Source organism: Terrimesophilobacter mesophilus (genome assembly GCF_014200375.1).
Classification (GTDB): Bacteria; Actinomycetota; Actinomycetes; order Actinomycetales; family Microbacteriaceae; genus Terrimesophilobacter; species Terrimesophilobacter mesophilus.
In genome coordinates, this window is the sequence record NZ_JACHBP010000001.1 from 797,635 (window position 1) to 910,321 (window position 112,687).

Sequence of the window (112,687 nt, forward strand, 5' to 3'; positions counted from 1 at the left end):
GACACGACGCTGTGGTGGGCCTCAGCCGGCTGATCCGCCCGCCACTCCGGAATCCTTCCACCCCGTGTACGGATCCCATCCCGACACCGTGTACGGCTTCCCATCGAGCAGGATGACGGAGACGTTGCCCTCATCGTCCGCCGGAGCGACGACCGTGCCGATGGGTCGGAAGCCGCCGGGCAGTCTCGCCCCTGGCGGGAATGTGGCCAGCAGGGAGTGGTCCTCCCCGCCGCCGAGAGCGAGATCGGGATCGGCCCCGAGCGCGCCACGATCGAAGTCGATGCGCACGCCGCTCGCGCGGGCGACGCGCGAGGCATCGATGGCGAGCCCGTCGCTCAGGTCCACCATCGAGGTGGCACCCGCTGACGCAGCGAGCGGCCCGTCCGCGATCGGCGGCGACGGGGTCAGCTGGGCGGTCGTCCGGTCGCGCACGAGGGAGGCGAGCACGGCATCCGGGGCACCGTTCGCGTCCAGAGCCTCGGCGAACAGGACGCGCAGGCCGGCTGCGGCCTCCCCGAGCGCACCCGACACGGCGACGACATCGCCTGGCCTCGCGCCGCTGCGCAGCACGGGCGGGCGCCCCGCGAGGTCGCCGAACGCGGTGACGGCGATCGTGAGGGTGTCGGAGACGGACAGGTCGCCGCCGACGATTCCACAGCCGGGTGCGAGCGCTCCGCACGCATCGCGGAAACCGTCCGCAATGCCTTCGAGGAGTGAGATGGGTGAATCGGCCGGTGCGGCGATCGCCACGACGAGAGCGGTCGGCACAGCACCCATCGCTGCGACATCCGAGAGGTTCGATGCTGCAGCTTTCCAGCCGAGATCGTGGGGCAGCGACCAGGCGAGCCGGAAGTCGGGACCGTGCACCATGAGGTCGGTCGTGACGACGAAACGGCCGTCAGCGGCGGCGACGACCGCGGCGTCATCCCCGGGGCCGAGGAGCTGGGCGGAGGCGGCCGGAAGTCTCGGGAAGATGCGACCGAGCACCGCGGACTCTCCGAGTTCGCCGAGCGTGCTGAGGTCATCGGATTCCTTCGGCATGCTCACACGGTAGCCTGAAAGCGATGTCCACGTTCACGCGCAAAGCCCTCGCCATGGCCTTCGCGCCCGCGATCCTGCTCGGCCTCGTCGCGTGCGCGCCGACCGTGCCGATGACTCCCGCACCCGACGCGACGAACCCGGAGTGCGCCGACGTGATCGTGCGTCTGCCCGACGCCATCGACAACAACGTCAAGCGACAGACCGATGCCCAGGCGACCGGCGCGTGGGGCAGCCCGGCCGCGATCCTGCTGCGCTGCGGGGTTCCGGTCCCGGGTCCTTCCACGCTCCTGTGCGTCACGCTCAAGGGCATCGACTGGCTGCGGGACGACAGCGGTGCGCCCAACTACGTGTTCACCACCTTCGGCCGTGACCCCGCCGTCGAGGTGATCATCGACGGCGACATCGCCTCCGGCACCAACGCGCTCATCGCGCTCAGCAACGCCGTCGGGTCGATCCCGGCAACCAGGGCGTGCACGAACCCGGATGACGTGCTCGGCATCCCGGAGCCGACGCCGTCGCCGTCGCCGACGCCGTAGTCGCCACGGTCGGTCGACGGCGACCCTAGCGGGATGCCTCCAGGCCGAGTTCGATGAGTTCCGTGATGAGCTCCGGATAGCTGACCCCGCTCGCCAGCCAGCAACTCGGGAACATCGAGATCGGGGTGAACCCCGGCATCGTGTTGATCTCGTTGAGAACGAACCCCGTTGGCGTGAGGAAGAAGTCGACCCTCGCGAGACCGGACCCGCCGATGGCCTCGAACGCGAGCGCGGCGAGCCGGCGCATCTCGGCCAACACGTCGTCGTCGAGGTCGGCCGGGCACACGAGGTCGACGCCCGGAGTGTTCAGGTACTTCGCGGCGAAGTCGTAGAAGCCGCCGTTCGACACGACGACCTCACCGGCCACAGACACTCTCGGCACGCCGCCGCGGCGACCGCCGAGAATCCCGCACTCGATCTCCCGGCCAGAGATGCCGGTCTCGACGAGCGCCTTGTCGTCTTCGGCGAAGGCGACCTCGAGTGCGGCGTCGAGCTCGTCCCAGGTGTCGATGCGGCTCACGCCGACCGAGGATCCTGCTCTCGCCGGCTTCACGAACGCGGGGAGGCCGATGACTCCCGCGCGCGAACGCCAGCCGTCGCGGTCGTCGCTCCACCCTGTCCTGGTGATCGTCACCCACGGGGCGACGGCGATGCCTGCGGCCTCCGCCACGGTCTTCGTGAAGTGCTTGTCCATGCCCAGGGCGGATGCCAGGACGCCGTTGCCGACGTACGGCAGGCCGGTCAGCTCGAAGAGGCCCTGGATCGTGCCGTCCTCACCGAACGGGCCGTGCAGGATGGGGAATGCGATGTCGACATCGCCCAGGCTGCGGGTAACCCCGTCCCGCGTGATGGTGAACTCCCTCGATGCGGCACTCACGGGGAAGTGGACGCGCGAGCCGTTGTCCTCGACGCTGGGGAGGGCATCCGGATTGAGCCGGAAGCGCTCTGCGTCGTCGGTCTCGAGCACGAACGCACCATCGCGCGTGACGCCGATCGGGATCACGTCGAATCGTTCGCGGTCGATCGCCGAGAGCACTCCGCTCGCCGTCGCACAGCTGATGGAGTGCTCGCTCGAGCGACCTCCGAACAGGAGCGCGACGGTGATCCGGCCGGGCACGGCTCAGCGCTCCGGCTGGGGTTCGTCGCCGGCCGAGGTCAGGTGGGGTGCGATGTCCCTGGGGTTCATGGTGCCGGCGAGCACCTCGGCGACCTGCGAGACGATCGGCATCTCCACCCCCTTCGCCATGGCGAGTTCCAGGATCGGCGCCACGGAGGCGAGGCCTTCCGCCGTCTGGTTCATCTGGGCGACGACATCCGTGAAGCTGTACCCCTGCCCGAGAAGGCGACCAGCGGTGTTGTTGCGGGAGAGCGGCGACTCGCACGTCGCGATGAGGTCGCCGAGACCGGCGAGCCCGGCGAGCGTCTCCGCCTTGCCTCCGTATGCGACAGCGAACTCGGTCATCTCCACGAGCCCGCGCGTGATGATCGATGCCTTCGTGTTCTCGCCGTACCCGACCCCGTCGACGATGCCGATGGCCACGGCGATGAGGTTCTTGAGCACTCCACCGAACTCGGTGCCGATGACGTCGGTGTTCACGAAGGAGCGCAGGTAGTCGGTGCGCGCCGCCATCGCCACGAGCGTCGCGGTCTGCAGGTTCTCCGAGGAGACCACGGATGCCGTCGGCTCCTCCCTGGCGATCTCGAGCGCCAGGTTCGGGCCGGAGATGACAGCCACCTGCGCGGGGTCTGCGTTGAGCTCCTCCTGGATCACCTGGCTCATCCGGCGGGCGGTGCCGCGCTCGACGCCCTTCATGAGGCTCACGACGATGGCCTCGCGCGGGATGATGTCCCGCACGGCCACGAGATTCTCGCGCAGGGACTGGCTCGGCACGGAGACGAACACCATTTCGGCGCCATCGAGCACTTCGGCGATGTTCGGACTGGCCCACAACGTCCTGGGCAGGTTGATTCCGGGCAGGTAGTCGCTGTTGCGCTTGCCCTGCGCGATCTCGCGGGCCAGCTCCGTGCGGCGCGCCCAGATCGCGACATCGGACCCGCCATCCGCCAGCACCTTCGAGAACGTCGTGCCCCAGCTGCCCGCGCCGAGCACCGCAACCCGGCGAGCGCCAGGCTGCGACAGGCGGATCGGCATCGTGTTGCTCATCGCCTGTCCTCGAATCGTCCGGTCTCCGCCTGGCCCTTCTGGGCCGGATCCCAGCGTTCGGCGGGCGGCGTCTCGCCGCGCATCTCGGCAACGAGGGCGGTGATCGCGACCATCAGGAGGTCGGTGGCCTCCGCCAGCATCCGGGAGTCGAGCGGGCGGCCCCGATACGCGGAGAGGTCCACGGGTGGACCGAACCGGATGTCGACCTTCTTGCGCGGGAACAGGCTCACGCCCTTGCCGTACCTCGGCATGATCTTCTGAGTTCCCCAGTGCGCAACCGGAATCAGCGGCACGTCCGCGGTCAACGCGAGACGCACGGCGCCGGTCTTGCCCCGCATCGGCCACAGGTCGGGGTCGCGCGTGAGCGTACCCTCCGGGTACACCACGACGACGAGCTCCCGGTCGACGAGCTGGTTCGCCATCGCCAACGGGTCGACGCCACGGGTCCCCGCCCGCTCGACGGGGATCTGCTCCGACTTGCGCAGCAGCCATCCGAGCACCGGAACCTTGAACAACGAGGCCTTACCGAGATAGCGCGGCGCGCGACCCAGCTTCCAGATCGCGACACCGATGACGAACGGATCTATTTCGCTGAAATGGTTCGGTGCCACGACGACCGGGCCGGTGCGAGGAAGGTAGTGGCCGTCGATGACGCGGTATCGCCCGAGGAGGTTCATGGGCGGGAGCACGAGTGCCGCCAGAAGCCGGAAGATGGCGATCTTCTCCGAGCGCGGTCTGTCGGAACTCTTGTCCGCCCCTCGCCCCTCCGCCGTCACGCGTCATCCCTCGACGTCGAAGTCGGCGCCGAGGTCGGCGAGCTTGTCGAAGAAGTGCTCGTAGCCGCGGCGGATGAGGTCGACATTGCTCACCCTCGAGGTCCCCTCGGCGCTCAGTGCAGCGATCACGTGGCTGAATCCGCCGCGCAGGTCCGGCACGCGGATGTCGGCGCCGTGAAGCGGGGTCGGCCCGGTGATCACGGCGGCCTGCTCGAAGTCGCGACGAGCCACGCGGCGCGGGTAGTCGGGAAGTCCACGAGGATGAACGACGATGTTCGCGCCCATCTCGTTGAGCGCCTCCGTGAATCCGAAACGGTTCTCGTACACCGTCTCGTGGACGACGGACACACCGTTCGCCTGGGTCAGCGCGACCACGAGAGGCTGCTGCCAGTCCGTCATGAACCCGGGGTGGACATCCGTCTCGATCGTGACGGGCTTCAACTCGCCACCGGGGTGGTAGAAGCGGATGCCGTCCTCGTCGATGTCGAAGCCGCCGCCGACCTTGCGGAACACGTTGAGGAAGGTCATGAGCTGCGCCTGCCTGGCCCCTGCGACGAAGATGTCGCCGTGCGTGACGAGCGCCGCTGCCGCCCAGCTCGCCGCCTCGTTCCGGTCGAACAGCGAACGATGCGTGTACCCGGTGAGCCGGTCGACGCCCTCGATGAAGATGACGCGGTTCGGTTCGACCGTGATGATGGCGCCCATCTTCTGCAGGATCGCGACGAGGTCCATGATCTCCGGTTCGATGGCCGCGTTGCGCAGCTCCGTGGTCCCGGTCGCGCGGACGGCCGTGAGGAGGACCTGCTCGGTCGCACCGACGCTCGGGTAGGGCAACTGGATATCTGCCCCGTGCAGCCCGTTCGGCGCCGTCAGGTGGATGCCCTCGTAACTCTTGTCGACGATCGCGCCGAACGCCCTGAGTGCGTCCAGGTGGTAGTCGATCGGCCGGTCACCGATCCGGCAGCCACCGAGATCCGGGATGAACGCCTCGCCGAGGCGGTGCAGGAGCGGCCCGCAGAACAGGATCGGGATCCGGCTGGAGCTGGCCAGCGCGTCCACCTGGGCGAAGTGGGCGGTTTCGACATTGCTCGGGTCGAGCAGCAGCTCCCCCGGCGTCTCGCTCTCCGTCACGAGGACGCCGTGGACCTCCAGCAGCCCGCGAACGACACCGACATCGCTGATGTCCGGCACCTCGCGCAGCACGCTCGGCGTCTCACCGAGCAGCGCGGCGACCATCGCCTTCGTTGCGAGGTTCTTCGCCCCGCGGACATCCACCCTCCCGCGAAGCGGATTGCCACCGCGAATGACGATCGTGTCACCGGGTATGGTCACGGTGCCACCTGCTTTCGGGGAATCCTTGAGATCCATGTCCATTGGTTACCTGCTGACTATTGTGCGGGGAGAGTGCGGGGGCGCCACGTTTCCCTGCTCGTTTCGAATTCGGTGATTCTCGGTTCGTCGCGCAGCGTGAGGCCGATATCGTCGAGGCCTTCGAGCAGCCGCCACCTAGTGTAATCATCGATCTCGAAATCAACTGTGAGAGTTCCGACGGTCACGGTCTTCTCGATGAGGTCCACGGATGCCGAGACGCCGGGTTCTGCGCGGATGAGAGCCCACATCGCCTCGACATCCGCCTCTTCGACCTGCGCGGTGAGAAGACCCTGCTTTCCCGAATTCCCCCGGAAGATGTCCCCGAACCGCGGGCTCACGACGGCGCGGAACCCGTAGTCCCTCAACGCCCAGACCGCGTGCTCGCGGCTCGACCCCGTACCGAAGTCCGGGCCGGCGATGAGCACCGCCGGGTTCTGGAACGCGGGGTCGTTGAGCACGAAGTCCGGGTCCTGCCGCCACGCGAAGAAGAGCGCGTCGTCGAATCCGGTCTTCGTGACGCGCTTCAGGAACTCGGCGGGGATGATCTGGTCGGTGTCGACGTTCGCGCGCTCGAGCGGAACGGCGACGCCCTCGACGACGGTGAGTTTCTCCATGGTCACGCCCCCTCGGCCACGAGATCGGCGGAAGAGTCGAGGTCCCACGGCCCGGACAACGTGCCGCGCACGGCGGTCGCGGCCGCGACGAGCGGCGACACGAGGTGGGTTCGTCCCCCCTTGCCCTGCCTGCCTTCGAAGTTGCGGTTCGAGGTCGAGGCGCAGCGCTCGCCGGGTGCCAGCTGGTCCGGGTTCATGCCGAGGCACATCGAGCATCCGGCGAACCGCCACTCCGCGCCGAACTCCTCGACGATCTTGTCGATGCCCTCCGCTTCGGCCTCCAGTCGCACACGAGCGGAGCCCGGCACGACCATGACGCGAACGCCATCCGCCTTCTTCTTGCCCTTGATGACGGACGCGAAGGCGCGCAGGTCCTCGATGCGGCTGTTCGTGCACGACCCCATGAAGACCGCGTCGACCCGGATGTCCTTCATGCGGGTGCCGGCGGCGAGATCCATGTATTCGAGTGCCCTGCGGGCGGATGCCTCCTCGTTCGGATCCGCGAAGCTGGCCGGATCCGGGATCGAATCGGAGAGCAGCACGCCCTGTCCGGGGTTCGTGCCCCACGTGACGAAGGGCTCGAGCTCGCCCGCGTCGAGGAAGACCTCCGCGTCGAAGACCGCATCGTCGTCGGTCGCGAGCGTGTTCCAGTAGGCGACCGCGGCGTCCCAGTCGACACCCTTGGGCGCGTGCGGGCGTCCCTCGAGGTAGTCATAGGTGGTCTGGTCCGGTGCGACCATACCTGCGCGGGCCCCGGCCTCGATCGACATGTTGCAGATCGTCATCCTGCCCTCCATGGAGAGCGAGCGGATGGTGCTGCCGCGGTACTCGAGCACGTAGCCCTGGCCACCACCGGTGCCGATCTTCGCGATCACGGCGAGGATGACGTCCTTCGCCGTCACGCCGTCGCGCAACTCCCCTTCGACGGTGATCGCCATCGTCTTGAACGGTTTGAGCGGGAGGGTCTGGGTGGCGAGCACGTGCTCGACCTCGCTCGTGCCGATCCCGAACGCCATGGCGCCGAACGCACCGTGCGTGGAGGTGTGGCTGTCACCGCAGACAACGGTGATCCCCGGCATCGTGAGGCCGAGCTGCGGGCCGACGACATGGACGATGCCCTGGTCCTTGTCGCCGAGTGGGTGCAGCCGGATGCCGAATTCGGCGCAGTTCTTCCGCAGCGTCTCGATCTGGGTGCGGCTGACCGGATCGGCGATCTGCTGGGTGATGTTGAGGGTCGGAGTGTTGTGGTCTTCCGTCGCGATGGTGAGGTCCGGGCGGCGGACCGGCCGGCCGGCCATCCGCAGACCGTCGAACGCCTGAGGCGACGTCACCTCGTGGACGAGGTGGAGGTCGATGTAGAGGAGGTCGGGGGCGCCATCGCTGCCTTTGGCGACGACATGGTCGTCCCACACCTTCTCCGCCAGAGTCTTGCCCATGATTGCTGTCGATCCTTACCTGTAGCTTCGATCATCCTCGGCCGACGACAGACTCCGCGACGAGAAGGCCGAGTAGGTCAGGCCTCGTCGCGGCGACGAAGGAGCAGGCTTCGATCGAGCATGGAATTCAGGCTACCACCCGCGTGACCGGCGCTGCAGCGGCCGGTCCCGCGGTCGTTCAGGAGCGCGACAGACGAATTCGAGTCCCGATGACGAGGGCCGCACCGATGATGGCCAGCAACCCAGCGAGACCCAGGAGTGCGCCCGCTTCCGGCGCCCCCGTTTCCGCCAGCTCCGGGGCAGTGACCTCGAACGTGGTGAAGGGGTCGCCGAACACGTCGGAATCGAAATAGAAGTCGTCGTCATCGAATGTGACGGTGTAGGTGCCGATTTTCACCGGCTCCGCGAGGATGACGGTCACCGAGACGTTCCCTGCGGCGTCCGCAGTGCCGGTGGCGGGGATCAGAATAGAGTCGCCATCGGGGTCTTCGATGTGCACGTAGACGTTACTGTTCGGGATCCAGTTGGTCCCGGTCAGGGTGATGCCGGTCGCTGCGGCCTCGTCCACCGTGAGAGTGGTCGCGGAGATCGCACGGGTCGGCGCCGGCAGGAAGTAGTTCGCGGCGTCACCCCAGTGGATGGCCTGGATGACCGCGGTGTCCGCGGCTCCCACCCAGAGGCCGTATCCGAGCAGCCGCGGTGCCTCGCCAGCGAAGATCGCCGTTGCGAAATTCGCGAGTGTGTCAGTGGCGCCGGCCGCGTAGGAGCCGAATGCCTGGCTCGTCACCCAGGTCTCGGCCCCAGGATTGCCACTGTCGATGTTGCCCGTGAAGTTCGGGCGAAGAGTCGTGAAGTCCGAGTCCGTCGTGCCTTCCGCGAACATGGGGATCTGGTACGTCCACTTCGTGGCGTCGTCCGATGCGACGGCCAGGGTTCCCACGAGGCCGATGAACTCGACGGCGTCGGCGGGCTGCGGACCGACGTTCTGGTTGAGAATCTGGACGTCGCCGCTCGCGTCACCATTGAGTTCGAGCCCGTCGATCGTGAACGCGTGCGGGCCGTCTGTACCGGCCGCATCGCCGAAGAACCAATCGACACCGCTCGGGTAGCTCGAAGTCTCGACACCGAAGTCGGATGCGCCATAGAAGGTGCCATCTCCCACCACGGTGGACGCCATGGCCGGAGCGGCCGTCATCAGGGCGCCCGCAGCGGCCAGGAGCGCAGCGAGTGACACTGCTACGGTTTTCGAGCTCTTCATGAGGTTCCCCAACTTTCGGCGCGGGCGCGTACACGGCATTCTTGCGTGGTCGCTCAACGATACCGGACATGAGCAAAGATTTACAACCACCTCAGGAGCGAAGATGCCCAATCGACGCGGGACTATGCTGGCTGTAGCCGAGCGAGCCGCATCCGGTTTCGTCGGCCTGTTTCCGTGCCCATAAGGCCAGCACACCGGAGTGACCCATGCCCACGACAGCCGTTCAGCTCGAATCGATTCCCTTCGACCACGAGAGGGTGGTGATGGTCACCGGTTCTCGAAGCCGTCTGCCCATCATCGTTGCGGTGCACTCCACGGTGCTCGGCCAGGCTCTCGGCGGCGCCCGCCTGTGGGCATACCCGCACTGGACGGATGCGCTCGCAGACGCCCTGCGCCTCTCCGAGGGGATGACGCTCAAGAATGCGGCGGCCGGGCTGAACCGAGGAGGCGGCAAGTCGGTCATCTGCCTGCCGATGCGAGCCGCGCTCACCGACGAGCAGAAGCGCGATGCGATGCTCGACCTCGGCGACGTCGTCGAGAGCCTCGGAGGCGCCTATATGACGGCCGAGGACGTCGGCTCGAGCGCTGAACTCATGGCGATCGTCTCCGAGCGCACGAAGCACGTCTGCGGCCTCCCGGCGGAGCAGGGCGGAGTCGGCGAGCCCGCGGATGCGACCTCGGAGGGGGTGCACTCGAGCATTCTCGCGACCCTCGACGCACTGTTCGGCAGCAAGGACGTCTCAGGTCGTCGTATCGTCATCTCCGGCCTCGGCCAGGTCGGCGGCCGCCTCGCCAGGCGCCTCGCCGCGGAGGGAGCCGCCCTCACCGTGACGGATGTGAACCTCGGGAAGAAGGAACTCGCCGATTCGCTGGGCGCCACCTGGGTCGACGCTGCGGATGCCCTCACCGTCGAGGCGGACCTCTTCGTGCCGTGCGGCCTCGGCGGTGTGCTCACCTCCCAGGCCATCGCGGACCTGCGCGTCAAGGGCGTCGTCGGTGCGGCGAACAACCAGCTCGCGAGCCACGACGGTGCGGCGGAGCTCGCAGCCCGCGGCATCCTCTGGGCTCCTGACTTCGTCGTCAATGGCGGCGGTGTCATCTACCTCGACATGGCCATGCGGCCGGGGGCGGATGCCGCGGCGATCGCCGCGCGCGTGACCGAGATCGGCGACGTGGTCGCCACGATCTTCCGCGACTCCGCCGCCAAGGGCATCACGACGCTCGCGGCCGCCGAGCAGCTCGCGGCCGCGCGCCTCGACGCAGCCTGATCCGCGGGACTACGCCCCGCGCGCCCGATCGACGCGCAGTTTCACGAGGCTCGCGATCGTCGCGATCGCCATCGCTCCGACGATGACGCCGAGCGACACCCAGGTGCTGATATCCGGAGCCCACTCGATCGGCTTGCCGCCATTGACGAACGGCAACTCGTTCGAATGCAGGGCGTGCAGGACCAGCTTGACCCCGATGAACGCCAGGATGAACGCGATCCCGTAGTGCAGGTAAACGAGGCGATCGATGAGGTCGCCGAGCAGGAAGTAGAGCTGCCGAAGCCCCATGAGCGCGAACACGTTCGCTGCGAACACGAGGAACGCATTCTGCGTGATGCCGAAGATCGCGGGGATCGAGTCGAGCGCGAAGACGAGGTCGGTCGCACCGAGCGCGACGATCACGACAAGAACGGGAGTGAACATCCGCGTGCCGTCCACCGTGGTGCGCAGTTTCCCTTCATCGAACTGGTCGGTGATGGCGACGTGCCTGCGCAGGAACCGGATCATGCGGTTCTCGGTCTGTTCGTCATCCTCATAGCCGGTGAACGCCTGCCGCCACGCCGTGTACAGCAGGAATGCGCCGAAGAGGTAGAAGATCCAGCTGAAGCTCTCGATGAGTTGTGCACCGATGAGGATGAAGATCGCCCGCAGGATGAGGGCGATGAGGATTCCGACCATCAGGATCTCCTGCTGGTACTTCCTCGGCACCTTGAACTGGCCCATGATGAGCAGGAATACGAAGAGGTTGTCGATACTCAGGCTGTACTCGGTGAGCCAGCCTGCCACGAACTGGCCGGCGTGCTCGACATCGCCGAGCCAGACGAGGAGCCCGGCGAACACGAGAGCGAGAGCGACATAGAAGCCGACCCACAGGCTGGATTCGCGCACGCTCGGGATGTGCGGTCGCCGGTAGGCGATCACCAGATCGGCGATGATGATGACGCTCAGAACGATGAGCGCGCCGAGTTCGAACCACATGGGGATGACTGGATCCACGGGATTTCCGATCGTGAAGGGGTCGGGACAGGTTCGAAAGTCTCTCCCGTGCCGTTCGCGCACGACACCACCGCATCCGGGTCAGCGTCATTGCCGGCCGTCTTGACGATTGCGGCGAATCGGGATACTCCCCTTCGCTCCCGCCATGCTATCGGATGGAGTGGGTTTCACCCGCACTGGGCACTGTCGGCCGAAAGGTCGATAATCGTCGAATCAGTTCACGGTCTCGGTGAGGAGTCACATCATGAGCACGGTCTACAGCGACATCGCGATATCCGCGGACGGGTACGCGGCGGGACCCCATCAGAGTGAGGATGCGCCGCTCGGCGAGTTCCCGGAGAACTGGCTGCACGGGTGGATGTTCGACGCCTACGAGGAGAACAAGGCCGAGGTGGATGCGATCGTCGACTCCGGTGCGACCATCATGGGACGCAACATGTTCGGCCCAGTGCGGGGGGAGTGGGACCGCGACTGGCGCGGCTGGTGGGGCGATGACCCGCCGTACCACGGGCCCGTCTTCGTCCTCACCCATTTCGCGCACGACCCCATCGAGATGGAGGGTGGCACGACATTCCATTTCGTCACCGACGGCATCCATGCTGCCTTCGAACGGGCACGCGCGGCTGCGGGCGACCGGAACATCTCGATCGCGGGCGGAGCGTCGACGGTCAACCAGTACCTCGCGGCGGGGCTGCTCGAGGAGCTGCGCCTCCACATCACGCCGTGCATCCTCGGCGCAGGCGAGCGAGTGTTCGACGGCGTGCCGATGCAGGCGCTTGAGCGTGTCTCGGTGCGCGCGACGTCGCTCGTCACGCACGTGACCTATCGGCCGGTGCGGGCCTGACGGTCGGAGACAACGCTGTCTTTACTGTGACCCCAACCGGATTCGAACCGGTGTTACCGCCGTGAGAGGGCGGCGTACTAGGCCACTATACGATGGGGCCGTAGTGGACGGACTCATAGAGTATGCCATAGAGGTGCGGGCCGACAAAAATGGTTCGCGGCGAGCAGACAAGGAACGTGCATGGGCAAGCGGTTGTTCGGGGTCGTGTCGGTCATGAGCATCGCGCTTCTGTTGAGCGGATGCTCTCTCTTCAATCCTGGTCCCGCCCGGGACAGTGCCGGTCGCGTCACGGAGAGTGCCACGATCTCGGCTCGCGACCTGACCGAGGGCGATTGCTTCACCTTCAACTCCGCAGACGGCGGGATCGTCGACCAGGTGACGGTCATGCCGTGCACCCTCGAACACGATTACATCTCGATCGGACAGGGAACGCTCACGACAGCTGAGGTGGCGAGCGCCGGTTCCCTGCAAAACGCCGTCTCCGCCGCCTGCGCCCCCATCTTCGACACGTTCAAGGCCGCGGTGAAGGCGACGGCGAAGCCCAAGCAGCAGTTCCTCGTCTTCCCGGAGTCGGACAAGGCAGACTCCGATCAGCTCTACTCCTGCATCTCGACGGACCCCGACCAAACCGCTACGGCGTCGGCACCCGTAGAGCCGTCGCCGTCGGAGACGACGCCAGCACCCTGAGCGAACCCGGCACCACCTCGACCTCTATCGGCAGCGCGGAGACCCGCTCGCCATCGGCGTAGGCGACGATCCCGTCCGCATCGATCCGGATGCGGCGCGCCCGGCTGATCGACACCCTCGCGTCGGTCACGTGGGTGCCCTTGAACACGCGCGGGAAGATCCGAAGGAACGCGGTGCGCGAAAGCGGCTGGACCACCAGCACGTCCAGGAGACCGTCGTCGACCTGCGCATCCGGGGTCACGAGCATGCCACCCCCGAGCGACGTATTGTTGGCGACCGCGACGAGCACGGCATCCGTCTCGCTCGCGACACCGTCGAGCTCCAGCCGGTAGCGAATGGGCTTCAGCATCGCGAGCTCGCGCAGGAGCGCGAGGTTGTAGCGTTGACGGCCGCGCGGCCAGCGCATGAGGTTCGCGCGCTCGTTGACGATCGCGTCGAATCCGGCGGAGAGGACGCAGGCGTACCAGCTCGTCGAGCCGTCGCCGTGGGTGACCCGGCCGGCATCGATCGTGCGCGGCGGCCGGCCGAGCGCGGCGAGCAGTGCATCGATGGCGCCCTCCGTGTTGCCGACCGGGATTCGTAAGCCGCGCGACATGTCATTGCCCGTCCCGGAGGGGACGATGCCGAGCGGGATGCCGGTGCCCGCGACCAGGTTGACCCCGAGATTGACCATCCCGTCTCCGCCGACGACGACCAGGGCATCCGGTTTCTTCGCGAGCGCGGCGGCCGCAGCGGCGCGCAACTGCTCGAAGTCCGGCTCGGTGAGGCTCGTCACATCGTGCCCGGCCGCGCGCAGCGTGTGGACGACCGCGGGACCGACCGCGCGACTCCTGCCGAACGAGGCCTGCGGATTGATGGCGACGACGATGCGCCTGCCTCGGGTCGTCGTCATCCCCCGATTATGGCGGGTTCGCCTCCCCGGTGGTGAACGAAGATCGGTCTCGGTTCAGCGCAGACGCAGCCGGCGCAGCAGTTGCGCGTTGAGGGCGACGACGATCGTCGACACCGACATGAGCACGGCACCCACCGCGGGCGATAACAGGATGCCCGCCCCGGCGAGCACGCCGGCCGCAAGGGGGATCGCGACGACGTTGTATCCGGTCGCCCAGAACAGGTTCTGCTCCATCTTCCGGTAGGTCGCCCTCGAGAGCATGAGTGCCTTCGCGACGCCGCGCGGGTCGCTCGAGGCGAGCACGATCCCCGCCGACTCGATCGCGACATCCGTGCCAGCGCCGATCGCGATGCCGATGTCGGCCTGGGCGAGCGCCGGCGCATCGTTCACGCCGTCCCCGACCATGGCCACGACGGTGCCTCCTGCCTGCAGATTCCTCACGACCTCCGCCTTCTGCCCTGGGAGCACCTCGGCGAAGACCTCCTCGATGCCGAGCTGCGCCGCAACCGAGTTGCCCACCTCACGTGAATCACCGGTCAGCATGGCCACCCGGATGCCGCGCTTGCGCAACGCGGACACCGCCTCGGCCGATTCCTCCCGCACGACGTCGGCGAGCGCGATCATGCCGAGCACGTCGTCGCCGTCCACGACGTAGACGATCGACTTCCCGGCATCCGCGGCCTCCCCCGAAGCATGCACGAGGGACGCAGCCAGGAGCAGCCCTCGCTCGTTGACGACGCGGCGGCTCGCCACCGTGACGGTGCGCCCCGCGACCAGTGCCTGCGCGCCTCGCCCTGCGAGCCCCTCGAACTTCGTGGCGCGCTCGATCTTGAGCTTCCTGGACTTCGCCTCCGCGACGATCGCACGACCGATCGGGTGCTCGGCCTTCGTCTCGACGGCCGCGGCGAGGGCGAGCATGCGGTTGGCCGCGTCGGGGTCGGCGGACTTGCCGTCCCCGTCGGCCGCGACCGCGACATCCGTGACGCCCTGCTCCCCGCGGGTGAGCGTCCCGGTCTTGTCGAAGAGCACGACGTCGACTCGGCGGGCCTCTTCGAGCGCGCGGCGATTGCGCACGAGCAGGCCGTTCTTCGCACCGATCGCCGTAGAGATCTGGGCGACGAGGGGGATCGCGAGCCCCAGTGCGTGAGGGCACGCGATGATGAGCACGGTGACGACCCGCTCGAGCACGAAGCCGGGGTCGTCCGCGCGCAGCAGCATCCACGCCACGAGGGTGATGAGCGCGGCAGCGATCGCGATGTAGAAGAGCCAGGCCGCCGCGCGATCGGCGAGCACCTGCACGCCGGACTTGCTCGCCTGGGCGTCCGCGACCATCCGCATGACACCCGCGAGCGCCGTGTCGTCGCCGACCTTGTCGACGCGCACCGTGAGTGAACCGGTGCCGTTGATGCTGCCGGCGACGACGGATGCCCCTTCCGCCTTCTCCACGGCGGTCGACTCCCCGGTGAGGAGGGCTTCGTCCACGTCGGATTCGCCGTCGACGACGACGCCGTCGACGGGGATGCGCGCACCCGGCCTCACGACCACGTGGTCGCCGAGGGACAGGCTCGAGACCGCCACGGTCATGACGTGGTCGCCGTGCACGAGGTCCGCCTCGTCCGGGATGAGCTTCGCGAGCTCACCGAGCGCGTCCTGAGCGCCCATGACGGCGGACATCTCGATCCAGTGACCGAGGAGCATGATCGTGATGAGGGTGGCGAGCTCCCACCAGAAGTCCATTCCGGCCAGCCCGAGGGTCACCGCGAGGGAGTAGCCGAGGGCGACGACGATCGCGAGCGAGATGAGCGTCATCATGCCCGGTTGGCGCACCCGGAGCTCCGCGATGGCTCCGGCGATGAACACCCATCCGCCGTAGACGAAGATGGCCAGGCCGAACACCGCGGGAATGTACTGGCTGCCGGGGAACCGGGGGCCGGTGAGACCCAGGATGTCCTGGAGGCCGTGCGAGAACACGAGCGTCGGAATCGTGAGGACGAGGCTCAGCCAGAACTTGCGGCGGAACTGCGTGGGGTCGTGATGGCTGTGGTCGCCATGGCCGCTGTGGTCGTGGTGGTCATGACTTGAATGATCGTGATGGGTCTCGGCAGGCTCGACCGGAGAATCCGTGTGGTGGTGCTCGTGCACGCTCACTCCCCCCTCACATTCGCCAGCTCGTAGACTTTGAGAAGTTCGTCCACCGCATGCTCCCTGCTGTCGCCGCCTTCGGCGAACATGTCGCTCACGTGCGTGCGCAGGTGGTTCTCCACGAGCAGCTTATTGAGGCTTCGGAGCCCCTTCTGGATGGCGAGGGACTGCGTGATGATGTCCATGCAGTAGTCCTCGTTGTCGATCATCTTCTCGAGGCCGCGCATCTGGCCTTCGAGAATCCTGGCGCGGTGCAGTGCACGCTTCTTCAAATCTGAGATCATGCCGCCACTATACCCCCTAGGGGTATCAATTGCGCGCGCCCGCAATAAGATTCCCCCATGAAGGTCACCAAACAGGAACACTCCTGCCTCATCATCGAGAGCGCGGGCAAGACGCTCATCGTCGACCCAGGGTCGTTCACGACGCTGCTCGTCGGCATGAGTGACGTCGTCGCGATCGTCATCACCCACGAGCACCAGGACCACTGGACCGCTGACCAGCTCGAGCGCATCCTCGACCGCAACCCGGATGCACGCATCTTCGGCCCCGCCGGCGTCGCGGCTGCGGCATCCGGTTTCGCGGTGGATGTCGTGAAGGGTGGTGACACGGTCCAGATCGAACCGTTCACCCTCCGGTTCTTCGGCGGACGGCACGCCGTCATCCACTCGTCGATCCCCGTCGTCGACAACGTCGGAGTGCTGATCGATGACGAGCTCTACTACGCCGGCGACTCGTTCACGATCCCGGAGGGCGTCGAGGTCCCGACTCTCGCGGTGCCCGCCGGAGCACCCTGGCTGAAGATCGGCGAGGTCATGGACTATGTGACGGCCGTGGCACCCAGGCGCAGTTTCCCGGTGCACGAGATGGTGCTGTCGGTCGCGGGAAAGGCCATGTCCAACGCGCGCATCCAGGCCGCGACCGAGGTCGGCGGCGGCGAGTTCTTCCCACTCGAACCCGGCGAGTCGATCGACCTGTAACCGCGCCGTGGACGCGGAAACCGACATCGATGTCTCGCTGGTCCGGCGGCTGGTATCCGCCCAGCATCCTGACCTGTTGGGCACCATAAGGTTCTTCGACAACGGCTGGGACAACGCGCTCTTCCGACTCGGCGACACGCTTCTCGTGCGCTTGCCCCGGCGTGAGGCGGCGGCAGAACTCGCCATGCATGAGCAGCGCTGGCTTCCCGAGATCGCTCAACGACTCGATGTCGCCGTGCCGGTACCGAAACGCGTGGGACATCCGGATATCGGATTCCCCTGGCACTGGAGCATCGTGCCCTGGTTCGACGGGACGACGGCCGCGAGCGCGAGCCGCAGCGATCTCGGACGTCTGGCCTCTGACCTCGCCCGCTTCGTCGGCCAACTGCACACGCCGGCACCCACTGACGCCCCGATCAGTCCGGTGCGAGGCGTTCCCCTGTCTCGACGAGATGAGTCGATGCAGGCACGGTTCGATCGCGGGAGTCTCCCCCGATCCGCGGAGCTCGCCGCGTTGTGGTCGCGCCTGGTCGCCACTCCCGCGTGGTCCGGGCCGCCGCTCTGGCTGCACGGTGACCTGCACCCCATGAATCTGGTGCTCGACACCACGGGACGCCTGAGCGCCGTCATCGACTTCGGGGACGTCTGCGGCGGGGATCCCGCGACGGACCTCGCCGTCGCCTGGTTGGCGTTCGACCCGGCGGAACGACTCGCCTTTCGAGCCCTGGTCGACACGGATGCCGGATACGACGAGCACACATGGCAGCGCGCCAGAGGCTGGGCGCTCGTGCTCGCGTCGGCAATCCTGCACGGGTCCGCCCATGATTCACCCATGATTGCGTTCGCGAACCATGCGCTCGCCCAGGTGCTTCTCGAGGAGTGAGACGCGAGTCCGCGTGAAGGCACCCGCGAGTTCGCCAGCCGGAGCCCTGGACGGTCGAGTAGACGGAAGGCCCGGTCGGACGACCGGGCCTTCCGATGGCTCAAACGAGGATCAGGCCTCGCTCATCGCGGTGACCTCGGCCTTGCCCTTGGCGGCGTAGTAGGCGGCACGCTCGGCGATCCGGCGCGCCTGCTCGGCCTGTCCGGCATCCAGGATGTCCTGCGAGACCTCGACGTTCGGAACGCGGGCCTTGCCGTTGTACTTCGCGATGTAGGCATCCAGCTCGGGGCCGGACTCCCACGAGGTGATGAGGCAGTAGCGAGCCGTCTCACTGTTGTGAGTCGTGGCATGCCAGAGGCGCTGCGTGTCGACGATCAGCTGGGCGCCGGCCGGGAGCGCGATGCGGTGCTCGATGCTCGGGTCGGTGCGGTTCTCGCGGAGAACGAAATAGCTCTCCTTGTCGTCGGTGAGGTTGAAGAAGCCGCGCACGACCCAGCCGGTGCCATCCGGGTTGAGGCGGTTGTTGTCGTCCTGGTGGAGGTTGTAGAGGCAGTCGGCGTAGTCGGTGGGCTGCAGCTCGATGACGCGACAGCGGCCGACGTTGGCGCCCGGCTCCTGTGCGCGACGGGTCAGGTTCGGGGCCTTCTCGACCTGGGACGGGATCCAGACGCCGTCCTTGTCGGTGCGCGGGTTCTGCCCGTGCCAGAAGCCATTGCACTCGATCTCGCCCTCTTTGGAGGCCAGCGGCGCGAAGCGCGTCTCGCCCGACGACTTCCAGTCGACGAACTCGATGTCGAGCCATTCCTTCGGGTCGAGCTCCTGGTTGTAGCGGTCGAGAACCACATAGCCGGTCTCTTCGAGCGCGGCGGATTTGATGTAACCCATGAGGTGGATTGGTACCTTTCTTCGGGGCCAGCACGTTTTAACAAGCCCAACTTAGGTAAGCCTAACATCGGGTAGGCTGCGTACTGGCTGGCATTGTGCGGAGAGCCCGGGTCCAGCAATACCGCTGAACCCCTCAAGGAGCAGACCTCGAAGATGGTCACCGCCACCAACGTCGACGCCACGGCAGTCAGCACCATCGGCTGGCTTTCGACCTCCGAGGCCACGATCGTCGTCCCGGTGTACCAGCGGCAGTACCGCTGGGATATCGGCGGATGCGAGCGGCTGCTCGCCGACATCCGCGCCGTCTCGGATGCCGGCCCCGGCCACCGGCACTTCCTCGGTTCGATCCTGTCCTCGGCGAACGCCGGCGATGGATCCGGCGAGCTCGTGCTCATCGACGGGCAACAGCGCATCACGACGCTCATGCTGCTCATCGCCGCCCTGCACCACACGGTCAAGGACGACGATCCCGGGCTGGCGGCCGAACTGTCGGCCGTGCTCGTGCACGCCGATGACCCGACACGGACCCGCCTGCGCCCGCACCGCGCCTGGGCCGAGATCTTCGACAGTGTCGTGCTCGATCGCCGACTCTCCGAGCACGATGCCCGCGACTCGAGGTTCGACGACAATTACGCCTTCTTCCGCAGCCAGGTGCGCGGTCAGGAGGTGCCGAGGATCTGGCGTGGCCTGCAGAAGCTCGAGCACGTGGCGATCTCGCTCGGCACCGATGCGAACGCCCAGCAGATCTTCGAGAGCCTCAACTCGACGGGAGCGCCGCTGCGCGATCACGAGCTCATCCACAACTACCTGCTCATGGGCCTCTCGCACGAGGAGCAGCTCGAGATCGAGGACTCCTTCTGGGTGCCCATCGAGCAGAACACCGGCGAGTCGATCGGCAGCTTCTGGCGCCATTACCTCGTCATGACGACCGGGCGCGAGGTCGCTGTCGCCGGCGAACGCGGGGTGTACGACGCCTTCCGACAGCGGTTCCCGAGGCTGGGCCTCGGAACGCTGCGCCAGCACGCGGCCGAGTGGCGGGAGTTCTCGGAGATCTACCGCATCCTGCTGGACCCATCGCTCGAGCAGGATGCCGAGATCGGCCGCCAGCTCGCCTGGGTCAACGCCTTCGGCCGTGGGATGTACCCACTCGTCCTCCGCGCGTACCACGACCACGCGCGCGGGGTCATCGAGAAGGCGGCCCTCGTCGAGACGCTCGAGCAGGTCCAGTCGCTGCTCCTGCGCCGGGCCGTCGTCGGCGTGAGCACCGATCGGCTCGTGGCACGGATGTGCCGCGCACGCGAAGCCGGAGCAGAGAGTCTCGAACGCGCGATCGCCCGCATCACCCCCTCCGACGAGCGCGTGCGCGTCGCCCTCAAGTACGCGGAGCTTCCCTACCCCGGATACGTGCTCGGGCGGCTCGCCGGGGTCGACAGCATCGATGTCGAGGTCGACCACATCGTGCCGCTGGCCCCCTCCGACACGTGGAGCGGCGACGGCGTGCGGGAGTGGGCGGACTACAGCGAGGACGAGCAGAACAGTCACCGCGCCCTCGCCCCGACCCTCGGCAACCTCGCCCTGCTGGAGGAGCCGCTTCTCGAGCGCGCGCTGGGGGCATCCTTCCCGGTGAAGCGGGACCGGTTCTACGCCTCGAGCGCGATCCCGGCGACGCGGTCTCTCGCCGAGGTGTCGGCCTGGAGCACTGCGGCGATCGCCGAGCGTTCGGCCCAGGTGACCGAGCAGTTCCTCACTCTCTGGAAGCGGCCGGGCGCGCTCGAGATCGATGACGACGGGCTCACGCCCATCCTCGACGCCCACTCACGGCGCGGCTGGCCGCATGGCTGGCAGCGCGAGTTCGACTACGTGGAGTACCGCGGGGAGCACTGGGAGGTGCACGACGTCAAGCACCTGTTCCACCGGGTGTTCCTGCGGCTCTGGGCGGATGCGCGGGCGGATGTCGTGCGGTTCAGCGATCGCCGCGGCGGCCCGCTCTTCGAATCGCAGGCCTGGAACGGCGAGTGGGAAGCGTTCGATGACACCCACCACCTCTACCTCGGCTGGGACTCGCGCTACATGATGACCGCGGTGCAGGGCGTGCTCGAGGAGGCCGGCCTCGCCGCCGAGGTCTTCATCAAGTACTCCTACATCGGCGACGCGATGTAGCGGTCGGCTGCCGGAGTGCGCGGCCTAGCCACGTACCAGTTGCTGGAGCTGCGCGCTCACCGCGTCGGGGTTCATGCCGTACTCCGGCGCAACGATCTCGGCCAGCGACAGTGCCTCCTCGCAGCATGCCTGGCATCCGCGGAGATGCACCCGGAACGCCTCAGAGAGGGTGCTCGTCTCGGCGAGGAAGGCCTCGATCATCTCATCCGCCTGGTCGAAGCAGTCATCGCACGACAGATACGGGTCGGTGTCCAGCACGAGTTCTGTGATAGCCGCGTCGCTCAGGGGTGGCGTGGTACTCGCGTCGGGATGGTGTTGTTCTTGCGTCATCGTGTCTCCCAGACCGGTGTGGTGTGATTCTCCGTGCGCGAATCGGTGTCGACGAGGCCGCGTGCTTCAAGGTAGAGGCGCAGCTTCTTCCGCGATTCATGCACAGTCTTGTAGAGCGCCCCGCGACTCGTTCCCAAACGCTCAGCCAGCACATCGATGGGGACCTCGTCGATCAGCAGTGCGGTGGCGATGCGGCGCTGATGCTGCGTGAGCGCCTCGGCGAGGCCGCGCCGCACGGCCTGGTGCAGGTCGTTCACTTCGGCGGTCGCCTCTGGTGCGTTGTCGACCGGATTCGGGATGTCGAAGGAGTCGTCCAGCTGGATCTCACGGTCGCGCCACACCAGTCGCCGCATTTCGACCTTCGCGTGCAGGACCCCGAATTTGAACGCCCACGTCGTGAAACGGCTTCGCCCCTCGAACGTATCGAGCCGGGAGAGAACCACCAGGGTCGCCTCGTTCGCGGCAGAGTGCACGACTTCATCGACCCTGGCAGCGCCGATCCGGTCCGCACCGTGCATGCGATGCACCTGGTGCCCGGCAGCCTTCAGCATCAACTCCCGGAGGCTCAGGATGGCGTCGTCCCGTACTCGGCCGGTGGTCGTGAGTCGTCGCATCCATTCGTCATTGCTGATCGATGCGCCGCGCGGTTGTTGCGACGGCCGATCGTCGTCGGCTGCGCGAAGGACCCCGTCGCACTCGTCGTCGACAGGCAGGGCAAGGGTCTCGTTCATGACCTGGCCCCTCTCTCCGTGCGGTGATTCTCAGAGTACTGAGTCGCAACGCACGCCCGGGCCTCGGCATCCTCGATGAGCGCGTGAATGTCGAAGACGGGGTCCTTCGCGTACCGGCCCGCCGTGATCTCGTCGAACCGCGCGCGAAGGAGTTCGTCGCGCCGGAAGCGGATCTCCTGCCCGGTCAGGATCCCTGGAGCGGCCTTCGGGATGCCGAAGTGGCGGGCGGGCGAACTGGTCATACTTCGTGAGTGTCCGCGCGGATGCCGTTCCTTACCGTTCTCCCCCAAAAAAACTTTCGAGCGGTGAATTCTTCGCATTTCGGTAAGACTCCGGCAGCGGGTCGGCACTCATGGGGCAGACGGTTCGACACGGCCACGAAACGGGCCTCCCGATCCACACGAACCGGGAGTCGCGATCGACCGCACGGCACACCGCCGTAACCCAGGAGGAGAAATCTCATGTTGACGTCACGTACTCGCCTATCGGCCATCGCACTCGCGGGGGCCCTCATCCTCAGCGGCGGACTGCTGACCGCCTGCTCCCCATCCGGCCCGGGCTCAGGTCCCGCGCCCATCATGCAGGACCACTCAGCGATGCACATGGAGTCGCCGGCGAGCCAGAGCGCGCAGTCCGCGCTGTACGGCGAGATGCGCGAGTTGTGGGCCGATCACATGCAGTGGACCTACGCGACCGTGAAGGACTTCTTCCACAATCAGGAAGCGCTGCCCGACACTCTCAACCGGCTCCTGCAGAATCAGGTCTTCCTGGGGGACGCGATCGGCACGTACTACGGTGACGACGCCGGACACGCCCTCACCAAGCTCCTGACCGAGCACATCCAGCTCGCCGTGCCGGTCCTGACCGCCGCCAAGGCGGGCGACGACGCGGGCCTGAAGGCCGGGCTCGACGACTGGTACGCCAACGCCCAGGCCATCGCCGACTTCCTCACGGCAGCGAACCCCCAGTCGTGGCCGGCAGGAACCACGAGCGAGATGATGAAGGCCCACATCGACACGACGGTGGCCTACTCGGTCGACCTGCTCACAGGCGATTACAAGAAGTCGATCGCGGACTACGACATCGCCTTCCACCACATGATGGACATGGCGGATGCCCTTTCCGCGGGCATCGTCGCCCAGTTCCCGGACCGGTTCTAGGGAGCCGTCTCCGTGAGGCTGGGTCGGTAGCACTCACTACCGGTCCGGCCTGCTGTCACGCCGGCATCAGCACCAGCTCCGGGTCACCCGCGATCGAACTGTATGTCCGCCGCACTGAAGGTCGAGGACCCGAGCATCTCCCGCGCTGCACGGTAGTGCGACGGGGTCACGCCGGAGGCTTCCAACTGTCGCGCGCGATCGGCGTAGCCGAACCCGTTCGGGATGCCGCCGGCCTCCAGCTCGCGGGTCCTCTGCTCGCGCAGCATCGACCCCGGCGACACGAAGCCCTGCGGCTCGTACTGGTAGAGGTCCCAGCACCAGGAGACCGCGCGTGCTCTGGTGAACCCGACCCAGTCGCCCTCGGTGACGAGTTCATCGGCATCCGGGGCCGCGAAGGCGGATGCCACGGCCTCCCGGCCGCGCTGCTCCCGCTGGCGGGCGGCATCCTGGATCGCGGCCTCGACTTCCGCCTCGGCCCGATCAAGCTCGGCGGCAACCTGCTCCAGGGATTTCGGCACGGTCGGGGCGCCATTCGTCACGGCCGCGAACAGCGACGGCTCGTGCAGACGCAATACCCTGACCCTCGCCTCCTGGCGCCGTCGATCATTGACACTGCCCGCGCCTTCGTCGCCGGCGCTCAGCCCGAGTCGCGCCCACCACTCGCGCTCGACCGGTTCGTAGATCTCTTTCGTGGACATGGGGTTTCCCCTTCTCCGGGGATGACCCCCATCGACACTTGCACCACGAGGTCTCGTGGGCCCGTTCTTCCCCTGGGACACCCGGGAATCGATGGATTCGGGTTGTCGTGCGGCCGGCCAGGTACCTACGGACGCAACTCTGGAACGTGGCATCAGAATAGCCGAGCGCACCGACATCCGCAGTGCGTAGTCTCGATGGCATGCCAGACGTCCCCAACCTGTTACCCACCCTCGTCGGGGTCATCGCTCTCGCCGCTCTGGGCACTGCGGTACTCGCCTGGTGCGGCGTCCCGCACCGCTGGTCACCGCTGCTGGCGATCCTTCGCGGCGTTCTCCAGCTCGCGATCATCAGCGTCATCCTCGCCGGCATCATCACGAACGGCTTCTGGGTGGGAGTCGCGTTGCTCGTCATGTTCGGCATCGCAGCGTTCACCGCCACGCGTCGGATCGGCTGGTCCTGGGAGCATGCGGGCCTCATCGGTTCGGCGATGGCGCTCGGGATCTCGGTGACGCTCGCCATCGTGTTCGCGACCGGTGCCATCGAGTTCTCCGCCCGGTATGCGCTCGCCATCGGCGGCATCGTGATCGGCAACGCGATGAGCATCGCGACGCTCGCCGGGCGAAACACGACCGAGGCGATCATCGACCACTGGGACGATGTCGAGGGGTGGATGGCGATCGGGGCGACTCCGCGCCAGTCCACGCTCCACCTGGCGAGGCATGCCGTCTACAACGCGCTCGTCCCGTCGATCGACCAGACGAAGACGACGGGACTCGTGACGCTGCCCGGAGCCTTTGTCGGCGCGATCTTCGGCGGAGTCTCACCGCTCGAGGCGGGCCGCTTCCAGGTCGTCGTCCTCGCGTCGATCATGGCGGCGGGCGCCATCACCGCCGTCGTCGTGACGGCGTGGCTTGCCCCGGTCAGGATGAAGCCGGTCGCGCTCGCCTGAAGCGAAGGATGCCTACTGCTGATGGAGGCGAATGAGCTGGGGTACCTGGACTCGAACCAAGAACAAAAGAATCAGAATCTTCCGTGTTGCCAATTACACCATACCCCAATGGCCGTGACCGAAGCCGGGCCGACTGTCTACTTTAGCGTATCCGACGACGCGGCGAGGCGGTTCAGGCCCGGGGTGGCTGCAACCGCCTGATGAGGCGCCTCAGTGTCGGCAGGCCGCGCGAGGTGACCCTGACATCCAGCATCCGCTCGAGCGTCGGTGTTCCATTGCTCTCCCGCTCTCGGTCGTTCAGGCAGACCGCATAGCCTGGCCCTCCGCGAATAATGGTGCAGCGCCGGCCCGGCAGGGGAATACTCCCTGCCACCGCCACCGCCTCGTCGAAGAGCGACAGCTCGGTATTCGCCGAGATCGGCACGTCGGAGTCCAGTCCGCGAACCAGTTCGGCGAGCCAGTCGACCGGACGGACGAAGACCACGTCGTCCCAGTCGGACGCCGCACGCACCGTCATCGCCGCATCCCGGATGCACACGGCGACGTCCTCCGCGGAGAACACGACGGTGCCGTTGCCCTGAACGAGAAGGACATCGGTCGCACCCTCGTTGACGAACGCGCGCTCCAGGATCACCGACGACGGGCTGCGCCGCTGCCCCTGATTCAGATTGCGGAAGAACGCGACCGACAGCATGGCTCGCCCGATCCGATCACAACCGTTCCGCCAGGCCCGCGATCCGCGCGAGTGTCGACTCCTTGCCGAGCAGCTCCATCGACTCGAAGAGCGGCGGGCTGATCCGCCGACCGGAGATCGCCGTGCGCAACGGTCCGAAGGCGACGCGGGGCTTGAGTCCCAATTCGTCGATGAGGGCGCCGCGCAGGGTCGCCTCGATCGCCGATGTGGTCCAGTCGCCGAGCCGCGACAGGGCCGTGCTCGCCACGGCGAGCACCTCGGGGCCGCCATCGCCCGGCAGGGCATCCGCCTCGAACTCGAGTTCGTCATCGCGCGTGAAGAGGAACGCGAGCAGACCGGGCGCCTCACCGAGAAGCTGCATGCGCTCCTGCACGAGCGGCGCGGCGCGATGCAGCAGGGTGCGATCGGCATCCGTCTGAACGAGGTCGCCGAGGTAGGGCAGCATCCGATCGGCGAAGTCCTCGACTTCGAGGAGCCGGATGTGGTCGCCGTTGATCGACTCGGCCTTCTTCACGTCGAACCGGGCCGGGTTCGGATTAACGTCTGCGACGTCGAATGCGGCGACCATCTCATCGATCGAGAAGACGTCCCGGTCGGGAGCGAGCGACCAGCCGAGGAGCGCGAGGTAGTTGATGAGCCCCTCCGGGATGAACCCGCGGTCGCGGTGGTGGAACAGGCTCGACTCCGGGTCGCGCTTGGAGAGCTTCTTGTTCCCCTCGCCCATGACGTAGGGCAGATGTCCGAATCGCGGGATGGCGGTGGCCAGTCCGATCTCGATGAGCGCGTGGTACAGCGCGATCTGCCGCGGCGTGCTCGAGAGCAGGTCCTCGCCGCGCAGCACGTGGGTGACGCCCATGAGCGCGTCATCCACAGGGTTCACGAAGGTGTAGAGCGGGATGCCGTTGGGGCGCACGACGACGAAGTCGGTGAAACTTCCGGCGGGGAACGTGATGTCCCCCCGGACGAGGTCCGTGAAGCTCAGGTCGGAGTCCGGCACGCGCAGGCGCAGCGCCGGCTCACGGCCCTCTGCACGGTACGCGGCGCACTCGTCCTCGGTGAGGTCGCGCTCGAAGTTGTCGTAACCCTGCTTGGGGTCGCGGCCGTTCTCCACGTTGCGAGCCTCGATCTCCTCGCCGGTCGCAAAACTCTCGTAGAGATGACCGGACCGACGCAACCGCTCGATGACACCCTGGTAGATGTCACCTCGCTGCGACTGGCGGTATGGTCCGTGCGGTCCGCCGACGCCCTCGCCCTCATCCCAGGTGATGTTGAGCCAGGACAAACCGTCGAGGAGTTGCTCATAGCTTTCCTCGCTGTCGCGAGCTGCATCCGTGTCCTCGATGCGGAAGATGAGCTTGCCGCCCGTGTGCCGCGCATAGGCCCAGTTGAACAGCGCCGTGCGGATGAGGCCGACGTGCGGCGTTCCCGTCGGTGATGGGCAGAATCGCACCCGGATGTCGGAACCGGTCGCGGTCGTAAAGGTGGCGTCAGTCATCGCTGCAATTCTAGGCGAGTCGAGGCTGCGCTCTCGCTGCCGCCGTCGCTCGGCGCCGGCCGTGCCACCTGGGCGATGCGGTGACTTGTCTGCGATGCGCGGATTCACACCTCCGCATCGCAGACAAAGACCCGCAGCGCGGTGTCAGGCGCGGTTGCGCGCAGGATTCGAGAGCGTTCCGATCCCGGTGATCGTGATGTCGACGGTCTGGCCGTCGGTGAACCCGCCGAGCCCGGCGGGTGTGCCGGTGCAGATGACGTCACCGGGAAGCAGGGTCCACACACTCGATGCGAATTCGATGATCTCCGGGATCTTGTAGAGCATGTCGCTCGTGTTGCCGTGCCGTCGCGGCTCACCATCCACGTAGGTCTGGATCTCGAGGTCTCCCGGGTCGAGTTCGGTCTCGATCCACGGGCCGAGCGGGCAGAACGTGTCGTAACCCTTCGCTCTGGCCCACTGACCGTCCGCGAACATGACGTCCCGCGCGGAGATGTCGTTCGCGATCGTGTAACCGAACACGTAGTCGGCCCAGTTCGCGGCGGAGACGAGCTTGGCGATCTTGCCGATGACGATCGCGAGTTCGCCCTCGTGCACGATCCGGCCATCCACCGGTGGGATCTGGATCGTGTCTCCCGGGCCGATCACCGCGGTGTTGGGCTTCAGGAAGATGAGCGGGTTGTTCGGAGTGTCGGCGTGCAGTTCCGCCTTGTGCGCCGCGTAGTTCATGCCGACGCACACGACCTTCGAACGCGGGATGACCGGCGCGAGCAGTTTCGCGTCCGCGAGCGCAACCCGCTCCCCCGTCGTTCCGAACCCGCTGAACATGGGGTCCCCGCTGAGCACGACGAGTTCGTCGTCGTCGACGATTCCGTAGCGGGGGTCGTCGTTGGTCGTACTGAAACGCGCGATTCTCACGGATTCGAGCCTAGCCGCGGCCCGCATCGCCTGCGGGGCGTGCGCCGTCGCCGCCGCCGGCATCGAGTCGCGTGAGCCAGCCGTGGCGATCTTCCTCGCGGCCGTACTGGATGTCAGTGAGCTCCTTGCGCAGCGACATCGTGATCTCGCCGGCCGCCGCATCCGCCGAACCGATCGTGAAGTTCGCGGCCTTCAACTGGGCGATGGGCGTGACGACGGCGGCTGTACCGCACGCGAAGACCTCCACGATGTCGCCGGATTCCGCCCCCTCGCGCCACTCGTCGATCGTGACGGGCCGCTCCTCCACCGTGTGGCCGCGGTCGCGCGCCAACTGCAGGATCGAGTCGCGCGTGATTCCCTCGAGGATGCTGTCCGACTTCGGCGTGACGAGCGAACCGTCCCTGTAGACGAGCACGATGTTCATGCCGCCGAGTTCCTCGAGGTACGTGCCCTCCGCAGAATCCAGGAACATGACCTGGGCACACCCCTGCGCGGATGCCTCGGCCTGGGCGATGAGGGACGACGCGTAGTTGCCGCCCGTCTTCGCCGCGCCGGTGCCCCCACGGCCCGCGCGCGCGTAGTCGGTCGACAACCAGATCGACACCGGTGCGACCCCGCCGTGGAAGTACGCCCCCGCGGGGCTCGCGATGACGTAGAAGGCGACCTTGTCCGCGGGGCGCACACCGAGGAACGCCTCCTTCGCGAACATGTACGGGCGCAGGTACAGGCTCGTCTCGGGGGCGGACGGTACCCAGTCCCCATCCACGGCGATGAGCTGACGGAGGGAGTCGATGAAGTACTCGACCGGCAGCTCCGGCAGGGCGAGCCGGTGAGCCGAGCGCTGCATCCTGCGTGCGTTGGCGTCGGGCCGGAACGACCAGATCGAACCGTCGGCGTGACGGTACGCCTTGAGTCCCTCGAAGATCTCCTGCCCGTAGTGCAGCACCGCGGCAGCAGGGTCGAGGCTGATCGGCCCGTAGGGCTGAACGCGCGGCCGGTGCCATCCGCCCTTGCCCGACCAGCAGATGTCGACCATGTGGTCGGTGAAGAATGTGCCGAATCCGGGGTCGGCGAGGATCTTCGCGCGGTCCTGCGGACTCTTTCCCGCGAGGTTCCTGGTGACCTGCCAGGTCAGGTCGGTCGCGGCTGGTGCGTCGGCGGCAATGGTCATGATCGGTCCTTCGTGATGTGTCAGTCAGTGGTGGGTGAGCCGGCCGGCGATCGCCGAGCCCACCTCGTGGGTGCTGCGCGTCGTGGTTCCGCGCTCCGCCAGGTCGGCTGTCACGGCGGCGGTGATGCTCGCTGCGGCCTCCGGATAGCCCTGCTGTTCCAGCAGGAGTGCGACCGAGAGGATCGCGGCGGTGGGGTCGGCCACGTTCTTGCCCGCGATGTCCGGTGCGGAACCGTGTACCGGTTCGAACATGCTGGGGTAGGTGCCGTCCGGGTTGATGTTGCCGGATGCCGCCAATCCGATGCCGCCGCTGATTGCGCCGGCCAGGTCGGTGATGATGTCGCCGAAGAGGTTGTCGGTGACGATCACGTCAAATCTACTCGGATTCGTGACGAGGTGGATCGTCGCCGCGTCGACGTGCTGATAGCCGACCTCGACATCCGGATGCTCGGCCGCCACGGCGTCGACCGTACGTTGCCAGAGGGATCCCGCATAGCTCATCACATTCGTCTTGTGCACGAGGGTCAGTTGCTTGCGCCTGGTCTCCGCGAGGGTGAACGCGTACCTCACGACGCGCTCGACGCCGTATGCCGTGTTGACGCTCACCTCGCTCGCGATCTCCTGCGGCGTCCCGGTGCGGATGCTGCCGCCGGTTCCGGCGTACGGTCCCTCCGTGCCTTCGCGCACGACCACGAAGTCGACGATGCCCGGATCCCTCAGCGGGCTCTCGACACCGGGCAGGATGACGGTGGGACGCAGGTTCACGTAGTGGTCGAATGCGAAGCGGAGTCTGAGCAGGAGGCCACGTTCGATGATCCCTCCGGCGAGCCTCGGATCGCGTGGATCGCCGCCGACGGCGCCCAGGAGGATCACGTCGTGTCGGCGGAGCGCGGCGAGGTCATCGTCGCCGAGGATCGTTCCCGTCGCAAGGAAGTGACCGGCGCCGAACGGATACTCCGTCGTCGTGACGGTCGTGTCCGCCGGGACGGCCGCACGCAGTACGGTCACCGCCTCGGCGATGACCTCGGGGCCGATTCCGTCGCCCGCGATGACGGCGACATCGAGCGTGCGCGACATGGATCCTCCGAGAATTGCTGGGTTTCCAGCGTACCGCGCGGTTCGCCTGCGCTTCGCTCAGCGGCCGCCACCGCCCCCGCCTCCTCCACCGCCGCCGGAGAACCCTCCGCCGAACGAGCCGCCGGAGAAGCTGCCCCCGCTGCTGCCCGACCACGAGGATCCGGAGGATGCCGTCGGGGTCGATCGTGCGACCGAGGTGCTCGAGAGTGTGCTGAGTGCGTTCGAGAACATCACGGCGTCGAAGCCGCCGGACGACACGAACCAGTCCGGTGCGGCATCGCCATAGGAGAGCGTGAGTTCCTTCGCCCACTCCCTCTCGATGCCCCAGAGCACGGCGAAGGGCAACAGTTTCTCGTAGAGCTTGACCTTGTCCGCGGGTCTCGACGGGTCGAGGCCCTCGACGCGAACGCGTTCGGCGCCCTCCGGACTCTGCAGCATCCGGAACCGGTCGGCCTCCGCGAGCTGCAGGTAGTCCCGCATGCCCAGGAGGTAGTCGCGTCGTTCAGCGCCCTCCGCGGTGAGCGCCGCGGGCCGGAAGGCGAAGCCAACGCAGACGAACACCGCGAAGAACGCGAGAACTATCGACAGGATCCCCCAGCCGCTGAACCACTGGAAGAGCCCGGACAGGATGACGAATCCGACGGCGACGAAGATCAGGATGAACATGCCCAGGGCGATGAGCAGGCCGGCAAGAGACGATCGCTTCTTCTTGAAGCCGCGATCCAGCATTCGCCTGCGGACACCGCCCGACACCCCCGCGACAGCGCGAGCGGCGGTGTCGTCGATCACGCCGACCTCGCGCACGGCGCCGGCTGTCGTCCCGCCGAAGACTGCGGTCAGCAGCTCCAGTTCTTCGTCATCGACCCCGGTCGGGTTCAGCAACTGCAGGGTGTACTGGGCGCCGCTCGCCGTCACCGGGTAGTCGAGGATGCGGATCCTGCCCCGCACGGCGAAGCTCACGAGCTGCGCAGGCACACCCGTCCATGACCGCCCGACGACATCCGCCGACTCCAGCAGGTTCAGGTCCTTCGGAACGGTGTACTGGGGAATGATGATCCCCGACCCCTTGGATGCGGCGGGGACGATGAAGCGCCAGACGATGGTGAACGCCGACCCGAGTACGGCCAGGGCGGCGACGACGATCGACCCCGCGTGCACCCACCATGGCGTCTCCGTCTGTCCCAGCTGGAACGGGTGACCCGGATCGGTCCCCGGATCCTGCTGCTCCGCAGGCACCTGGGCGAACGTGCCGAGGGTGAATCCGATGGCGACCGTCACGGTCTCCCCCGGCCCGAGGTTGCGAGCGGATGCCGAGAACACCACGTCGCCGTCGGGCTGGGTCTCCTGCGTCATCCCGCAGGCATCGGTCGAACCCTGGGGCCCCTGATAGCATGCGTTGTTTCCCGTGAGGAAGTCCTTCAGCGCTGACGCGACGTGTACACGCGCGCTCACCGAGGCGAACGGCTGGGCGAATCCGGTCCCGTTCGTGTCCCAGTAGAGCTCGTCGTCGTTCGTGTCCGTGAACGCGCGCACGACGTTCTGCTGGGTGTAGGTGATCGTGTAGGTCGTTCGACCGTGCACGTAGTCGTCGGTGCCGAGCGCGAGCTCTGTGAAGCCGCCGCTGTCGGCCTTCTCGAACGGCACATCCTCGCCGTTCTCATCGACGACCGACTGCACGTTCGTTCGGAGTGGAACACCGTCGTAATCGTTCGGGATGGCGCGGATGATGCCGCGGTTCTGGTCGAAATCCGGGAACCTGGCGACGAAGGTCTCGACCGTCGTCAACGTCGAGTGATTCTGCGCATCGCGATCGAGGTAGTAGTCGGCGGAGTAGGAGTCGAAGGTGAAGTCCTGCACCCCGGTCTCCACCGTGGACGGGACCGCTGCCGCCGACGCTGCCAACGGCGCACCGAAAAGGAAGCCGAAGACGAGAATGGCGAGGGCAGTCGACGATCGCTTCACGATGCGAGCCTATCGGCGGGACTGACCCAGCCTGCACTCAGGTGTTCCCCAGCCCATGTACATGAAACCCCGAAACAGTGGGTTGCTCAAGGAAAGGAATCGAGATTATGGGAATCGGAAGCGGAATAGCCCTGTTCGTCATCGGCGCGATCCTGACGTTCGCGATCAATGTGGATGTGACCTGGGCGAACCTCGACCTGATCGGATACATCCTGATGGGCGCGGGCTTCGTCATCTTCGTCATCTCGCTGATCCTCGTGCTGCGCAAGCGGTCGAGCGTGGAGACGGTTCGCCACGTCGACAGTGCAGGCGAGCGCCTCACCGAGCATGAAACCCGCTCAGACGGGAGCAACTCGGACCCCCTCTTATGACCCGTCGGATCCCGACATGAATGACGGCCCGGAGAAATGTGCCTCCGGGCCGTTGTCGTCGATGACGCCGATCTAGGCGGTGATGTCGATCTCGCGAAGCAGTTCGGCGTCGATGGCCGTGCGCACCTTATCGAGCAGGCCATCCGGTACGGGGGAATCGACCGTGAGAACGCTGAGCGCCTGGCCGCCGGCGACCTTGCGGCTCACCTGCATCCCGGCGATGTTGATGCCGGCGTCGCCGAATTCGCTTCCGAAGATCGCCACGATGCCCGGGCGGTCGGTGTACACCATGACGATGAGGTGGTCGGCGACGGGTACCTCGACGTCGTATCCGTTGATCTCGACGATCTTCTCGACCTGCTTGGTGCCGGTGAGCGTCCCCGACACGGAGATCTCCATGCCGTCCGCGAGGCCGCCGCGAATCGTCAGAAGGTTGCGATACTCGTCGCTCACCGGTTCCTTCACGAGGCGCACGGGGATGCCGCGCTGTTCGGCCAGGAGCGGCGCGTTCACATAGGAGACGGACTCGCTCACGATGTTCGTGAAGTAGCCCTTGAGGGCGGCGAGCTTCAGCACGTTGACGTCGAACTCGACGATCTCGCCGCGCACCTCGACGTCGATGCTCGTCACGGGGCTGTCCGCGAGGCCGCTGAACACCTGGCCGAGCTTCTCCATGAGCGGGATGCCGGGCCGCACCGTCGGGTCGATGACTCCGCCCGCGACGTTCACGGCATCCGGAACCAACTCGCCGTCGAGCGCGAGCCGCACGGAGCGGGCGACGGCAACGCCGGCCTTCTCCTGGGCTTCAGCGGTCGACGCGCCGAGGTGCGGTGTGAGGATGATGTTGTCGAGGCCGAGAAGCGCCGAGCCGGTCGGTGGTTCGTTGACGAAGACGTCCAGGCCCGCGCCGGCGATCCGCTTCGACCGGATCGCGTCGACGAGCGCGTCCTCGTCGATGATCCCGCCCCTGCTGCAGTTGACGATGCGCAATGACGGCCTGGCCTTCGCGAACTGCGCCGCGCCGATCATGCCGGTCGTCTCCACCGTGCGCGGGATGTGGATCGTGATGAAGTCCGAGCGCTCCATCACCTCGTCGAGGCTCGCCAGTTGCACGCCGAGCTGCTGCGCGCGAGTCGGGGTCACGTAGGGGTCGTAGGCGATGATGGCCGCGTCGAACCCGGCGAGACGCTGGGCGACAAGGGTACCGATGCGGCCGAGCCCGATGATGCCGATCGTCTTCTCGAACAGCTCGGTACCGGTGAACGCGGAGCGCTTCCACTCGCCCGCCTTGGCGGACCGGTTGGCATCCGGGATGAATCGCGCGAGCGACAGCAGGTGGCCAATGGCGAGCTCGGCGGCCGAGACCACATTCGATGTCGGCGCGTTGACGACCATCACGCCCGCCTCCGTCGCCGCCTTGACGTCGACGTTGTCGAGGCCGACACCGGCACGCGCGATGACCTTGAGCGACGTGCCCGCCGCGATCGCCTCCGCGTCGAGATGGGTCGCAGAGCGGATGAGGATCGCACTCGCCTCCGGGAGCGCGGCGAGCAGCGCCTCGCGGTCCGTACCGTCGACGTTCCGGATGTCGAAGTCCGGGCCGAGCGCGTCGACGGTTGCCGGCGAGAGTTCTTCAGCGATCAGTACGACGGGCTTAGGCACGGCGACAGTCCTTCGATTGCGGCAATGGGCGGATGCGCCGCGACCGTGGGGCGCTGTAGGGTCACCACTCTACTGGCTGCTCCGCGGCGCAACCGCCATTGTTGCGCCACGACGGCGTTCAGGCGAGCGCGCCGGCGAGGACGGAGAAGCTGAGGCTGAGCGCTCCGACGACCCCGAGCCCGGCCAGGAGGGTGATCACGAGAATGCCCACGTTGCGCTTGCGCGCGACGAGTATGCACAGGCCGAACACGACGACCGGCAGGAGCAGGTTCGCGATGAGAACACCCCAGGGGATCGCCACGGTGTTCAAACCGATGAGGGTCGCGTTCTCGTTGTATTTGGTGATCTGAGCCGCGACGCCGAACGTGTCCGACAATGCCTCGAAAAGGTCGTACGCGTAGAGCAGGGCGAACAGGACGATGACCGTGAGCCTGAACCACGGTGTCTTACGCACTGCGGGTTTCGTCTTCGCGTCGCCGGGCTTGCCGCTCACATCGGCGGGCCTGCCCTTCGCCGCGGCGGGCGCGCCCTTCGCATCGGCAGGCGAGGCAGTCTTGTCGTCAGTCGACATCCGGTCTCCCCTATCCGCCCACGATGAACGGCCATGGCGCCAGAAGCAGCACGCCGACGAACAGCCACAGCAATCGCCACGCGGGCCGCTTCACGAGCAGCCACACGGCGCCGGCCCAGAGGAACGGGCTCGCGATCGAGAAGAACTCGCCCAGTTGGTACATGATCACGGGAAAGATCCCGGCGACAGGCACCGAGTGGGCAAACGCGTGGATGCCCCATCCGATCGCGTAGAGGAGGTAGATCCCCGCGAGGATGCCGAACACGACGAGCAGCAGCGAACTCGAACCGGGTCGTGCTTCGCCCCCGAGCGCGGGAGCGGCGGTCGCGTTCGCGGCCGATGGCGCACCGACGTGGGTCGGATCGGTCTCGCCCGACCAGCTCAGGGCTTCCTCGTCCGGATCAGCGGCCATGCAGAAACCCTACCGCCCCGGCGGCGTATCGTGAGGGGATGCCCAGCGACAGAGCGCTCAAGGTCATGAACACGGTGAACCGGATGGCGCAGCGGCTGAGTCGCGGACGCTTCGGCTGGGAGCTGCGCGGCATGCCCGTGCTCGAGGTGACCACGACCGGGCGGAAGTCCGGCCAGCGGCGGACGACCCTGTTGACCTCGCCGCTCCAGGTGGATGACGGCTTCATCGTCGTCGCATCCCGCGGCGGTGACGACGTGCATCCGGCGTGGTTCCTGAACCTGCGGGACGACCCGGAGGTCATGGTTGCCGTGCAGGGGCACGCCGCCCGGCCCATGCACGCGCACATCGCCACGCCTGCCGAGCGCGCAGACCTGTGGCCGCGCGTCACGGCCCGCCACCCGCACTACGCCGGCTACCAGGAGCGCACGGACCGCGAGATCCCGCTCGTCGTCCTCGCTCCCGATCCGACGAGATAGGTGACCTGCCCGCTACCTACCGCGCAGCAGTACCCTCCGTGTAGTCGTCGTCCGTCTGCGCCCACGCAAAGAGTTTCCGCAGCTCGCGTCCGGTCGCCTCGATCGGGTGCCCCTCGCCTTTCTTGCGCAGCGCGTTGAACTCCGGTGCGCCAGCATCCTGATCGGCGATGAATCGCTTCGCGAACGCCCCGGACTGGATGTCGGCCAGCACGCCCTTCATGTTCTCCTTGACGTGCGGGTCGATGACGCGCGGCCCCGACACGTAGTCGCCGTATTCTGCGGTGTCGGAGACGCTCCAACGCTGCTTCGCGATCCCGCCCTCGTTGATGAGGTCGACGATGAGCTTGAGCTCGTGCAGCACCTCGAAGTAGGCGACCTCCGGCTGGTATCCGGCTTCCGTGAGGGTCTCGAATCCGTACTGGATGAGCTGCGAAACGCCACCGCACAGCACGGACTGCTCTCCGAACAGATCGGTCTCGGTCTCCTCCGTGAAGGTGGTCTTGATCCCGCCCGCGCGCAGGCCGCCGATCCCCTTCGCATAGCTGAGCACGAGCGGCCAGGCGTTGCCCGTCGCATCGTTCTCGACGGCGACGATGACCGGAACACCACGGCCGGCCTCGAACTCGCGGCGCACGACATGCCCTGGCCCCTTGGGGGCGACCATGATGACGTCGACGCCATCCGGCGCCTCGATGTAGCCGAACCGGATGTTGAACCCGTGTCCGAAGACGAGCGCGTCCCCGGGTGCGAGGTTGTCCTTGATGTCGGCGGCGTAGAGGCCGCGCTGGTGCTGGTCGGGGGCGAGGATGACGATGACGTCTGCCCATTTCGCGGCCTCGGCGGAGGGCAGCACGGTGAATCCTGCCTCCTCGGCCTTCTGCCTGGACTTCGAGTCCGGCTTGAGGCCGATGACGACCTCGACGCCCGAGTCCCGCAGGTTTTGTGCGTGGGCATGACCCTGCGAGCCGTATCCGATCACGGCGACCTTACGGCCCTGGATGATGGAGAGGTCGGCGTCCTTGTCGTAGAAGATCTCGGCCATGGGGTGTGCTCCTTCGGTTGGTTCGGTGTCAGTTCTTGTAGACGCGTTCGGTGATGCTCTTCGATCCGCGGCCCATGGCGAGAAGCCCGGACTGTGCGATCTCCTTGATGCCGTAGGGCTCGAGCACGCGCAGGAGCGCCTGCGTCTTGGCCGTGTCGCCGGTGACCTCGATCACGAGGGCATCCGTCGAGACATCGACGATGCGGGCGCGGAACAGGTTCGTCGCCTCCAGGATCTGGCTTCGCGTCGTGTTGTCGACCTTGACCTTGATCAGGAGGTGCTCGCGCTCGACCGTCTGGGTCGGATCGAGTTCGACGATCTTGATGACGTTGATGAGCTTGTTGAGCTGCTTGGTGACCTGCTCGAGCGGCCCCTGCTCGACATCGACGACGACCGTGATCCTGGAGAGACCCGCGATCTCGCTCTTGCCGACCGCGAGGGACTCGATGTTGAATCCCCGTCGGGCGAAGAGACCCGCGACGCGGGTGAGAAGGCCCGGCTTGTCCTCGACGAGCATGGAGAGTACGTGCGTCATGGCTAGTCCTCCTCCCATTCCGGCGCTTTCTCCCGCGCGTACTGCACGCTCGAATTCCCGACGCCCTGGGGCACCATCGGCCACACCATGGCATCCGCGCTCACAATGAAGTCGATGACGACCGGACGGTCGTTCGTCTCATTGGCGAGCTTGATGGCGGCATCCACCTCGTCCTTCGTCGTGACGCGGATGCCGAGTGCGCCGTACGCCTCCGCGAGCTTCACGAAGTCGGGGACCATGACGGTGTCATGCCCGGTGTTGAGGTCGGTGAACGAGTGACGCCCGTTGTAGAACAGCGTCTGCCACTGCCGGACCATCCCGAGCGACGAGTTGTTGATGATCGCGACCTTGATCGGGATGTTGTTGATCGTGCAGGTGGCGAGCTCCTGGTTCGTCATCTGGAAACAACCATCGCCGTCGATCGCCCACACGGTGCGGTCGGGATTGGCCACCTTCGCACCCATCGCCGCGGGCACTCCGTACCCCATCGTCCCCGCGCCGCCGGAGTTGAGCCAGGCGTTCGGCCGCTCGTACTTGATGTACTGGGCAGCCCACATCTGGTGCTGGCCGACACCGGCGGCGTAGATCGCCTCCGGGCCGGTGATGGCGCCGATGCGTTCGATCACGTACTGCGGGGACAGCAGGCCGTCCTCCGGCTCGTCATAACCGAGGGGAAAGCGCGTCTTGAGCTCTCCCAGTCGCGCCCACCATGCCGAGATGTCCGGCTTCGTCTTCTTGACGACCTCCGCGTACGCATCGGTCAGGTCGGCGATGACCTCCTTGGCATCGCCGACGATCGGGACGTCCGCGATCCGGATCTTCGAGATCTCGGCCGGGTCGACATCCACGTGCACGACCGTCGCATCCGGAGCGAACTCGCTCGGCTTTCCGGTCACCCTGTCGTCGAAGCGCGCGCCGAGTGCGACGAGCACATCGGCCTCCTGGAGCGCGAGCACGGCCGGCACCGTTCCGTGCATCCCGGGCATACCCAGGTGTTGTCTATGCGAATCGGGGAATGCGCCGCGGGCCATCAGGGTCGTCACGACGGGGACACCGGTCTTCTCGGCGAGCGCGAACAGTTCCTCCGACGCCTTCGCGCGCACGACGCCTCCGCCGACGTAGAAGACGGGGCGCTTCGCCTCCGCGATGAGTCGCGCAGCGGCCTGCACCTGCTTGCCGTGCGCCTTCGTGACCGGTCGGTAGCCGGGAAGGTCGACCTTCGGCGGCCAGATGAAGGGGGCACTGTTCTGCTGTGCATCCTTCGTCACATCGACGAGCACGGGGCCAGGGCGACCGGTCGTCGCGATGAGGTAGGCCGCGGCGATCGTGGCCGGGACGTCCTCAGGACGCGTCACGAGGAAGGAGTGCTTCGTGATCGGCATCGCGATGCCGACGATGTCGACCTCCTGGAACGCGTCGGTCCCCATCGAGGTCGAGAAGACCTGGCCGGTGATCGCCAGGAGTGGCACGGAGTCCATGTGGGCATCCGCGATGGCCGTGACGAGGTTCGTCGCACCCGGTCCGCTCGTGGCGATCGCGACACCGATCCTCCCGGTCGAAGACGCGTAGCCCTCCGCCGCGTGTCCGGCTCCCTGTTCGTGGCGTACGAGGATGTGGCGGATGGTCGTCGAAGACATCAACTCGTCGTAGAACGGCATGATGGCGCCGCCGGGGAGGCCGAAGACATCCTTGACGCCGAGTTTCTCCAGTGAGCGGAGGATCGCGCCGGAACCGGTGAGGATCTCCTCCTTCGCGGCGCTCGCCGCCTTCCTCGGTGGCACGAGCGAGGCGTCTCGCTTCGCCGGCGTTGGCACGGGTCTCGATTCCGTGGGCATGAGGTGCGTGTCCTTAGTGGTTGTCCGTCGTGGTGACGATGGTGGTCGTCGTGGGCGCGCGACTATCCGGTGATCGCGCCCTCAGCTGCTGAGTGCACGAGCTTCGAATATTTCGCGAGAACGCCACGGGTGTAGCGCGGAGGAAGTGGAGCCCAGCCTTGGCGGCGAGCTTCGAGCTCTTCAGGCTCGACCAGTAGATCGAGCGAGCGAGCTGCGATATCGACCCGTATCAGATCACCATCGCGCACGAAGGCGATGGGACCTGCGTCCACCGCTTCGGGAGCTATATGGCCGATGCACAGGCCGGTTGTGCCGCCTGAGAATCTGCCGTCCGTCAAGAGTAATACATCTTTCCCGAGCCCTGCTCCCTTGATGGCGGCGGTGATCGCGAGCATCTCGCGCATCCCCGGCCCGCCCTTCGGGCCCTCGTAGCGGATGATGACGACGTCGCCCTTGGTGATGCGCCCCTCGGTGAGGGCGTCCATGGCCGCGCGCTCGCGCTCGAACACGCGGGCTGGACCTTCGAACACGTCGAGGTCGAAGCCGGCCGTCTTGACAACCGCGCCATCCGGTGCGAACGACCCGTGCAGGATCGTGAGGCCACCCGTCGCGTGGATGGGGTTGTCGAGCGTGCGGATGACCTCTCCGTCGAGCGGCTGCGGATTGATCTCCGCGAGGTTCTCCGCGACGGTCTTGCCCGTCACGGTGAGCGCGTCGCCGTGGAGGAGGCCCGCGTCCAGGAGCGCCTTCATGACGACGGGCACCCCGCCGTGCCGGTCCACGTCGTTCATGACGTATTTGCCGAATGGCTTGAGGTCGCCGATGTGCGGCGTCTTGTCCCCGATGCGGTTGAAGTCGGCGAGCGTGAGTTCGACATCCGCCTCGCGGGCGATCGCGAGCAGGTGCAGCACGACGTTGGTCGAGCCGCCGAAGGCCATGGCGACGGCGATCGCGTTCTCGAACGCCTTCTTGGTGAGGATGTCGCGGGCCGTGATGCCGAGGCGCAGCATGTTGACCACGGCCTCCCCTGAGCGGTGCGCGAAGTAATCGCGGCGGCGGTCGGCGGCAGGCGGGGCTGCGGACCCGGGAAGGCTCATCCCGAGGGCCTCCGCGACGCTCGCCATGGTGTTCGCGGTGTACATGCCGCCGCAGGCACCTTCGCCGGGCGCGATCGCGCACTCGATGCGGTGGGCGTCGATCGCCGACATCGTTCCGGCCTTCACAGCCCCGACGGCCTCGAAGGAGTCGATGATCGTGACATCCTTCTCGGTACCGTCGGAGAGCTTGACCCAGCCTGGCGCGATCGACCCCGCGTAGAGGAAGACGGAGGCGAGGTCGAGGCGGGCGGCGGCCATGAGCATCCCGGGGAGCGATTTGTCGCATCCGGCCAGCAGAACGGAGCCGTCGAGGCGCTCGGCCATCATGACGGTCTCCACGGAGTCGGCGATGACCTCGCGGGAGACGAGCGAGAAGTGCATGCCCTCGTGGCCCATCGAGATGCCGTCGGAGACCGAGATCGTGCCGAACTGAAGCGGGTATCCTCCGCCGGAGTGCACGCCCTCCTTCGACGCCTGGGCGAGCCGGTCGAGGCTGAGGTTGCATGGCGTGATCTCGTTCCAGGAGCTCGCGATGCCGATCTGCGGCTTGTCCCAGTCCGCGTCGCCCATGCCGACCGCCCGGAGCATCCCGCGCGAGGTCATGGCTTCGATCCCGTCGGTGACGACACGCGAGCGGGGCTTCAGATCGTGCTCAGGCATGTTCCCGAGTCTAGAACTTCCCATCGGAGACCGACTTCGATGGTTGGGCGTCCTACTACTCGGCGCTGCCCGGTGATAACCGGTGCCACCCGGTGCGGCCGCGGTGCTGCGGTTCGTCTGCGATGCGGATGTTCGAAGCACCGCATCGCAGACAGACCTGCGCATCGTGCGACGGGCAGGTCACCGCGGCGGCGGGTTGGAGTCGTCGGGTGACTCCTCGACGACGTCGCGCTGCGCCTCCTCGATCGCACGCTCGAGCTCGTCGACGAGAAGAGAGCCGGGAGCCACCACGCCCGTGCGGTATCCGGCACGCCCGACCATGTGGGCCGAGATCGGTGCCGTCAGCATCTGGAACACCAGGATCGTGAGGAGTACGAGCACCGTCGTCCAGCGCCGATCCTGCAGCGCGATCGCGGCCAGGATGAAGAGGAGTCCGAGGATCTGCGGTTTCGTCGTCGCGTGCATGCGCGCGATGGCATCCGGGAACCGGAGGAGACCGACACCCGCAGCGAGCGAGAGGAATGCTCCGAGGACGAGGCAGCTCCCGGTGAGGATGTCGAGAACGAGGTCGAGGTTCACCTGCTCCCCCTCCTCGAGACGTATCGCGCGACGACGACGGCCGCAAGGAACGCCGTCGCGGCGAGGACGAGCATCGCCGTGAGGTTGCGGGTATGGCCGTTGTAGACCATCTCGGCACCCATCGCGCAGATGATCGTCGTGAGCAGCATGTCGGAGGCGATCATCCGATCGAGGATCGACGGGCCGCGCGCGATGCGATACAGCGCCATGACAGCGGCCGCGGTCAGCAGCACGCCGACGACGATGAACACCCACTCGCTCATGACCTGGCCTCCCGCTCGCCGGAATGCGCCTCTGCGGCACGCGGTCCGTTGGAACGGATGCGCTCGAGATCCGCCTTCGACCCGATCGCCCTCACGATGCGCGCCTCGACGACGAGCACCTTTCTCCGCATCGCCTCCACATCCTCCAGCGACTCCGTCGCGAAGGTGTGCAGATACAGGGTCGAGCGCTCGCGATCGGCCTCCACGACGAGCGAGCCGGGGACGAGGGACATCGCTATCGCATCGAGCGTCATGATCAGGTCCGACCGCGTGCGCAGCTGGATGCCGATGACGGAGGAGTGCGGAACGGGTTTCGGCCACACCGCCTGGAACGCGACCTGGAAGGATGCGACCGCGACGTCCAGGAAGAAGTGCGACAGGAACACGAGCAGGTACCAGGGGTTGATCCGTCCGGAGAGCTCGACCGGCGGCAGGTAGAAGACGCGCGTGACGACGATCGCGACGATCACGCCGGTCACGAGGCTCAACGCGGTGAACTGTCCCCAGAGCACCATCCAGAGCACGACGAGCGCGATGAGTAGTGGCAACTGCTGCCACAGGCGCTGGCGCACCTCGCGCCGGTCCGGCTCCGCGACGTCCTTCGCCACGGGATCCGCGTTCAGCCCCGCGCTCATTCGGACTCCCCCGTCACGACGAGGGTGATGTAGTACTCGGGACCGTCGATGTTGTCGCCTGCACGCGAGCTCACGTTGTAGAGCGGACCCGCGAACACGGTGAGCGAGATGCTCAGCGCGACCATGGCCGCCGTCGCCCCGACCATGATCCGCGGGATGCTCCTGGTCGACTTGACCTCGGTCACGACCCCGACCTGGCTGAGAACCGGCAGCGGATTGTCGTAGTCGGCCACCTCATCCGCATCGCGCCAGAACGTCATGCTCCATGCTCGCGCGAGGGCGTACAGCGTGAGAAGCGAGACGAGCGCACCGGATGCGATGAGCACCCAGGCGAGGACGGAGCCGTCCTGCGCGCCCGCCTCGAAGAGCGCGAGCTTTCCGAGGAATCCGGAGAACGGCGGGATGCCGCCGAGGCTCAGCAGGGGGATGAAGAACAGTACGCCGATCATCGGGGACGCTTTGAGCATCCCGCCGAGGCGGTTGATGGACGTGGTCCCGCCCTGGCGTTCGACGAGCCCCGCCGCGAGGAAGAGGGTCGTCTGGACGGTGATGTGGTGCACGACGTAGTAGGTGGCTGCGGCGAGCCCCGCTGCCGTCCCGAGCCCGATGCCGAACAGCATGTAGCCGATGTGGCTCACGAGGGTGAACGAGAGGAGCCTCTTGATGTCGGCCTGCGCCACCGCACCGAGGATGCCGACGATCATCGTGAGTGCTGCGACGATCATGATCGGGGTGTTGAGTTCGTTGCCCGGGAACATGATCATCTCCGTGCGCATGATCGCGTACACGCCGACCTTCGTGAGGAGGCCGGCGAAGACCGCTGTGACCGGCGCCGGGGCTGTCGGGTACGAATCCGGCAACCAGAAGGACAGCGGGAAGACTGCCGCCTTGATGCCGAAGGCCACGAGCAGCATGACGTGCAGGACGAGTTGGATGTCGTGCGGCAGCTCCCCGATCCGCACGGCGAGCTGGGCGATGTTGACCGTACCGACGGAGGCGTAGATCATGGCGATCGCCGCCAGGAAGATGACCGAGGAGACGAGGCTCACGACGATGTAGGTGACACCCGCCCGGATCCGCAGTTCTGTGCCGCCGACGGTGATGAGCACGTAGCTCGCGACGAGCAGGATCTCGAAACTCACGTACAGGTTGAACAGGTCGCCGGCGAGGAAGGCGTTGAAGACGCCGGTCGCGAGGATGAGGTAGGTCGGGTAGTAGATCGACACCGGGGTCTCCCGGTCCCCGTCCGCGAGGCCCTGCCCCACCGAGAACACGAGCACCGAGAGCAGCACCGCTGCCGAGATGACGAGCAGCAGCGCCGCCAGGCGGTCGACGACGAGCACGATGCCGACCGGAGCATCCCACCCACCGATCGCGACGGCGATCGCTCCGTGGTCGTCCACCGCGAACAAGAGGATCACACCGATGATGAGCACGACCCCGAGCACGCCGACGGCGATGAAGGTCTGGAGTCTCGGATGCTTCGCCTGGGTGAGCGCGACGGCCGCGCCGAGCAGCGGCAGCAGGACGACGAGCGGGACGAGGACGGTCATGGCCGATCACCGTCCGTGCTCTCGGTGTGATCCGGATCCAGCCGCTCGGCATCCAGCGGCTCGGCGTCCAGCGATGCGGTATCGAGGGGCTCGACTTCACGCCGGAGCTGCTCCTCGAACCGGTGCAGCATTTCGAGGCGCTCCGCCTCCTCCAGCCGCTCCTGCTCCGCGAGGTCGACCGCGGTGGACACCGCGGCGGTCGCCCTCGTCCCGAACTCGGTGTCGTCGCTCGCGATCTCGGGCTCCGCTGCGACGGAGACATCCCGACGGCCGACGGCCACGTCCTCTGTGTCGTCCTCGACGACATCCGCGTGGGCGAGCCGCCAGGACCGGTAGATGAGCGCCATGAGGAACGCCGACACCCCGAACGTGATGACGATCGACGTCAGCACGAAGGCCTGAGGGAGGGGGTCTGCAAGCGGATCCGACTCTCCGTAGAACGGTGCTGCGCCCGCCCGGCCGGAGACGACGAGGATGAGCAGGTTGGTCGCATTCCCGACGAGCAGGAAGCCGAGAAGCACACGCGTCATGCTCCGCTCGAGGAGGAGGTACACGCCGCAGGAGTAGAGCACCGCCATGACGGCGACGAGGACGAGGGAGACGCTCATATCGTGCTCCCCTCCTCGAGTTCGTCGCTCGCTTCCTCCTGCTGGCGGTCGACCTCTGCTCCGAGACTCCTCAGCACGTCGAGCACCATGCCGATGACGACGAGGTAGACGCCGACGTCGAAGATCGTCGACGTGGTGAACTCGATGTGTCCGAGCACGGGGATGGTGGCGTCGAACCAGGCGGATGTCAGGGCGTGCGCGCCGAAGAACAGGGGCGTGACCGCCGTGCCTGCTGCGAGCAGAAGACCGACTCCGAGGAGTCGACCGGCGTCGACCGGTGCCGCAGCCCCGAGCTCGTATCGCCCGCCGGCCAGGTAGCGCCCTGCGAGCGCGAGGCCTGCCACGAGGCCGCCGGCGAACCCGCCACCCGGCGAATTGTGCCCGGCGAACAGGATGAACACGGAGACGACCACGACGGCATGGAACAGCAGACGGATGACGACTTCAAGCAGGATGGACCGGTTCTCCGGCGCGAGCTTGAGCCCGGCGAGCAGCCAGGCGTTGCGCGTCGAGGGGTCCTTCACTCCGGGCACATACTCCGCGGAGACCGTCTCGCGCACGGGGCGAAGGCGGGAACGGAGGCTGCGGCGAACAGCATCCGGAACCCGCGGCAGGTTGTCCGTGCGGCTCCGCAGGAACACGAGGCTCGCGACGCCCGTCGCCGCCGCGATGAGCACGGAGAGCTCTCCGAGGGTGTCCCAGCCGCGGACATCCACGAGCACGACGTTGACGACGTTGCTCCCGTGCCCCACGTCGTGGGCGAGGTCGGGAAGGGCCAGGGAGATGGGCAGGTGGGTTCTGGCGCCGAGCGCCACGATCGCCACGGCCGCCATCATGAGCCCGACGCTCACGCTCACGACCGCGCGCACTCCCCTGTGCGCGGAACCGTGGGTCTGGCCGAGCCGCGCCGGCAGCCTGCGCAGCACGAGCACGAAGGCGATGAGCGTGACGGTCTCGACGAGCACCTGGGTGAGAGCGAGATCCGGGGCGCCATGGAAGGCGAAGAGCGCAGCCATCCCGTACCCCGTGACGCCGACGAGCAGAGCGGCTGCGAACCGCTTGTCCGCCCTCGTGAGCGCGACCGCGGCGACGGCCATGATCCCGCCGATGACGAGCTGCGCCGGGCTGTCCCACAGCCGCCACTCTGCCGGCCAGGTGCGGTTCATCACGAGCGTTGCGCCCACCGTGCCCACGAGCGTGAGGAGGATGATGCTGAGATAGAACGGGAGCGAACCGCGCTGCGTCGCAGAGGTGACCCGCGCGGCGAGACGGTCGAGGCCGGTCATCGTCCTGCCGTACAGCTCGCTCGTGTTCACGATCGGCGGCAGTTTCGCCTGCGCCGTGGAGACGGATGTGCGGGCCCAGAACAGGGTGAGCCCCGCCAGGAGCGTGAAGGTCGAGACGAGGAGAGCGCCGTCGAAACCGTGCCAGAGGCCGAGGTGGTAGTCGTGCGCATCCGGCGGGAAGCGGTTCGGATAGCCGGCGAGAAGGTCCCCGACGAGTCGGAACAGGGGCGCGAGCACGATCCCGGAGACCGCGAGTATCGCGGGAGCGGCGAGGAACGACACGCTCTCGTGCACAGGGCGGACCTTCTCGACCCCCTTCTTGCGGGCGAACGCACCCCACAGGAAGCGAGCACTGTACGCGACGGTGAGCGTCGAACCCAACGCGACGCCGACGAGCGCGATCCATCCCGCCGCGGATCCCGGCCCAGCCCCTCCCGCACCCTGTGCCGCACCGAGGAACCCGGCCAGCACAGCCTCCTTCGCGACGAATCCTGCGGTGAACGGCACCCCCGCCATCGAGAGCACCGAGAGCATCCCGACGATCGCGAGCACGGGTGCTTCACGCCCGAGACCGGAGAGTTTGCGGAGGTCTCTCGTTCCGGCACGATGGTCGATGATTCCCACGACGAGAAAGAGCGCAGCCTTGAACAGCGCGTGTGCGAGCAGGAGGGCCACCCCGGCGAGTGCGGCAGTGCGCGTGCCGAAACCGGTCACGACGATGAGGAAGCCGAGCTGGCTCACCGTTCCGTACGCGAGCAGGAGTTTGAGGTCGTTCTGGCGGAGGGCGCGCCACCCGCCCACGAGCATCGTCGCAAGGCCGAGCCCCAGGAGCAGCGGATGCCATCCCGGCGTCGCGGAGAAGCCCGGCGCGAGGCGCGCGACGAGGTAGATCCCGGCCTGCACCATGGCCGCGGCGTGCAGGTAGGCGCTCACCGGGGTCGGTGCCGCCATCGCGGCAGGCAGCCAGAAATGGAACGGGATGATCGCCGACTTGCTGAGGGCCCCGACGAGCACGAGGATGACCGCGGTCGTCACGAGCGGCGCCGCGAGGTCGAGCCGCCCATCCTGCGCCATTGCGACGAGATCGGACAGGCGGGATGTTCCAGCCGGTACGGCGAGCATGACGAGCCCGACGAGCATGACGAGCCCGCCCGCCGTCGTGACGATGAGCGCCTGTAACGCGGCGACGCGGCTCGCCCGGCGACCGGTGTAGTGACCGATGAGAAGATAGGAGAAGACGCTCGTCGCCTCCCAGAAGATGAACAGCAGGAACACGTCGTCCGCGATCACGAGCCCGTACATCGTTCCGGTGAAGGCGAGCAGGACGGAGGCGAAACGGCCGAGGCCCTCCTCGGCGTCGGTGAAATACCACGCGCAGTACACGAGCACGAGCGCACCGATGCCGGTGACGATGAGCGCCAGGAGCCAGGAGAGCGTGTCGACGCGCACCGCGAAGCTCATCTCGAGCTGGGGGATCCAGGGGATCACCTCGGTGGGCGCGGACCCGGCCAGGATCTTGGGCGTCTGCGTGAGCGTGAAGACGAATGCCGCAGCGGGAATGAGTGCGATGACCGGGAACACCCGCCGTCCGAGCCGGCGCGTCAGTGCGGGTACGACGAGGGGAACCAGGGCGAACACCACGAGGAATGCGAGCACGATTCCTCCCAGAGCGTCAGTGCGGCAGGCGCTCGGCGCATGGAATTACCCCGAAGTTGTGATCATCCGCACATCGATTCTACCGGGGCGAAGCGGCCTTTCGCTCCCGGAGTCCGGCGAGCAGCGCGAGCAGTTCCGCCACTGCTTGAGGGTCGGCGACGCGATGCGAGGCCGCGGTCTCCCCCGGTCCGACCTTGACGCCGACGTCGTGTCCGGACAGCACGGCGAAGCCGTCCTCGTCCGTCACGTCGTCGCCCACGAACAGGACGGCGGAGGCGGCGGTGCGGTGCCTGATCACGTCGAGAGCAGTCCCCTTGTCCGCTTCGCGCACCGTGAACTCGAGGATGTCCTTGCCGTAGCGCTCCGTGATCCCGCTCGACGGTCCGAGTGCGGCGACCGCGGCGAGCGCGTCGGCCCTGGCCGCGTCCGCGTCTGCCGGCGACGACATCCGCGTGTGAAGTCCTGACCCGGCCGGTTTCCTCTCGGTCCTGGCACCCGGATATCGGGCTGCGACGGTTTCGACCGCCGCGTACAGCCGATCGAGCATCTTCCGCTCGTCGCCGTCCAGTTCAGGGCCGGAGACGGCGCCGCCGAATCGGAATTCCGCCCCGTGCGACCCGACGAGGATGGTCGAGTCCGGAAGCCTGGCCACCGACGCCAGGTTGCCGATCGATCGCCCGGACACGAGGGCGATCCGCGTCTTCTCCAAGTCCTCGAGCGCGAGGATCGCGGCCATGGCATCCGGATGAGAGCGAGCACTCGCAGGGTCGTCGACGGTCGGGGCGAGGGTGCCGTCGAAGTCGAGCGCGACGAGAAGCTCGTCGACGTCCGCGATCCGCTCGATCGCGGCGACGAGCGCCGGGGGCAGCGCACTCATCGAGACCTCGTGTCCTTCTCGTGCCGGTGGTGCGCGAGCACCTCGAGGAAGCCGTTCGACCACTTCTCGACATCGTTGTCGAAGACCCGCTTGCGCAGGTACCGCATCCGGGACCGCCGCTCGTCGTGCGGCATCTCGACGGCGCGCATGAACGCATCCTTGAGCCCGTCGATGTCGTGGGGGTTCACCCGGATGGCGCGGGTGAGCTCATCGGATGCGCCGGCGAACTCCGAGAGCACGAGGACCCCGTCATCGTCGAAGCGCGATGCGACGTACTCCTTCGCCACGAGGTTCATCCCGTCGCGAAGCGCCGTGACGAGCATGATGTCCGCCGCGAGATACAGCGCGACCATCTCCTCGCGGGGATAACTGTGATGGTGATAGCTGATCGCCTGGTGGCCGAGCTCGGAGTATTCGCCGTTGATCCTTCCGACGGTGAGCTCGATCTCGTCGCGCAGGTCGATGTAGCTCTTGACGCGTTCACGACTCGGGCTCGCGACCTGAACGAGGATGACCTCGGTCGGGTTGATCCGGCCCTCTGCGAGCAGTTCGCCGTAGGCCTGCAGCCGGTGCCGGATGCCCTTCGTGTAGTCGAGCCGGTCGACGCCCAGCATGATCATGGCCGGGTTCCCGAGGTCTGCGCGGATCTGCCGCGCGCGTGCTCGGATGCCGGGATCCTTCGCGGCAGCGCGGTAGATATCGGCGTCGATCGAGATCGGGAACTTCTTCGCGATCACCGTGCGGGAGGGCGCGCCGCGTTTGATGGGCGAGAACACCCTCACGCCGGGCGACTCGTCGACGATGGGCACTTCGATCCGCGACCCCGTCGTCGCGTAGCCCTTGAGCCTGCGCACCGCCTGGGCGAAGTTGCCCGCGTCGGCATCGCGTTGAAAGCCCACGACATCCGCCCCCAGCAACCCCTCGATGACGTGCGTGCGCCACGGCAACTGGGAGAACAGGCCGTACGGGGGGAACGGGATGTGGTCGAAGAATCCGATCGTCAGGTCCGGCCGGAGTTCGCGGAGCATTTTCGGCACGAGCTGGAGCTGGTAGTCCTGCACCCAGACGACGGCGCCCTTCGCCGAAACCGCTGCGACGATGTCGGCGAATCGCTGGTTCACGGCGCGGTAGGCATCCCACCATTCGCGGTGGAACGACGGGGCGGCGATGACGTCGTGATAGAGGGGCCAGAGCGTGTCGTTGGAGAACCCCTCGTAGTATTCCCTGACCTCCGCAGCGGACAACCTCACCGGGACCAGATGCAGGCCGTCGATGTCGAACGGGTCGAGTTCGAGGTCGGCTTCGCCTGCCCAGCCGACCCACGCACCGTCGTGGCTGTGCATGACCGGCTCGAGGGCCGCGACGAGCCCACCGGGGGATCTCGACCAGCCCTGGCCACCGTCGGCATTCACCACGCTGTCGACCGGGAGCCGATTGGACGCGACGATGAAATCGAAGAGTCTCGCTGAGGGGGCAGTCGTGCTCATTGCCCTGCCGATCCCTCCTTCGACGCCGACGGATGTCACCGGCCGCCCGTCAGGCCAACGCTACCAGCCGTTCCTGAGCCCGGTGCAGCAGCGTTCAGGATGTCTGCTTAGACTGAAAGTCCATGATTCGCATCGGAATGAGCACGTCGGCGGTGTACCCGCTACCGCCGGAGCACGCATTCCGGCTCGCGCGGTTGGCCGGTTTCGACGGCATCGAGGTCATGGTGACGAACGATGAGGTCACCCAGGAAGCCGGTGCGCTCCTCGAGCTCTCAGAGCGTTACGAGCTCCCCATCCTGTCCATCCACGCTCCCGTGCTCCTGCTCACCCACTTCGTCTGGGGCCGCGACCCGCGAGTGAAACTGGAACGGTCCGCCGAGCTCGCACGGGCGGTCGGTGCGACGACCGTCGTGGTCCACCCGCCGTTCCGCTGGCAGGCGCAGTACGCGCGAGACTTTCTGCGCATCGTGCGGGCGACATCCGCGGCATCCGGCGTCGAGATCGCCGTCGAGAACATGTTCCCGTGGAAGGTCGCGGGGAGAAACCTCAAGGCGTATTCCCCCGGCTCGGACCCGACCGCCATGGACTGCGACCACATGACGCTCGACTTCTCGCACGCTTCGCTGTCCGGACGCGATTCTCTCGAACTCGCCATGTCGATGGGCACCCGGCTCCGGCACGTGCACCTGTGCGACGGTTCCGGTTCGATGGACGAGGGCAGGATCTTCGACGAGCACCTGCTGCCCGGCCGAGGCAGCGAACCGGTCGGTGAGGTCCTGGACTATCTCCTCGCCCGGGGCTGGGACGGATCCGTGGTCGCGGAGGTCAACACGCGTAAGGCGAAGACGGAACAGGAGCGGCTGGACCTGCTGACCGAGACGCTGAATTTCGCGCAGAACCGGCTTCACGTCGCCCCGCGCAGGCAGTTCGGCTGGCATCCCCGCCCGGCCGATGCGCTCGGCATCTTCCGCAGGGCAGGGCGACGCGCACTCACGGCGCTGCGCTCGTCGAACTGAGTCGGCCGAGGAGCTCGCGGTAGCCCTCCTCAGGCGGTGCGCACCGGCACCAGACCGAGCGATCGCGCCGTCCTCACCCTCCGGATCGCGAGCAGGGACAGCAGGATGCTTCCCACGGCGAACAGGGCGAGCACGAACGCGGCGCCGACGATCGGACCGGCGGATGCCCGGGCGATGATCCCTTGCATTCCGCTCACCCCGTAGGTGAGCGGGAGCAGCGGGCTCACCCACTGGAACGGGGTCGCGAGGAGTTGCACGGGATACAGCCCGCCCGTCGCCGTGACCTGGACAGCCAGCACGAAGAGCGACACGACGAGACCGGCCCTGCCGAGACCGACGGTCAACAGGTAGTGGAACGCCGTGAACGCGAACGCCATGAGCAGTGAGAATCCGAGCGTCGCCGGAAGCGCCGCCCACGTCACGCCGACCACGAGATGGAGCAGTGCGACGAGCAGGACGGCCTGCGCCGCACTGATCGCCGACGCCTTCGCGAGCGAATGCGCCACGAGTCGGCCGTTGCCCGCGGTCGAACCCAGCGAACGCGGGTTCACGGGACGCATCACCAGGAAGATGGCGAGCGCGCCGATCCAGAGGCCGAGTGGCACGAAGAAGGTGGCGATCCCCTGGCCGATGCCGGCGACCTCGTTGTCCCGCGTCACCGTGACCGACACCGGGTCGGCGACGACCTCGGCGTTCGCGGCCGAGGAGCCCGTGTCACCGATCGGCAGTCGGGCAGCCCCCGCCGAAAGCCCGTCGGACAGGCTCGTCGCTCCCGTGGCCAGTTCGCCTGCACCGCTCGATGCGGATGCCGCACCGGTCGACAGGCTCGACAGGCCGCTCGCGAGCGAGGATGCCCCGTCTCTCAGCCCCGATGATCCGGCGGACAGCCTGGCGGCGCCAGAGGCACTGGACGCGATGCCGCTCTGGATGCCCGTCACGGCTCCCTGCGTCTGTGCGGCCAGCGTCGATCCGCCTGCTGCTGCGGCAGTCAGCTGTGCGCTCAGGGTGTTGACGGTGGCCAGCGCGACGGGGTCGCCCGGGTTCGCCTGCAGGGTCGCGTTCGCGGTCGCGAGCGCGTGTGCGAGGGCCGTCACCGAATCCGTGAACCCTTCGACTCCGTCGCTCACACCCGTGAGCCCTGCGGCACCCGAGCGCAGTTGCAAAAGCCCCTTGCTCAACGAATCGACGCCACCCGTGTAACTGCGGACCCCGCCGGCCAGTCCTGTGGCCCCTCCGCTCGCCGTCGCGACGCCGTCGGCGAGGGTCGACAGCCCCGCCTCGAGGTCGCTCGCTCCGCTCGACAGGGACCCGGCGCCATCCGCCGCCGAACTGAGCGATGTGCCCAGTTCGCCCATGCTCGAATAGATGCCGGCGATGTACTGCGCGGTGATGGCCTTGCCGAAGGTGGAGGCCATGCCCTCCCCCACGGACTGCGCCACCGCGCCGGAGAGATAGCTGTGGGCGTCGTCGGTCGTGATGGCGAGGTCTGCACGCTGGGGTTTCGAGGACGAGAGCGACAGGATCGAGGGGGAGAAGTCCTTCGGGATCGTGAGGATCGCGTAGACCTTCCCCGCGGCGAGTGCCTTCTTCGCGTCTTCGTCGTTCGTGACGGTCCAGTTCACACCCGTCGTGTCGCCCGTGAGCTCCGTCACGAGTTGCCGCCCGGCGAACACCGGTGTCCTCGTTCCCGAATCGGTCGTGTAGACGAGCGTGTCATTGTTCACGATCGCGGCCGGGATGCGATCGAGCGAGGTGTCGGCCTTCGAGAGTGCGCCGATGAAGAGGCCGGCGAACGCGAGCGGGACGAGGATGATCGCGCCGATAGTCGCGCGACGGATCCAGCGTGCCCGTTCGCCAGAGCGCGGTGTCATAGTGGTCGATGTGCTCACGGTGTCGTACCTTCCCGGTGGCCCGCCGGACCCGCGAGGGGCTCGGCTGCGAGGTGGATCGCATGGTGATCTGAGCGGTCGTCTGACTGGTCGCCGGCGTGGTCGCCCGAGTCGTCGCCCGAGTCGTCGTTTCGGGCGCGCAGGTCGAGGTCGACTACTGCGCGCCCGATCGACGTCGCACGCGGTCGGTCGCCCGCCACGGATGCGCTGAGCACGATCGCCGTGGTCGCCGGCGCGAGCGTGCCGACGGCGGCCAGCACGTCGTCGCGCTCGTCGACGGTGAGTTCGTATCCCGAGAACTCGAGCACGATCATGGTCGGACGTTCGGCCAGGGCCACAGCGGAGAGTGCAATCGCACGGTCGAGTACGGGCAACGCCCCGAGACGTGACCGTACGGTGAGCGGTCGATCGAGCACCTGGCCCAGCCTGCCGATCCACTGGGCGGCGATCCTGCCACTCGGCCAGGCGCGGTACCAGGGAAGCGTGACGCGCAGTCGTTCCTCGAACAGCTCACCGAGAGCGGGGTCGGCGTCCCCGCGATCGAGGATGCCGATATCCATCATCGCGACCCGTCTTGCGACGCGCGCGACCTCGGACGGCAGCGGATGCCCTCCCACCTGGACACGCCCGGACAGGACGGGCACCCGGCCGGCGAGCGTCGCCGCGATGAGGCGTCGGTCGAGTGCAGACCCTGTGACGGTCAGGATCGCCCCGGTGGGCACCCGCAGGTCGAACGGTCCGACGACTTCGGGTGTCGGCGATGTTCCGCTCACCGCGACCACGAGTCGCTCCGCGGTGATGGCGTCGCCACGCTGGTTCTCGGTCCACGCCACCTCGTCGAGGTGACCGCGAAGGTGCTCACCCTCGATGTCCATGTTGGGAAGGAGGCGGGACAGCCATCCGGGCATCCACCAGGCCGCGCGTCCGAGGAGGGCCATGATGGCGGGGCCGAGCGTCATCCGCACGAGGAATGCGTCGAAGGCGATCCCGGTCGCGAGGCCCAGCGCGATCGGTTTGATCATGCCGGAGCCTTCGGGGACGAAGGCGAAGAAGACGAAGAACATGATGAGCGCTGCCGCCGTGACGACGCGCGAACCGTTGGCGAACCCGCGCGAGATCGCCGTTCTCGAGCTGCCGGTCTTCACGAACTCTTCGCGCATCCCCGACACGAGGAACACCTCGTAGTCCATGGCGAGCCCGAACAGCACCGCCATGAGGATGATGGGCATGAAGCTCAGGATGGGTCCCGTCGATGTCAGCTGCAGCAGGTCGCCGAGCCATCCCCACTGGAAGACCGCGACGGTCACGCCGAACGCTGCGACGACGGACAGCAGGAACCCGAGCGCGGCCTTGATGGGGATCAGGACGGAGCGGAACACCATCATGAGCAACACGATCGAGAGTCCGACGACGATGAGCCCGAAGGGCACGAGCGCGGCGGAGAGCCGGTTCGAGATGTCGATGCCGACGGCTGTCGTGCCGGTCACGAAGATCTTCGTGTCGTACTCCGCGTCGATCGTCGGTGCGAGGTCCCGGATGGACTGCACGAGCCTCTTGGTCGCCTCCGCGTCGGGCGCGCTGGAGGGAACGACCTGGATGATCGCGGTGTCGAGGCCGGCATCCGGAAGCCCCTGGCTCACCCACTCCACGCCGTCGAGTTGTCGGAGGTCATGACCGATCCGCTCGAGGTCGTTCATGATGTCGGTCGTCTGGGTGATGTCGACGGCGACGACGAGCGGGCCGTTGTAGCCGGCACCGAACCCCTCGGTCACGTGGTCGTACGCGAGCCGCTGGGTGGACCCCGCCGGCTCTGCACCGCCATCCGGAAGGCTCAGTTGCAGGCTGAGCGCCGGCACGGCGAGCGCACCGAGCAGACCGACGACGGCCACCGAGGCGACGATCGGATGCCGCATGACGCCGGTCACCCAGCGCAGCCCCATGCTGCGCCCGGCTGGATCGTGCCCTGAGACGTTCGCCGAGGCGTGCGCCGCAGCGTGCTCCGCAGCGTGCGCGAGCGCGCGCTTCTCGGCCCGCGACCCCGCCCTGGGGCGCAGCCGCACACCGGCGAGCCCGAGCATGGCGGGGAGGAGCGTCGTCGCGACGCCGATCGCGATGAGTACGGCGAACGCGGCACCGATGCCCATGACGCTCAGGAACGGTATCCCCACGACGAGTAGCCCGAGCAGTGCGATGATGACGGTCACTCCGGCGAAGACGACAGCACTTCCCGCTGTCCCGACGGCTGTCGCCGCGGACTCTTGCGGGTCGTCGCCCGTTGCGAGCTGATTGCGGTGCCTCGAGAGGATGAAGAGCGTGTAGTCGATCCCCACCGCGAGGCCGATCATGAGTGCGAGCAGCGGGGCCGAGCTGGAGATGGTCGTGAATGCGGACGCCGTCGTGATCCCGCCGATGACTATTCCCACGCCGAGGAGCGCAGTCAGAAGGGGCATCCCGGCGGCGAGGAGGGAACCGAAGGTGACGAGCAGGACGATGGCCGCGAACACGAGGCCGAACACCTCGGTGATCGTGATGCCGAAGGTGGTGTCCTGGAACACCTGACCGCCGAATTCGACTGTCAGTCCGGCGTCTTCGGCGATCGACGCGGTCTTCTTGAGTGCGGTGAGCGTCGCATCCGTCACCGACGAGGACACCTCGTCGAACTGGATGCGCGTGATCGCCATCGTGCCGTCGTCGCTGAGCTGCTTCCCGGCGTATTCGTCGAACGGCGTCGTGACCGAGTTGATGCCGGGGATGTCCTCCATCGCAGTGGCCATCTGCGAGATCGACGCGGTGAACGCCGGACTGCTGACACTCGCACCGTCCGGTGCGACGTAGACCGCCTCCGCGCTCGCCCCCGCGACCTGCGGGAACACGGCCTCGAGACGGTCGAGCGCGTTCTGGGATTCGGTGCCGGGGATGGCGAACGCTTCCTGTGATTGGCCGCCGAGCGCGATGCCACCGCCGAGGATCGCGACGAGGAGGACGAGCCAGACGCCGATGACGCGCCACGGGCGCCGGAATGAGTACCGGCCGAGCCGATAGAGCAGGGTTGCCACGCGGTTACTCCTGGTGGGTCGAGACCGGCACGGGCGCCAGCAGTTCGGTGATGATGGTGATGAGTGACGAGCGGATCTCCTCGTCGGGCGCGTCGACCGCACCGACAGTCTGCTGGGTGACGAGCATGTACGCCGCGCCGCCGAGTGCGACTCCGAACCGCATCCGGTGCTCGGTGCTCATCGCTGTCGACGCGAAGAAATCGGCGAGGTGCTGGACGAGTTCGTTGGCCCTGTCGACGACGGGGACGTCGATCAGGGATGGGCCCTGGTTGATGAACAGGTGCACCTCGAGACGGTGTTGCAGCAGGAAGTCGACGAAGTCGGCGATGAACTCGCGACGGCTCGCCTTCGTGACCGGTCGACTCGCCATTGATTCGAGGATCTGCTGCATACGCTCGATCGCGGGTGTGACGACCGCTTCCAGGAGGGCGTCCTTCGACGCGAAGTGGTACAGGACGCTCGATTTGGAGAGGCCGGCGAGGTCGGCGATGCGGTGTATCGACGTGCCGGCGTATCCGGATGTCGCGAACTCCGTGAGCGCGATGGCACGCAGGTCTTCGGCACTCGTGGACATGGATTTCACAATAGCTGACCGATCGGTCAGATCCTGTCCGATCGGTCAGTTTCGGAGCGAACTCTCAGCCAGTGCCGACCGTGCGGCGTCGTGCGGGACCATGCCGCTCGTCAACCGGTTCAGCGACCGTGCGACGGTCAACCCGTCGCGGCTCTCCGCAGGTGCTCCAGGAGCGGATTCTTGGAGCACAGCTTCACGGGCACCCTGGCGGCGTCGACCGTGGGCGGTGGAATGAGCCAGAACTCGGCGTCTCGCCGCTCGATCTCCCAGTGATTGTTGTGCAACTGGAGGTGATGGAATCGGCACAGCAGCACGCCGTCGTCGACATCCGTTCGACCTCGGTCGCGCTTCCACTGTCTCGTATGGTGCGCCTCGGTGAACGCGGGAGGCCGATCGCAATCGGGCCAGAGACATCCGCCGTCTCGAGCGGCGAGCGCTTCGCGCTGGCGGCGGTCGTAGAGCCGGCTGGTTCGCCCGAGATCGAGCGGCCTTCCGTTCCGATCGATGGTCAGTTCGAGCGTGTCCCCGTCGCACACACTGAGCTGGACCGTCGCCGCCGATACGACCTCCCCATTGTCCTCGAGCACGCCGAAGCCGCGTCCTTTCTGGGCTCCCGCATCGGCCTCGGCCCCGTTTCGCGGAACCTCCACGACGGTGTCGACCGTCGTCACGATCTTGACGAGCGTTCGCCGTTTCGGCTGCATCTTCTGCGGATCGACCGACGCACCGAGCGTCACGAGTTCAAGCAGGCCGTCGAGCGTGAGCCGCTCCGTCGTGCGCGGGTCATCGATGATGGCCTGCGCCCTGGCGGCATCGTCGGGCCGCGTGAATCGCGGACCACCACGCCGGGGGCTCGTATAGGGGTCGAGAGCAGTTGTCAGGATGGCCGCCGACTCCGGGTCGAGCTGCCCGGTCAGGCGCCACATCCCGTCCGGTTGCGACGACAGTCTCACTCCGCCGCGTTCGTAGAGTTCCTGCTGCCTGGCCTGGATGCCGTCGAGGTCGATGAGGTCCCGCTCCAGGCGCGCAGCCTTCAATATCCGGTCGGCGCTGAGATTCGACTTCTCCCGGATGAGCCGCTCGGCCACGTCGCTGAGCATGCCGCCGGTGACGGTGACGGTCGGTTGCCCGAGCCCGCGACGAAGTGCGTCTGCGCAGTCGACGGTGAGGGTACCGGTGGTGATCGCCTGGCAGATGGGTTCGTCCCACGCCGGTTCCACCGGAACCCCGCCGAGTTCCGTCACACCGGTGTCGATGAGTTCGCGTGCGGCTTCGGCCTCCCCCATGGCATTACCCAGCGCGACGAGTTGCCCCGCCTCCCGGGCCGTCACCTTGGTGACCTCCTGAAGCAGCTTCTGGGGAGAGGCGAACCCGTTTCGTGCAGCCAATCCGGTGTGCCCGAACTCCCGTCGGGACCTGCGGGCGATCTGGGCGGCGTGCTGCGTCTTGACGAGCCCGAAGGCGCGCTCGAGAGCCGCGATGGCCACCCCCAGTTCGATGACCCGCTCATCCGTGAGGGCGTCGTAGTCCGCGGAACTCGCACCGAACGTCGCGACCGCTGCTGCGGATTCGACGAGCGATTGTTCGAATGTGGACATGCAATGATTCTCTCCGACTCGGAGATATGTATTCCAGTGATTTTCAACATTGGTGGAGAAGTTATTTTCCACAGGCCTGTCAGGGAGGGGAGTTTCGCCGAGCCGGACTCGGCCCAAACCGAGCGGGCAGAGCGGCCGCGCCGAGTCCGACCGAGCGCACCGAGCCCCCGAACCCCCGTCACGCTCGCAGCAACCGCCGCACCTCGGCATCCGTGGTCTGCGTGAAGTCGAGATAGGCCTGCCCGACCGCCCAGAACGGTTCCGGCACCCTCACGCAGACGACCCGGTCGACGAGCGCCTCGAGTTCCGCCACGGTGTCGGCCGGCGCCACGGGAACCGCGACCGTCACGGATGCCGGCCCACTCGTCGCGAGCGCCATGATCGCCGCGCGCATGGTTGCCCCCGTCGCGATACCGTCGTCCACCAGGATGACATCGCTCCCGCGGACAGTCAGCGGCGCAAGCCCGGCACGATACGACTCCTGCCGCCGCTCGAGCTCCGCCCGCTCGACGGCGGCGACCTCATCGAACCGGCGCAGAGCATCCGGCCCCACCGAACGCAGCACCGAATCGTTGCGCACCTCGACGACCGATCCGGCAATCGAGGCGAGTGCGCCCATCGCGAGCTCGGACTGGCCGGGCACACCGACCTTTCGTACCACGATGACGTCGAGCGGCGCGCCGAGTGCACTGGCCACGACCGCAGCGACCGGAACCCCGCCGCGTGGAAGGGCGAGCACGATCGCTCTCGTCCCGTCGGCATCCGTGAGGCGGGCAGCGAGCGCCCGGCCGGCATCCTGGCGATCGACGAACCGGTCAGTTGACCGATCGCCATACCGGTCGACATACCGCCTGGGCATGTCGCCAGCCTATGCGCGACCTGTGTATCGCATCTGTGAATTCCCTCGGCCTGAACGGGCACGGTAGCGTTGAGGAATGAGGAAGTTCATTTTCAGCGGCACGATGCTGAGCGCCGTTTTCGGCGGCTGGAGCACCGTGCAGGCGACCCGTAAGGGGCCACGCGACTGGCGACTCGGCCTCATGTGGATCATCTGGGGCCTGACGATCGCGGTTGCGGTCGGGACAGTCCTCAAGGAACGCGACATCGACGAACTCGAGGAGTAGCAATGTTCATGCCCGACTTCGGCTGGGGCTTCGGCCACGGCTTCCTGTCCATCATCGGAAGCGTGTTCTTCGGAGTAGTCTGGCTCATCTGCTTCGCCATCACCGTCGCGGTCATCTTCCTCCTGGTGCGGTTCCTGCTCGTCGGCACGCGGGCCGCGCAGATCTACATCGCCAAGAACGAGCCGCCCCGCCCCGTGACGCCGCCTGCTGCGCCCACCGCCCCTGCTGCACCGGATGCCTCCGCCTCGGCCAAGACCGCGCCGGATGCGGCTCCCGCGGCGACCGCGAAGACGAGCGCGGCGACGGCGCCGACCACGGCCGCGGTGGAAACCGCAGCGGCAGCCGCTCCCGCGGCGCCGGCGCGGACCACGCCATCGACGTCGGCCAAGGCTCCCACGAAGCCGGCGCCGAGCGTTCCCCGCACTCCGAAGCCGTCGACGAAGGCTGCTCCCCGATCGGCCCCGAAGAAGCCATCGGCATCCTAAGATGGGGTCATGAACGGTATCGGTTTCGTCGTCTCCTTCGCGCTCTTCGCCCTGGGCCTCTTCCTCATGGGAAGCGCGTTCGACGTCGCGGAGAACCTCGGTCTCGTGACATTCGCCGGCGGCCTGCTCGCTGTGTGCGCCGGAGTGTTCATCCCCGTGCACATCATGCACCGCATCGACCGCTGACCTGACTCGCAGAACCACCCCGTGGAGCCGGGCGCAGAGCACCGAGAGCGGTGATCGTCAGCCCGACCGCGACACCGTGCGCACCGACGGCGCTGACGAATCCGCCCGCACACGGTGGGCGAGCGTCGGTGTGTTCCTCCGCGTCACAGGCTTGAATGCAACGATGGTCGCGTGAACCGCGCAGGGGATCGACCGGAGCTCTCGACTACGACGTGGCTGGACAGGATCTTCTGGGCGGTCCTGGTCCTGAAGGGTCTCGACGGAGTCCTCGAACTCGTCGGCGGCATCCTTCTGCTCGCCGTCTCACCCGAGCGGATCAGCGCGATCGCGCGCATCCTGACCCAGCACGAGCTCTCCGAGGACCCGAATGACCTCATCGCGACGAACCTGTTGCGCCTCACGAACGGGTTGGGCGCCTCCGCGACGCTGTTCGGCGCGGCCTATCTGCTGCTTCACGGTCTCGTCAAGGTCGTATTGGTCTGGGCGGTTCTCCGGGACAGGCTGTGGGCCTACCCATGGATGATCGGGTTCCTCGTCGTCTTTGTCGGGTATCAGGCCTACCAGCTCGTACTCGACTTCTCCTGGTGGTTGCTGCTGCTCACCGTGTTCGACATCGTCATGGTCGTCCTCACCTGGCGCGAGTACGGCATCCACCGTGCGCGACGTCGTGGCCAGAACAGCTTCTCTGGTACACCCCCCGGGACTTGAACCCGGAACCCACTGATTAAGAGTCAGTTGCTCTGCCAATTGAGCTAGAGGTGCGCAGGCCCGGTCGTGAAACCCGGGCCGACGAACAAGATTAGCATGAGAGGCAGGGGCCGGAAAGTCGCCCAGCAATTCAGCCATCGGAGGCACCATGTCGGAAACCGTGACACTTCAGCCGGGCGATACCGCCCCGTCGTTCACTCTCAGCGATGAGAACGGAGCATCGGTTTCGCTCTCCGATTACCGGGGGAAGAAGGTCATCGTGTACTTCTACCCCGCGGCATCCACGCCCGGATGCACCACGGAGGCCTGCGACTTCCGCGACAATCTCAACTCCCTCGGTTCGGCCGGGTATCAGGTCCTCGGGCTCTCCAAGGACGAGCTCCCCGCCCTCGTGAAGTTCAAAGACGAGGAGGGGCTGACGTTCCCGCTTCTCAGCGATCCCGGCCTCGAGACGCACAAGGCCTACGGGGCGTGGGGGGAGAAGTCCCTGTATGGGAACCTGGTGACCGGCACGCTGCGCTCCACCTTCGTCGTCGACGAGGCGGGCAGGATCGAACTCGCCCTCTACAACGTGAAGGCGACGGGCCACGTCGCCATGCTCCGCAAGCGCCTGGGCCTCGACGCCTGAGGCCGCCCTATGGACGCCGCGTCGCAGTCATGACCGATCGCGTGAAGAGCAGACCGATCACCAGCACAGCCGGCACGAGCAGGTACCAGGCGATGTCATCCCTCGCGAACAGGCCCTGAAAACTCCCGATCGCGACCGCGAGCTGGAGCACCTGCCAGGTGAGCGCCGCCGCCCGCACCCAGGGTCGGGCGCGAAGAGCTCCTACCCCGACGAACACGAGCCACGCCGCGGCAAGGACGACGAGCACGAGGATGCTGAGAGCGCTCGCCAACGATGTCGGCACCTCTGTGACGAGTTCGAACACGAGAAACGCGGCGAGGGCGGCCAGGAATGCGGCCTCGAGGAACAGGAGTGCGGCCAGCAGGGTGAGCGTCCGCGGACGGCGTGACGGTGCACCACCCGCTTCCGCGTTGTCGTCACTCACAGCGACATCCCATCCAAACCTATTGATTTGCTCCAACCGGTATGAGAGTCTAGTTGAGGTTGATTTGCCGCTCACAGTGGCGTGGGCATATCCCAAAGCATCGTTCTCACCCGAATCAGGGTTCTTGAGCTGTGCACTCACGCGTACGAATTAGGAGCGAAATCATCATGGACTGGCGCGACAAAGCCGCTTGCCTCACTGCCGACCCCGAGCTGTTCTTCCCCGTGGGGAACACCGGCCCCGCCGTCGATCAGATCGAGAAGGCGAAGGCCGTCTGCGCGCGCTGCACCGTGAGCGAGATGTGCCTCCAGTACGCGCTGGAGACCAACCAGGACTCCGGAGTCTGGGGCGGATTGAGCGAGGATGAGCGCCGCGCCCTCAAGCGCCGCGCCGCCCGCGCACGTCGCGCCTCCTGACAACCTCGGTACTCAGCGGGCCACGAAAGCATCGGCCGCGCAGCCCTTCGGGCGCATCGAAACCAACGCGTCGGGTTACGTCTTCCTCAACCACGTCATCGGCACTTCGATCGTGACCTCCGTGCCGCTGCCCATGATGGTGTGCCAGTCGATCGTGCCTCCGAGCTCGCCCTGGATGAGCGTGCGCACGATCTGCGTACCGAGCCCCGTACCGACCTTTCCTTCGGCGAGTCCAACTCCGTTGTCGCGCACCTTCACGCTCAGCGTCTCGCTCGTGCGATGCGCGTTGATCTCCACCTCGCCTTCGCGCCCGGCAAGACCGTGTTCGACAGCGTTCGTGACGAGTTCGGTGAGCGCGAGAGCGAGCGGCGTCGCATAAGCACTCGGCAACTCGCCGAAACTCCCGGTGGAAACCGGGTGCGCCTTCGTCTGGTGCGGGGACGCGACCTCGGCGATGAGCAGGAGCACACGCTCGAACACGGCGTCGAAGTCCACGTTCTGGCTGAGTCCCTCGCTCAGGGTGTCATGCACGACCGCGATGGCGCCCACCCGGCGCATGGCGTGATTGAGCGAGTCGCGGGCATCCTCCGAGTGCGACCTCCGCGCCTGGATCCGCAGAAGCGAGGCGACGGTCTGAAGGTTGTTCTTCACCCGATGGTGGATCTCGCGGATCGTCGCATCCTTGGTCAGGAGTTCCTGCTCCTGGTGCCGCAACTCCGTGACATCCCGGCTCAGCACGATCGCGCCGACCCGCTCGCCGTTCTCCCGAAGCGGGATCGCTCGAAGCGACACCGAAACCCCCCGCGCCTCGAGGTCGGTGCGCCACGGCGCGCGCCCCGTGACGACGAGGGGCAGAGACTCGTCGATGGCGATCGCGTTCTCGAGCAGATCCGAGGTGACCTCCGCGAGAGACTCCCCCTCGAGCTCGCCGACGAATCCCATGCGGTTGAATGCGGAGAGCCCGTTGGGGCTCGCAAAGGTCACGATGCCGTCGACGTCGAGCGTCAGGAGGCCATCGGATGCGCGGGGCGCGCCGCGCCTCGGCCCGGTCGGCGCCACGAGATCCGGGAACACGCCTGCGGCCACCATCGCGAACAGCTCGTTCGCGCACTCGTTGAATGTGAGCTCCTGCCGGCTCGGCGTGCGCGCCTCGCTCAGGTTCGTGTGCCGGGTGAGGATGGCGATCGGATGCTCCGTGAGCTCAGGTGCGCCGGGGACGAGCCTGCGCATGACCGGCACCGCCCGCACTCTGGTCGGCGTCTCCTCGTACCAGTCGGGCGCCGACGAGTCTGTGATGGCCGCCGAGTCATACGCCGCCGAGACGAGTCCGCTCCACTCCGGTTTGATCTCCTGGCCCACGAAATCCCGGTAGAACAGCGTCGCAGACGACGATGGGCGAGCGTGGGTGACCGCGACGAATCCGCCCTCCCTGGTCGGCACCCAGAGGACGATATCGGCGAAGGCGAGGTCCGCCAGAAGCTGCAGATCACTCACCAGGAGGTGCAGCCAATCGATGTCTTCATCGGTCGCCCGACCGTGCGCCTGGACGAGATCAGAAAGTGTCGACACGCGACTAGCCTAGGCGTACCCCGATACGGCATGCTGGCCTTATGCAGACCCCCTCTGGCAGGCCTGACCGGACGCTCATCGTCATTCTCTCGATCATCGCAGCGGTGGTGATTCTCGCTCTCGTGGTGGTATTCACGCGGGGCGGTCCTGCCGTGCTCGATCCGTCGACGCCGGAGGGCGTCGTGCAGACCTACACGAACACGGTCGTCTCCGGCGACCGCGACGCCGCCATGAAGCTCCTGTCGAGCGAGCTTCGCGACAACTGCGACACGTCGGATGTCGGCATCCTGTCGAGCGTACGCGTCACGCTCGTCTCCACGAAGGTCTTCGGTGACACCGCCACGGTGCGCGTGACGATCGCGAACGACCCGAACAGCGGTGTGTTCGGCGGCGCATCCTATGAGTCGGAAGAGTCGTTCACGCTCGTGCGGGAGGGCGGGTCGAACTGGAAGATCGACTCCACCCCGTGGCAACTCATGATCTGCTACAAAATGGAGGGCAACCAGTGAGCGCGCCAGACTCCGCACCGGCATCGCCGCTGGCTTCGGCAGCGCAGGCACCGCCTGCCGCTCCCGCACCCGCCGTCGGCGGCGTGCAGACCGTCCGCAGGGTGATCACCTACCTGCTCCTGCTCGTCATGGTCATCATCGCCGCGATGGGCCTGAGTGGACTTCTCGAACGTGCCCTCGGGCCCGACCGGAGCATCGTCTCCTACGACAACTACGGTCTGGCCCAAAATCTCGCGTTCTCGCTCATCGCCGGTCCGCTCGCCGCGTTGCTGTGGTGGCTCGTCTGGCGCACAAGCGCGAGTGCGCGCGATCGGGCATCCGTCGCCTGGCCGGTCTATCTCGTCATCACATCGACCATCGCGCTCATCACCTTCACGACGTCGCTCTTCGGCTGGGCAGCACAGGCGCTCGCCGGCGACTGGCAGCCGGGAGGACTCGCGACGGGCATCGTCTGGGGTCTCGTGTGGCTCTGGCATTACTGGATGTGGCGCCACCCGGCGAAGGGTCCGACGAGGCTCGTCGGGGTCGCCCCGGCGATCGCGTCGCTTGTCGGGCTCACCTACGGAGTGGGCGGGCTCGTGTTCTCACTCTCCGGCCTCATCGACTCCACCGTGGATGCCTTCGGCCAGCTCGTCGTGAGCGGTTCCACCTGGGAGCCGATCGTGCAGCCTCTCGTCTGGGCGGTCGGTGGCGGCATCCTCTGGTGGTGGCACTGGTTCCGGGTCGGCGTGTGCAAGCAGACGACCGGCTTCGCGAATGTGCTGCTCGTCTTCATCACGGGCTTCGCGGCCTTCGCCGTGTTCGCGTTCGGCGTCACGCTCACACTCGCCACGATCCTCGAACTCGTGACCGGCTCCACGGACCCGCTCGCTGTCCTGCTCGACCCGCTCGGGATCGCCATCGCCTGCGCAGCGTTCGGTGCGCTCACCCTCGTGTACCACGTGCGCGTCGTCGCGGCGCATCCGCCGGTGATCGCGTCCGCGACCCGACTCGTGACCTCCGGCGTGGCCCTCGCCTTCGCCGCGACCGGTGTCGGTGTCACCGTGAACGCACTCCTCGCGACGTTCGCCTCGACGCTCGTCGCCGACAACATCCGCAATCTCCTGCTCGGCGGCATCAGCGCCCTGCTCGTCGGCGGTGCGCTGTGGTGGGTGACCTGGCGGCCGGTTTCTGCGTCATCGCCGGGACGCGTGGCAACGCCCGGTCGGCGCGTCTACCTCGTGGTGATCTTCGGGTTGAGCGCTCTCGTGGCGCTCATCACGCTGCTCGTCATCGGGTTCCAGCTGTTCTCATTCCTGCTCGACAGTGCGAACGGCGGAAGCTTCATCGACCGCTCGCGGCAGGCGATCGGCCTCCTCGCGGCGACGGTGCTCGTGGCCGCGTACCACTTCGCCATCTGGCGGAGCGATCGCAGCAACTCCATCGGGCATGAGCAGGTTCGCAGGATCGACCGCGTGACGCTCGTGACGGCATCGGGCGGAACCGATGCGGCCGACGCGATCCGTGCGGCGACCGGCGCGCGCGTGACGGTGTTACGACGAGCGGATGCCGTGCACGGCGAAGCGGACGGCGCCGCTCTTGCGAAGGCCCTCGACGGTGTCGAGGCCGGCCACGTGCTCGTCGTGGCGGGCGCGAAGTCCGCCGTGGAGGTCATCCGGCTCGGCGACTGATCCGTTTCGAGACCATCCGAGCCGATGGGGATCGTGCCGGCACGTCACGAGACGGAATGATCCGCGTCGACACGAAGCGGTTGATCGCGATTCGAGGGCCGGATTTCGGAGCGACATCCCTGAGCGTCTTTCCGGCGAGGATCGCCGCATCCAGTGCGCCCTGGTCGTGCGGCACCATGGTCGGCTCGACGATGCCGCCGAACCGACGCAGCGTCTGCTCGACCTGAGCTGAGGGATTCGCTCCGATCACACTGCCCCGGATGCGGTTCATGACCGTGAGCACGCGCTCGGCCTCGACGATGTCCACGAGGTCGACGTGCGCGCGAAGGAATCGTGACAGCCCGACCGGATCCCCTGCGCCGACGGCGACCACGCGGTCGGCGTCCCTCAGCGCCGAGATCGTCGCGGCATTCCGCCGAGGAGCGAACAGGTCGCTGGAGATCTCCTCATCGTTCTCGAGGCTGAACCCGGTGTCGACGACGGTGTAGTCCACCCAAACCCGGCACGCGGCGAGCGTGGCGGACACGCGGTCTCCTGACAGCTCCGGCCAGCGGTGTGGGCGGCCGATGCCGGTCAGAACCCAGAAACTGCCGTGCGGGGTCGAGTACCGCTCTGCAACCCGCTCCAACTCGGATGTCGCCAGGCTGTCTGTCGCCGCGAGCCTGCACGCCGCTGCGAATCCGGGGGCCTCATCGAGCAGGCCGAGGGTCGGCGCGATCGAGCCGCTGTGGGTGTCGGCGTCCGCGAGCGCCACGGAGAAACCCTCTGCCGCGAGTTCTGCGGCGATCGAGATGGCGACCGTGGTGCGTCCGGGTGCGCCGGCCGGACCCCACACGGCGATGACCTCCCCGCGCGCGGGAGCGGGCTCAGTGTCGTCGTCGACGTGGCCCGCCGCAGAGCGAACGGCGTCGCCGATGCCGGGGCCGTCGTCGAGAAGTGCTTCGATCTCCGTGACGGATGCCGTCGCGTCGAGCACTTCGCGAAGCCCGAGGTCCGCCGCGTAGCGCCGCTCGCCGTCGCTCGCCGCGAGCGCTACGGTCCTCACGCCGGCGGTGTCGCACAAGGCAAGAAGCTGTGACGACAGGATGTCTCCTCGCGCGGTGACCACTATCGCATCGAGCTCGCCGTTCGGCAGAAGGTCGACGATCTCGTCGATCCGCTTCGCCTGTGCGATGACGCGATGACCGTTTCGTTCGAGTTCGTGCGCGAGCCTGCGGCCCTCGCTTCCGGGCACGAACACGGCGAGGGAGTGCACCATCACCTCGTCATCGGGATGCTCACGGGCACCAGCGACACGGCGCTCTCGTCGGCGATCGCCTCGAGCACCCTGGCGATCCGGTCGCGGGGTATGAGCAGTTCGACCGCGCGCGCCCTGTCGTTGGCGATGATCCCGCTCGAGTCGAGCACCCTGACGACCGTGGCGGATCCGACGAGGACGGTGGGCGGGCCGAACATCCGGTCATCCAACACCGCGGAGGCCCACACGTCGACGACCGCTCCCGGTGCGATGGACCTCGACAACTGGCCGCTGACGCCCACGACGACGGATGCCAGGCGAAGGCTCGCCGGCGACCCCACCGCGGACGCGGGGATGAGCTCACCGGCCGCGACCGCGCGGGTGATGAGGACGCCATCGCTTGAGAGATCGCCTGCGGCCAGATAGTGGTCGATCGTGTCGCCGAGACGCACGGTCGACAGTGCGAGATCCGCCGGATACACGCGCTCCCCCGGCGTGAGCGCTGCGGTCGCCGAATACACGAGCGCGGAGCGGTCCGCCGCCGAGACGATCGTGTACACGCCGGTCACCGATGCGACCACGAGCAGGAGCCCGATAACGAGGCGAGGATCGATCCGGAACCGCGCGGAGCGGCCCTTCCGAACGGTGTCACGCGAGCCGGCCATGGCGTCCTCCCCGGATGTCGATGGGCTGGTGTGCCCGCCACTATGGTGGTGTTCCCGGGCGCAGACCATCGAAAGTTATCCACAGCCCGGTCCTGCGCCGGTGATCCCGCCGATAATCGAGGCATGAACGATCCCAGCCCCCACCCCCTCGCACGGTTCCTCACGATCACCGATACGGCCGACGTGCTCAACATCTCGGCCGGCCAGGCGTACTCGTTGGTCCGGTCTGGCGAGCTTCCGGCCATCAGGATCGGCAGCAAGGGGCAGTGGCGGGTGGAGAGGGATGTGCTCGAGTCCTACATCGAGGCGAAGTACGAGGAATCCAGGCGGTCGAGCCTCTGGAACCAGTCGGATTTCGGCAACGTCGCCGAATTCGCCTTCGGCGAGAGTCACCACCGCACCAGGAGCACCTGATCGATCGGGACGATGCGGTACTGGGCGACCGCGCTCGAGCGGCGAGGGGTACCCGCTTCGTGGACGGCGATGTCGACGTGGTCCCTTCCCACCCGATCGATCGTCCCGTGAACGGTGGCACCAACCAGAACCAGGTCGAGTTCGCATCGCCGACGACACAGGTCCCGAAGCACGAACGCCATCCCGAGCCGCACCGAAAGGCCGGTGTGTCCGGCGCGCGACGGGACGGCAACGCTGTTCGACGTCTGGTCCCGATCCAGGATGATCCCGCGGATCGAACGGAGCGGCACGATGACCTGAATGCGGTGCTCGGCCTCGCCCACGACCGAACCGGACAGCCAGTCCTTTCCCAGTCCGGACGGGGCGATTCTGATCAGCGAGCCGCCCACGTCCAGTCGCACGAGGTACCGGGCACCCGCAGAGTGCTCGTGAAGTGCCCACAGCCGGTCGCGGATGCTCATGCGCCCGATGCGCAGCCTCTCCTCCTCCGCCTGAAGGTCGCTGTCCTCAGCCCCGAGCTCGTGTTCGAGCTGACTTTCGAGGTCATCGAAGAGGTTGTTCCAGCGCATGGTGAGACGTTAGCCATCCGCACCGTCACGGGCGTGAGGTTATCCACAACCTTTCGTCACAAGGGTAGACAGAGTAGTCGAGACCTGCTTGAGTATTCCCGGGCATGTCCCCCGGATGCGGGTAGACAGCGCCAGGCCCATCCGAGCACCACTTCGTCTCACAGTTCGGAGCCCCGATGAGCAATGCCGTACCCCTCCCGCAGGACCTGCGAATTGTGAGGCACAGCCCGACCTCTGTCGCCGACACCGACCTCGAGTCCGATGAGTTCTTCGCGCACCAGCCGTCGTCGAGGGCAGCGCTTCCCGGCCCTCGCCCGCTGCTCGAGAACCTCACGCGATGCGTGATCGAGATCCTCGCCGGCGCCCGCGATCTCGAACAGATCTCCCGCTGGGTGACGGACGACGTCTACCGCCATCTGCTCAAGCGCGTCGTGCTCTCCGCACGGGCGCGGCAGGTCAAGGGCCGGGCTCCCGCGCGCCCCGCGTTCTCGATCGGGTCGATCTCGATCTTCGAGCCGAGGGATGGCGTCATCGAATCCGTCGTCATCGTGCTCGGGCGCGCTCGCGCCCGTGCCGTCGCCATCCGGCTCGAGGGGCTCGACAGCCGCTGGCGCGCGACAGCCATCAACGTGCTGTGAACCTCATTTGCAATCTGTCGGCATCAACCAATTCGGCTGAAGGTTCCCGTTTCCCATTGCGTCAACGGCAACCATGTTGACGGTGAGAAGATTACCCAGACTTGGTGACATGGTGAAGGAGACAGCCCAAGCACCGCCCCTGTCGGTCAGTGCAAGTTTTCCGTATCCACCAACGTAGGCATACACCGCAGTCACGGCGACATTGTCGGAAGCAGTCACTTGAATCGTCATCTGGCATCCGCCGGAAATGAAGTACCGCGAAGTAATGACCGGCGCCTCCATGTCGTACACGGGAATCGTGGGCTGCGGATCCGGCTTCGGCGGCGAAGTGTTGACGACTGGTGCTTTAGCCGAGGGTGACGGCAACGCTGGCAGCGTCGTTACCGATTTGGTGGCGTGAGCACTGGGCGTCACGCTTCCGGTTGTGGTGCTGATGGTGGCGGACCACGCCGTCGGCCACTGGAGATCGTCGTTCATACACGTTCCGCTGAAGCCGACTGAGCAGGTGACAGGAATGTGTGTGTTCGTTGGTCCCGATCGCGCAACGGCATCATCGCGCGCGACCACAATGCCAACGGTGATCACCAAAGCCAGGACGGCCATCAGGGCAATTCCAGCACGGTCGAAAACCTTGAGTGTGCGGGCACGGGCAGGTCCTCGCACTGTACGGTCCTCTGCCTGGATGGCTGCGGATCGACGCGACGGACTCGTCATGCGCGTTAGTTTAGTACCGTCGCATTCTCGAGTGTGGCTGCGCGATGGGAGCGAACGCGACGAACCCCTACCGCCCCTTGTTCTTCTCCTGCGCTCGGCGCTGGGCGCGGTTCTGCGGCGGCGGCTGGTTCGACGGCGGCCCGTCCGCGCGCTGGCCGAACGCGCCGCGCTGGCCGCTCTGCTGGTTCTGGCCCGGCTGCTGGTTCTGGCCGGCCTGCTGGTTCTGGCCCTGCTGCCCGCCGCCGAACGCCGCACTGACCTGGTTGGCCTGGGCCGCTGCCGCCTGCTGCGCCTTCGCCGTCGCGGCCTGCTCGAGCTGGCCGCGCTGGTTGCGCACCTCGACCCCTCCGCTGTCGGAGGGCGCGGAGTAGCTCAACCGCTCGTTCGCCTGGGCTCCCGGCTCGAGTCCCTTCGCGGCCACGTTCGGCAACTGCGCGGTCGCGCCGCCACTCGTCACCTCGACTTCGAGGTTGAACAGGAAGCTCACCGACTCCTCGCGGATCTGCCCCATCATGTTCTGGAACAGGGTGAAGCCTTCACGCTGGTATTCGACGAGCGGATCGCGCTGGGCCATCGCCCGGAGTCCGATGCCGTCCTTGAGGTAGTCCATCTCGTAGAGGTGGTCTCTCCAGCGGCGGTCGATGACCGAGAGCACCACGCGGCGCTCGAGCTCGCGCATCGCCGGCTCGCCGAGCTCGTCCGTGCGGCGCTCGTAGGCGAGCTTCGCATCCGAGAGGATCTCCTCCCCGAGGAACTGGCGGGTCACACGACCGCGCGAACCGGCCTCCGTGAACAACTCGTCGATCGTGATCGAGATCGGGTAGACCTGCTTCAACTCGCGCCACAGGGCGTCGAGGTTCCAGTCATCCGAGTGGCCCTCGCCGGTGTGGTCGTCGATGATCTCGTTGACGACATCCTCGAGGAAGCGCGCCACCCGATCCTGAAGGTCGTCGCCCTCGAGGATGTGGCGGCGGTCACCGTAGATGGCCTCGCGCTGGCGGTTGAGCACGTCGTCGTACTTGAGAACGTTCTTGCGGATCTCCGCGTTGCGCGCCTCGACCTGGCCCTGCGCGCTGCGGATGGCACGGCTCACGACCTTCGACTCGATCGCGAGATCATCCGGAACATTGCCGCGGCCCATGAGGGACTCCGCCGCCGCCGAATTGAACAGGCGCATGAGGTCGTCGGTGAGCGACAGGTAGAACCGGCTCTCCCCCGGGTCGCCCTGACGGCCGGACCGGCCTCGCAGCTGGTTGTCGATGCGGCGCGATTCGTGACGTTCAGTGCCGAGCACATACAGTCCACCGACCTCGACGACCTTCGCCGCCTCCGTGCTCACCGTGGCCTTCACAGCCTCGTACACGCCATCCCAGGCGGCCTCGTACTCCTCCGGCGTCTCGACCGGGCTGAGGCCCTTCGCGTTCATCTCCGCCACGGCGAGGAACTCGGCGTTGCCGCCCAGCATGACGTCGGTGCCTCGACCGGCCATGTTGGTGGCCACCGTCACCGACCCCAGACGACCGGCCTGCGCGACGATCGCGGCCTCGCGCGCGTGGTTCTTCGCGTTGAGCACCTCGTGCTTGATCCCGCGCTTTGCGAGCAGCTTGGAGAGGTATTCGCTCTTCTCCACGCTCGTCGTGCCGACGAGAACGGGCTGACCGGACTGGTGGCGGGCCGCGATGTCCTCGACGACCTGGCCGAACTTCGACTGCTCGTTCTTGTACACGAGATCCGACTTGTCCATCCGCACCATCGGCTTGTTCGTCGGGATGGCCACGACGCCGAGCTTGTACGTGCTCATGAACTCCGCAGCCTCGGTCTCGGCGGTACCGGTCATGCCGGCGAGCTTCTTGTAGAGGCGGAAGTAGTTCTGCAGGGTCACCGTCGCGAGGGTCTGGTTCTCGGCCTTGACCGCCACGCCCTCCTTCGCCTCGATCGCCTGGTGGATGCCCTCGTTGTAACGACGACCGACCAGGATGCGGCCGGTGTGCTCGTCGACGATGAGCACCTCCCCGTTCATGACGACGTAGTCCTTGTCGCGCTTGAAGAGGGCGGATGCCTTGATCGCGTTGTTGAGGAAGGAGATGAGTGGCGTGTTCGCCGACTCGTACAGGTTGTCGATGCCGAGGTAGTCCTCGACCTTCTCGATGCCGGGCTCGAGCACACCGACCGTGCGCTTCTTCTCGTCCACCTCGTAGTCGACCTCTGCCACGAGCTTCTTCGCCACCTGCGCGAACTCGTTGAACCACCGGTTTGCCTCGCCCGATGACGGCCCCGAGATGATGAGCGGCGTCCTCGCCTCGTCGATCAGGATCGAGTCCACCTCGTCGACGATCGCGAAGTGGTGGCCGCGCTGCACCATATCGCCGGCGCTCCACGCCATGTTGTCGCGCAGGTAGTCGAAGCCGAACTCGTTGTTCGTTCCGTAGGTGATGTCGGCCGCGTACTGTTCGCGGCGTTCGAGAGGCGTCTGGCCGGACACGATGCATCCGGTCGTCATCCCGAGCGCGCGGAAGATGCGGCCCATGAGTTCGGACTGGTAGCTCGCCAGGTAGTCGTTGACGGTCACCACGTGCACGCCGCGGGAGGCGATCGCGTTGAGGTATGCGGGCATGGTGGCGACGAGCGTCTTGCCCTCACCGGTCTTCATCTCCGCGATGTTTCCGAGGTGCAAGGCGGCACCGCCCATGAGCTGGACATCGAACGGACGCATCCCGAGCGTGCGCACGGCGGCTTCCCGAACCGCGGCGAAAGCCTCGGGGAGGAGGTCATCGAGGGACTCGCCCGCGGAGTAGCGCTCGCGGAGCTCGTGCGTCTCGTTCTTCAGCTCCTCGTCGGTGAGCTCCTTGAAGTCGTCTTCGAGCTGGTTGATGGCGTTCGCGAAACGTTCGAGGCGACGAAGGGTTCGTCCTTCCCCGACGCGAAGAACTCGTTCAAGCACATTGGCCACGGATAACTCCCATTACGATTTCCGGGCTGATCGCGGCAGGCTCACGCCGCTGTTCAGCCAACAACACAGCCTAACCTGCGACGCTGGGGGCTCGCGCAACCGTCACCGTCGCCCGCGGCGCTTCCCCTGTTCCTCGTTGTGCTCGAGGTCGAGGCCGATGACACCGTAATCCCAGCCCTTGCGACGGTAGACGACGCTCGGCCGGTCCGTCTCGGCATCGATGAAGAGGTAGAAGTCGTGGCCCACCAGCTCCATCCGGTACAGCGCATCGTCGACCGTCATGGGGGTGGCGGGGAACACCTTCTTCCGGATGACGACAGGGCTCCACTCCTCCTCCGTCTCCTCCTCGGCGATGATGGGGATCGCGCCGGTCGACACGCGTTCCAGGACTTCCGGGTCGACCGGTGTGATGTCGACGACCTTGAATCCGTCGCCGCTCGCCTCCCTCAGAGACACCGGACGGCGCTTGCCGCTCTTGTGCAGCTTTGTGCGGTCCTTCGCCCGGCGAATCCGCTCCATCAACTTGTCGAATGCGAGGTCGAACGCGGCGTACTTGTCCGAGCCGACGGCCTCCGACCGCACGAGCGGACCCGGTCCGATGAGGGTCAACTCCACCCGATCGTCGCCGGAGGACCCGTTCTTCTCGTTGTGGCGGGAGACCTTCACTTCGAACGCGAGCGCCTTGTCCGCGAGATGGGCGACCTTCTCGGATTTCTCTTCCGCATAATCGCGGAACCGATCGGTGATCCCGAGCCCCAGACCGTTGATGGAAACTTCCATGTCGTCCTCCCAGTCTTCTGCTGCGCGCCTGCCCAGCGAAACCAGGCGGTTGGATCGCGCCTCTTTCAGCCACCGTAGCCGCCGTTCCTGTGGATGTCACGTGCGGATTCCGCGCTGTCTCCGGCGACGCCATTCCTGCGCGGAGTCGAGGCGAGTGTTGCGGCCGCGACGACATCGCCGCCCGCTGCGCGAATCGCCCGCGCGGCCTCTGAGATCGTCGCGCCGGTCGTGACGACATCGTCGACGATCAGGAACCTGCGCCCGGAGAGCGAGACTCTCGCGGACATCGACCCGCGCAGGTTGGTCTCGCGATGGGAGCGGTCGAGCAGCTTCTGCTGGGCGACCGCTCCGGTGTGCACGAGCACGCGCGACCCTCGAAATCCCGCCGACCGGAGCAGGGTCTCCACGGGTGAGTAGCCGCGTCTCCTTCTCGCGGCGAAGCCGGCGGGCACGGCGCACACCTCGATGCCGGGGGAACCCGAGGGGGCATCGGCGACCGCGAGCTCCATGGCGGTGCGAAGGAGCGGGCCGAGCGGGCGGGCGACATCCGTCCTCCCGTGCTCCTTGAGCTGCAGGATGACCGTGCGGGCGATCTCCTCGTAGCGCGTCGCACTCGTGACCGCCACGCCGCAGTCCAGGATGCTGCGCGTCGCCTCGCCCGCGACGCCCACCCTGCACACGCCGCACAGCACGCGATCCGGCGCACCGCATCCTGCGCAGGAGACGGGAAAGAGGACGGCGACGGCGTCGAGGGCTGCCTCCCTGACCGCGTGGAGCATCCGGCCAGCCTGCCAGCGGCGGCGATCACGCCGTGGCTGATCGAGTCCCGCGGTGAGTTCCCGCATACGCGACCCTGTGTGGAGGAGCACCATGTGGCGACGCGTCGTGAGAAGGAGCGTCAGCGCTGGGTGGCGATGAGGTCCACTTTCGGCGTCGCCGATTGCCAACCGCTTCCGCGCGGCGATTGCAGATGCTTGTCCGCGCTGAGGACGCGCAGCCCCGTCTTGCCGTTACCCCCGACGATCGCCACAGAAGGAGACGGGCGGCCGAGCGACGTCTGCTGACCGCCGACCTCGAAGGCCGTCACGAGCGCGACGCCGTCCGACGCCGTGAGAGTCGCGATCGATGACTGGTCGATCCAGGCGGCATCGATGGCGTCATCCGAATCGATGTGGGCGTCGAGGACGGAGGGTCCGATGCTCGTCGGAATGTACCCATGGGAGGCGTCGCGAATGATCGCGGAAACGATGAGCCTCGGGCCGGCCGGAGTGTCGAGCAGGATCGCCACGCGGGAGTTGTCCTGCGCAATGTCGAGCGACACGATGCGGGCTCCTGCGGGCAGGCTGGCGGCGACCGGATGAGCGTCGCCGTTGAAATCGAACGCGACGATCGAATGGGGTGAGGACTTCTGAACGGACCAGACGAATCCGAAGTCGTCGATCGACGGAGCGATCAGACCGCCCCGATCGTCGAGCTTCTTCGGATCTGAATCCCCCGCCCGCACGAGGAACACACCGTCTGCGTTGAGGACGGCCGCCGCAGCGACGCCGACTCCCGTCGAGACGGCCAGCGGCGACAGCGCGACGATCTTGCTGCTGACACCGGAGATCTGGCTCACCTCGCCCGCCGCGAGATACCCGAACGCTCCCTCGGCCAGGACGAGCGGCCGCTGGTCGACCGAACGCTGCACGACCGGGCTGTCGGAGCCGAGCGGTCGGATGGCGAGGATCGAATCGGCGACCGAGATCTCCACGCTCGCGATGCCCGGCACAGAGGCCAGACTCTCCGAGAGCTGGAGCTGCATGAGCTGGCGTTGACGCGTGTCCGCTCCCGCCGCCTCCGTCGTGAGATCCACCTGGGCGACGGTGGAGTCGATCGAGACTGTCGTGCCAGGGGTCAGCTGGCTTCCGTCCGGGAACTGCGAGACGACGGCGCCCTTCAGCCACTCGGGTGGCCCGGCCAGCAGCGCGCTCACGATGCGCGTCGCGGTGGTACCGCCCGGAAACCATCTCTCATCCGGGACGAGGTATCGCAGGCTCAGGTCGTAGAAGTACAGCGCGTGCTTGCTGAAGATCGTGAGGAAGGTGCTGAGCGGGAGCACGATTCCCGGAGGAGCCTGGCTGATCCGCCACTGGTCCTTCTCCTTCACGAACTGGAACTGGAGCGTCTGGGTCGCCAGGCTCGCGGACGAATACGCGCCGAACTCGTCGAGTTGCGCCGAGGTCGTGAACGTGTAGTCCATCGTCTTCGAGTCCACCGTCGAGATCGTCGGGCTTCCGGTGCGGATGAACACGCTCTGGCGGGGGTCCCACTCCTTCTTGAAGTCCGAGCTCAGGAACTTGCGGGCGACGTCGTAGTCTCCCTGCGGGCCGGTGAACGCCGCCACGAACCCCTCGAGGATCGCGCGCTGGTCGGCATCCTTCGCAGGACCGAGCGGATTGAAGATGAAGTCGCCCGTCGGTTCATCGGTGAACGGGTCGCCGGCCTGCACCCCGCCGGATGTCGGAATCCCACCGCAGGCCGCGAGCGCGAACGACAGGACCGCGATGACCCCTGCCGCTACGAGTCGCGCGCCCCTGTCACGCCTCCCACTTGTTCGTCCAGTCATCGTTCACCCCCAAATCGTCGGTCGGCTCCGCGGGTGGAAGATCGATCGGCGACACCCGGATCGACCGCTCGAGGTCGCGCGGCAGGGTGAGCCGGAAGCACGTGCCGTTGCCGGGCTCCGACCACACGTCGAGGTAGCCGCGGTGCAGCGAAGTGTCCTCGAGCGAGATCGCGAGGCCGAGGCCCGTTCCGCCGATGGTCCGCTGCCGCGACGGGTCCGCCCGCCAGAACCGATCGAAGACCCGTGTGAGATCGTCGGTGGCGATGCCGATCCCATGGTCCCGCACGGCGAGCGCGACGGCATCCTCGTTGCTGTCGACGGAGACGACGATGGGTTTGCCCTCGCCGTGCTCGATCGCGTTCCCGAGAATGTTGCGCAGGATGCGGCGGATGCGGCGCGCGTCGACCTCGACGTCGAAATAGCCGCCGGCCGCGACCACGCGGATGTCGGAGCCCCTCTCGCTCGCGACGAGGCGCATCGAGTCCGCCGCGTCCTCGACGAGCCGGACGAGGTTCGTCGGCTCGACCTCGAGCTCGACAGCCCCGGCATCGAACCGGCTGACCTCCAAGAGGTCCGCGAGCAGGATCTCGAATCGCTGCACCTGCGTGTGGAGCAACTCCGCCGTGCGCGCCGTCGCCGCGGGGAACGTCTCCCGCTGGTCGTAGAGCACGTCTCCCGCGAGCCGGATGGTCGTGAGTGGTGTGCGCAGTTCGTGCGAGACATCCGCGACGAAGCGCTGCTGAAGACGTGAGAGCTCTCCGAGCTTCGTGATCTGCTCCTGGAGGCTGTCGGCCATCCCATTGAACGAGCGGGCGAGGGTCGCGATGACATCCTCTCCCTTTTCGGGGATCCGTTGTTCCAGCTGGCCGGCGGCGAGTTTCTCGCTCACCTCTGCTGCGACGCGCACGGGGCCGACGACGAGCCTCACGACGATATAGGTGACCGCGCCGATGAGGAGGACGAGGGCGAGCCCGCCGAGCAGGAGCGTCTGCTGCACGAACGAGAGGGTCTGCTGGGCGTCGCCGAGGTCGTAGACGAGGTAGAGCTCGTAGAACCCCGCGTTCGGAACTGTGAGAAGGGAACCGACGGCGATCGCAGGGCGACCGTCATTGAGTTCCACCGACTGCCACCAGACGCGCTCTGCTCCCCGGTTGCCCTCCACCGCCGCCTGGAGCTCACTGCTCAGGACGTAATCGGGGAACCCTCGGCTCTGCCCTGGCTGCATCGTGACGGGGGTCTGCTGCCCAGGCGTGCGGTAGATCGCGACACCGAGTCCGCCGGGGCTCGTCGTCGAACTGCGGATGGTGCTCTGGACGCTCGCGCTCAGGTACTCGAGGTCCGTGCGGGATGGGTCGGCCGTCGCGAGGTCGCTGTCGAAGACGTTCTGCGCCTGCTCCGTCGCCCTGCTCGACTCCGCAAGCACCTGCTTCAACCGGGAGTCGAAGAGGTTCCCGCCGATGCTGATCGACATGTACGTGCCGAGGATTGCCACCGCCAGCGCCGAGAGGACCACCGTGATGGCGACCGTCCGGAACTGCAGGCTGGCCCGCCAGACGTGGAGGATCCTCGCCGGGAACGACCGCCAGTCCGGCATCCGGACCGCCGGCATCCGGGGCGCCTGCGGCGAACTATCCGGTTGCGCCGGCACGATAGCCGACCCCGCGCACGGTCATCACGATCTTCGGGTTGTCGGGATCGTCTTCGATCTTCGCCCTCAGTCGCTGCACGTGGACGTTCACGAGTCGCGTGTCTGCCTTGTAGTGGTAACCCCACACCTGCTCGAGCAGCATCTCCCGCGTGAACACCTGCTGGGGCCGGGATGCGAGAGCGAGCAGCAACTCGAATTCGAGGGGGGTGAGGTTGATGCGCTCCTCGCCGCGGCGCACTTCATGCCCTGCGACGTCGAGCACGAGGTCGCCGATGCGCAGCGTGTCCGTGCTCCCGACCGGGGTCGGACGCAGGCGGGTGCGGATGCGCGCGACGAGCTCCTTCGGATTGAACGGCTTCACGACGTAGTCGTCTGCACCGCTCTCCAGGCCGCGGACGACGTCGGTCGTGTCCGACTTGGCGGTGAGCATGATGATCGGAACGCCGGACTCCGTGCGGATCTCCGCGCACACCTCGATGCCGTTCTTGCCCGGCAGCATGAGGTCAAGGAGCACCAGATCGGGGCGAGATGACTGGAAGACGGCGAGCGCATCGGTGCCGTCCGCGCAGAAGACCGGCTCGAAACCCTCGGTGCGCAGCACAATGCCGATCATCTCCGCGAGTGCGGTGTCGTCGTCGACGACGAGAATTCGTGCGGTCATCATTCCTGCTCTTCGTGGGCCCGTCGAGTCCGCCGGGCTTCGATCCTGCTCTCGCACAAGAGTAGTCGAGTGTGAAACGATAATGCGGTGAGGCCGCTCGTCCGCATACCGGCGAGGGTGAGTATCGCATCCGGGAGCCAGAATTCCATGAGTGAATCGTGAGTGACGAACGCCCGTGGCAGGCGCCGGATGCGCCCCGCGCGAACCCCGCGCCGCCATCATCGCCGCTCCCCCCTCCGAGCAGCCCGCCGGTACCGGGTCCCCCGGGGTACGGCCCACCCCTTCCCGACCCCGCGCTCGGCGCCGCAGGAACCGCGTGGGCGCCGCCGCCGAAGCCGGGGCTCATCCCCCTGCGGCCCCTCGACCTCGGCACGATGCTCGGCGCTTCGTTCCGCGTGCTGCGTCGCAATCCTCGCCCCACGTTCGGCGCGGCGCTGCTGATTCAGGGCGTGGTGACGATCATCACCACTCTCGCCGTCGGCGGCGCGACCTTCGCGTCGCTCTCACGTCTCGACTCCGCTGCACCGGACGACGCCGGCGCGATCGTGGCGGGCACGGTGGCGTTCGCCGTGATATCCGCGCTGCTGTCCGTCATCCTCAGCCTCATCGCCTCCGCCCTCCTGCAGGGCATCATCGTCGTCGAGGTCGCCCGCGGCGCGCTCGGCGAGAAGCTTCGGCTCCGCCAGCTGTGGGGCTTCGCCAGGGGGCGGATCTGGGCGCTCGTCGGGTGGGCGGCTCTCGTCGCCGCCGCGTTCCTCGTGGTGATCCTGATCTTCGTCGGGATCATCGTGCTCCTGTCCGTCACGCTCGGTGGCCTCGGGATCCTCCTGAGCGTCATGTTCGGGGTCATCGGCGGTCTCGGTCTCGTCGTACTCGGTTGCTGGATCGGTACGAGGGTCTCGCTCGTTCCGAGCGCTCTCATCCTCGAACGCCTCCCCCTGCGCGCGGCCATCGTCCGTTCCTGGACGCTCACGCGCGGGTTCTTCTGGAAGGTGTTCGGCATCCAGCTCCTCGTGATGGTGATCCTGTGGATCGCCTCCAACATCGCACTCACCCCGTTCTCGCTGCTGGCCCCCATCCTGCTCGTCCTCCTCGATCCGAACGGGACGGGATCGTCCGTCGCGGTCGTCGCGACGGTGGGGGTCTATATCCTCCAGCTCGTGGTGACGGTGGTCCTGAGCGCCATCACCTCGATCATCTCGACCGCGACCTCTGCCCTGATCTACCTCGATCTCCGGATGCGAAAAGAGGGCCTGGAGCTCGAACTCGTGAAGTTCGTCGAGGCGCGCCAGGCCGGCTCCGCCTCAACGGAGAACCCGTACCTTCGGCCAGTTGCGGTCGCATGATCCTGCCGTTCCTCCCGCTGCTGCCCGGTCTCGCCCTGGATGTCCCGGTCGACCCGGATGGCGACCAGGCACGGCAGTGGATCATCGACGAGCTCTCGAAGCCCGAGTACCAGGCCGCCAAGCCCACCTGGTGGGACCTGCTCTTCACGTCGTTCTGGGACTGGTTCACCTCCCTCGACCTCACCGGCGGCGGCGCACTTCAGACGCCACTCCTGACCGCCCTCATCGTGGTCGTCGCGGCGGCGATCATCACCGCGTTCATCATCTTCGGGCGGCCGCGCCGCAATCGTCGCAGCGCGATCATCGGCTCGCTGTTCGGCCAGGACGAGAATCGCGATGCAGCCGCACTGCGCCGTGCCGCGAGCGCGGCCGCAGCCGAGCGCAACTGGACCCTGGCGATCGAGGAGCTGTTCCGCGCCCTCGCGAGGATGCTCGCGGAGCGGGTGCTCGTGACGACGGATCCCGGAACGACCGCGCACGGCTTCGCCGCGCGGGCGAGCGCCGTGTTCCCGGACTCCGCCACGCAACTGGACGAGGGGGCGGATGCCTTCGACGCCGTCCGCTACCTGGGGCGTGATGGAACGGAGCCGGCCTACGAGGCACTCGTCGCCCTCGAACGCACCCTGCGCACGGCGCATCCGGCCCACGCCGAGGGCGGTGGCGGTCACGCCGGCGCCGGCGCCGTGGTCGACACGGCGACGGGTGCGACCCGATGACGCTCACGATGAGAAGCGACCTCGACACCACGGTCGTCACGCCCACGATCCGCAAGGCGGGAAGGGCAGTGCGCTTCTGGATCATCTCGGGCGGCACGGCGCTCATCATCGCCGTCATCGCCATCGCGATCACCGGCATCGCGGGTGCCGCCGGCCGACCGCTTTCACCCACGGACCCCCACCCCACGGGGAGCAAGGCGATCGCCCAGGTGCTGCGGGCGCAGGGGGTCACCGTCACGTCGGTCGACACGGTGCGCTCGGCCCGGGACGCCGCGGCGGATCCGGCATCCACGACCATCTTTCTGGTCGACGACGACGGCTACCTCGGCTCGTCGAGCCTGCGGGAGCTCGCTCGGCTCACCGACAACCTCGTGGTCATGACTCCGGATTTCGACACGCTCGACACCCTGGCCCCGGAGATCGCCCTCGCCGGGAACGTCTCAGGGCTGCTCTCCGCGGACTGCGGCCTTCGTCCGGTTCAGCAGGCAGGGCAGGTGACGGGCACCGGCAGCGGCTTCCGGCTCATTGGAACCGATGCCGACGCGACGCAGTGCCTGTCGAGCGGAAACGACATCCACTCGATCATCCAGCTCGCACGTGACGGGAAGCACGTCACCGTCGTGGGCACTCGCGACGCGTTCACTAACCAGTTCGTGCAGGACCGCGGGAACGCGGCGCTCGCGCTCGGCCTGCTCGGCCAGACCCGGAACCTCGTCTGGATGCTGCCGTCGATCGACGAGGCGGCTGCGGAGGGGTACCCGTCGATCGCGGAGCTCACCCCCGGCTGGGTGAGCACTCTCATGGCGCTCCTCGTCATCGCCGTCATCGCGGCCGGGTTCTGGCGCGGACGGCGGTTCGGGCCGCTCGTCGTCGAGAACCTTCCGGTCGTGGTCAGGGCGAGCGAGACGATGCATGGACGCGCCCGGCTCTACGAGAAGGCGTCGGCGAGACTCCACGCCCTGGACGCGCTCCGCATGGGGACGATCGACCGACTCGGCGCCCTGTGCGGGCTGCCGACGGTGGCGAGTGTTGATGACGTCATCCGCGCCGTCTCACGTGACACCGGACGCCAGGTGCCCGACATCGCGAGCCTCCTCCGCGACGCGGAACCGGGAGGCGAACGCGATTTCATCGCCCTGTCGGATGCCCTTCTCGACCTCGAGAGGGCGACCGCCGCTGCCACCCGCCCTTCGCGGGCCGCGGCGGGCGGAACAATGGACTCGACGACTCACGCGCACCAGCCACCCCCGACCGCAACGAACACGAAACAGGGAGAATGACCAGATGACCGACGATCTCCGAGCACAGTTCGCCCGCGTACGCACCGAAGTGGGGAAGGCCGTCGTGGGCCAGGACGGCGCCGTCACCGGGCTCATGATCGCGCTCCTGGCCGGAGGTCACGTCGTGCTTGAGGGTGTGCCGGGCGTTGCGAAGACCCTCCTCGTGCGCACCCTGAGCATGGCGCTGCACCTCGACACGAAGCGCATCCAGTTCACCCCGGACCTCATGCCGGGAGATGTGACCGGTTCGCTCGTCTATGACGCGAAAGCCGGGGAGTTCGAGTTCCGGGCGGGGCCGGTGTTCACGAACATCCTGCTCGCCGACGAGATCAACCGCACGCCGCCGAAGACGCAGTCGGCGCTCCTCGAGGCCATGGAGGAACGGCAGGTCTCCGTCGACGGAGAGACGAGGCCGCTTCCCGACCCCTTCATCGTTGCAGCGACCATGAACCCGATCGAGTACGAGGGCACCTACCAGCTCCCGGAGGCGCAACTCGACCGGTTCCTCATGAAGCTCGTCCTCGACCTGCCGGAGCGCGTCGACGAACTCAGCATCCTCGAGCGCAGCGCAGCCGGGTTCAACCCCCGCGACCTCGCGGCCGCCGGGGTGACCGCGGTGCTGGATGCCGCACAGCTGGCCGCAGCGCGCACCGATGTCGCGACCGTCACGGTCAGCCCGGATGTCATCGGCTACATCGTCGATCTCGCGCGCGCCACCCGCCAGAGCCCGTCGGTGAAACTCGGTGTGAGCCCACGAGGGACCAACGCCCTGCTCGCCGCCGCACGCGCCTGGGCGTGGCTGAACGGATCGACCGGTGTCACTCCCGACCACGTGCAGGCCATGGCGCTGCCGGTGTGGAGGCATCGCATCCAGCTGCGACCGGAGGCCGAGCTCGAAGGAGTGTCCGCCGACACGATCCTGCGCTCGATCATGCAGCAGGTGCAGGTGCCGATCTGACGTGCCAGCATCATGGTGATCTCCGGATGGTTCGTGGTCCTGCTTCTCGCGGGGGGCGTCCCCATCGTGCTCACGAACGATCCGGCGTGGCTCGGATACTGGCTCGCGTTCGTCATCGTCGTCACGATCGTCGACCTGCTGTTCGCCGCCTCTCCGCGTCGCGTGAGGCTCTCGCGGGACGTTCCGGTGAGGGTCAGGCTCGGCGAGACGACCGCGGCGACGCTCGTCGTGGAGAACACGGGGCGACGCACGATCCGCGGCGTCGTCCGTGACGCGTGGCAGCCCTCGGCGGGGGCGAGCCCGACGCGTGCGCCGGTCGTGATCCCGGCCGGGGAACGCGTCGCGATCCGCACGGCACTCACGCCGACACGGCGAGGGGAGCGCCGCTCTGCCCACGTGACCGTGCGCGCCTACGGACCGTTTCGCCTCGCAGCGCGACAGGCGACGATCGCCGCACCGAGCGCCATTCGGGTGCTCCCACCGTTCAACTCCCGCAAGCACCTGCCGTCGAGGCTTGCGAGACTGCGGGAACTCGACGGGCGGACGAGTGTGCTCATTCGCGGCCAGGGGACGGAGTTCGACAGCCTGCGCGAGTATGTGCGCGGCGATGACGTGCGTTCGATCGACTGGAGGGCGACAGCGCGTCGAAACGACCCGCAGGGAGGCCACAGGCTCATGGTGCGCACCTGGCGCCCGGAGCGGGACCGCAGGGTCGTCATCGTCATCGACAGCGGACGGACCTCCGCCGCCCGGATCGCAGGCGAACCGCGCATCGACACCGCATTCGAGTCGGCGCTTCTGCTCGCCGCCCTCGCAACGCGAGCAGGGGACCGGGTCGACCTCGTGATCTTCGATCGCCGCATCCGGGCCCGTGTGCAGGGTGCGAGCGGTCCGGAGCTGCTGTCGCGCATGGTCGATGCGATGGCGCCGGTGGACGCCGAGCTCATCGAGCCGGACTGGGCCGCCGTCCCCGGGGTCGTGCGCTCTGTCACGAGCCAGCATGCCCTCGTCGTCATCGCGACCTCGATCGAGTCGCCCGGCTCTTCGCGCGGGCTGCTCAGCGTCCTGCCCCAGCTCACGAGACGTCACACGGTCGTCGTGTCGTCGGTGACGGACCCGGATGTCCTCGAGGCATCCCGCGACCGGTCGCGTCGCGACGAGGTGTACCTCGCCTCCGCTGCGGAGAGGGCGCTGCTCGACCAGTCGAGGGTCGCCGCAGCCATCCGCCAACTCGGGGGCGAGGTCGTGACGGGTTCCCCCGCCGACCTGCCCCCTGCCCTCGCGGACCGCTACATTGCACTCAAAGCCGCAGGGAGGCTTTGAGCGATAGCGCAGCAAGCCGCAGGGAGGCTTTGAGCAATAGCGCAGCGCCGTAGGGTGACTGCGCTACATCCCCAGGTTCGCGCGGAGCTTCGCGCCGAGGTCGGCATCCACGTTCGTCCAGTAGACGACGGCCCTTTCCCGGATGACGTCGCTCCTGACCGCGCCGACACCGCCGGTGATCGTGGCGAGGAATCGCTCCTTCGCCGCGTCGTCGTACACGTCTCGGTAAAGGGTTCCGGCCTGGCCGAAGTCGCTGTCGTCTGCGCGCAGCGTCGCGGCGGTGCGGACGAGTTCGCCATCCGTCTCCCAGCTGCCCTCGCTCGCACGCTGTGCATCTGCCTCGGGGCCGCCGAACGAGTTCGGTGCGTAGGTCGGAGCGCCCGCCGGGGCCGCGTGGAAGCGCATGCTGCCCTCATGGCCGTAGGTGTGCACCTCCGCCGCGTGCGGAGCGTTCACCGGCAGCTGGTTGTAGTTCGTGCCGATGCGGTAGCGCTGGGCGTCCGGGTAGGAGAACACGCGGGCCATGAGCATCTTGTCCGGGCTGATGTCGACACCGGGGACGAGGTTCGCCGGCGAGAACGCCGCCTGCTCGATGTCGGCGAAGAAGTTCTGCGGGTTGCGGTTGAGGGTGAAGTGCCCCACCTTGATGCGCGGGTAGTCGGCCTTCGCGATGGTCTTCGTGAGGTCGAAGGGGTTGAACCGGTAGGTCTTGCCCTCCTCGTAGGGGATGACCTGGACGTCGACGTCCCACACCGGGTTCTCCCCGCGCTCGATGGCTTCGTAGAGGTCGCGACGGTAGTGGTCCGCATCCGAGCCGGCCAGCTTCTCGGCCTCCTCGTTGCTCATCCCCTCGACACCCTGTCGGGTGAGGAAATGGTACTTGACCCAGAATCGCTCGCCGTCGGCGTTGATCCACTGGTAGGTGTGCGACCCGTATCCATTCATGTGGCGCCAGGACTTCGGCAGCCCGCGGTCGCCCATGAGGTAGGTGACCTGGTGGGCGGACTCCGGTGACAGTGACCAGAAGTCCCACTGCATGTCTGCGTCGCGAAGGCCGGAGGAGCCGAGTCGCTTCTGCGAGTGGATGAAGTCGGGGAACTTGATCCCGTCGCGGATGAAGAACACCGGGGTGTTGTTGCCGACGATGTCGTAGTTGCCCTCTGTCGTGTAGAACTTGAGGGCGAAGCCGCGCACGTCGCGCCAGGTGTCCGGTGAACCCTGCTCGCCCGCGACGGAGGAGAACCGGGCCAGCATCTCGGTCTTCGTCCCCTTCTGGAACACTGCCGCGCGGGTGTACTGGGAGACGTCCTCCGTGATGACGAGTTCGCCGAATGCGCCGCCGCCCTTCGCGTGCGGGTTTCGCTCCGGCACGCGTTCGCGATGGAACGCGGCAAGCTTCTCGACCAGGTAGCGGTCGTGGAGCGCCGTCACGCCATCCGGCCCGGTCGTGAGCGAGTGCGCGTCGCTGGCGACGGGCGCCCCGGTCTGGGTGGTGGTGTTCTCGGTCATGATCGCTCCTTGCTCATCGGTGGTTCTGATCTGTCGTGGTGGACGGGTGGTCTGCATTCGCGGGCGCGCCCTGGCAACGGTTGCACAGTCCCCAGAAGGTGACCTCGGCCGACGTGACGGCGTAGCCCGCGGCGTCGGATGGGGTGAGGCACGGTGCCTCGCCGTGGACGCAGTCGACATCCGCGATGGCCCCGCAGGATGTGCAGACCAGGTGGTGGTGATTGTCGCCCGTGCGCCTTTCATAGCGCGAAGACGAACCGGCCGGTTCGATTCGTCGCAGGAGGCCCGCGGCGCTGAGGTCGTGAAGCATGTTGTGCACGGACTGCACTGTGAGCTGCGGGTTGGCCGCCGTGAGCACCCGGAGAAGTGATTCGGCATCACTGTGCGGCAGCTTCTCGAGCGCCTCGAGCAGAGCGACACGACCGCCAGTGACCCGCAATCCGGCATCCCGGAGTTCGTGGGCAATGGGGGTGTTCACGCCACCCAGCATAGTCACTATCGTGAATGACTCAAAATAATGCCGAACCGGGGCGCTAGCCGGCGACGATGGTGCGCGCCCCGGATTCGAACTCGTCGAGGTCGCCCGTCTCCCCCGCGCGGACCGCGTGCCGGCCGACGATCCACTGGTAGCAGAGGAATGCTGCGAGCGCGATGGTGCCGATGCCGATCTTGATGACCCACGGCCAGTCCTGCCGTGTCACGAAGCCCTCGATGATGCCGGAGACGAAGAGGGCGATCGCGAGACCGATCGCCACCGTGATGAGCGCACGACCATCCTCGGCGAGGGCCTGGACGCGCGTTCGGTGGCCAGGGGCGATCCAGGACCAGAAGATCATGATCCCGGCGGCGCCGGCGACGAAGATGGAGTACAACTCGAGCTGCCCGTGCGGTGCGATGTACAGGAAGAACACGTCGAGCCGGTCGTGGGCGCCCATGAGCGCGGCGGACAGCCCCAGGTTCTGGGCGTTCGAGAACAACAGGTACGGCGCGTAGACGCCGACGATCCCGAATGCGACGCACTGCGCGGCGAGCCAGGCGTTGTTCGTCCAGACGAGCGCGGTGAACGATCCCATGCCGTTCTCCGAGTAGTAGTTGACGAAGTCCTCCTCGGCGAACTTGCGACGCAGCTCCTCCGTGCCGAAGTTCTGCAGAACGCCGGGGGTCGAGAGCGCCCACCACGCGTACAGCACCGCCACGATGGCCGTCACGACCGCTACGGCAAGGCTCAGCCAGCGGATGCGGTACAGCGCGGCAGGCAGCTGGTTCGCGAAGAAGGCGGGCAGCCGACTCAACACGTTCCTGCCGGCGCCCGTGAATTGCACGCGTGCTCTCGACAACCCGAGTGACAACCGGTCGCCCTGAACCGAGCTCCCCGCCGTCGCCTTCATCGCGGAAAGCTGGCTCGCTCCCGACTGGTAGCGATCGATGAGTCGGTCCGCGTCGGCGCCGCTCAACCGCCTGCGGGAGGCAAGGCGGGCGAGTTCGTCCCATTCTTCGCGGTGGGCGGCGGAGTAGGCGTCGAGGTCCATCTGCTTAAATACTAGACATGGCATCCGGCCCAGAGTCCAGCATCGTGGTCGCCGCGGTGCCCGACGACGAATTGATGACCGGCGAGGCCGTCGCGCTCGACGTGCGCCCCACCGGGTTCGTGCTGCGCGCGGCGGGGGCAGCCATCGATTTCATCGCCTATTTCGGACTCTGGATCGTCATCGTGATCGCGGTGACCTCCCCGCTCGTCAGCGCTCTGTTCAGCAGTGCGATGCTGCAGGCGATCGTCGTCGTCGCCCTCGTCCTGTGCATCGTCGTCATTCCCACCTCCGTCGAGTTGCTGAGCAGAGGGCGTTCGCTCGGAAAGCTCGCCGTCGGCGCCAGGATCGTTCGAGACGACGGTGGCGCGATCGGATTCCGTCACGCCTTCACCCGCGCGCTCATCGGTGTGCTCGAGATCTTCGGAACGCTCGGTGGGTTCGCCGCGCTCGTCGCCCTGCTCAACGCGAAGGCAAAGCGCCTCGGCGATCTCGTGGCGGGCACGTACAGCCAGAACGAACGCATCAGCCGCTACACTCCGCCGGTGTACGGCGTTCCCCTCGAGTTGACCGACTGGGCGCGCACGGCGGATGTCGCCAGGATGCCGGACCGGACCGCCCGCCGCATCTCCCAGTTCCTCGCATCCGCCAGCGGGTTCACACCCGCATCGCGCACCTCCATCGCCGCCGGACTCGCGAACGAGGCGGCGCCGTTCGTCTCCCCCTTGCCGAATGCGGATCCGGAGCTGTTCCTGGCCGCGATCGCGGCCGTGCGACGCGAGCGGGAGTTCGCCGCGCTCCAGCAGGAACGGCAGCGCCTGGCAGTGCTTGCTCCCGCTCTCAGTCGTCGGCCGCGGGAGTTTCCGGAACGTTAGTTCCTAGTAGCGGTAGTGGTCGGACTTGAAGGGTCCGTTCACCGGGACGCCGAGGTAGGCGGACTGCTCAGGGGTGAGGGTCGTCAACTCGACACCGAGGGCATCGAGGTGGAGCCGTGCCACCTTCTCGTCCAGCAGTTTCGGCAGGACGTGCACGCCGAGCGGGTAGTCCTCTGCGAAAAGCTCCAGCTGGGCGAGCACCTGGTTCGTGAACGAGTTGCTCATGACGAACGACGGATGTCCCGTCGCGTTTCCGAGGTTCATGAGGCGCCCCTCGGAGAGGATGAGCACGCTGCGCCCGTTCGGCATCCGCCATTCGTGAACCTGGGGCTTGATCTCGACCTTCTCCGCCCCGGAGAGCGCTTCGAGTCCCGCCATGTCGATCTCATCGTCGAAATGACCCACGTTCGCGACGATCGCCAGGTGCTTCATGCCCAGCAGGTGCTCGACCGTGATCACGTTCTGGTTGCCCGTGCCGCTCACGAAGATGTCGGCCTCATCGAGCACGCTCTCGATGCGCGCGACCTGGAATCCGTCCATGGCCGCCTGCAGCGCGTTGATCGGGTCGATCTCGCTCACGATCACGCGCGCACCCTGGCCGCGCAGCGCCTCCGCGGCGCCCTTGCCGACATCACCGTAGCCGGCCACGAACGCGACCTTGCCGCCGATGAGCACGTCGGTGGCCCGGTTCAGCCCGTCGGGCAGAGAATGCCGGATGCCGTACTTGTTGTCGAACTTCGACTTCGTCACCGAGTCGTTGACGTTGATCGCAGGGAAGAGCAGGTCGCCGGACTTCTCGAGTTCGTACAGGCGGTGAACGCCCGTCGTCGTCTCCTCCGTGACGCCCCGGATGTCCTCCGCGATGCGCGTCCAGCGTCCGGGATCCGTCGCCAGCGATGCACGAAGCGTGTCGAGAATGACCCGCCATTCGTGGCTGTCGCCCGGCTCGGCATCCGGAACCGCGCCCACGAGCTCGAACTCGCGGCCCTTGTGCACGAGCAGCGTCGCATCGCCGCCGTCGTCGAGGATCATGTTGGGCCCGGTCCAGTCGGCGCCCGCGGCAGCGGCTTCAACGCTCCAGTCGAAGATCTGCGTGGTGCACCACCAGTAATCCTCGAGGGTCTCGCCCTTCCATGCGAAGACCGGCACTCCCGCTGGCGCGCCCGGCGTTCCGGTCGGCCCGACCGCGACGGCCGCTGCGGCCTCATTCTGCGTCGAGAAGATGTTGCAGCTCGCCCAGCGCACCTGGGCGCCGAGGGCCACGAGAGTTTCGATGAGCACGGCCGTCTGCACCGTCATGTGCAGGCTTCCGGCGATGCGGGCACCGGCGAGCGGGCGGCTCGGACCGAACTCCTCGCGCAGAGCCATGAGCCCGGGCATCTCGTGCTCGGCGAGACGCAACTGGTGTCTGCCCGCCTCCGCGAGCGAAAGGTCGGCGACTTTGAACGGGAGCGCGGTTGTCACGGTCATGAGGTCATTCTCCAACGTGTGGGCCCCTAGTGCACGGATCGGATGAGCGACAGCACGGAGTCCCGCACGCGCTCCATGAGCGGAACGGTCTCCGCCTCGACATTGAGCCGCAAGAGCGGTTCCGTATTCGATGGGCGAACGTTGAACCACCAGAACGCGCCCTCGGAGTTCCCGCTCACGGTGAGACCGTCCAGCTCGTCGAAGTCCGAGTCGGAGTAAGCGGTGACGATGCGCTCGTATGCCGCCGGGACATCCGTGACCACCGAGTTCAACTCCCCGCTCATCGAGTACGGGGTGAAATCGCGCGACATCGCCGAGAGCGGCCCGTCCTGGGCGCCGAACTCCGCGAGAAGGTGCATGGCCGCGAGCATGCCGTTGTCCGCCCCCCAGAAATCCCGGAAGTAGTAGTGGGCGGAGTGTTCCCCGCCGAACACGGCTCCCGTCGCCGCCATCTCGTCCTTGATGAGCGAGTGTCCGACACGCGTGCGCACGGGAACCGCCCCGGCCGCGAGAATCGTCTCCGGCACGATCCGGGACGTGATGAGGTTGTGGATGATGTACAGCTCGCCGTCCTCGCCGAGACTTCGCGCTCGCGCGATCTCGCGCACAGCGACCACGGCGGCGACGGCGGACGGGTTCATCGGCTCGCCGCGCTCATCGATCACGAAACAGCGGTCTGCATCCCCGTCGAAGGCGAGCCCGAGGTCTGCGCGGTGTTCGACGACCGCCTTCTGCAGGTCGACGAGATTCGCCGGCTCGAGCGGGTTCGCCTCATGGTTCGGGAAGGTGCCGTCGAGGTCGAAGTACAGCGGGATCAGGTCGAGGGGAAGCGCAGGCAGGCCGGCGGCGGTGCCGAGCACTGCGGGCACGGTCATCCCGCCCATTCCGTTTCCGGCATCCACCACGACGCGCAGCGGCCGGATGCCGGACAGGTCGACGAGCCCGCGGAGGTAGGACGCATAGTCGGCGAGAACGTCGGCCTCGCGGTACGAACCCTGCGTGGCCAGCGGCGGGATGCCGGAGGCGAGGTACTCCTTCGCCCGGTCGCGGATGGCCGCGAGCCCGGTGTCGAGGCTGATGCCCCGCGCGCCGGCTCGACTGAGCTTGATCCCGTTGTAGGTGGCCGGATTGTGGCTCGCGGTGAACATCGCGGCCGCGGCGTTCATGCTCCCGGAGGCGAAATAGCTCTCATCCGTCGAGCACAGCCCGATGGCGACGACGTCGGCACCGCGTGCCCGGGCGCCCTCCGCGAATGCGCGCGCGAAGCCCGGCGACGAGTCGCGCATATCGTGCCCGACGACGACGTCCTTGCCGCTGGCGCCGATCTCGTCGACGAATGCGGCGCCGATGGCCGAGACGACCTCGTCGGTGAGTTGCGATCCGACGAGTCCCCGAACGTCGTACGTCTTGACGAAGGCATCCAAGTCAGGGCTAGAACTCATTCCCCAATGCTACGTGACGCAAAACCTGCCAACCACGCGGTGGGGAGAGCCGCTCGGAGTGCTTCGCGCACAGGTCATAGGTGTGCGGTTCCGGCCTCTGGCTCAGGGGGCCGAGCACGGCCATCGAATCCGCGTAGACGTAGGTGAGGGTCGATACTGCCACGCGTCCGCACGCGACCTTGCTGCACAGCCGATCGTCCATTGTGATCCCACCCTAGCGACCGCGGAGCGACACGCGATGGAACCCCGCCGCGCGAAATACCGCCTCACCGCGCCCGCCGTAGAATGGCGTCATGGTCCACGCTCGCCGCACCGTGTCCGGCCGGTCGTCGCGAACCGGCTCGCGCGACCGTCACGGGCGCGGCATCCGCGCATCGGTCACCGGCCCGAGGCTGCCATTGCTGCATACGAGGGCGAACATCTTCGAGGCGACCGTCGCGGCGACGGCGGAGTACCTGAAGGACCTGTGGCCGGCGGAGCTCGCAGACGTGCGTGTCGAGATCGCTGCCGTGCCGTCGTCGGAATCCGGTTCCCGGCGCATCCGTCGGTGGCTCGTGGTACCGCGCGAGCGGCGCATCATCCTGTATCGCCTGCCGATCGAGCGACTCGCGAGGCTTCACCGCAACGATGACCTGCACCGCCGGATGATGGTGGAGAGTTGCGTCTTCCGGGCGGTCGCCGAGCTGCTCGGCAAGGACCCGTGGGATCTCGCGCCGGAGCGCTTCCGCCACTTCTAGCCGTACTGGTGGAAGACCGTCACCGGCTGCGATGCGCGACCTGGCGGACTCACGACGAACCCGGCGAGCCTTCCATCGCCCAGATAGCTCACGGACGCCCTCACCGACGTCATCCCGCTGAGGGTGTAGCTGGTCGCCGGGGCGACGGGGACGGCGACGGCCGCCCCAGCGTCGATCGTCACGGTCGTCCCACCGCCCGAGAGCGGATCGATGGCGACCGACGTCGATTCCGTGCCGGTGTTCACGAGGTGGAGTCGGGGGGATGGGCCGGGCGCAATGCTCACGAGAGCCCGCCCGTCGAGCTCCGGTGCTCCGACGAACCAGGCGAAGTCGGTGGACACGACGACAGGCGGGGCTCCGGAAGCCAGGCTCTTCTCCGGATCCCCTGCGAGCGTCACGGTCGACGACCTCGCACCGACGACGGCCGGCCGTTCACTCGCCACTGTGAGCGTCCAGGTCCCGTCGGGGAAGTCGCCGAGCGGGAAGTCGGTCACGATGCCGCCCTCGAGCGTGAGGGTGGAGCTGCTCGCAGCGCCGGATGCCCCCTCGGGGATCGCTGACACGGTGACATCCGTCGATCCGGTCCCGGGAACGAGGACCCGGAGCGTTCCGACGAGGTCGCCGTACCCGCCGAGACTCGAGGCCGCTTCGACTGACTGGTGCCCGACGGTCACCACTCCGGGGATCACCGTGAGCCTCGACGGACGGGTTCCGACCCCGAAGACGTCGACGCCACCCGGCGTGAGCGTGCGGAGGATGGACTGCTGCAGGGTCGCCGTGACCTGTCCACCCGTGCTCACGACGTGCACGACGGGACTCGCGATATCCGGCGCGAACGCGGCGAGCGAGAACACGCGCTGCCCGCCCGGGGGAACGATGATCCCGTCGGTTCCGGATGCCGCCACCGTGCCCTTCTCCGAATACACGGTGAGATTCACCGTCGAGCTGACCTTGCTCGGGTTCGTGAGTGCGAGAAGCGTCGTGCGCCCGGTGAGCGTCGACCCGCCGACGAGCCAGCTGTCGGAGCTCGGTGCAGCGCACTCGCTCGCCGCGAAGCCGACGAACTCGTCCGCACTCACGAACTGCGACTGGCTTCCGGCCAGGATCCCGGGCTCCTCCCCGGTCTCCCCAGGCTCGAGCAGCAGGCGTTGGGGAGGAACGTTCTTCTCGTTCTGGGTCGCATCCAGGTTCTCGAGGCTCGGCGTCCCCACGGTCGCCGCGCGGGTCACTTCGGCCCGTCCGATCGAGTTGGCCGTCGTCGCCTGTTGTCCCGTGTCGCTTCCCAGCCGCAGGACCGGTCCGGCGCAGATCCTCTGCTGTGTCGCCGCGACGGGCGTCACGACGACCGATCCCGGGCCTGTCCCGACGGTCGGAAGCGGAAGCAGCGACGCCGCAGCCACGCTGGCCACCGCGATCCCCACCCCGATGAGCCCGACGACTCCGCGAGCGCCGGCGATCGCGATGCTCCGCCCCGATAGTGCCTTCGATTCGCGCTCAGCCATGCTCTTCCTCGTCGAATGTCTCAGCGCGCTCGTCCGTCGGCGCCGGGTTGCGGTGGGCGCGGGGGCGCCCGCCGATCGGGATCGCGAGCAGCACCGTCACCCCGAAGACGATTCCGAGCGCCACCAGGTACCAGGACCCGAGGCTCGTTCCCGTGTTGGTCGGGTGCACGGATGGCGGCGTCGTCGATGCCTCGAATCGCCACAGCAGGCCCGTCGTGGTCGTGCCGACGGGGGTCAGGCTCTCATTCCCGTCGAGTGCGTCCACAAGGCTGCGATGCGTCTCGTCGTCATCCGGGGCGCCGGGGACGAGGATGAAGGAGACCCCGAGCGAGGTGAGCTCGCCGGAGTAGTCGAAGCCGCTGCGTGCGGAGAGGTTGCCTGCGAGCACGGCGAGCCTCCTGTCCAGAGCGTCCGGTGCCCGCTTCGTGCTCACGAGCGTCGACTGGTCGTCGAGGCTCGCGCCGAGACCGCGCTCCAGTCGGACAGCCACCCCGGTCTCGCCGAGCGAGGAGACGACGAGCGTTCCGACGGAGGGGGACGATGCCGCCTGCGCCGACACCAGCGCGGGGAGGATCCGGCCGTTCGACGGATGGATGAGCGCCGTCCCGACGAACATCGCGCCGAGCAGAGGTATGGCCAGGGCGACAGCGGCGAGTCCCGCGAGCGTCGAGACCGGGACGACGGCTCTTCCGAGCGATCCGATGGCGAGTATCGCTGCGGCCGTCAGACCCATCCAGAACACGCTGAGACCCGATCCGGCCCACACCGTCATGGGTTCCGATCCCACGGCACCCACCTGCACCAGGCCGGCGAGGACGGCCGTCGCATAGCCGAGGAACGCCACGAACAGGGCGAAGATCGCCCGACGCGCTCCGGGAAGGAAGAGGGCCAGGAGCGCGAGGATGACGAGCGGCGCACACAGCCCGATCACGAGGACGGGGGCGACTCCGCCTGGGATGCCGAGACTGCTGAGCGCTGCCGGCCAGCCGAGGAGCGTTCCCGTCGCGTCACCGAGCGCGAGCTGCCAGCCGGACGCCGAGCCCGATGCGAGGGGAACGCCGGGGTCCGCGAGAAGTCCGAGGGGGTTCCCGGCGAGCATCTGCTGGACGACGAGCGGGCCGAAGAGCACGATCGCGGGAATCGGGATTCCGATCGTGCGGTGGATCCTCGTCGGATGCGTGACGAGGAGAACGACGAACAGGACGAGCAATGCGGGCACGATCGACGGCGCACCCGCCGCGACCGCCGCGAACAGCAGGGCTGCCGCAGCGCCGGATGCCCACGATCGCGCCGCACCGAGGGAGGCGAGGACGAGCCACGGAAGCAGGATGTGCGCGACGATCGCGCCCAGCCGGCCGGATGCGAGCGCGGCGAGCAGCGGCGGCGCGAACGCCCACACGATGCCGGCCAGCGCCGGCATCCAGAGCGACCGGGTGATGCGCCGCGCGGCGAACCACGCGCCGAGCGCCGAGAGCGGCATGGCGAGGAAGTACACGAGTACGACCGAGAAGCTGGGCGCCCAGAACGTGAGCGACCCGAGTACGGCGAGCACGGCCGCGAACGGGTCTGCCGCCCCGAATACGCCCGATCCGACCTCGCGCCATCCGATGCCGATGTTTCCCCAGAGCGCCGGAACCGACGCCGAGAGCGGCCGCAAAGCTCCCCCGCTGATCGCCGTCGCCCCGAGAAAGGTTCCGTACGCGAGCACACCGACGATGCCGACGAGGACGACGACCCAGAATCCGCCGTTGGAGACGAAACCCGCGCGGGGCTCTGTGCGCGCGAGGGCACGCGCATTCGAGGGGTCGGACTCGAGGAGCGCGGCCTCCCGTGCCTGTGCGCGGCGCTCTCTGACCTCGGATGTCGGCATCCGAAGTGGCGCGATCGCGCTCCAGCCGACCGTGCGCGAGCGCTTCAGGTTCCGTCGCGCGACCCCTATCCCGGCACTGAACGCCGTGCTGAACGCTGCCCCCAGTTCTCCGCCGATGGCACTGGGGCGTTTACCGACAAGGTCGCCGAGCGCACGTACCACCCCGAGGGGAACGAGGGAGAGCCAGTGGAGGACGACCGCCCAGGCAGGCGAGTAGACGAGCCGCCTGTGCAGCTGAGCGGCGCGGGCGATCCGGAATGTGCGCGCGGCGGAGGACTGTCCGCGGCCGAACAGTTCCGGGCCCCCGTCGCTGGCGACTCGTGCCGCCGGCACGAGGATCACGCGGTACCCGGCGAGCCTCGCGCGGATCGAGAAGTCGAGGGAGGCGTCGATGCTCGGCAGTCCGGGGTCGAAGCCGCCGAGAGCGCTCCAGAGCGACCGGCGCACGAGCATGCCTGCCGCGGAAACCCCGAGCACATCGTCGCGCGTGTCGTGCTGGGCCTGGTCGAGTTCGTCGTCCACGAGCGAGACCGTCGCGCCGAATCGGCTGATGGTCTGACCGAACTCCGAGATGACGGCCGGGTTCTCCGTGCTCATGAGCTTGGGACCCGCGATGCCGACGGACGGCGCGATCTCGACGGCGCCGAGCAGGCGGGAGAGCGCATCCGGATCGGGGGCGTTGTCGTGCCCGAGCAGCCACAACCACTCTCCGTCCGACTCGACCGGGGGCGCGAAGCTCACGGCGTGCGCGACCGAGCTTCCGAAGGACGTCCCGTCGCGGACCGTGAGAACGTGGGTCGCTCCCGCGGTGGAGAGCAGTGCCTCGGAGCCATCCTTCGACGAACCGTCGACGGCGATGAGGATGTCCGGTGCGCGTGTCTGCGCGGCGATGGCGGCAAGAGTCCGCTGGAGCCTGTCGGCCCCCGAGCGTGCGACGACGACCGCGATGATCCTGGGTTGCACTGACCTCGGCTGCACCGCTGTTGATTGCACCGCCGTTGATTGCACCGACACCAAATTACGCGTGCTTGCGCAGCTTGCGGCGTTCCCTCTCGGAGAGTCCGCCCCAAATACCGAAGCGCTCATCGTTCTGCAACGCGTACTCCAGGCACTCTGCCCGCACTTCGCAGCTCCCGCAGATCTTCTTCGCGTCGCGCGTCGAGCCGCCTTTCTCGGGGAAGAAGGCCTCCGGGTCGGTCTGAGCGCACAGTGCGTCCGACTGCCAGGCGAGCGCGTTGTCGTCCTCCGACGGCGTCTGCCGTACCCCCGGAACACCGAGGAGTACCGGATCGACATACCAGTTGTCGGGGACCCCGCTGCGATGGTCTGTGAGCGCCATAGCACATCCTCCCCTGTCCGGCCGCTTCGACGAGCGCGAGTTGCTTACCTAATTACACTCGTGTAGTTCGGTCAGGTCAAGTCGCAGATCGTAAACCTTCTACATCAACTTGAGGGTTTGCGACGCGCCGTGACACCGCCACGCGCTCAGGGTGTCGTGGCGAGAAGAACCTCACCGCGTCCGAAAAAGGTCATCCGGCGTTCGTCCGGCGTCACATAAACCGCCTCGCCGCGCATGATCGTCGACTCGGAGCGCGCACCCCGGATGGTCATCGAGCCCGCAACGCACAAGGCGATGGCCGGGCCGCTGAGGTCGAGCTCCGCGTCCCCCGCCACGTGGGCGAGGACGAAGTCGGGGTTACCGGGCCGGAAGACACCGAGTTGCGGCGAAACCTCGTTCGGCCGGAGCCAGGGCGGCGGGCCGGGCGTGAAATCCACTACGGCCAGCAACTCGCCGACGTCGACGTGCTTGGGGGTCAGTCCCCCGCGCAGCACGTTGTCGGATGCCGTCATCACTTCGATGCCCAGGCCGCTGAGGTACGTGTGGATGTTGCCGGCCGGTAGGTACAACGCCTCGCCCCGCCGCATGGTGACCCGGTTGAGCAGAAGGGCGCTCAGGATTCCCGCGTCGCCGGGGTACGCGGCGCTCAGCGTGCGGACGGTCTCGATGGCGCCGGAGATGGCCAGGGCGCCGGCCTCGTCCTCTGACAACCGGATGCCGGAGGACCGGGCGGCCGCGAAGTCGGACACGCGAGCGACGAGATCGTCGACGTCCGCGCCGCCTCCCATGAGCCAGGCGAAGAGGCCGGAGAGGTCCGACAGCCGCGGGACCAGCTCGTCGAGTCCGAGCGCCACCAGCACGAGCCGCGCTTCGTCGAGAGGGCGGAAGCCGCACAACGCGTCGAACGACTCGCTGAGCGCGTAGATGACTTCGGGCTTCGGATGGGCGTCCCGGTAGTTCCGGTGCGGCGCATCGAGCGGGATTCCCAGGACGTTCTCCCGCTCGAAACCCTCCCGCGCCTGTTCGGCGGTCGGATGGGCCTGGAGCGACAGCGGAGCAGAAGCGGCGAGGACCTTCATGAGGAACGGAAGCCGAGTGCGGTCTCCGAGGGCGCTGCGGGGGTCGGATGCGATCCACGCGGCGAGGTCGGCAGAGCCGCCGACGGCATTCGGATCGACGATGCGCGCAGGCGAACCGGGATGATCGCCCAGCCACAGCTCGGCCTCCGGCCCGCCGGAGGGTACCGTCCCCAGCAGTTCCGCGATCGCCGACGCCGACCCCCATGCGTAGTCGCGAGGGGTGTTGGCGATGGCCACGAACATGGGGCTCCTTCCGGGATGACGGACCGTGGGCTTCACGCTATCAACTAGGCCGGCCATGCCCGAGCAAATAGGCTTGCGATCATGCTGGAGAACGCGCGCATCCGCCTGGCTTTCTCCACGCTCGTCCTCTTCGCCCTGCTCGCGGGGGACGCCGTGCGCTTCACCCTCGGCTGGTGGTTCTTCGGCGTCCTCACGATCGGCCTGACGTTCTTCGCCGGGTGGCTGCTGTGGCTGCAGCGCGCGCGGTGGAGCGTCGGAGGGATGCCGCTGCCGCTCCTGACCTTCCTCGCGCTCGCGACCGTGTCGATCTTCTGGTCGCATTACCCGGGCGCCACTGCGCTCGGTCTGTTCACGACCTGGATCATCGTCGTCAACGCCGTCGCGCTCGCGGTGACGTTCACATGGGCTGAGCTGCTTCGCGCTCTCGGCCTCGTGCTGCGTTTCGTGATCGGGGTCTCGCTGCTGTTCGAGCTCTTCGTGTCGCTGGTCCTGCGGGAACGGCTGCTGCCGTTCTTCGGGCAGCCCGGGGTCAACTACGACTCGTACGACAAGATCCCCGGCATGCTCATGTGGTCGCGGAACCAGCTGTTCGACGTGTTCGGGGACGGCCGCATCCAGGGCATCCTCGGCAATGCGAACAGCCTCGGGTTTCTCGCCCTGCTCGCACTCATCGTGTTCGGCATCCAGCTCGCCGCCCGCACGGTGCAGCGGAGCTGGGGCATCCTCTGGATCGTGCTGGCGGCCGCGACGATCCTGATGACGAAGTCGGCGACCGTGACGCTCGCCCTGGCCGGGGTCGCCGTCGTGCTCGTGATCGCACTCCTCGTCCGGCATGCGAAGACCGACCGCGGGAGGATGATCACCTACGCGGCGAGCACGGCCGCGCTCGCCGCGGTGGTCGTGATCGCCTTCCTCCTGCGCTCACGCGTCTTCGAGCTGCTCGGAAAGAGTTCCGATCTCACCGGCCGCCTCGGCATCTGGCAGAAGGTCATCGACCTCGCCCAGCAGCGCCCGGCGTTCGGATGGGGTTGGGTGAGTTACTGGGTGCCCTGGGCGGACCCGTTCCACAATCTCGTGTTCCGCTCCGGCGTCCGGCAGCTGCAGGCCCACAACACCTGGCTGGATGTCGCGTTCCAGCTGGGGCTCGTCGGCCTCATCGTTTTCATCGCCCTCGTGGGCGCGGCCCTCATCAAGGCCTGGCAGCATGCCGTCGATCGCCCGCAGAAGGCGCCCGGAGCTCCACTGCGGCACAGCGCCATCACCCTGCTGCCCCTGCTCGTCCTCGTGGCTCTCGTCGTACAGTCCTTCGCGGAGAGCCGGCTCATCACCGAATACGGCTTCGCACTGCTCATCGTCGTCGCGGTCAAGACCAAACGCCGGGAACTGTTGTGAAGACCGGCCAGCGCTTCGACGTATTCGTCGCTTTCCTCTCATCCGCCCGGTTCGTGACCGTCCTCACGACGGCGACGATCGGGGTTGCTGCACTGTCATACTCCGTGACCCAAATCATCGGATGGGCGGGATTTTTCGGCGTTCTCGGCGGGCTTCTGGCGTTGTGGGCGGCGATTCTCATCGTCAAGCGCGGCGAGATCGAGTGGAACGGCCTTCTGCCCATCTCTCTCCTGGTCTTCTTCGGCTGGGCCTTCGCCTCCGTGTTCTGGAGCGGTTACCAGTGGGTGACGCTCGGTGGTCTCGCCTACTTGTTCGCCTTCAGCTTCCTGGCCGTATCCGTAGCGCTCCTGAGGGACACCATCCAGATCGTTCGCGCCTTCGGCGACGTCCTGCGTCTGACGATCGCAATCTCACTCATCGTGGAGATCTTCTCCGGGCTTCTCATCGACATGCCCATTCGGTTCCTCGACATCACCGGGGACCTCGACCGGCTGGGTCCGATCCAGGGCATCGTCGGTTCGCGTAATCAGCTCGGGATGATCGCCCTCGTGGCTCTCGTGACGTTCTGGGCCGAGTGGACGACCCGTTCGGTGCGGCGAGGCACGGGCATCGGCTCGATCGTGAGCGCCGGCGTCACCCTCGTGCTGTCGCAGTCGCCCGTGGCGATCGGCGCGACGGCCGTCGTCGGCGCTGCGGCCCTCGCACTCTATGGCCTGCGCAGGGCCGCACCGGAGTACCGCCGATTCTGGCAGTTCGGACTGCTCGGCTCGAGCGTCATCGTTCTCGTACTCGCGTGGGTGTTCCGCTCGCCGATCATCGGGGTTCTGGATGCGACGAAGGATCTCGACTACCGGCTCAACCTGTGGCGGCGAGTCATGAGCCTGGTCTCCGGGCACTCCGTTCAGGGCTGGGGCTGGATCGGTGCATGGCGAGGCGACCTCGTTCCCTTCGTCGCGTTCCAGAAGCTGCCGGGAGGCGCCCCCGATTCGGCCGCCAACGCATTCTTCGACGTTCTCCTGCAGTTGGGCGTGGCAGGACTCGCGCTCTTCCTGATTCTCGTCTCCCTGGCGTTCGTCCGATCCTGGTTGCTCGCGGTCGCTCGCCGAAGCATCGTGTTCGCGTGGCCCGCGCTCGTTCTCCTGGCCATGATCACGACCTCGCTCGCCGAGAGTGCCATCCTCGTGTCGTTCGGATGGCTCACCCTCGTCGTCTGCACGGTGAAGGCATCCAGAGAACTCAGTTGGCGCCAGGCGTTCGCGACGGAACCCGGTCGACCAGAATTGCCATCGGAACACAGGGCTCCCTAGGACTTTCTGGCGACCACCCAAATGTGACGGCGATTGAACGGCAGGATATCTACCGTGACGTGCTCCGACGCGAATGCTCGCAGCGTTCTCTCGTTGATTCGCGCTCCACGCCACGCCTTGTGGAGGGTACGTCGCCCTTGCACCAGGTGGCCCAGATGGCCGGCCCAATCCAGTAGTCGCGGAAGAATTCCGGAACGCCGGAACTGGATGAGAACTCGTCCCTTCGGGGCGAGAAGTCGGAGGCTTTCGGAGAAGTAGCGTCGTTGTGCCGCCGCGGTCGGCACGTGCTGCATGGTGATGTACGAGAACACCACATTCACCGAACCGTCGGGCAAGGCGAGGGTCCCGTCGCCGTCGACCTCAAGGTACTGGATGTTGTCGAGATCGGCGAGGTTGGTTTGCGCCTTCGAGAGCATCTCACCGCTGACATCGCTCGCAGTCACGCTGCCGGTGATCTCTGCGAGCCTGCGTGTCATCCGCCCGACCCCGCTGCCGATCTCCAACAGCACGTCAGTCGCTCCGAGTTCTATCTTCCCGAAAGCCAGGAACTCGTCGACTTCGGAAGTGCCGCTGGCGAAGAACTCCGGACTCTCGCTCTCGTGGCCGGTGGCGACATGCCACGCCGCATTGTGGCGGGCGGCATCATTCCAATACGTCTTCGAACGCCCTGATGGCATCCCCCCTTCCTAGCAGACCGGCCGTCGTTCGTCACCAGTGTTTCGGGTGATCAGGACGAGCGATTCAGAGTTGCGAGGTGGTGTCGCACCATCGCCGCCACGATCTCCTGGAATTGCATCGTTGGCGCCCACCCGAGCACCTCGCGGGCTTTGGTGTTGTTGGCGCGTTGGGTAGCCGGGTCAGCCGGGCGAAGGAGGCTCGTATCGGTCCGCACGAGGGCTTCCCAGTCGTCTACCCCGATTTCGGCGAAGGCGGCGACGACGAAATCACGGATGCTGTGGGACACCCCGGTTCCGATCACGAAATCCTGTGGTTGGTCCTGGCGCGCCGCCAACCGCATGGCGTCGACGTAGTCGGGTGCCCAACCCCAGTCTCGTTCGCTGCTGAGGTCCCCCAGCAGAAGCTCCTCCTGACGTCCCGCGTGAATTCGAGCAACAGAGGCCGCGATTTTCCCGGTGACGAATCGCTCGCTGCGCAATGGCGACTCGTGGTTGTAGAGAATCACGGACGAGGCGTGCAACCCGCGGGCTCTGAAGCCGGCGACAAGAAAGTGTCCGAGTGCCTTCGCTGCCCCGTAGGGCGACACCGGCGACACCGGGGTGGACTCGTCCTGCGGGGCGCCAGCCAGCCCGAAGATTTCCGCACTGGACGCATTGATCAGTCTGGTGTCCGGGCTGCTGGAGGCCAGTGCGGCAAGGATTGTCGCGACCGGTTCGCCCGTGTTCTGAACCGTGTCGAGGACGCCGTTCCAGGATGCTCCAACGGATGTTTGGCCGGCCAAATGGTAGAGCACCTGCGGTTGAAGTTCGGCGATGATCCCGGTGAGCGATTTCGCATCCCGCACATCCGCCACGTGAACGGTCACACCGGCTTCCACCGGTGCGGTGGACCCCGGGCGCACAAGGCCATGAACGTCGATGCCTTCTTCAAGGAGTGCCCGCGCCAGGTATGTTCCGTCCTGGCCGGTTACTCCGGTAATGAATGCGACGGGCATGTCAACCCAATGCCGGCGGCTTGGCACTCTTCTGGTCGGCGATGTCCGAATCGACCATCATCTCGATGAGCTCGCGGAAGTCGACGCTCGGCTCCCAGCCGAGCACATCCCTGGCTTTGCTCGCGTCACCGATGAGGAGGTCGACCTCTGCGGGGCGCTCGTACTGTTTGTCGTAGCTGACCAGCGTCGACCAGTCGTCGATTCCGATGCGGTTGAAGGCGACGTCGAGAAGGTCGCGGATGGTGTGAGTCTTGCCTGTGGCGATGACGTAGTCGTCTGCGACGGGCTGCTGCAGCATCCGCCACATCGCTTCCACGTAGTCGCCGGCGTAGCCCCAGTCGCGGCTCGCGTCGAGGTTGCCCATGGTGAGGGAATCCTGCAATCCCAGTGAAATTCTCGCCACAGCCGTGGACACTTTCCGGGTGACGAACTCGATGCCACGGCGCGGCGACTCATGGTTGAAGAGGATGCCGCTCGAGGCGTGCATCCCGTACGACTCCCGGTAGTTGATGGTCATGTAGTGGCCGAAGACCTTGGCGACACCGTACGGCGAGCGCGGCCAGAGGAGCGTGCTCTCCCGTTGGGGAACCTCCTGCACCTTGCCGAACATCTCCGAACTGGACGCCTGATAGAAACGGATGCTCGCTGGGTCATCCCCCGCGTGGATGCGCACCGCCTCGAGCATGTTGAGCACGCCCTTGCCCGTGACATCCGTCGTCATTCCCGCGTTCTCCCAGGAGTGGGCGACGAACGAGATCGCGCCGAGGTTGTAAACCTCTTCGGGGTCTGCGGTTTCGATGACCCGAAGAAGCGACCCCAGGTCGGTGAGGTCGCCGAACAGCAGTTTCGCATTCGGCAGCACTTCCCGGACCGTGGCGACCTTCGGGTTGTTCTGCCCGCGCACGAGCCCGAAGACCTCGTAGCCTTTGCGATCGAGCAGCTCGCCGAGGTACATGCCGTCCTGGCCGGTGATGCCGGTGATGAGGGCGCGTTTCATGGTCGTCCCGCTTTCTTGAAGTATTCGTGGGAGTTCCACGCCGAAGTGATGATGTCGTCGAGTCCGAAGCGAGCAACCCAGCCGAGTTTCTCACGGATGCGTTCCACCGAGGCGACGACCGTCGCTGGGTCCCCTGCGCGGCGTGCCGCAATGACCGGCGCAATGTCGACCCCGGCCACCCCCATGACCGCGTCGATGATCTCCCGCACACTCGCCCCGGTTCCTGTACCGATATTGAACAGATGATGGCCGGTCCCGAGTGTTTCGCGCCCGTCCATAGCCGCAAGATGCGCCTCCGCGACATCCTGGACGTGAACGTAGTCGCGCACACACGTTCCATCGGGCGTCGCGTAGTCGTCGCCGAAGACGACGGGCGCCTCGCCGTCATCGAGTTTCTTCAGCACCATCGGCACGAGGTTCAGGGCAGCCGTGTCTCCGAGCTCTGGGGAACCTGCTCCAGCGACGTTGAAGTACCGAAGGTTCACAGCGTCGAGTCCCCATGCGACAGTGGCGTCTTTCACGAGCCACTCTCCGACCAGCTTGGTTTCTCCATACGGATTCTGCGGACCGGTGACCGAGTCTTCTTCGAGCGGCAGGTCTGAGGCCGCGTACACGGACGCCGACGATGAAAAGACAAGGTGTCGCACGTTTTCCTGCTCCATTGCGAGCAGCACGTTCGCGAGACCGCCAAGGTTCTCCCGGTAGTACCAAGCCGGCCGAGCGACAGATTCTCCGACCTGTTTGCGCGCAGCGAAATGCACAACAGTGTCGATGCGATGTTCGCGAAGCGCCGCCGCTATTTCCAATGGCGCCCCGTCAGAAGAAAGGTTGAGTTTGAAGATGGGAATCCCACCGATGCGCGCCGCCGAACCGGTGGCGAAGTCGTCGGCGACGACCACCGTGTCGTTGCGCTCGACGAGGAGCTTCACAAGGTGCGCACCGATGTATCCGGCACCGCCGGTGACGAGAACGTTCACTCGCCCAGTCTAGGAAGAAAGCATCAGTGACAGTTCGCGAAGCCGGAAACGCCAGAACCGATGACCCCCGTTCCGCCCAGAATAGTCATCTTCGTCGTACCAAAATTGTCCATGTCCTCGAGAACTCTCGTGTATATGCAGTCCGACGGAGTGAGGTATAGCGGCACCTTATTCATTCCGGCAACGGCAGCGCCGGCGAGCGCATCCGGGAATTGGTATCCGGACGCAACATAGATCTGATCGCTCGCCGTGAAATTCGCCCGGTTCGTCGCGGCCGACACGATGTAGCGGTTGGCGCCACCGTACCTGATCACGCTCGTGACGCCGGGGACGAGGGCAAGTGAAGCCTCGAGCTCTGGCGTGACCGCTGCCGGACCGCCGGTGATGAGGAGCTTCGTGACGCCAAGGCTTTGCAGAAGGTCGATCGTCGGCTGGTCGACCGTCGTGTCCGTACCGCGCACCAGGATGACCGGGGCCCCCAGCGCCCCGGCGACCGCGCTCGCCGAGAGTGCATCCGGGAACATTGCTGCGGTGGCGATGAACGCCGTTTTTGTCGTGCCAGCCGGGAATGTTGCAGCGATCTGCCGCGAGGTATCGAATCGATCGATTCCTCCGATCCGCGTCGTCGGTGCCAGCGCACTCAACTCGGTGAAGACAGCATCCGATATCGAACCTTCTTGCCCGGTCACGATGATCTTCTGAGGATGGAGTCGGACGATCTCCGCCTTCACCTCAGCAGGAAGCTCGGTCGATGTGACGAGGAGCAGCGGCCCGCGGTCTCGCGCTGCTGCCGGCGCCGCGCTCAACGCGTCCGGGAAGTTCATCCCGTCGGTGATGTAGACGACGGGTACGTTCGGATTGTCCCCGGGGAACGCCGCTTCGGAGATCTGAACGGCGGTTTCGAATCGATCCGCGCCACCCTGACGCTCGATCGTGATCCCCTGAGGGTGGATGTCCGTCGGGCTTCCGAACCAGTTGTAGTAGAAGAACCAGAAGTTGCGGTTTCCATAGGAGCCGCACGCCGCATCGGCACCACTTGCGGCATAGGGGTAGGCAGCCAGCGCCGCCGCGGATGGAGTGTACGGAGTGTAGTTGTACAAGGCGGCCGTCGCCTTGTTCTTGATGGTGACCCATTTGCCGTTGGGGCTACAGAGGGAACTGGGGCTATACAGGATGGTGCGGGACTGCCCAGCCCAAAAGCCACCCCACACATCCGGTGTGCTGTAGCGCTTGAACTGCCACGCTCCCAGATACACCTGATTGTAGAAACCCGACTTGCTCGAATCACACGGCGCGGAGTCTGGGCAGGCATAGCCCAGGGCATGGGCGAGGGACCAGTCAGTCGGCGACTTCGAGGTGACGAGCCCCATCTCCTTCTGGAGAGTGACGAGCAATACCTTGGCGCTGATCCCACAGGCTTGCTGCACCTTGAAGATCACTCGAGAGGCCGGCTCATTGACTGCACCCGCATACGCGGCACACACCGTCCGGTCTGCGGGGCGACTGTACGTCGTTTGGGTCAGGACGTTGAGACACTTCCCGTTCGCACAGGTTCCAATTTTTGTGTCGAGGAACGACTGGATTTCGGCTTCCGTCATCGCATTCGCGTCGTAGAAATTCGCGTCGCTGATGATGTTGCCGCGGTCGAACTCGTCGGCGCTGAAAGCCTGTGCCGTGGTTGCCGGAGACACCGCGACGAGGCCCGCGGCGATCATGAAGCTCGCGGAGATCACTGCCAGAAGTCGGCGTGAGACAGCGTGCTTTCTGCGTCGTTCATTCTTGATAGCACGCATGAATACCCCACCCCACGACTCCCCGTCCCTTCAGACTAGGGGAATTGGCGTGAAAATCAAGAGAGTTGACAACTTTCACGTTGATAACAGTGGCCCCATTTGGGGTTAGAACCTGCCGCACAGAATTGAGCCAATAAGATTGACTCACCCCACTCATCGAGCTTCCTGGAGCGTGCATGGCCGCCATCAGCGCCAACATCCACAGCACCGCCGATGTCGCCGATTCCGCGCGGGTCGCAGCATCAGCCCGAGTGTGGCATTACGCCCAGGTGCGTGAAGAAGCCGATATCGGTGAGAATTGCATCGTCGGCCGCGGCGCATACATCGGCACGGGGGTGGAGGTGGGCGACAACTGCAAAATCCAGAACTATGCGCTCGTCTACGAGCCCGCGAAACTCTCGCCAGGGGTCTTCGTCGGCCCGGCAGTCGTGTTCACGAATGACCAGTTCCCCCGCGCCGTCAACCCGGACGGCTCTCCGAAGTCGGCTTCGGACTGGGAAGCCGTCGGCGTGACCGTGCACGAGGGCGCGTCGATCGGGGCGAAGAGCGTATGTATAGCGCCGCTCACTATCGGCGCTTGGGCGCTCGTCGGCTCGGGATCGACCGTTGTCAAGGATGTCCCGGACTTCGCGCTCGTGGTCGGCAACCCCGCCCGGCGCGTGGGCTGGGTCGGCCGCGCGGGCCATCCGCTCGAGAAACAGGCGGATGGCATGTGGGCCTGCCCGCGCACCGGGCAGAAATATCGTCAAGTCGACAGCAACACATTGATCGAAGTGGAGAACTCATGATTCCCGCAGCACGGCCGCTCATCGGCGACGAGGAGAGGGCGGCAGTCGATCGAGTCATGCGCTCCGGGATGCTGGCCCAGGGCCCGGAGGTCGCCGCGTTCGAACAGGAGTTCTCCGCGCTCGTCGATGGTCGTCACTGTATTGCCGTGAACTCGGGGACGTCCGCGCTGCACATGTCGATGCTCGCCGTCGGCATCGGAGCGGGTGACGAAGTCATCGTTCCCTCGTTCAGCTTTGCGGCAACCGCGAACGCCGTGCAGCTGGCCGGGGCAACGGCGGTGTTCGCCGACATCGAGACCGACTACTTCTCCCTCGACCCCGCCGCCGTTGAGGCGGCGATCACACCACGCACGAAGGCGATCATGCCGGTGCACCTGTATGGGCACCCTGCCGATCTCGTGGCCCTCGAAGAAATAGCGAAGCGCCACGGACTCCTCCTGATCGAGGACGCCGCCCAGGCCCACGCTGCGGCGGTGAACGGGAAGCCCGTCGGGACGTGGAGCGACGCTGCTTCGTTCTCCTTCTATCCGACGAAGAACATGACGTCCGGCGAGGGCGGCATGGTGACGACAGCCTCCGACGAAGTGGCGCGGCAGATGCGTCTGCTTCGCAACCAGGGTATGGAGAAGCGCTATGCGAACGAGATCTTCGGATTCAACACCCGGATGACCGATATCCACGCCGCCATCGGCAGGGTTCAGCTCACGAAGCTCGCTGGCTGGACGGCGAAGCGGCAGGCGAATGCCGCATTCCTGAGCGAAAGCATCGAAGGGGCCATCACACCGCCGATCGCGCCGTGGGCGACTCACGTCTTCCACCAGTACACGATCCGCGTGGTCGACCACGACCGGGACCGCTTCGCCGAAGAACTTGCGGCCAGGGGCGTCGGCAGCGGCGTCTACTACCCCACGCCGATTCACCGACTCCCCTCGTTCGGACTGGACCTCGAACTGCCGGGCACAGAGCTCGCTGCGAGCCAGGTATTATCACTGCCGATCTACCCGACGCTGAGCGACGCCGAACTGGAGACGATCGCCTCCGCCGTGAATGAGGTAGCGAAGGCAGGAAGCTGATGGCCGCAGCACTGCGCGCGGGAGTGCTCGGCCTGGGCATGATGGGGCGTCACCACTGTCGCGTGCTTAATTCGCTCGACGGCGTCGACTTCAAGGGCGTCTATGATCCAGCAGAGAGCGTCCCGCCGTTCGTCGAGGGCAGGCCGGTCACGAAGGACCTCGAGGCATTCCTTTCTGGAGTCGACTACGCCGTGATCGCCACTCCGACCGTGTACCACCTCGACATGGGCCGCGCGCTGGCCGAGCACGGCGTCCACGCGCTCATCGAGAAGCCCGTCGCACACACGACGGAGGCATCCCGCGCGCTCGTGGAACTCTTCCGCTCGGCGAATCTCGTCGGTGGCGTCGGCCACATCGAACGCTTCAACCCTGCCCTGCAGTCCATGCGCTCGAGGATCGAAGACGGCCTTCTCGGGGACATCTACCAGATCGCCACGCGCCGGCAGGGGCCGTTCCCGGGCAGGATCGCCGATGTCGGCGTGATCAAGGACCTCGCCACTCACGACATCGACCTCACTGCGTGGGTGAGCCAGCAAAGTTATGTGAGCGTGAACGCGCGGACGACGCATCGCAGTGGTCGACCGCACGAGGACATGCTCGTCGCGATCGGCACGCTCAGCAAGGGGACGATCGTGAGCCACACCGTGAACTGGCTCACTCCGTTCAAGGAGCGCACGACGATCGTGACGGGAGAGAAGGGCGCACTTGTCGCCGATACCCTCACGGCAGACCTCACCTACTTCGAGAACGGAATCGGCACGAGCACGTGGACCGGAGTCTCGGCGTTTCGTGGAGTGAGTGAGGGCGACGTCATCCGCTTCGCACTCAACAAGAAGGAGCCGCTCCTCGCTGAGCACGAAGCATTCCGTGACGCCGTTCTCACCGGCGACACGAGCCAGATCGTCACGCTAGAGCAGGGCGCGAATGTCGTTGACATCGCCGAGAAGCTGGTGGCCGACGGCCTCACGCACCGATTGAACTAGAGGGAACACCATGAACATCACTGTCGTCGGTATGGGCAAGATCGGCCTGCCGCTTGCCGTGCAATTCGCGAGCAAGGGCCACACGGTGTTCGGCGCGGACGTGAACCAGCACACCGTCGAACTCATCAACGGCGGCACAGAACCGTTCCCGGGCGAGGCGTTTCTCCAGGAGAAACTAGCGGAGGCTGTCGCATCCGGGGCCCTGACGGCGACCCTCGACACGACGGATGCCGTTTCCCACAGTGACGCGGTCGTGATAGTTGTCCCGCTCTTCGTCGACATCGACGGAATTCCGGATTTCGGCTGGATGGATAACGCCACCCAGTCTGTCGGTCGCGGCCTGAAGCCGGGAACCCTTGTCTCCTATGAGACGACCTTGCCGGTGGGGACCACCAGGAATCGATTCGCACCCATGCTCGAAGAGTTGTCCGGCCTTAGCGCTGGGGTCGACTTTCACCTCGTGTTCAGCCCAGAACGAGTGCTCACTGGGCGGGTGTTCGCCGACCTTCGCCAGTATCCGAAACTGGTCGGCGGTATCGATACGGCGTCAACCCAGCGCGGCATCGAGTTCTACGAGAACGTTATCGACTTCGATGAGAGGCCGGACCTGCCCCAGGGTAACGGCGTGTGGAACCTCGGTTCGTCGGAGGCGAGCGAATTCGCCAAGCTTGCCGAGACGACCTACCGCGACGTGAACATCGGCCTCGCGAACCAGTTCGCACGGTTCGCCGACAGCCAGAACATCGACGTGTACGGCGTGATCGACGCGTCCAACAGCCAGCCGTACAGCCACATCCATTTGCCGGGCATCGCGGTCGGTGGGCACTGCATTCCGATCTACCCGCAGATGTACCTGTGGAATGATCCGGATGCGACAATCGTGCGTGCAGCTCGGGCGGCGAATCGCGGGATGCCGAACTACGCGGTCGCCCTGCTGGAGAAGCACCACGGACCGTTGACGGGCCAGCGCGTCGCTGTTCTCGGCGCGAGCTACCGCGGCGGCGTGAAGGAGACGGCGTTCTCCGGAGTCTTCGACGTCGTCGACGAACTGAAGAAGGCGGGAGCAATCCCGGTCGTCAACGACCCGATGTACACGAAGGAAGAACTCGAGAGGCTCGGTTTCGAGGACTACGAATTCGGCCGGCAGGTGGACGCCGTGATCGTGCAGGCGAACCACAGGGAGTACGAGTCCGTACGCGCGGCGGACGTTCCCGGAGCCCGCACCATCATCGATGGCCGACGTGTCACGAGCCCCGAACTGCGCGCTGCGATCTCGACGTACGTGATCGGTTCGGCGTCGGTATGACGCAGAAATCGTTACCCGCGCCCTTCTGAGGTTCCCTTATAATCTGCCCATGGGTTCGATTCCGCCCCGGGGCGGTGCGGCCGGATGACCTGGAGACGCGCGGGTTTGGCTCTCGTGGCCGCCGGGACGATCATCCTGGGCGGCGCGCCGACGGTGAGCATCGCGGACACGACATCCACCATCACGCTCAGTGGCCACATCTCTCTAGGCAGCCCCGGCGTCAGCGCAGGCCTCAATGAGGTCGGTGTCGCCTACCGCGTATGGCAGCCCCAGTGGTTCACCTCGAGCGACCTGGTCAAGACCGATACCAGCGGGGATTTCCACATCACGGTGTCCGCCCCGGCGATTCTCGCCCTCAATTTCGACTACCTGGGCTCCGGGAATTTCGTCGATGGCACCACGTCCTCGTCGCTCGACCCCTCCGACCCCGCACTCAACTATTCTGTCGACACAACCGGGATCGACATCACTCTGCTGCCCGGCGCATCCATCAGCGGGAACATCACCGACAGTGCAGGTGTCCCCCAACTCGACGTGACGGCTGTCGCCGTCCGGTCCGGGAGCATCAGTGGCGAGCGGCCATACAGCGCCAACAGCGATGCGGCAGGCAACTACACGATCACCGGTCTGCCGGCCGGAGATTACCGCGTGCAGTTCCGGGACGACCGGATGGCAGGCACCGGGCCCGACTCTCAGAAGTTCTTTGACCAGTGGTGGCAGAGCAACGCCATGAACCTATCCGGCGCGCCCCCCATGACGATCGCCACGGGCCAATCCGTCACCGACGTCGATATCGGCATGGTCCGACCGGGGCTGGAAGAATATCGCATCAGTTGTCTCTACTGTGATGCGCAGCTCGCCTGGAACACCCCGGTCTACTCTCGGCTCGAGCGGCAAACTGCTCCGGAGCAGTGGTCCACGATCTCCACACAACAGACCTATCTGCCGACGGTGTATGGACAATTTCGCAACCTGTACCCCGGCACCTATCGACTTCGATTGAAGGTCGACAACGCTCGCTACCAGGAGACCCTGACACCGGCGTTCACGCTCCTTGAGGGCGCGAGTCATCTCGACAGTGTCGATGTGCCGACGTCGGTCAACGATCTCGGCAGCATCAGCGGGCACGTGGCGCTGATGTCCGGTCCGGCAAGCGTCACCGTCGGTGCCTATCTCGACAGTCCGGACGGTCTCAGCGGCAGCCTTGAGGGCGAGACGACGGTCGACCCGAACAGCGGGAATTATCTCATCACCGGTCTTCCCTCCGGAGATTACCGAGTGCAGTTCTCCACCACCACGGTCGGGTACGCGAACGAGTGGTGGGTCGATGCGTGGACTCGCGCAGACGCGGCCCGCGTGATTCTCGAAACCAACCAGATCGTGGAACACATCGACGCGAGCCTCTCCGCCGATGGTCCACCGCCGTCGATGAATCGCATCGCCGGAATGGATCGCTTCGAGACTTCGGCGAAGATTGCGCAATCGTTCACCGCGACTGGCGGGGTGGTGTACGTGGCTAACGGTGGCGGTTACCCTGACGCCCTGAGTGCCGCTGCAGCTGCAGCCCGCTGGAATGCCCCCTTGCTACTGACGGCGCGGGATTACCTGCCCAGTCCCGTGCGCACGCAGTTGCTCCGCCTGAAGCCCAGCCGCATTGTCGTCGTCGGTGGAACGGGAGTCGTCTCCACTGCAGTGTTCAATGAGCTCTCAGCGTTGAGCGCGAATCCGCCCGAACGCATTGCCGGCCCCGATCGATTCGCAACATCGCGTGCCATCGCGGAGGACGCATTTCTCTCTCTGGGCAACGCGTACGTGATCATCGCAACCGGCCGTTCGTTCCCGGATGCGCTGTCTGCAGCGAGCGCTGCGAACCAGATTCACGCCCCGGTGATCCTTGTCGATGGCGGGCTCGATCACCTTGATGACTCCACGAAGTCCCTGCTTCTTTCCTTCCCGTATCTCGACAAGGTCTACATCGCCGGGGGTACCGGAGTCGTTTCCGCAGGAATTCAGCGAGACATCGACTCTCTGGGAATTCCGAAGCCAACCGCCCGGCTAGGAGGTGCCGACCGCTATGAAACCTCAGCACTCATCGCCCACGCGTTCTTCGGCGGTCCCTCGCAGGCCTTCTTCGCGACCGGGACCGGATTCGCGGATGCGTTGTCCGGTGCCCCGCTTGCCGCCTTCAACTCCGCGCCGCTCTACCTGGTCCGTCCGAACTGCGTGCCCCCCGTTGTCCTCGACGAACTCGCACCCTTCCGAATCGAACGCATCACACTTCTCGGTGGAACCGGGGTCCTGACTTCCCGCGTGAACGACCTGGCGGCCTGTTCGCCGTGAGTGACCCGTGCCTCAGCACGACGCGAACGACGCGACCCTGGCGGTGAGCACGCCGGTGCCACCGATGAGCCAAGCGGTCGAAGCGCCCCCCGCGATGATGTCCGACCTGATCGTCGCGGGAATGCACTGCGTCTGCACGAGATAGAGCGGCGCCCCCCTCGCACCTGCGAGCGCAGCGCCCGCGAGGGCATCCGGAAACTGCAAGCCGGTGGCGAGATAGACCGTGTCTGCACTTGAGAAGATCGCGGAGTTCACACGGTGATTCGTGTCGAACCGGTCGTTGCCGGCGAATCGAGTCACTGTCGCCACCGTTGCGAGCGAGGTCGCAGCACCGGAAGTCACTACACCGGTGCCACCGGCGATCCGCACCTGGGTGACCCCGAGATC

At 66.8% G+C, this 112,687-nt stretch carries 108 protein-coding genes, 3 tRNA genes and 1 riboswitch (2 of these 112 running past the window's edge); of the genes, 37 read left to right on the forward strand and 74 right to left on the reverse strand.

From position 1 onward, the window contains the following. Positions 1-33: the 3' end of an RsmD family RNA methyltransferase gene (locus BKA04_RS03945; protein WP_104095244.1), read on the forward strand. 534 nt of this gene lie to the left of the window's left edge; only the last 33 of its 567 coding nucleotides appear in the window; its start codon lies beyond the left edge, outside the window; it ends in the stop codon at positions 31-33. Here BKA04_RS03945 and thiL read toward each other — a convergent pair. Next, positions 22-1,041 (reverse strand): thiamine-phosphate kinase, encoded by a 1,020-nt coding sequence (gene thiL / locus BKA04_RS03950; RefSeq protein ID WP_104095245.1) that lies wholly within the window; start codon positions 1,039-1,041, stop codon positions 22-24. The genes BKA04_RS03945 and thiL overlap by 12 nt on opposite strands. A 23-nt stretch (positions 1,042-1,064) precedes the next feature. Between thiL and BKA04_RS03955 the strand changes: the two genes are divergently transcribed. Beyond that, positions 1,065-1,577, forward strand: a complete 513-nt coding sequence (locus tag BKA04_RS03955) for a DUF3515 family protein (RefSeq protein WP_104095246.1) — start codon at positions 1,065-1,067, stop codon at positions 1,575-1,577. A 25-nt stretch (positions 1,578-1,602) separates the two neighbouring features. Here the strand turns inward: BKA04_RS03955 and BKA04_RS03960 are convergent, their stop codons facing one another. The 7 genes from BKA04_RS03960 to BKA04_RS03990 form a co-directional block, all read right to left on the reverse strand. Beyond that, positions 1,603-2,694, reverse strand: a complete 1,092-nt coding sequence (locus BKA04_RS03960; protein WP_104095247.1) for a D-alanine--D-alanine ligase family protein — start codon at positions 2,692-2,694, stop codon at positions 1,603-1,605. Positions 2,695-2,697: 3 nt separating this feature from the next. Beyond that, a complete protein-coding gene (locus BKA04_RS03965; protein WP_232841953.1) occupies positions 2,698-3,741 on the reverse strand; it encodes an NAD(P)H-dependent glycerol-3-phosphate dehydrogenase in 1,044 nt (347 codons plus the stop codon). After that, complete coding sequence (locus tag BKA04_RS03970) at positions 3,738-4,418, reverse strand: lysophospholipid acyltransferase family protein (RefSeq protein ID WP_104096617.1); 681 nt, start codon at positions 4,416-4,418, stop codon at positions 3,738-3,740. Before BKA04_RS03970 ends, BKA04_RS03965 begins: the two co-directional genes overlap by 4 nt. A 102-nt stretch (positions 4,419-4,520) precedes the next feature. Further along, positions 4,521-5,885 carry a UDP-N-acetylglucosamine 1-carboxyvinyltransferase gene (murA, locus tag BKA04_RS03975; RefSeq protein WP_104096618.1) on the reverse strand — a complete coding sequence of 455 codons (1,365 nt, stop codon included), beginning with the start codon at positions 5,883-5,885 and terminating at the stop codon, positions 4,521-4,523. Positions 5,886-5,905: 20 nt separating this feature from the next. After that, positions 5,906-6,502: a 3-isopropylmalate dehydratase small subunit gene (gene leuD, locus BKA04_RS03980; RefSeq protein ID WP_104095248.1), complete on the reverse strand. Its 597-nt coding sequence runs from the start codon at positions 6,500-6,502 to the stop codon at positions 5,906-5,908. Positions 6,503-6,504: 2 nt separating this feature from the next. After that, a complete protein-coding gene (gene leuC, locus BKA04_RS03985) occupies positions 6,505-7,938 on the reverse strand; it encodes a 3-isopropylmalate dehydratase large subunit (RefSeq protein WP_104095249.1) in 1,434 nt (477 codons plus the stop codon). A 178-nt stretch (positions 7,939-8,116) separates the two neighbouring features. Beyond that, entirely contained in the window at positions 8,117-9,196 is a 1,080-nt protein-coding gene (locus BKA04_RS03990; protein WP_134542234.1) for a hypothetical protein, read from the reverse strand. A 206-nt stretch (positions 9,197-9,402) separates the two neighbouring features. Between BKA04_RS03990 and BKA04_RS03995 the strand changes: the two genes are divergently transcribed. Next, positions 9,403-10,464 carry a Glu/Leu/Phe/Val dehydrogenase family protein gene (locus tag BKA04_RS03995; protein ID WP_104095251.1) on the forward strand — a complete coding sequence of 354 codons (1,062 nt, stop codon included), beginning with the start codon at positions 9,403-9,405 and terminating at the stop codon, positions 10,462-10,464. A gap of 9 nt (positions 10,465-10,473) precedes the next feature. Here the strand turns inward: BKA04_RS03995 and BKA04_RS04000 are convergent, their stop codons facing one another. Beyond that, positions 10,474-11,460, reverse strand: coding sequence for a TerC family protein (locus tag BKA04_RS04000; protein WP_104095252.1), 987 nt, complete (start codon positions 11,458-11,460; stop codon positions 10,474-10,476). 244 nt (positions 11,461-11,704) lie between these two features. Here BKA04_RS04000 and BKA04_RS04005 point away from each other — a divergent pair, with 244 nt between their 5' ends. Further along, entirely contained in the window at positions 11,705-12,304 is a 600-nt protein-coding gene (locus BKA04_RS04005; RefSeq protein WP_104095253.1) for a dihydrofolate reductase family protein, read from the forward strand. Between the two features lie 27 nt (positions 12,305-12,331). Here BKA04_RS04005 and BKA04_RS04010 read toward each other — a convergent pair. After that, a tRNA-Glu gene (locus BKA04_RS04010) sits at positions 12,332-12,404 on the reverse strand. Positions 12,405-12,484: 80 nt separating this feature from the next. On the opposite strand from BKA04_RS04010, the gene BKA04_RS04015 reads away from it, so the two are divergent. Continuing rightward, complete coding sequence (locus BKA04_RS04015; protein ID WP_104095254.1) at positions 12,485-12,991, forward strand: hypothetical protein; 507 nt, start codon at positions 12,485-12,487, stop codon at positions 12,989-12,991. On the opposite strand, the gene BKA04_RS04020 is transcribed toward BKA04_RS04015, so the two are convergent. The 3 genes from BKA04_RS04020 to BKA04_RS04030 are packed head-to-tail and all read right to left on the reverse strand — an operon-like array spanning position 12,936 to position 16,309. After that, positions 12,936-13,883, reverse strand: coding sequence for a diacylglycerol kinase (locus BKA04_RS04020; RefSeq protein WP_104095255.1), 948 nt, complete (start codon positions 13,881-13,883; stop codon positions 12,936-12,938). The two genes, BKA04_RS04015 and BKA04_RS04020, sit on opposite strands and share 56 nt — an antisense overlap. A gap of 54 nt (positions 13,884-13,937) precedes the next feature. Next, the gene (locus BKA04_RS04025) at positions 13,938-16,025 is read right to left on the reverse strand and encodes a copper-translocating P-type ATPase (protein ID WP_333473428.1); all 2,088 of its coding nucleotides are present in this window, start codon (positions 16,023-16,025) and stop codon (positions 13,938-13,940) included. 2 nt (positions 16,026-16,027) lie between these two features. Beyond that, positions 16,028-16,309 carry a metal-sensitive transcriptional regulator gene (locus BKA04_RS04030; protein WP_104095257.1) on the reverse strand — a complete coding sequence of 94 codons (282 nt, stop codon included), beginning with the start codon at positions 16,307-16,309 and terminating at the stop codon, positions 16,028-16,030. A gap of 57 nt (positions 16,310-16,366) precedes the next feature. On the opposite strand from BKA04_RS04030, the gene BKA04_RS04035 reads away from it, so the two are divergent. Beyond that, a complete protein-coding gene (locus BKA04_RS04035; RefSeq protein ID WP_104095258.1) occupies positions 16,367-17,005 on the forward strand; it encodes an MBL fold metallo-hydrolase in 639 nt (212 codons plus the stop codon). Positions 17,006-17,012: 7 nt separating this feature from the next. Then, positions 17,013-17,888, forward strand: a complete 876-nt coding sequence (locus BKA04_RS04040) for an aminoglycoside phosphotransferase family protein (RefSeq protein WP_104095259.1) — start codon at positions 17,013-17,015, stop codon at positions 17,886-17,888. Between the two features lie 111 nt (positions 17,889-17,999). Here BKA04_RS04040 and BKA04_RS04045 read toward each other — a convergent pair whose 3' ends face one another. After that, entirely contained in the window at positions 18,000-18,773 is a 774-nt protein-coding gene (locus BKA04_RS04045; protein ID WP_104095260.1) for a hypothetical protein, read from the reverse strand. Between the two features lie 153 nt (positions 18,774-18,926). Between BKA04_RS04045 and BKA04_RS04050 the strand changes: the two genes are divergently transcribed. Then, positions 18,927-20,933 carry a GmrSD restriction endonuclease domain-containing protein gene (locus BKA04_RS04050; RefSeq protein ID WP_104095261.1) on the forward strand — a complete coding sequence of 669 codons (2,007 nt, stop codon included), beginning with the start codon at positions 18,927-18,929 and terminating at the stop codon, positions 20,931-20,933. Positions 20,934-20,957: 24 nt separating this feature from the next. Here the strand turns inward: BKA04_RS04050 and BKA04_RS04055 are convergent, their stop codons facing one another. From BKA04_RS04055 to BKA04_RS04065, 3 genes are read right to left on the reverse strand one after another with little or no spacing between them, the layout of a single operon-like run. Further along, positions 20,958-21,263, reverse strand: coding sequence for a hypothetical protein (locus BKA04_RS04055; protein WP_198413290.1), 306 nt, complete (start codon positions 21,261-21,263; stop codon positions 20,958-20,960). After that, positions 21,260-21,994, reverse strand: coding sequence for an RNA polymerase sigma factor (locus BKA04_RS04060; protein WP_174719812.1), 735 nt, complete (start codon positions 21,992-21,994; stop codon positions 21,260-21,262). The genes BKA04_RS04055 and BKA04_RS04060 overlap by 4 nt, the downstream gene beginning before the upstream one ends. Then, entirely contained in the window at positions 21,991-22,236 is a 246-nt protein-coding gene (locus BKA04_RS04065) for a hypothetical protein (RefSeq protein WP_104095262.1), read from the reverse strand. The genes BKA04_RS04060 and BKA04_RS04065 overlap by 4 nt, the downstream gene beginning before the upstream one ends. Positions 22,237-22,455: 219 nt before the next feature. Here BKA04_RS04065 and BKA04_RS04070 point away from each other — a divergent pair, with 219 nt between their 5' ends. After that, positions 22,456-23,154, forward strand: coding sequence for a hypothetical protein (locus tag BKA04_RS04070; protein ID WP_104095263.1), 699 nt, complete (start codon positions 22,456-22,458; stop codon positions 23,152-23,154). An 83-nt stretch (positions 23,155-23,237) separates the two neighbouring features. On the opposite strand, the gene BKA04_RS04075 is transcribed toward BKA04_RS04070, so the two are convergent. Next, positions 23,238-23,852 carry a hypothetical protein gene (locus tag BKA04_RS04075; RefSeq protein WP_104095264.1) on the reverse strand — a complete coding sequence of 205 codons (615 nt, stop codon included), beginning with the start codon at positions 23,850-23,852 and terminating at the stop codon, positions 23,238-23,240. Positions 23,853-23,881: 29 nt separating this feature from the next. Further along, positions 23,882-23,998, reverse strand: a riboswitch (SAM riboswitch). A gap of 54 nt (positions 23,999-24,052) precedes the next feature. Here BKA04_RS04075 and BKA04_RS04080 point away from each other — a divergent pair. Then, the gene (locus BKA04_RS04080; RefSeq protein ID WP_104095265.1) at positions 24,053-24,802 is read left to right on the forward strand and encodes an ABC transporter permease; all 750 of its coding nucleotides are present in this window, start codon (positions 24,053-24,055) and stop codon (positions 24,800-24,802) included. Between the two features lie 36 nt (positions 24,803-24,838). On the opposite strand, the gene BKA04_RS04085 is transcribed toward BKA04_RS04080, so the two are convergent. From BKA04_RS04085 to BKA04_RS04115, 7 genes are all read right to left on the reverse strand, one after another. Beyond that, positions 24,839-24,910 (reverse strand) — tRNA-Gln (locus BKA04_RS04085). Positions 24,911-24,974: 64 nt separating this feature from the next. After that, positions 24,975-25,496: a hypothetical protein gene (locus BKA04_RS04090; protein WP_104095266.1), complete on the reverse strand. Its 522-nt coding sequence runs from the start codon at positions 25,494-25,496 to the stop codon at positions 24,975-24,977. 16 nt (positions 25,497-25,512) lie between these two features. After that, the gene (gene gltX / locus BKA04_RS04095; protein WP_104095267.1) at positions 25,513-26,991 is read right to left on the reverse strand and encodes a glutamate--tRNA ligase; all 1,479 of its coding nucleotides are present in this window, start codon (positions 26,989-26,991) and stop codon (positions 25,513-25,515) included. 144 nt (positions 26,992-27,135) lie between these two features. Further along, a complete protein-coding gene (locus BKA04_RS04100; RefSeq protein WP_104096620.1) occupies positions 27,136-27,906 on the reverse strand; it encodes a fumarylacetoacetate hydrolase family protein in 771 nt (256 codons plus the stop codon). A 10-nt stretch (positions 27,907-27,916) separates the two neighbouring features. Beyond that, positions 27,917-29,077, reverse strand: coding sequence for a branched-chain amino acid aminotransferase (locus BKA04_RS04105; RefSeq protein ID WP_104095268.1), 1,161 nt, complete (start codon positions 29,075-29,077; stop codon positions 27,917-27,919). Positions 29,078-29,101: 24 nt separating this feature from the next. After that, the gene (locus BKA04_RS04110; protein ID WP_104095269.1) at positions 29,102-30,154 is read right to left on the reverse strand and encodes a 3-isopropylmalate dehydrogenase; all 1,053 of its coding nucleotides are present in this window, start codon (positions 30,152-30,154) and stop codon (positions 29,102-29,104) included. A gap of 57 nt (positions 30,155-30,211) precedes the next feature. After that, positions 30,212-32,116, reverse strand: coding sequence for a DUF2207 family protein (locus BKA04_RS04115; RefSeq protein ID WP_167309660.1), 1,905 nt, complete (start codon positions 32,114-32,116; stop codon positions 30,212-30,214). A 107-nt stretch (positions 32,117-32,223) separates the two neighbouring features. On the opposite strand from BKA04_RS04115, the gene BKA04_RS04120 reads away from it, so the two are divergent. Continuing rightward, on the forward strand, positions 32,224-32,487 hold the full coding sequence (locus BKA04_RS04120) for a DUF6458 family protein (protein ID WP_104095271.1): 264 nt from the start codon (positions 32,224-32,226) through the stop codon (positions 32,485-32,487). A gap of 72 nt (positions 32,488-32,559) precedes the next feature. Here BKA04_RS04120 and serA read toward each other — a convergent pair whose 3' ends face one another. The 3 genes from serA to BKA04_RS04135 all read right to left on the reverse strand — a co-directional run bounded on the left by serA (position 32,560) and on the right by BKA04_RS04135 (position 35,132). Further along, the gene (gene serA / locus BKA04_RS04125; protein ID WP_104095272.1) at positions 32,560-34,149 is read right to left on the reverse strand and encodes a phosphoglycerate dehydrogenase; all 1,590 of its coding nucleotides are present in this window, start codon (positions 34,147-34,149) and stop codon (positions 32,560-32,562) included. Between the two features lie 118 nt (positions 34,150-34,267). Continuing rightward, on the reverse strand, positions 34,268-34,720 hold the full coding sequence (locus tag BKA04_RS04130) for a hypothetical protein (protein WP_104095273.1): 453 nt from the start codon (positions 34,718-34,720) through the stop codon (positions 34,268-34,270). A 10-nt stretch (positions 34,721-34,730) separates the two neighbouring features. Continuing rightward, complete coding sequence (locus BKA04_RS04135) at positions 34,731-35,132, reverse strand: hypothetical protein (RefSeq protein ID WP_104095274.1); 402 nt, start codon at positions 35,130-35,132, stop codon at positions 34,731-34,733. 38 nt (positions 35,133-35,170) lie between these two features. Here BKA04_RS04135 and BKA04_RS04140 point away from each other — a divergent pair, with 38 nt between their 5' ends. Further along, positions 35,171-35,608, forward strand: a complete 438-nt coding sequence (locus BKA04_RS04140; RefSeq protein WP_104095275.1) for a nitroreductase/quinone reductase family protein — start codon at positions 35,171-35,173, stop codon at positions 35,606-35,608. A gap of 16 nt (positions 35,609-35,624) precedes the next feature. Here the strand turns inward: BKA04_RS04140 and ilvC are convergent, their stop codons facing one another. From ilvC to BKA04_RS04200, 12 genes are all read right to left on the reverse strand, one after another. Next, positions 35,625-36,650, reverse strand: coding sequence for a ketol-acid reductoisomerase (gene ilvC, locus BKA04_RS04145; RefSeq protein WP_104095276.1), 1,026 nt, complete (start codon positions 36,648-36,650; stop codon positions 35,625-35,627). Between the two features lie 28 nt (positions 36,651-36,678). Next, positions 36,679-37,185, reverse strand: coding sequence for an acetolactate synthase small subunit (gene ilvN, locus BKA04_RS04150; protein ID WP_104095277.1), 507 nt, complete (start codon positions 37,183-37,185; stop codon positions 36,679-36,681). Positions 37,186-37,187: 2 nt separating this feature from the next. Continuing rightward, positions 37,188-39,020 carry an acetolactate synthase large subunit gene (locus BKA04_RS04155; RefSeq protein ID WP_104095278.1) on the reverse strand — a complete coding sequence of 611 codons (1,833 nt, stop codon included), beginning with the start codon at positions 39,018-39,020 and terminating at the stop codon, positions 37,188-37,190. 62 nt (positions 39,021-39,082) lie between these two features. Continuing rightward, positions 39,083-40,777, reverse strand: a complete 1,695-nt coding sequence (gene ilvD / locus BKA04_RS04160) for a dihydroxy-acid dehydratase (RefSeq protein ID WP_104095279.1) — start codon at positions 40,775-40,777, stop codon at positions 39,083-39,085. A gap of 180 nt (positions 40,778-40,957) precedes the next feature. Further along, positions 40,958-41,356: a monovalent cation/H(+) antiporter subunit G gene (mnhG, locus tag BKA04_RS04165; RefSeq protein ID WP_104095280.1), complete on the reverse strand. Its 399-nt coding sequence runs from the start codon at positions 41,354-41,356 to the stop codon at positions 40,958-40,960. Then, positions 41,353-41,619, reverse strand: a complete 267-nt coding sequence (locus BKA04_RS04170; RefSeq protein ID WP_104095281.1) for an MrpF/PhaF family protein — start codon at positions 41,617-41,619, stop codon at positions 41,353-41,355. The genes mnhG and BKA04_RS04170 overlap by 4 nt, the downstream gene beginning before the upstream one ends. Beyond that, on the reverse strand, positions 41,616-42,254 hold the full coding sequence (locus BKA04_RS04175) for a Na+/H+ antiporter subunit E (RefSeq protein ID WP_104095282.1): 639 nt from the start codon (positions 42,252-42,254) through the stop codon (positions 41,616-41,618). Before BKA04_RS04175 ends, BKA04_RS04170 begins: the two co-directional genes overlap by 4 nt. Continuing rightward, on the reverse strand, positions 42,251-43,807 hold the full coding sequence (locus tag BKA04_RS04180; protein WP_104095283.1) for a Na+/H+ antiporter subunit D: 1,557 nt from the start codon (positions 43,805-43,807) through the stop codon (positions 42,251-42,253). Before BKA04_RS04180 ends, BKA04_RS04175 begins: the two co-directional genes overlap by 4 nt. Beyond that, entirely contained in the window at positions 43,804-44,415 is a 612-nt protein-coding gene (locus tag BKA04_RS04185; protein ID WP_104095284.1) for a Na(+)/H(+) antiporter subunit C, read from the reverse strand. Before BKA04_RS04185 ends, BKA04_RS04180 begins: the two co-directional genes overlap by 4 nt. Beyond that, on the reverse strand, positions 44,412-47,357 hold the full coding sequence (locus BKA04_RS04190) for a Na+/H+ antiporter subunit A (protein WP_104095285.1): 2,946 nt from the start codon (positions 47,355-47,357) through the stop codon (positions 44,412-44,414). Before BKA04_RS04190 ends, BKA04_RS04185 begins: the two co-directional genes overlap by 4 nt. A gap of 79 nt (positions 47,358-47,436) precedes the next feature. Further along, positions 47,437-48,234, reverse strand: a complete 798-nt coding sequence (gene otsB, locus BKA04_RS04195; RefSeq protein ID WP_104095286.1) for a trehalose-phosphatase — start codon at positions 48,232-48,234, stop codon at positions 47,437-47,439. Further along, positions 48,231-49,721, reverse strand: a complete 1,491-nt coding sequence (locus BKA04_RS04200) for an alpha,alpha-trehalose-phosphate synthase (UDP-forming) (RefSeq protein WP_104096621.1) — start codon at positions 49,719-49,721, stop codon at positions 48,231-48,233. Before BKA04_RS04200 ends, otsB begins: the two co-directional genes overlap by 4 nt. A gap of 122 nt (positions 49,722-49,843) precedes the next feature. On the opposite strand from BKA04_RS04200, the gene BKA04_RS04205 reads away from it, so the two are divergent. Beyond that, positions 49,844-50,737, forward strand: coding sequence for a sugar phosphate isomerase/epimerase family protein (locus BKA04_RS04205; protein ID WP_104095287.1), 894 nt, complete (start codon positions 49,844-49,846; stop codon positions 50,735-50,737). Between the two features lie 29 nt (positions 50,738-50,766). Here the strand turns inward: BKA04_RS04205 and BKA04_RS04210 are convergent, their stop codons facing one another. From BKA04_RS04210 to BKA04_RS04230, 5 genes are all read right to left on the reverse strand, one after another. Next, positions 50,767-52,626 (reverse strand): YhgE/Pip family protein, encoded by a 1,860-nt coding sequence (locus tag BKA04_RS04210; RefSeq protein WP_232841954.1) that lies wholly within the window; start codon positions 52,624-52,626, stop codon positions 50,767-50,769. Further along, positions 52,623-55,682: an MMPL family transporter gene (locus tag BKA04_RS04215; protein WP_104095289.1), complete on the reverse strand. Its 3,060-nt coding sequence runs from the start codon at positions 55,680-55,682 to the stop codon at positions 52,623-52,625. The genes BKA04_RS04210 and BKA04_RS04215 overlap by 4 nt, the downstream gene beginning before the upstream one ends. 4 nt (positions 55,683-55,686) lie before the next feature. Then, positions 55,687-56,256, reverse strand: coding sequence for a TetR/AcrR family transcriptional regulator (locus BKA04_RS04220; RefSeq protein WP_104095290.1), 570 nt, complete (start codon positions 56,254-56,256; stop codon positions 55,687-55,689). Positions 56,257-56,393: 137 nt separating this feature from the next. Then, positions 56,394-57,854, reverse strand: coding sequence for an HNH endonuclease signature motif containing protein (locus tag BKA04_RS04225; RefSeq protein WP_167309661.1), 1,461 nt, complete (start codon positions 57,852-57,854; stop codon positions 56,394-56,396). 178 nt (positions 57,855-58,032) lie between these two features. Beyond that, complete coding sequence (locus BKA04_RS04230; RefSeq protein WP_104095292.1) at positions 58,033-58,713, reverse strand: phosphoribosyltransferase; 681 nt, start codon at positions 58,711-58,713, stop codon at positions 58,033-58,035. A 76-nt stretch (positions 58,714-58,789) separates the two neighbouring features. Here BKA04_RS04230 and BKA04_RS04235 point away from each other — a divergent pair, with 76 nt between their 5' ends. The 4 genes from BKA04_RS04235 to BKA04_RS04250 all read left to right on the forward strand — a co-directional run bounded on the left by BKA04_RS04235 (position 58,790) and on the right by BKA04_RS04250 (position 60,357). Then, positions 58,790-58,978: a hypothetical protein gene (locus tag BKA04_RS04235; protein ID WP_104095293.1), complete on the forward strand. Its 189-nt coding sequence runs from the start codon at positions 58,790-58,792 to the stop codon at positions 58,976-58,978. A gap of 2 nt (positions 58,979-58,980) precedes the next feature. Continuing rightward, a complete protein-coding gene (locus BKA04_RS04240; protein WP_104095294.1) occupies positions 58,981-59,463 on the forward strand; it encodes a hypothetical protein in 483 nt (160 codons plus the stop codon). 9 nt (positions 59,464-59,472) lie between these two features. Then, complete coding sequence (locus BKA04_RS04245) at positions 59,473-59,649, forward strand: hypothetical protein (protein ID WP_167309662.1); 177 nt, start codon at positions 59,473-59,475, stop codon at positions 59,647-59,649. Between the two features lie 171 nt (positions 59,650-59,820). Then, on the forward strand, positions 59,821-60,357 hold the full coding sequence (locus BKA04_RS04250; protein WP_167309663.1) for a DUF2127 domain-containing protein: 537 nt from the start codon (positions 59,821-59,823) through the stop codon (positions 60,355-60,357). Here BKA04_RS04250 and BKA04_RS04255 read toward each other — a convergent pair. After that, positions 60,336-60,411: transfer RNA gene (locus BKA04_RS04255), tRNA-Lys, on the reverse strand. The genes BKA04_RS04250 and BKA04_RS04255 overlap by 22 nt on opposite strands. A 94-nt stretch (positions 60,412-60,505) precedes the next feature. On the opposite strand from BKA04_RS04255, the gene bcp reads away from it, so the two are divergent. Beyond that, entirely contained in the window at positions 60,506-60,985 is a 480-nt protein-coding gene (gene bcp / locus BKA04_RS04260; protein ID WP_104095296.1) for a thioredoxin-dependent thiol peroxidase, read from the forward strand. A 7-nt stretch (positions 60,986-60,992) separates the two neighbouring features. On the opposite strand, the gene BKA04_RS04265 is transcribed toward bcp, so the two are convergent. Next, positions 60,993-61,409, reverse strand: a complete 417-nt coding sequence (locus tag BKA04_RS04265; protein ID WP_104095297.1) for a hypothetical protein — start codon at positions 61,407-61,409, stop codon at positions 60,993-60,995. A gap of 167 nt (positions 61,410-61,576) precedes the next feature. Between BKA04_RS04265 and BKA04_RS04270 the strand changes: the two genes are divergently transcribed. Further along, complete coding sequence (locus tag BKA04_RS04270; RefSeq protein ID WP_104095298.1) at positions 61,577-61,825, forward strand: WhiB family transcriptional regulator; 249 nt, start codon at positions 61,577-61,579, stop codon at positions 61,823-61,825. Positions 61,826-61,900: 75 nt separating this feature from the next. On the opposite strand, the gene BKA04_RS04275 is transcribed toward BKA04_RS04270, so the two are convergent. Continuing rightward, the gene (locus BKA04_RS04275) at positions 61,901-63,394 is read right to left on the reverse strand and encodes a sensor histidine kinase (RefSeq protein ID WP_104095299.1); all 1,494 of its coding nucleotides are present in this window, start codon (positions 63,392-63,394) and stop codon (positions 61,901-61,903) included. A gap of 41 nt (positions 63,395-63,435) precedes the next feature. Here BKA04_RS04275 and BKA04_RS04280 point away from each other — a divergent pair, with 41 nt between their 5' ends. Then, positions 63,436-63,903 (forward strand): nuclear transport factor 2 family protein, encoded by a 468-nt coding sequence (locus BKA04_RS04280; protein ID WP_104095300.1) that lies wholly within the window; start codon positions 63,436-63,438, stop codon positions 63,901-63,903. Beyond that, positions 63,900-65,573, forward strand: coding sequence for a DUF5671 domain-containing protein (locus tag BKA04_RS04285; protein ID WP_232841955.1), 1,674 nt, complete (start codon positions 63,900-63,902; stop codon positions 65,571-65,573). The genes BKA04_RS04280 and BKA04_RS04285 overlap by 4 nt, the downstream gene beginning before the upstream one ends. On the opposite strand, the gene BKA04_RS04290 is transcribed toward BKA04_RS04285, so the two are convergent. Both BKA04_RS04290 and BKA04_RS04295 read right to left on the reverse strand, forming a co-directional pair. Further along, entirely contained in the window at positions 65,554-66,831 is a 1,278-nt protein-coding gene (locus tag BKA04_RS04290) for an AAA family ATPase (protein ID WP_104095301.1), read from the reverse strand. The two genes, BKA04_RS04285 and BKA04_RS04290, sit on opposite strands and share 20 nt — an antisense overlap. After that, a complete protein-coding gene (locus BKA04_RS04295; protein WP_104095302.1) occupies positions 66,831-67,475 on the reverse strand; it encodes a hypothetical protein in 645 nt (214 codons plus the stop codon). Before BKA04_RS04295 ends, BKA04_RS04290 begins: the two co-directional genes overlap by 1 nt. 123 nt (positions 67,476-67,598) lie before the next feature. On the opposite strand from BKA04_RS04295, the gene BKA04_RS04300 reads away from it, so the two are divergent. Further along, positions 67,599-67,889, forward strand: coding sequence for a helix-turn-helix domain-containing protein (locus tag BKA04_RS04300; protein ID WP_104095303.1), 291 nt, complete (start codon positions 67,599-67,601; stop codon positions 67,887-67,889). Here the strand turns inward: BKA04_RS04300 and BKA04_RS04305 are convergent. Then, complete coding sequence (locus BKA04_RS04305) at positions 67,865-68,458, reverse strand: hypothetical protein (protein ID WP_104095304.1); 594 nt, start codon at positions 68,456-68,458, stop codon at positions 67,865-67,867. The genes BKA04_RS04300 and BKA04_RS04305 overlap by 25 nt on opposite strands. A 176-nt stretch (positions 68,459-68,634) precedes the next feature. Between BKA04_RS04305 and BKA04_RS04310 the strand changes: the two genes are divergently transcribed. Continuing rightward, on the forward strand, positions 68,635-69,096 hold the full coding sequence (locus BKA04_RS04310; protein ID WP_219818120.1) for an Rv3235 family protein: 462 nt from the start codon (positions 68,635-68,637) through the stop codon (positions 69,094-69,096). A gap of 3 nt (positions 69,097-69,099) precedes the next feature. On the opposite strand, the gene BKA04_RS04315 is transcribed toward BKA04_RS04310, so the two are convergent. From BKA04_RS04315 to mtrA, 7 genes are all read right to left on the reverse strand, one after another. Beyond that, positions 69,100-69,699 carry a hypothetical protein gene (locus BKA04_RS04315; RefSeq protein WP_134542236.1) on the reverse strand — a complete coding sequence of 200 codons (600 nt, stop codon included), beginning with the start codon at positions 69,697-69,699 and terminating at the stop codon, positions 69,100-69,102. 178 nt (positions 69,700-69,877) lie between these two features. Continuing rightward, positions 69,878-72,760, reverse strand: coding sequence for a preprotein translocase subunit SecA (gene secA / locus BKA04_RS04320; RefSeq protein WP_104095305.1), 2,883 nt, complete (start codon positions 72,758-72,760; stop codon positions 69,878-69,880). Between the two features lie 102 nt (positions 72,761-72,862). Beyond that, positions 72,863-73,540, reverse strand: coding sequence for a ribosome hibernation-promoting factor, HPF/YfiA family (gene hpf, locus BKA04_RS04325; RefSeq protein WP_104095306.1), 678 nt, complete (start codon positions 73,538-73,540; stop codon positions 72,863-72,865). Positions 73,541-73,605: 65 nt separating this feature from the next. Further along, positions 73,606-74,319 (reverse strand): ComF family protein, encoded by a 714-nt coding sequence (locus BKA04_RS04330; protein WP_167309664.1) that lies wholly within the window; start codon positions 74,317-74,319, stop codon positions 73,606-73,608. A gap of 119 nt (positions 74,320-74,438) precedes the next feature. Continuing rightward, positions 74,439-76,148 (reverse strand): LpqB family beta-propeller domain-containing protein, encoded by a 1,710-nt coding sequence (locus BKA04_RS04335; protein WP_104095308.1) that lies wholly within the window; start codon positions 76,146-76,148, stop codon positions 74,439-74,441. Then, entirely contained in the window at positions 76,120-77,757 is a 1,638-nt protein-coding gene (gene mtrB / locus BKA04_RS04340; protein WP_104095309.1) for an MtrAB system histidine kinase MtrB, read from the reverse strand. The genes BKA04_RS04335 and mtrB overlap by 29 nt, the downstream gene beginning before the upstream one ends. Positions 77,758-77,776: 19 nt before the next feature. Then, complete coding sequence (gene mtrA / locus BKA04_RS04345; RefSeq protein WP_104096624.1) at positions 77,777-78,457, reverse strand: MtrAB system response regulator MtrA; 681 nt, start codon at positions 78,455-78,457, stop codon at positions 77,777-77,779. A gap of 158 nt (positions 78,458-78,615) precedes the next feature. On the opposite strand from mtrA, the gene BKA04_RS04350 reads away from it, so the two are divergent. From BKA04_RS04350 to BKA04_RS04370, 5 genes are read left to right on the forward strand one after another with little or no spacing between them, the layout of a single operon-like run. Then, positions 78,616-79,803, forward strand: coding sequence for a hypothetical protein (locus tag BKA04_RS04350; protein WP_104095310.1), 1,188 nt, complete (start codon positions 78,616-78,618; stop codon positions 79,801-79,803). After that, on the forward strand, positions 79,800-80,519 hold the full coding sequence (locus tag BKA04_RS04355) for a DUF4129 domain-containing protein (RefSeq protein ID WP_104095311.1): 720 nt from the start codon (positions 79,800-79,802) through the stop codon (positions 80,517-80,519). Before BKA04_RS04350 ends, BKA04_RS04355 begins: the two co-directional genes overlap by 4 nt. Next, a complete protein-coding gene (locus tag BKA04_RS04360; protein WP_104095312.1) occupies positions 80,516-81,799 on the forward strand; it encodes a DUF4350 domain-containing protein in 1,284 nt (427 codons plus the stop codon). The genes BKA04_RS04355 and BKA04_RS04360 overlap by 4 nt, the downstream gene beginning before the upstream one ends. Positions 81,800-81,803: 4 nt before the next feature. Next, positions 81,804-82,757 (forward strand): AAA family ATPase, encoded by a 954-nt coding sequence (locus tag BKA04_RS04365; RefSeq protein WP_104095313.1) that lies wholly within the window; start codon positions 81,804-81,806, stop codon positions 82,755-82,757. A gap of 12 nt (positions 82,758-82,769) precedes the next feature. Further along, positions 82,770-84,080, forward strand: coding sequence for a DUF58 domain-containing protein (locus BKA04_RS04370; RefSeq protein ID WP_104095314.1), 1,311 nt, complete (start codon positions 82,770-82,772; stop codon positions 84,078-84,080). Between the two features lie 63 nt (positions 84,081-84,143). Here BKA04_RS04370 and BKA04_RS04375 read toward each other — a convergent pair whose 3' ends face one another. From BKA04_RS04375 to BKA04_RS04385, 3 genes are read right to left on the reverse strand one after another with little or no spacing between them, the layout of a single operon-like run. Next, on the reverse strand, positions 84,144-85,589 hold the full coding sequence (locus BKA04_RS04375; protein ID WP_104095315.1) for a catalase: 1,446 nt from the start codon (positions 85,587-85,589) through the stop codon (positions 84,144-84,146). A gap of 13 nt (positions 85,590-85,602) precedes the next feature. Continuing rightward, positions 85,603-86,079: a Fur family transcriptional regulator gene (locus BKA04_RS04380; RefSeq protein ID WP_104095316.1), complete on the reverse strand. Its 477-nt coding sequence runs from the start codon at positions 86,077-86,079 to the stop codon at positions 85,603-85,605. A 43-nt stretch (positions 86,080-86,122) separates the two neighbouring features. Then, the gene (locus BKA04_RS04385; protein ID WP_104095317.1) at positions 86,123-87,118 is read right to left on the reverse strand and encodes a stage II sporulation protein M; all 996 of its coding nucleotides are present in this window, start codon (positions 87,116-87,118) and stop codon (positions 86,123-86,125) included. A 17-nt stretch (positions 87,119-87,135) separates the two neighbouring features. Between BKA04_RS04385 and BKA04_RS04390 the strand changes: the two genes are divergently transcribed. Continuing rightward, complete coding sequence (locus BKA04_RS04390; RefSeq protein WP_232841957.1) at positions 87,136-87,990, forward strand: RDD family protein; 855 nt, start codon at positions 87,136-87,138, stop codon at positions 87,988-87,990. A 3-nt stretch (positions 87,991-87,993) separates the two neighbouring features. Here BKA04_RS04390 and ahcY read toward each other — a convergent pair whose 3' ends face one another. Genes ahcY through BKA04_RS04405 form a run of 3 tightly spaced genes read right to left on the reverse strand, consistent with a single transcriptional unit; the run spans position 87,994 to position 91,104 of the window. Further along, complete coding sequence (gene ahcY / locus BKA04_RS04395) at positions 87,994-89,460, reverse strand: adenosylhomocysteinase (RefSeq protein WP_104095318.1); 1,467 nt, start codon at positions 89,458-89,460, stop codon at positions 87,994-87,996. A 26-nt stretch (positions 89,461-89,486) separates the two neighbouring features. After that, entirely contained in the window at positions 89,487-90,902 is a 1,416-nt protein-coding gene (locus BKA04_RS04400; RefSeq protein ID WP_104095319.1) for a phosphomannomutase/phosphoglucomutase, read from the reverse strand. Beyond that, entirely contained in the window at positions 90,892-91,104 is a 213-nt protein-coding gene (locus BKA04_RS04405; protein WP_104095320.1) for a DUF3499 family protein, read from the reverse strand. Before BKA04_RS04405 ends, BKA04_RS04400 begins: the two co-directional genes overlap by 11 nt. 91 nt (positions 91,105-91,195) lie before the next feature. Between BKA04_RS04405 and BKA04_RS04410 the strand changes: the two genes are divergently transcribed. Further along, positions 91,196-91,639: a metallopeptidase family protein gene (locus BKA04_RS04410; RefSeq protein WP_104095321.1), complete on the forward strand. Its 444-nt coding sequence runs from the start codon at positions 91,196-91,198 to the stop codon at positions 91,637-91,639. Here the strand turns inward: BKA04_RS04410 and BKA04_RS04415 are convergent. The 4 genes from BKA04_RS04415 to manA form a co-directional block, all read right to left on the reverse strand. Then, positions 91,636-93,141, reverse strand: a complete 1,506-nt coding sequence (locus BKA04_RS04415; protein WP_104095322.1) for a DUF5719 family protein — start codon at positions 93,139-93,141, stop codon at positions 91,636-91,638. The two genes, BKA04_RS04410 and BKA04_RS04415, sit on opposite strands and share 4 nt — an antisense overlap. Further along, on the reverse strand, positions 93,134-95,974 hold the full coding sequence (locus BKA04_RS04420) for a glycosyltransferase family 2 protein (RefSeq protein WP_167309665.1): 2,841 nt from the start codon (positions 95,972-95,974) through the stop codon (positions 93,134-93,136). The genes BKA04_RS04415 and BKA04_RS04420 overlap by 8 nt, the downstream gene beginning before the upstream one ends. Positions 95,975-96,029: 55 nt before the next feature. Continuing rightward, the gene (locus BKA04_RS04425) at positions 96,030-96,350 is read right to left on the reverse strand and encodes a WhiB family transcriptional regulator (RefSeq protein ID WP_104095324.1); all 321 of its coding nucleotides are present in this window, start codon (positions 96,348-96,350) and stop codon (positions 96,030-96,032) included. Between the two features lie 146 nt (positions 96,351-96,496). Beyond that, positions 96,497-97,672, reverse strand: a complete 1,176-nt coding sequence (manA, locus tag BKA04_RS04430) for a mannose-6-phosphate isomerase, class I (protein WP_104095325.1) — start codon at positions 97,670-97,672, stop codon at positions 96,497-96,499. Positions 97,673-97,753: 81 nt separating this feature from the next. Between manA and BKA04_RS04435 the strand changes: the two genes are divergently transcribed. Together BKA04_RS04435 and BKA04_RS04440 are read left to right on the forward strand one after the other, a co-directional pair. Next, a complete protein-coding gene (locus tag BKA04_RS04435; RefSeq protein WP_104095326.1) occupies positions 97,754-99,064 on the forward strand; it encodes an O-antigen ligase family protein in 1,311 nt (436 codons plus the stop codon). Then, positions 99,061-100,371: an O-antigen ligase family protein gene (locus BKA04_RS04440; protein WP_104095327.1), complete on the forward strand. Its 1,311-nt coding sequence runs from the start codon at positions 99,061-99,063 to the stop codon at positions 100,369-100,371. The genes BKA04_RS04435 and BKA04_RS04440 overlap by 4 nt, the downstream gene beginning before the upstream one ends. Here the strand turns inward: BKA04_RS04440 and BKA04_RS04445 are convergent. The 5 genes from BKA04_RS04445 to BKA04_RS04465 are packed head-to-tail and all read right to left on the reverse strand — an operon-like array spanning position 100,368 to position 105,750. Further along, positions 100,368-101,048, reverse strand: coding sequence for a class I SAM-dependent methyltransferase (locus BKA04_RS04445; RefSeq protein WP_104095328.1), 681 nt, complete (start codon positions 101,046-101,048; stop codon positions 100,368-100,370). The genes BKA04_RS04440 and BKA04_RS04445 overlap by 4 nt on opposite strands. 50 nt (positions 101,049-101,098) lie before the next feature. Then, positions 101,099-102,043, reverse strand: coding sequence for a GDP-mannose 4,6-dehydratase (locus BKA04_RS04450; RefSeq protein WP_104095329.1), 945 nt, complete (start codon positions 102,041-102,043; stop codon positions 101,099-101,101). Between the two features lies 1 nt (position 102,044). Then, on the reverse strand, positions 102,045-103,040 hold the full coding sequence (locus BKA04_RS04455) for a GDP-mannose 4,6-dehydratase (protein WP_104095330.1): 996 nt from the start codon (positions 103,038-103,040) through the stop codon (positions 102,045-102,047). Continuing rightward, positions 103,037-104,017, reverse strand: a complete 981-nt coding sequence (galE, locus tag BKA04_RS04460) for a UDP-glucose 4-epimerase GalE (RefSeq protein WP_104095331.1) — start codon at positions 104,015-104,017, stop codon at positions 103,037-103,039. Before galE ends, BKA04_RS04455 begins: the two co-directional genes overlap by 4 nt. A gap of 23 nt (positions 104,018-104,040) precedes the next feature. Then, complete coding sequence (locus tag BKA04_RS04465) at positions 104,041-105,750, reverse strand: cell wall-binding repeat-containing protein (RefSeq protein ID WP_167309666.1); 1,710 nt, start codon at positions 105,748-105,750, stop codon at positions 104,041-104,043. 236 nt (positions 105,751-105,986) lie between these two features. On the opposite strand from BKA04_RS04465, the gene BKA04_RS04470 reads away from it, so the two are divergent. The 5 genes from BKA04_RS04470 to BKA04_RS04490 all read left to right on the forward strand — a co-directional run bounded on the left by BKA04_RS04470 (position 105,987) and on the right by BKA04_RS04490 (position 112,300). Then, positions 105,987-106,598, forward strand: coding sequence for an N-acetyltransferase (locus BKA04_RS04470; RefSeq protein ID WP_104095333.1), 612 nt, complete (start codon positions 105,987-105,989; stop codon positions 106,596-106,598). Continuing rightward, positions 106,595-107,671, forward strand: a complete 1,077-nt coding sequence (locus BKA04_RS04475; RefSeq protein WP_104095334.1) for a DegT/DnrJ/EryC1/StrS family aminotransferase — start codon at positions 106,595-106,597, stop codon at positions 107,669-107,671. Before BKA04_RS04470 ends, BKA04_RS04475 begins: the two co-directional genes overlap by 4 nt. Further along, entirely contained in the window at positions 107,671-108,654 is a 984-nt protein-coding gene (locus BKA04_RS04480; RefSeq protein ID WP_174719813.1) for a Gfo/Idh/MocA family protein, read from the forward strand. The genes BKA04_RS04475 and BKA04_RS04480 overlap by 1 nt, the downstream gene beginning before the upstream one ends. A 10-nt stretch (positions 108,655-108,664) precedes the next feature. After that, the gene (locus tag BKA04_RS04485) at positions 108,665-109,960 is read left to right on the forward strand and encodes a nucleotide sugar dehydrogenase (RefSeq protein WP_104095336.1); all 1,296 of its coding nucleotides are present in this window, start codon (positions 108,665-108,667) and stop codon (positions 109,958-109,960) included. Between the two features lie 84 nt (positions 109,961-110,044). After that, positions 110,045-112,300 carry a cell wall-binding repeat-containing protein gene (locus BKA04_RS04490; protein WP_104095337.1) on the forward strand — a complete coding sequence of 752 codons (2,256 nt, stop codon included), beginning with the start codon at positions 110,045-110,047 and terminating at the stop codon, positions 112,298-112,300. A 12-nt stretch (positions 112,301-112,312) separates the two neighbouring features. Here the strand turns inward: BKA04_RS04490 and BKA04_RS04495 are convergent, their stop codons facing one another. Beyond that, positions 112,313-112,687, reverse strand: the 3' portion of a protein-coding gene (locus tag BKA04_RS04495; RefSeq protein ID WP_167309668.1) for a cell wall-binding repeat-containing protein. 2,079 nt of this gene lie beyond the right edge of the window; 375 of the gene's 2,454 nt are visible here — the last part of the coding sequence; its start codon lies off the right edge, out of view; its stop codon occupies positions 112,313-112,315.

Bases quoted from the DNA above. Each gene is read 5' to 3' on its own strand.
- thiL (WP_104095245.1), bottom strand. From the start codon at position 1,041: ATGCCGAAGGAATCCGATGACCTCAGCACGCTCGGCGAACTCGGAGAG.
- BKA04_RS03955 (WP_104095246.1), top strand. From the start codon at position 1,065: ATGTCCACGTTCACGCGCAAAGCCCTCGCCATGGCCTTCGCGCCCGCG.
- BKA04_RS03965 (WP_232841953.1), bottom strand. From the start codon at position 3,741: ATGAGCAACACGATGCCGATCCGCCTGTCGCAGCCTGGCGCTCGCCGG.
- BKA04_RS03970 (WP_104096617.1), bottom strand. From the start codon at position 4,418: ATGAACCTCCTCGGGCGATACCGCGTCATCGACGGCCACTACCTTCCT.
- murA (WP_104096618.1), bottom strand. From the start codon at position 5,885: ATGGATCTCAAGGATTCCCCGAAAGCAGGTGGCACCGTGACCATACCC.
- leuD (WP_104095248.1), bottom strand. From the start codon at position 6,502: ATGGAGAAACTCACCGTCGTCGAGGGCGTCGCCGTTCCGCTCGAGCGC.
- leuC (WP_104095249.1), bottom strand. From the start codon at position 7,938: ATGGGCAAGACTCTGGCGGAGAAGGTGTGGGACGACCATGTCGTCGCC.
- BKA04_RS03990 (WP_134542234.1), bottom strand. From the start codon at position 9,196: ATGAAGAGCTCGAAAACCGTAGCAGTGTCACTCGCTGCGCTCCTGGCC.
- BKA04_RS03995 (WP_104095251.1), top strand. From the start codon at position 9,403: ATGCCCACGACAGCCGTTCAGCTCGAATCGATTCCCTTCGACCACGAG.
- BKA04_RS04005 (WP_104095253.1), top strand. From the start codon at position 11,705: ATGAGCACGGTCTACAGCGACATCGCGATATCCGCGGACGGGTACGCG.
- BKA04_RS04015 (WP_104095254.1), top strand. From the start codon at position 12,485: ATGGGCAAGCGGTTGTTCGGGGTCGTGTCGGTCATGAGCATCGCGCTT.
- BKA04_RS04020 (WP_104095255.1), bottom strand. From the start codon at position 13,883: ATGACGACGACCCGAGGCAGGCGCATCGTCGTCGCCATCAATCCGCAG.
- BKA04_RS04030 (WP_104095257.1), bottom strand. From the start codon at position 16,309: ATGATCTCAGATTTGAAGAAGCGTGCACTGCACCGCGCCAGGATTCTC.
- BKA04_RS04035 (WP_104095258.1), top strand. From the start codon at position 16,367: ATGAAGGTCACCAAACAGGAACACTCCTGCCTCATCATCGAGAGCGCG.
- BKA04_RS04045 (WP_104095260.1), bottom strand. From the start codon at position 18,773: ATGGGTTACATCAAATCCGCCGCGCTCGAAGAGACCGGCTATGTGGTT.
- BKA04_RS04050 (WP_104095261.1), top strand. From the start codon at position 18,927: ATGGTCACCGCCACCAACGTCGACGCCACGGCAGTCAGCACCATCGGC.
- BKA04_RS04055 (WP_198413290.1), bottom strand. From the start codon at position 21,263: ATGACGCAAGAACAACACCATCCCGACGCGAGTACCACGCCACCCCTG.
- BKA04_RS04060 (WP_174719812.1), bottom strand. From the start codon at position 21,994: ATGAACGAGACCCTTGCCCTGCCTGTCGACGACGAGTGCGACGGGGTC.
- BKA04_RS04065 (WP_104095262.1), bottom strand. From the start codon at position 22,236: ATGACCAGTTCGCCCGCCCGCCACTTCGGCATCCCGAAGGCCGCTCCA.
- BKA04_RS04070 (WP_104095263.1), top strand. From the start codon at position 22,456: ATGTTGACGTCACGTACTCGCCTATCGGCCATCGCACTCGCGGGGGCC.
- BKA04_RS04075 (WP_104095264.1), bottom strand. From the start codon at position 23,852: ATGTCCACGAAAGAGATCTACGAACCGGTCGAGCGCGAGTGGTGGGCG.
- BKA04_RS04080 (WP_104095265.1), top strand. From the start codon at position 24,053: ATGCCAGACGTCCCCAACCTGTTACCCACCCTCGTCGGGGTCATCGCT.
- BKA04_RS04090 (WP_104095266.1), bottom strand. From the start codon at position 25,496: ATGCTGTCGGTCGCGTTCTTCCGCAATCTGAATCAGGGGCAGCGGCGC.
- gltX (WP_104095267.1), bottom strand. From the start codon at position 26,991: ATGACTGACGCCACCTTTACGACCGCGACCGGTTCCGACATCCGGGTG.
- BKA04_RS04105 (WP_104095268.1), bottom strand. From the start codon at position 29,077: ATGACCATTGCCGCCGACGCACCAGCCGCGACCGACCTGACCTGGCAG.
- BKA04_RS04110 (WP_104095269.1), bottom strand. From the start codon at position 30,154: ATGTCGCGCACGCTCGATGTCGCCGTCATCGCGGGCGACGGAATCGGC.
- BKA04_RS04120 (WP_104095271.1), top strand. From the start codon at position 32,224: ATGGGAATCGGAAGCGGAATAGCCCTGTTCGTCATCGGCGCGATCCTG.
- BKA04_RS04130 (WP_104095273.1), bottom strand. From the start codon at position 34,720: ATGTCGACTGACGACAAGACTGCCTCGCCTGCCGATGCGAAGGGCGCG.
- BKA04_RS04135 (WP_104095274.1), bottom strand. From the start codon at position 35,132: ATGGCCGCTGATCCGGACGAGGAAGCCCTGAGCTGGTCGGGCGAGACC.
- BKA04_RS04140 (WP_104095275.1), top strand. From the start codon at position 35,171: ATGCCCAGCGACAGAGCGCTCAAGGTCATGAACACGGTGAACCGGATG.
- ilvC (WP_104095276.1), bottom strand. From the start codon at position 36,650: ATGGCCGAGATCTTCTACGACAAGGACGCCGACCTCTCCATCATCCAG.
- ilvN (WP_104095277.1), bottom strand. From the start codon at position 37,185: ATGACGCACGTACTCTCCATGCTCGTCGAGGACAAGCCGGGCCTTCTC.
- BKA04_RS04155 (WP_104095278.1), bottom strand. From the start codon at position 39,020: ATGCCCACGGAATCGAGACCCGTGCCAACGCCGGCGAAGCGAGACGCC.
- ilvD (WP_104095279.1), bottom strand. From the start codon at position 40,777: ATGCCTGAGCACGATCTGAAGCCCCGCTCGCGTGTCGTCACCGACGGG.
- BKA04_RS04170 (WP_104095281.1), bottom strand. From the start codon at position 41,619: ATGAGCGAGTGGGTGTTCATCGTCGTCGGCGTGCTGCTGACCGCGGCC.
- BKA04_RS04175 (WP_104095282.1), bottom strand. From the start codon at position 42,254: ATGAGCGCGGGGCTGAACGCGGATCCCGTGGCGAAGGACGTCGCGGAG.
- BKA04_RS04180 (WP_104095283.1), bottom strand. From the start codon at position 43,807: ATGACCGTCCTCGTCCCGCTCGTCGTCCTGCTGCCGCTGCTCGGCGCG.
- BKA04_RS04185 (WP_104095284.1), bottom strand. From the start codon at position 44,415: ATGAGCGTCTCCCTCGTCCTCGTCGCCGTCATGGCGGTGCTCTACTCC.
- otsB (WP_104095286.1), bottom strand. From the start codon at position 48,234: ATGAGTGCGCTGCCCCCGGCGCTCGTCGCCGCGATCGAGCGGATCGCG.
- BKA04_RS04200 (WP_104096621.1), bottom strand. From the start codon at position 49,721: ATGAGCACGACTGCCCCCTCAGCGAGACTCTTCGATTTCATCGTCGCG.
- BKA04_RS04205 (WP_104095287.1), top strand. From the start codon at position 49,844: ATGATTCGCATCGGAATGAGCACGTCGGCGGTGTACCCGCTACCGCCG.
- BKA04_RS04220 (WP_104095290.1), bottom strand. From the start codon at position 56,256: ATGTCCACGAGTGCCGAAGACCTGCGTGCCATCGCGCTCACGGAGTTC.
- BKA04_RS04225 (WP_167309661.1), bottom strand. From the start codon at position 57,854: ATGTCCACATTCGAACAATCGCTCGTCGAATCCGCAGCAGCGGTCGCG.
- BKA04_RS04230 (WP_104095292.1), bottom strand. From the start codon at position 58,713: ATGCCCAGGCGGTATGTCGACCGGTATGGCGATCGGTCAACTGACCGG.
- BKA04_RS04235 (WP_104095293.1), top strand. From the start codon at position 58,790: ATGAGGAAGTTCATTTTCAGCGGCACGATGCTGAGCGCCGTTTTCGGC.
- BKA04_RS04240 (WP_104095294.1), top strand. From the start codon at position 58,981: ATGTTCATGCCCGACTTCGGCTGGGGCTTCGGCCACGGCTTCCTGTCC.
- BKA04_RS04245 (WP_167309662.1), top strand. From the start codon at position 59,473: ATGAACGGTATCGGTTTCGTCGTCTCCTTCGCGCTCTTCGCCCTGGGC.
- bcp (WP_104095296.1), top strand. From the start codon at position 60,506: ATGTCGGAAACCGTGACACTTCAGCCGGGCGATACCGCCCCGTCGTTC.
- BKA04_RS04270 (WP_104095298.1), top strand. From the start codon at position 61,577: ATGGACTGGCGCGACAAAGCCGCTTGCCTCACTGCCGACCCCGAGCTG.
- BKA04_RS04280 (WP_104095300.1), top strand. From the start codon at position 63,436: ATGCAGACCCCCTCTGGCAGGCCTGACCGGACGCTCATCGTCATTCTC.
- BKA04_RS04290 (WP_104095301.1), bottom strand. From the start codon at position 66,831: ATGGTGCACTCCCTCGCCGTGTTCGTGCCCGGAAGCGAGGGCCGCAGG.
- BKA04_RS04295 (WP_104095302.1), bottom strand. From the start codon at position 67,475: ATGGCCGGCTCGCGTGACACCGTTCGGAAGGGCCGCTCCGCGCGGTTC.
- BKA04_RS04300 (WP_104095303.1), top strand. From the start codon at position 67,599: ATGAACGATCCCAGCCCCCACCCCCTCGCACGGTTCCTCACGATCACC.
- BKA04_RS04305 (WP_104095304.1), bottom strand. From the start codon at position 68,458: ATGCGCTGGAACAACCTCTTCGATGACCTCGAAAGTCAGCTCGAACAC.
- BKA04_RS04310 (WP_219818120.1), top strand. From the start codon at position 68,635: ATGAGCAATGCCGTACCCCTCCCGCAGGACCTGCGAATTGTGAGGCAC.
- BKA04_RS04315 (WP_134542236.1), bottom strand. From the start codon at position 69,699: ATGGCCGTCCTGGCTTTGGTGATCACCGTTGGCATTGTGGTCGCGCGC.
- hpf (WP_104095306.1), bottom strand. From the start codon at position 73,540: ATGGAAGTTTCCATCAACGGTCTGGGGCTCGGGATCACCGATCGGTTC.
- BKA04_RS04330 (WP_167309664.1), bottom strand. From the start codon at position 74,319: ATGCTCCACGCGGTCAGGGAGGCAGCCCTCGACGCCGTCGCCGTCCTC.
- BKA04_RS04335 (WP_104095308.1), bottom strand. From the start codon at position 76,148: ATGACTGGACGAACAAGTGGGAGGCGTGACAGGGGCGCGCGACTCGTA.
- mtrB (WP_104095309.1), bottom strand. From the start codon at position 77,757: ATGCCGGCGGTCCGGATGCCGGACTGGCGGTCGTTCCCGGCGAGGATC.
- mtrA (WP_104096624.1), bottom strand. From the start codon at position 78,457: ATGACCGCACGAATTCTCGTCGTCGACGACGACACCGCACTCGCGGAG.
- BKA04_RS04355 (WP_104095311.1), top strand. From the start codon at position 79,800: ATGATCCTGCCGTTCCTCCCGCTGCTGCCCGGTCTCGCCCTGGATGTC.
- BKA04_RS04360 (WP_104095312.1), top strand. From the start codon at position 80,516: ATGACGCTCACGATGAGAAGCGACCTCGACACCACGGTCGTCACGCCC.
- BKA04_RS04365 (WP_104095313.1), top strand. From the start codon at position 81,804: ATGACCGACGATCTCCGAGCACAGTTCGCCCGCGTACGCACCGAAGTG.
- BKA04_RS04370 (WP_104095314.1), top strand. From the start codon at position 82,770: ATGGTGATCTCCGGATGGTTCGTGGTCCTGCTTCTCGCGGGGGGCGTC.
- BKA04_RS04375 (WP_104095315.1), bottom strand. From the start codon at position 85,589: ATGACCGAGAACACCACCACCCAGACCGGGGCGCCCGTCGCCAGCGAC.
- BKA04_RS04380 (WP_104095316.1), bottom strand. From the start codon at position 86,079: ATGCTGGGTGGCGTGAACACCCCCATTGCCCACGAACTCCGGGATGCC.
- BKA04_RS04385 (WP_104095317.1), bottom strand. From the start codon at position 87,118: ATGGACCTCGACGCCTACTCCGCCGCCCACCGCGAAGAATGGGACGAA.
- BKA04_RS04390 (WP_232841957.1), top strand. From the start codon at position 87,136: ATGGCATCCGGCCCAGAGTCCAGCATCGTGGTCGCCGCGGTGCCCGAC.
- ahcY (WP_104095318.1), bottom strand. From the start codon at position 89,460: ATGACCGTGACAACCGCGCTCCCGTTCAAAGTCGCCGACCTTTCGCTC.
- BKA04_RS04400 (WP_104095319.1), bottom strand. From the start codon at position 90,902: ATGAGTTCTAGCCCTGACTTGGATGCCTTCGTCAAGACGTACGACGTT.
- BKA04_RS04405 (WP_104095320.1), bottom strand. From the start codon at position 91,104: ATGGACGATCGGCTGTGCAGCAAGGTCGCGTGCGGACGCGTGGCAGTA.
- BKA04_RS04410 (WP_104095321.1), top strand. From the start codon at position 91,196: ATGGTCCACGCTCGCCGCACCGTGTCCGGCCGGTCGTCGCGAACCGGC.
- BKA04_RS04415 (WP_104095322.1), bottom strand. From the start codon at position 93,141: ATGGCTGAGCGCGAATCGAAGGCACTATCGGGGCGGAGCATCGCGATC.
- BKA04_RS04425 (WP_104095324.1), bottom strand. From the start codon at position 96,350: ATGGCGCTCACAGACCATCGCAGCGGGGTCCCCGACAACTGGTATGTC.
- manA (WP_104095325.1), bottom strand. From the start codon at position 97,672: ATGTTCGTGGCCATCGCCAACACCCCTCGCGACTACGCATGGGGGTCG.
- BKA04_RS04435 (WP_104095326.1), top strand. From the start codon at position 97,754: ATGCTGGAGAACGCGCGCATCCGCCTGGCTTTCTCCACGCTCGTCCTC.
- BKA04_RS04445 (WP_104095328.1), bottom strand. From the start codon at position 101,048: ATGCCATCAGGGCGTTCGAAGACGTATTGGAATGATGCCGCCCGCCAC.
- BKA04_RS04450 (WP_104095329.1), bottom strand. From the start codon at position 102,043: ATGCCCGTCGCATTCATTACCGGAGTAACCGGCCAGGACGGAACATAC.
- BKA04_RS04455 (WP_104095330.1), bottom strand. From the start codon at position 103,040: ATGAAACGCGCCCTCATCACCGGCATCACCGGCCAGGACGGCATGTAC.
- BKA04_RS04470 (WP_104095333.1), top strand. From the start codon at position 105,987: ATGGCCGCCATCAGCGCCAACATCCACAGCACCGCCGATGTCGCCGAT.
- BKA04_RS04475 (WP_104095334.1), top strand. From the start codon at position 106,595: ATGATTCCCGCAGCACGGCCGCTCATCGGCGACGAGGAGAGGGCGGCA.
- BKA04_RS04480 (WP_174719813.1), top strand. From the start codon at position 107,671: ATGGCCGCAGCACTGCGCGCGGGAGTGCTCGGCCTGGGCATGATGGGG.
- BKA04_RS04485 (WP_104095336.1), top strand. From the start codon at position 108,665: ATGAACATCACTGTCGTCGGTATGGGCAAGATCGGCCTGCCGCTTGCC.
- BKA04_RS04490 (WP_104095337.1), top strand. From the start codon at position 110,045: ATGACCTGGAGACGCGCGGGTTTGGCTCTCGTGGCCGCCGGGACGATC.